This is a genomic window from Rhodocyclaceae bacterium (assembly GCA_020248265.1).
Lineage (GTDB): Bacteria > Pseudomonadota > Gammaproteobacteria > Burkholderiales > CAIKXV01 > CAIKXV01.
Window position 1 is genome coordinate 1 of sequence record JADCHX010000002.1, and the last position, 115,343, is coordinate 115,343.

Annotated in this window: 100 protein-coding genes, 7 tRNA genes and 2 rRNA genes (1 of these 109 running past the window's edge); 35 read left to right on the plus strand and 74 right to left on the minus strand. The window is 67.2% G+C overall.

Features of this window, described 5'->3' with window-relative positions; translation table 11 throughout:
- The 11 genes from ING98_00860 to ING98_00910 form a co-directional block, all read right to left on the minus strand.
- Positions 1–1,753: ribosomal RNA gene (locus ING98_00860) — 23S ribosomal RNA — on the minus strand; the annotation flags it as partial.
- A 296-nt stretch (positions 1,754–2,049) separates the two neighbouring features.
- A tRNA-Ile gene (locus ING98_00865) sits at positions 2,050–2,126 on the minus strand.
- Positions 2,127–2,280: 154 nt separating this feature from the next.
- Positions 2,281–2,356 (minus strand) — tRNA-Ala (locus ING98_00870).
- Positions 2,357–2,619: 263 nt separating this feature from the next.
- A 16S ribosomal RNA gene (locus tag ING98_00875) occupies positions 2,620–4,135 on the minus strand.
- A 511-nt stretch (positions 4,136–4,646) separates the two neighbouring features.
- The gene (locus ING98_00880; protein MCA3100404.1) at positions 4,647–5,513 is read right to left on the minus strand and encodes a polysaccharide deacetylase family protein; all 867 of its coding nucleotides are present in this window, start codon (positions 5,511–5,513) and stop codon (positions 4,647–4,649) included.
- A gap of 100 nt (positions 5,514–5,613) precedes the next feature.
- A complete protein-coding gene (locus ING98_00885; protein MCA3100405.1) occupies positions 5,614–6,489 on the minus strand; it encodes a tripartite tricarboxylate transporter substrate binding protein in 876 nt (291 codons plus the stop codon).
- Positions 6,490–6,767: 278 nt separating this feature from the next.
- Positions 6,768–6,844 (minus strand) — tRNA-Met (locus tag ING98_00890).
- A gap of 71 nt (positions 6,845–6,915) precedes the next feature.
- Positions 6,916–7,815: an SMC-Scp complex subunit ScpB gene (gene scpB, locus ING98_00895; protein ID MCA3100406.1), complete on the minus strand. Its 900-nt coding sequence runs from the start codon at positions 7,813–7,815 to the stop codon at positions 6,916–6,918.
- Positions 7,816–7,825: 10 nt separating this feature from the next.
- The gene (locus ING98_00900) at positions 7,826–8,758 is read right to left on the minus strand and encodes a segregation/condensation protein A (GenBank protein ID MCA3100407.1); all 933 of its coding nucleotides are present in this window, start codon (positions 8,756–8,758) and stop codon (positions 7,826–7,828) included.
- 57 nt (positions 8,759–8,815) lie between these two features.
- Complete coding sequence (locus ING98_00905) at positions 8,816–10,018, minus strand: tryptophan--tRNA ligase (protein ID MCA3100408.1); 1,203 nt, start codon at positions 10,016–10,018, stop codon at positions 8,816–8,818.
- Between the two features lie 93 nt (positions 10,019–10,111).
- Positions 10,112–10,738: a threonylcarbamoyl-AMP synthase gene (locus ING98_00910; GenBank protein MCA3100409.1), complete on the minus strand. Its 627-nt coding sequence runs from the start codon at positions 10,736–10,738 to the stop codon at positions 10,112–10,114.
- Positions 10,739–10,952: 214 nt separating this feature from the next.
- On the opposite strand from ING98_00910, the gene ING98_00915 reads away from it, so the two are divergent.
- Both ING98_00915 and hydA read left to right on the plus strand, forming a co-directional pair.
- A complete protein-coding gene (locus ING98_00915; protein ID MCA3100410.1) occupies positions 10,953–11,396 on the plus strand; it encodes a universal stress protein in 444 nt (147 codons plus the stop codon).
- Positions 11,393–12,838, plus strand: coding sequence for a dihydropyrimidinase (hydA, locus tag ING98_00920; GenBank protein MCA3100411.1), 1,446 nt, complete (start codon positions 11,393–11,395; stop codon positions 12,836–12,838). The genes ING98_00915 and hydA overlap by 4 nt, the downstream gene beginning before the upstream one ends.
- Positions 12,839–12,847: 9 nt before the next feature.
- Here hydA and mscL read toward each other — a convergent pair whose 3' ends face one another.
- Positions 12,848–13,270, minus strand: a complete 423-nt coding sequence (mscL, locus tag ING98_00925; protein MCA3100412.1) for a large conductance mechanosensitive channel protein MscL — start codon at positions 13,268–13,270, stop codon at positions 12,848–12,850.
- A 118-nt stretch (positions 13,271–13,388) separates the two neighbouring features.
- On the opposite strand from mscL, the gene ING98_00930 reads away from it, so the two are divergent.
- Positions 13,389–14,138, plus strand: a complete 750-nt coding sequence (locus ING98_00930; GenBank protein MCA3100413.1) for an Asp/Glu/hydantoin racemase — start codon at positions 13,389–13,391, stop codon at positions 14,136–14,138.
- Here ING98_00930 and ING98_00935 read toward each other — a convergent pair.
- The 5 genes from ING98_00935 to ING98_00955 all read right to left on the minus strand — a co-directional run bounded on the left by ING98_00935 (position 14,119) and on the right by ING98_00955 (position 19,000).
- Complete coding sequence (locus ING98_00935) at positions 14,119–14,883, minus strand: aspartate/glutamate racemase family protein (protein MCA3100414.1); 765 nt, start codon at positions 14,881–14,883, stop codon at positions 14,119–14,121. The two genes, ING98_00930 and ING98_00935, sit on opposite strands and share 20 nt — an antisense overlap.
- A 55-nt stretch (positions 14,884–14,938) precedes the next feature.
- On the minus strand, positions 14,939–15,907 hold the full coding sequence (locus ING98_00940) for a D-2-hydroxyacid dehydrogenase family protein (GenBank protein MCA3100415.1): 969 nt from the start codon (positions 15,905–15,907) through the stop codon (positions 14,939–14,941).
- A gap of 9 nt (positions 15,908–15,916) precedes the next feature.
- Positions 15,917–17,368: an NAD-dependent succinate-semialdehyde dehydrogenase gene (locus ING98_00945; GenBank protein MCA3100416.1), complete on the minus strand. Its 1,452-nt coding sequence runs from the start codon at positions 17,366–17,368 to the stop codon at positions 15,917–15,919.
- An 89-nt stretch (positions 17,369–17,457) separates the two neighbouring features.
- Complete coding sequence (locus tag ING98_00950) at positions 17,458–18,129, minus strand: glutathione peroxidase (GenBank protein ID MCA3100417.1); 672 nt, start codon at positions 18,127–18,129, stop codon at positions 17,458–17,460.
- A 463-nt stretch (positions 18,130–18,592) separates the two neighbouring features.
- On the minus strand, positions 18,593–19,000 hold the full coding sequence (locus ING98_00955; protein MCA3100418.1) for a hypothetical protein: 408 nt from the start codon (positions 18,998–19,000) through the stop codon (positions 18,593–18,595).
- Positions 19,001–19,382: 382 nt separating this feature from the next.
- On the opposite strand from ING98_00955, the gene ING98_00960 reads away from it, so the two are divergent.
- Entirely contained in the window at positions 19,383–19,979 is a 597-nt protein-coding gene (locus ING98_00960; GenBank protein ID MCA3100419.1) for a TetR/AcrR family transcriptional regulator, read from the plus strand.
- Here the strand turns inward: ING98_00960 and ING98_00965 are convergent.
- Positions 19,976–20,890 (minus strand): DMT family transporter, encoded by a 915-nt coding sequence (locus ING98_00965; protein ID MCA3100420.1) that lies wholly within the window; start codon positions 20,888–20,890, stop codon positions 19,976–19,978. The genes ING98_00960 and ING98_00965 overlap by 4 nt on opposite strands.
- Before the next feature lie 29 nt (positions 20,891–20,919).
- Positions 20,920–22,122 (minus strand): aminopeptidase P family protein, encoded by a 1,203-nt coding sequence (locus tag ING98_00970; GenBank protein MCA3100421.1) that lies wholly within the window; start codon positions 22,120–22,122, stop codon positions 20,920–20,922.
- Between the two features lie 81 nt (positions 22,123–22,203).
- Between ING98_00970 and ING98_00975 the strand changes: the two genes are divergently transcribed.
- From ING98_00975 to ING98_00985, 3 genes are read left to right on the plus strand one after another with little or no spacing between them, the layout of a single operon-like run.
- Complete coding sequence (locus tag ING98_00975; protein ID MCA3100422.1) at positions 22,204–23,250, plus strand: tripartite tricarboxylate transporter substrate binding protein; 1,047 nt, start codon at positions 22,204–22,206, stop codon at positions 23,248–23,250.
- 10 nt (positions 23,251–23,260) lie between these two features.
- Positions 23,261–25,234, plus strand: a complete 1,974-nt coding sequence (locus ING98_00980; GenBank protein MCA3100423.1) for an ATP-binding cassette domain-containing protein — start codon at positions 23,261–23,263, stop codon at positions 25,232–25,234.
- Between the two features lie 7 nt (positions 25,235–25,241).
- A complete protein-coding gene (locus ING98_00985; protein MCA3100424.1) occupies positions 25,242–25,676 on the plus strand; it encodes a DUF4149 domain-containing protein in 435 nt (144 codons plus the stop codon).
- A gap of 17 nt (positions 25,677–25,693) precedes the next feature.
- Here the strand turns inward: ING98_00985 and cynS are convergent, their stop codons facing one another.
- The 8 genes from cynS to ING98_01025 form a co-directional block, all read right to left on the minus strand.
- Positions 25,694–26,137, minus strand: a complete 444-nt coding sequence (gene cynS / locus ING98_00990) for a cyanase (GenBank protein MCA3100425.1) — start codon at positions 26,135–26,137, stop codon at positions 25,694–25,696.
- A gap of 98 nt (positions 26,138–26,235) precedes the next feature.
- A complete protein-coding gene (locus ING98_00995) occupies positions 26,236–27,132 on the minus strand; it encodes an ABC transporter ATP-binding protein (protein MCA3100426.1) in 897 nt (298 codons plus the stop codon).
- A gap of 4 nt (positions 27,133–27,136) precedes the next feature.
- Positions 27,137–27,985: a nitrate ABC transporter permease gene (gene ntrB, locus ING98_01000; protein MCA3100427.1), complete on the minus strand. Its 849-nt coding sequence runs from the start codon at positions 27,983–27,985 to the stop codon at positions 27,137–27,139.
- 23 nt (positions 27,986–28,008) lie between these two features.
- Entirely contained in the window at positions 28,009–29,484 is a 1,476-nt protein-coding gene (locus ING98_01005) for an ABC transporter substrate-binding protein (GenBank protein ID MCA3100428.1), read from the minus strand.
- Positions 29,485–29,618: 134 nt separating this feature from the next.
- A complete protein-coding gene (locus ING98_01010; GenBank protein ID MCA3100429.1) occupies positions 29,619–31,706 on the minus strand; it encodes a site-specific recombinase in 2,088 nt (695 codons plus the stop codon).
- Positions 31,706–33,313, minus strand: a complete 1,608-nt coding sequence (locus ING98_01015; protein ID MCA3100430.1) for a mechanosensitive ion channel family protein — start codon at positions 33,311–33,313, stop codon at positions 31,706–31,708. Before ING98_01015 ends, ING98_01010 begins: the two co-directional genes overlap by 1 nt.
- Positions 33,314–33,348: 35 nt before the next feature.
- Positions 33,349–33,424, minus strand: a tRNA-Glu gene (locus ING98_01020).
- Between the two features lie 118 nt (positions 33,425–33,542).
- A tRNA-Ala gene (locus ING98_01025) sits at positions 33,543–33,618 on the minus strand.
- Between the two features lie 107 nt (positions 33,619–33,725).
- Between ING98_01025 and ING98_01030 the strand changes: the two genes are divergently transcribed.
- Entirely contained in the window at positions 33,726–35,042 is a 1,317-nt protein-coding gene (locus tag ING98_01030) for a Zn-dependent hydrolase (protein MCA3100431.1), read from the plus strand.
- 47 nt (positions 35,043–35,089) lie between these two features.
- On the opposite strand, the gene gltX is transcribed toward ING98_01030, so the two are convergent.
- Both gltX and ING98_01040 read right to left on the minus strand, forming a co-directional pair.
- Complete coding sequence (gene gltX / locus ING98_01035) at positions 35,090–36,475, minus strand: glutamate--tRNA ligase (protein ID MCA3100432.1); 1,386 nt, start codon at positions 36,473–36,475, stop codon at positions 35,090–35,092.
- Between the two features lie 44 nt (positions 36,476–36,519).
- Positions 36,520–37,530 carry a tripartite tricarboxylate transporter substrate binding protein gene (locus ING98_01040; GenBank protein ID MCA3100433.1) on the minus strand — a complete coding sequence of 337 codons (1,011 nt, stop codon included), beginning with the start codon at positions 37,528–37,530 and terminating at the stop codon, positions 36,520–36,522.
- A 122-nt stretch (positions 37,531–37,652) separates the two neighbouring features.
- On the opposite strand from ING98_01040, the gene ING98_01045 reads away from it, so the two are divergent.
- Positions 37,653–37,727 (plus strand) — tRNA-Val (locus ING98_01045).
- A gap of 167 nt (positions 37,728–37,894) precedes the next feature.
- On the opposite strand, the gene ING98_01050 is transcribed toward ING98_01045, so the two are convergent.
- The 16 genes from ING98_01050 to uraD all read right to left on the minus strand — a co-directional run bounded on the left by ING98_01050 (position 37,895) and on the right by uraD (position 51,598).
- Complete coding sequence (locus ING98_01050; protein MCA3100434.1) at positions 37,895–40,111, minus strand: TonB-dependent siderophore receptor; 2,217 nt, start codon at positions 40,109–40,111, stop codon at positions 37,895–37,897.
- A gap of 130 nt (positions 40,112–40,241) precedes the next feature.
- On the minus strand, positions 40,242–40,940 hold the full coding sequence (locus tag ING98_01055; GenBank protein MCA3100435.1) for a DUF4198 domain-containing protein: 699 nt from the start codon (positions 40,938–40,940) through the stop codon (positions 40,242–40,244).
- A 168-nt stretch (positions 40,941–41,108) separates the two neighbouring features.
- The gene (locus ING98_01060) at positions 41,109–41,495 is read right to left on the minus strand and encodes a hypothetical protein (GenBank protein ID MCA3100436.1); all 387 of its coding nucleotides are present in this window, start codon (positions 41,493–41,495) and stop codon (positions 41,109–41,111) included.
- A 141-nt stretch (positions 41,496–41,636) separates the two neighbouring features.
- Positions 41,637–42,149 (minus strand): hypothetical protein, encoded by a 513-nt coding sequence (locus tag ING98_01065; GenBank protein MCA3100437.1) that lies wholly within the window; start codon positions 42,147–42,149, stop codon positions 41,637–41,639.
- Positions 42,146–43,651: a tripartite tricarboxylate transporter permease gene (locus ING98_01070; protein ID MCA3100438.1), complete on the minus strand. Its 1,506-nt coding sequence runs from the start codon at positions 43,649–43,651 to the stop codon at positions 42,146–42,148. Before ING98_01070 ends, ING98_01065 begins: the two co-directional genes overlap by 4 nt.
- Positions 43,652–44,104: a tripartite tricarboxylate transporter TctB family protein gene (locus ING98_01075; GenBank protein MCA3100439.1), complete on the minus strand. Its 453-nt coding sequence runs from the start codon at positions 44,102–44,104 to the stop codon at positions 43,652–43,654.
- A 3-nt stretch (positions 44,105–44,107) separates the two neighbouring features.
- Entirely contained in the window at positions 44,108–45,076 is a 969-nt protein-coding gene (locus ING98_01080; protein MCA3100440.1) for a tripartite tricarboxylate transporter substrate binding protein, read from the minus strand.
- Between the two features lie 228 nt (positions 45,077–45,304).
- The gene (locus ING98_01085; GenBank protein MCA3100441.1) at positions 45,305–46,057 is read right to left on the minus strand and encodes a hydantoin racemase; all 753 of its coding nucleotides are present in this window, start codon (positions 46,055–46,057) and stop codon (positions 45,305–45,307) included.
- Positions 46,054–46,944 carry a polysaccharide deacetylase family protein gene (locus tag ING98_01090; protein ID MCA3100442.1) on the minus strand — a complete coding sequence of 297 codons (891 nt, stop codon included), beginning with the start codon at positions 46,942–46,944 and terminating at the stop codon, positions 46,054–46,056. Before ING98_01090 ends, ING98_01085 begins: the two co-directional genes overlap by 4 nt.
- Before the next feature lie 37 nt (positions 46,945–46,981).
- Entirely contained in the window at positions 46,982–47,494 is a 513-nt protein-coding gene (locus ING98_01095) for a VOC family protein (protein MCA3100443.1), read from the minus strand.
- A gap of 52 nt (positions 47,495–47,546) precedes the next feature.
- Positions 47,547–48,962 carry an amidase gene (locus ING98_01100; protein ID MCA3100444.1) on the minus strand — a complete coding sequence of 472 codons (1,416 nt, stop codon included), beginning with the start codon at positions 48,960–48,962 and terminating at the stop codon, positions 47,547–47,549.
- Positions 48,962–49,180, minus strand: coding sequence for a hypothetical protein (locus ING98_01105; protein MCA3100445.1), 219 nt, complete (start codon positions 49,178–49,180; stop codon positions 48,962–48,964). Before ING98_01105 ends, ING98_01100 begins: the two co-directional genes overlap by 1 nt.
- 28 nt (positions 49,181–49,208) lie before the next feature.
- Positions 49,209–50,018, minus strand: a complete 810-nt coding sequence (locus tag ING98_01110; GenBank protein MCA3100446.1) for a nickel transporter — start codon at positions 50,016–50,018, stop codon at positions 49,209–49,211.
- A gap of 10 nt (positions 50,019–50,028) precedes the next feature.
- The gene (upp, locus tag ING98_01115) at positions 50,029–50,697 is read right to left on the minus strand and encodes a uracil phosphoribosyltransferase (GenBank protein MCA3100447.1); all 669 of its coding nucleotides are present in this window, start codon (positions 50,695–50,697) and stop codon (positions 50,029–50,031) included.
- A gap of 5 nt (positions 50,698–50,702) precedes the next feature.
- The gene (gene uraH / locus ING98_01120; GenBank protein MCA3100448.1) at positions 50,703–51,056 is read right to left on the minus strand and encodes a hydroxyisourate hydrolase; all 354 of its coding nucleotides are present in this window, start codon (positions 51,054–51,056) and stop codon (positions 50,703–50,705) included.
- Positions 51,056–51,598 carry a 2-oxo-4-hydroxy-4-carboxy-5-ureidoimidazoline decarboxylase gene (gene uraD / locus ING98_01125; protein ID MCA3100449.1) on the minus strand — a complete coding sequence of 181 codons (543 nt, stop codon included), beginning with the start codon at positions 51,596–51,598 and terminating at the stop codon, positions 51,056–51,058. The genes uraH and uraD overlap by 1 nt, the downstream gene beginning before the upstream one ends.
- An 81-nt stretch (positions 51,599–51,679) precedes the next feature.
- Here uraD and ING98_01130 point away from each other — a divergent pair, with 81 nt between their 5' ends.
- The 10 genes from ING98_01130 (at position 51,680) to ING98_01175 (ending at position 63,038) form a co-directional block, all read left to right on the plus strand.
- Positions 51,680–52,939 (plus strand): allantoate amidohydrolase, encoded by a 1,260-nt coding sequence (locus ING98_01130; protein ID MCA3100450.1) that lies wholly within the window; start codon positions 51,680–51,682, stop codon positions 52,937–52,939.
- Between the two features lie 47 nt (positions 52,940–52,986).
- Positions 52,987–53,907: an allantoinase PuuE gene (puuE, locus tag ING98_01135; protein MCA3100451.1), complete on the plus strand. Its 921-nt coding sequence runs from the start codon at positions 52,987–52,989 to the stop codon at positions 53,905–53,907.
- Between the two features lie 18 nt (positions 53,908–53,925).
- Positions 53,926–54,336 carry a hypothetical protein gene (locus tag ING98_01140; GenBank protein MCA3100452.1) on the plus strand — a complete coding sequence of 137 codons (411 nt, stop codon included), beginning with the start codon at positions 53,926–53,928 and terminating at the stop codon, positions 54,334–54,336.
- A gap of 3 nt (positions 54,337–54,339) precedes the next feature.
- Positions 54,340–55,089: a hypothetical protein gene (locus ING98_01145; GenBank protein ID MCA3100453.1), complete on the plus strand. Its 750-nt coding sequence runs from the start codon at positions 54,340–54,342 to the stop codon at positions 55,087–55,089.
- Between the two features lie 34 nt (positions 55,090–55,123).
- The gene (locus tag ING98_01150; GenBank protein ID MCA3100454.1) at positions 55,124–58,837 is read left to right on the plus strand and encodes a hydantoinase B/oxoprolinase family protein; all 3,714 of its coding nucleotides are present in this window, start codon (positions 55,124–55,126) and stop codon (positions 58,835–58,837) included.
- A gap of 132 nt (positions 58,838–58,969) precedes the next feature.
- Positions 58,970–59,983 carry a tripartite tricarboxylate transporter substrate binding protein gene (locus tag ING98_01155; protein MCA3100455.1) on the plus strand — a complete coding sequence of 338 codons (1,014 nt, stop codon included), beginning with the start codon at positions 58,970–58,972 and terminating at the stop codon, positions 59,981–59,983.
- Between the two features lie 17 nt (positions 59,984–60,000).
- On the plus strand, positions 60,001–60,543 hold the full coding sequence (locus ING98_01160) for a carboxymuconolactone decarboxylase family protein (protein ID MCA3100456.1): 543 nt from the start codon (positions 60,001–60,003) through the stop codon (positions 60,541–60,543).
- Between the two features lie 22 nt (positions 60,544–60,565).
- Positions 60,566–60,880: a YciI family protein gene (locus tag ING98_01165; GenBank protein MCA3100457.1), complete on the plus strand. Its 315-nt coding sequence runs from the start codon at positions 60,566–60,568 to the stop codon at positions 60,878–60,880.
- A gap of 2 nt (positions 60,881–60,882) precedes the next feature.
- Entirely contained in the window at positions 60,883–61,995 is a 1,113-nt protein-coding gene (locus ING98_01170; GenBank protein ID MCA3100458.1) for a hypothetical protein, read from the plus strand.
- 155 nt (positions 61,996–62,150) lie between these two features.
- Positions 62,151–63,038: a tripartite tricarboxylate transporter substrate binding protein gene (locus ING98_01175; protein ID MCA3100459.1), complete on the plus strand. Its 888-nt coding sequence runs from the start codon at positions 62,151–62,153 to the stop codon at positions 63,036–63,038.
- A gap of 13 nt (positions 63,039–63,051) precedes the next feature.
- On the opposite strand, the gene ING98_01180 is transcribed toward ING98_01175, so the two are convergent.
- The 5 genes from ING98_01180 to xsc all read right to left on the minus strand — a co-directional run bounded on the left by ING98_01180 (position 63,052) and on the right by xsc (position 69,077).
- Entirely contained in the window at positions 63,052–64,032 is a 981-nt protein-coding gene (locus tag ING98_01180) for a tripartite tricarboxylate transporter substrate binding protein (protein ID MCA3100460.1), read from the minus strand.
- A gap of 171 nt (positions 64,033–64,203) precedes the next feature.
- On the minus strand, positions 64,204–64,497 hold the full coding sequence (locus tag ING98_01185; protein MCA3100461.1) for a DUF1330 domain-containing protein: 294 nt from the start codon (positions 64,495–64,497) through the stop codon (positions 64,204–64,206).
- Positions 64,498–64,568: 71 nt separating this feature from the next.
- Positions 64,569–65,723: an aminotransferase class V-fold PLP-dependent enzyme gene (locus ING98_01190; GenBank protein MCA3100462.1), complete on the minus strand. Its 1,155-nt coding sequence runs from the start codon at positions 65,721–65,723 to the stop codon at positions 64,569–64,571.
- A 94-nt stretch (positions 65,724–65,817) separates the two neighbouring features.
- Positions 65,818–67,245 carry an aldehyde dehydrogenase family protein gene (locus ING98_01195; GenBank protein ID MCA3100463.1) on the minus strand — a complete coding sequence of 476 codons (1,428 nt, stop codon included), beginning with the start codon at positions 67,243–67,245 and terminating at the stop codon, positions 65,818–65,820.
- Positions 67,246–67,331: 86 nt separating this feature from the next.
- Positions 67,332–69,077: a sulfoacetaldehyde acetyltransferase gene (gene xsc, locus ING98_01200; protein ID MCA3100464.1), complete on the minus strand. Its 1,746-nt coding sequence runs from the start codon at positions 69,075–69,077 to the stop codon at positions 67,332–67,334.
- 183 nt (positions 69,078–69,260) lie between these two features.
- Here xsc and ING98_01205 point away from each other — a divergent pair, with 183 nt between their 5' ends.
- The 3 genes from ING98_01205 to ING98_01215 all read left to right on the plus strand — a co-directional run bounded on the left by ING98_01205 (position 69,261) and on the right by ING98_01215 (position 72,820).
- Entirely contained in the window at positions 69,261–70,079 is an 819-nt protein-coding gene (locus ING98_01205) for an IclR family transcriptional regulator (GenBank protein ID MCA3100465.1), read from the plus strand.
- Positions 70,080–70,265: 186 nt separating this feature from the next.
- A complete protein-coding gene (locus tag ING98_01210; GenBank protein ID MCA3100466.1) occupies positions 70,266–71,285 on the plus strand; it encodes a tripartite tricarboxylate transporter substrate binding protein in 1,020 nt (339 codons plus the stop codon).
- The gene (locus tag ING98_01215; GenBank protein ID MCA3100467.1) at positions 71,282–72,820 is read left to right on the plus strand and encodes an AMP-binding protein; all 1,539 of its coding nucleotides are present in this window, start codon (positions 71,282–71,284) and stop codon (positions 72,818–72,820) included. The genes ING98_01210 and ING98_01215 overlap by 4 nt, the downstream gene beginning before the upstream one ends.
- Before the next feature lie 26 nt (positions 72,821–72,846).
- Here ING98_01215 and ING98_01220 read toward each other — a convergent pair whose 3' ends face one another.
- The 4 genes from ING98_01220 to ING98_01235 all read right to left on the minus strand — a co-directional run bounded on the left by ING98_01220 (position 72,847) and on the right by ING98_01235 (position 77,834).
- Entirely contained in the window at positions 72,847–73,851 is a 1,005-nt protein-coding gene (locus ING98_01220; protein MCA3100468.1) for a tripartite tricarboxylate transporter substrate binding protein, read from the minus strand.
- Between the two features lie 84 nt (positions 73,852–73,935).
- Positions 73,936–75,030, minus strand: coding sequence for a mandelate racemase/muconate lactonizing enzyme family protein (locus ING98_01225; GenBank protein MCA3100469.1), 1,095 nt, complete (start codon positions 75,028–75,030; stop codon positions 73,936–73,938).
- Positions 75,027–76,754 carry a CocE/NonD family hydrolase gene (locus tag ING98_01230; GenBank protein ID MCA3100470.1) on the minus strand — a complete coding sequence of 576 codons (1,728 nt, stop codon included), beginning with the start codon at positions 76,752–76,754 and terminating at the stop codon, positions 75,027–75,029. Before ING98_01230 ends, ING98_01225 begins: the two co-directional genes overlap by 4 nt.
- 72 nt (positions 76,755–76,826) lie before the next feature.
- Positions 76,827–77,834, minus strand: a complete 1,008-nt coding sequence (locus ING98_01235; protein MCA3100471.1) for a tripartite tricarboxylate transporter substrate binding protein — start codon at positions 77,832–77,834, stop codon at positions 76,827–76,829.
- A 152-nt stretch (positions 77,835–77,986) separates the two neighbouring features.
- Between ING98_01235 and ING98_01240 the strand changes: the two genes are divergently transcribed.
- Positions 77,987–78,781 (plus strand): SDR family oxidoreductase, encoded by a 795-nt coding sequence (locus ING98_01240; protein MCA3100472.1) that lies wholly within the window; start codon positions 77,987–77,989, stop codon positions 78,779–78,781.
- A 70-nt stretch (positions 78,782–78,851) separates the two neighbouring features.
- Here ING98_01240 and ING98_01245 read toward each other — a convergent pair whose 3' ends face one another.
- The 3 genes from ING98_01245 to ING98_01255 all read right to left on the minus strand — a co-directional run bounded on the left by ING98_01245 (position 78,852) and on the right by ING98_01255 (position 81,366).
- Positions 78,852–79,235, minus strand: coding sequence for an FKBP-type peptidyl-prolyl cis-trans isomerase (locus ING98_01245; protein MCA3100473.1), 384 nt, complete (start codon positions 79,233–79,235; stop codon positions 78,852–78,854).
- 193 nt (positions 79,236–79,428) lie between these two features.
- Positions 79,429–80,475, minus strand: a complete 1,047-nt coding sequence (locus tag ING98_01250) for a zinc-binding dehydrogenase (protein ID MCA3100474.1) — start codon at positions 80,473–80,475, stop codon at positions 79,429–79,431.
- Between the two features lie 39 nt (positions 80,476–80,514).
- Positions 80,515–81,366: a cupin domain-containing protein gene (locus tag ING98_01255; protein ID MCA3100475.1), complete on the minus strand. Its 852-nt coding sequence runs from the start codon at positions 81,364–81,366 to the stop codon at positions 80,515–80,517.
- A gap of 241 nt (positions 81,367–81,607) precedes the next feature.
- On the opposite strand from ING98_01255, the gene ING98_01260 reads away from it, so the two are divergent.
- Positions 81,608–82,612, plus strand: coding sequence for a tripartite tricarboxylate transporter substrate binding protein (locus tag ING98_01260; GenBank protein MCA3100476.1), 1,005 nt, complete (start codon positions 81,608–81,610; stop codon positions 82,610–82,612).
- Positions 82,613–82,702: 90 nt separating this feature from the next.
- Here the strand turns inward: ING98_01260 and gabD are convergent, their stop codons facing one another.
- Together gabD and ING98_01270 are read right to left on the minus strand one after the other, a co-directional pair.
- Positions 82,703–84,157, minus strand: coding sequence for an NADP-dependent succinate-semialdehyde dehydrogenase (gene gabD / locus ING98_01265; protein MCA3100477.1), 1,455 nt, complete (start codon positions 84,155–84,157; stop codon positions 82,703–82,705).
- 38 nt (positions 84,158–84,195) lie between these two features.
- Positions 84,196–84,975 carry an SDR family oxidoreductase gene (locus ING98_01270; protein ID MCA3100478.1) on the minus strand — a complete coding sequence of 260 codons (780 nt, stop codon included), beginning with the start codon at positions 84,973–84,975 and terminating at the stop codon, positions 84,196–84,198.
- A gap of 188 nt (positions 84,976–85,163) precedes the next feature.
- Here ING98_01270 and ING98_01275 point away from each other — a divergent pair, with 188 nt between their 5' ends.
- Positions 85,164–86,105, plus strand: coding sequence for a VacJ family lipoprotein (locus tag ING98_01275; GenBank protein MCA3100479.1), 942 nt, complete (start codon positions 85,164–85,166; stop codon positions 86,103–86,105).
- Between the two features lie 84 nt (positions 86,106–86,189).
- Here ING98_01275 and htpX read toward each other — a convergent pair whose 3' ends face one another.
- The 7 genes from htpX to ING98_01310 all read right to left on the minus strand — a co-directional run bounded on the left by htpX (position 86,190) and on the right by ING98_01310 (position 94,496).
- Positions 86,190–87,059, minus strand: a complete 870-nt coding sequence (htpX, locus tag ING98_01280; GenBank protein MCA3100480.1) for a protease HtpX — start codon at positions 87,057–87,059, stop codon at positions 86,190–86,192.
- Positions 87,060–87,150: 91 nt separating this feature from the next.
- Positions 87,151–88,116: a paraslipin gene (locus tag ING98_01285; protein MCA3100481.1), complete on the minus strand. Its 966-nt coding sequence runs from the start codon at positions 88,114–88,116 to the stop codon at positions 87,151–87,153.
- A gap of 230 nt (positions 88,117–88,346) precedes the next feature.
- The gene (locus tag ING98_01290) at positions 88,347–88,778 is read right to left on the minus strand and encodes an NfeD family protein (GenBank protein MCA3100482.1); all 432 of its coding nucleotides are present in this window, start codon (positions 88,776–88,778) and stop codon (positions 88,347–88,349) included.
- 109 nt (positions 88,779–88,887) lie between these two features.
- Positions 88,888–89,754 carry a tetratricopeptide repeat protein gene (locus ING98_01295; protein ID MCA3100483.1) on the minus strand — a complete coding sequence of 289 codons (867 nt, stop codon included), beginning with the start codon at positions 89,752–89,754 and terminating at the stop codon, positions 88,888–88,890.
- A gap of 13 nt (positions 89,755–89,767) precedes the next feature.
- Positions 89,768–91,285 (minus strand): SpoVR family protein, encoded by a 1,518-nt coding sequence (locus ING98_01300; GenBank protein MCA3100484.1) that lies wholly within the window; start codon positions 91,283–91,285, stop codon positions 89,768–89,770.
- A 1-nt stretch (position 91,286) separates the two neighbouring features.
- On the minus strand, positions 91,287–92,561 hold the full coding sequence (locus tag ING98_01305) for a YeaH/YhbH family protein (protein MCA3100485.1): 1,275 nt from the start codon (positions 92,559–92,561) through the stop codon (positions 91,287–91,289).
- A 9-nt stretch (positions 92,562–92,570) separates the two neighbouring features.
- Complete coding sequence (locus ING98_01310) at positions 92,571–94,496, minus strand: PrkA family serine protein kinase (GenBank protein MCA3100486.1); 1,926 nt, start codon at positions 94,494–94,496, stop codon at positions 92,571–92,573.
- Positions 94,497–95,206: 710 nt separating this feature from the next.
- On the opposite strand from ING98_01310, the gene ING98_01315 reads away from it, so the two are divergent.
- From ING98_01315 to ING98_01355, 9 genes are all read left to right on the plus strand, one after another.
- Complete coding sequence (locus tag ING98_01315; GenBank protein MCA3100487.1) at positions 95,207–96,697, plus strand: TolC family protein; 1,491 nt, start codon at positions 95,207–95,209, stop codon at positions 96,695–96,697.
- A gap of 2 nt (positions 96,698–96,699) precedes the next feature.
- Positions 96,700–98,088, plus strand: coding sequence for an efflux RND transporter periplasmic adaptor subunit (locus ING98_01320; protein MCA3100488.1), 1,389 nt, complete (start codon positions 96,700–96,702; stop codon positions 98,086–98,088).
- A 71-nt stretch (positions 98,089–98,159) separates the two neighbouring features.
- A complete protein-coding gene (locus ING98_01325) occupies positions 98,160–101,321 on the plus strand; it encodes an efflux RND transporter permease subunit (GenBank protein ID MCA3100489.1) in 3,162 nt (1,053 codons plus the stop codon).
- Between the two features lie 132 nt (positions 101,322–101,453).
- Complete coding sequence (locus ING98_01330; GenBank protein ID MCA3100490.1) at positions 101,454–102,422, plus strand: HDOD domain-containing protein; 969 nt, start codon at positions 101,454–101,456, stop codon at positions 102,420–102,422.
- 110 nt (positions 102,423–102,532) lie between these two features.
- A complete protein-coding gene (locus ING98_01335) occupies positions 102,533–103,423 on the plus strand; it encodes an HDOD domain-containing protein (protein ID MCA3100491.1) in 891 nt (296 codons plus the stop codon).
- An 85-nt stretch (positions 103,424–103,508) separates the two neighbouring features.
- The gene (locus ING98_01340) at positions 103,509–104,759 is read left to right on the plus strand and encodes a ChaN family lipoprotein (protein ID MCA3100492.1); all 1,251 of its coding nucleotides are present in this window, start codon (positions 103,509–103,511) and stop codon (positions 104,757–104,759) included.
- A complete protein-coding gene (locus ING98_01345) occupies positions 104,756–106,876 on the plus strand; it encodes a M1 family peptidase (protein MCA3100493.1) in 2,121 nt (706 codons plus the stop codon). Before ING98_01340 ends, ING98_01345 begins: the two co-directional genes overlap by 4 nt.
- A 141-nt stretch (positions 106,877–107,017) precedes the next feature.
- Entirely contained in the window at positions 107,018–108,022 is a 1,005-nt protein-coding gene (locus ING98_01350; protein MCA3100494.1) for a tripartite tricarboxylate transporter substrate binding protein, read from the plus strand.
- Between the two features lie 97 nt (positions 108,023–108,119).
- A tRNA-Arg gene (locus ING98_01355) sits at positions 108,120–108,195 on the plus strand.
- 173 nt (positions 108,196–108,368) lie between these two features.
- Here the strand turns inward: ING98_01355 and ING98_01360 are convergent.
- The 3 genes from ING98_01360 to ING98_01370 all read right to left on the minus strand — a co-directional run bounded on the left by ING98_01360 (position 108,369) and on the right by ING98_01370 (position 111,021).
- Positions 108,369–109,061, minus strand: a complete 693-nt coding sequence (locus ING98_01360) for a c-type cytochrome (protein ID MCA3100495.1) — start codon at positions 109,059–109,061, stop codon at positions 108,369–108,371.
- On the minus strand, positions 109,058–110,125 hold the full coding sequence (locus ING98_01365) for a PQQ-dependent sugar dehydrogenase (protein MCA3100496.1): 1,068 nt from the start codon (positions 110,123–110,125) through the stop codon (positions 109,058–109,060). The genes ING98_01360 and ING98_01365 overlap by 4 nt, the downstream gene beginning before the upstream one ends.
- Positions 110,126–110,502: 377 nt before the next feature.
- Entirely contained in the window at positions 110,503–111,021 is a 519-nt protein-coding gene (locus ING98_01370) for a universal stress protein (protein ID MCA3100497.1), read from the minus strand.
- 173 nt (positions 111,022–111,194) lie between these two features.
- Between ING98_01370 and ING98_01375 the strand changes: the two genes are divergently transcribed.
- A complete protein-coding gene (locus tag ING98_01375; GenBank protein MCA3100498.1) occupies positions 111,195–111,950 on the plus strand; it encodes a class I SAM-dependent methyltransferase in 756 nt (251 codons plus the stop codon).
- A 40-nt stretch (positions 111,951–111,990) separates the two neighbouring features.
- Here ING98_01375 and ING98_01380 read toward each other — a convergent pair whose 3' ends face one another.
- The 5 genes in view from ING98_01380 to ING98_01400 are tightly spaced (at most 31 nt apart) and all read right to left on the minus strand, a layout consistent with a single transcriptional unit that may run on beyond the window.
- A complete protein-coding gene (locus ING98_01380; protein ID MCA3100499.1) occupies positions 111,991–112,209 on the minus strand; it encodes a hypothetical protein in 219 nt (72 codons plus the stop codon).
- 21 nt (positions 112,210–112,230) lie between these two features.
- Positions 112,231–112,518, minus strand: coding sequence for a hypothetical protein (locus ING98_01385; GenBank protein MCA3100500.1), 288 nt, complete (start codon positions 112,516–112,518; stop codon positions 112,231–112,233).
- Between the two features lie 28 nt (positions 112,519–112,546).
- The gene (locus ING98_01390; GenBank protein ID MCA3100501.1) at positions 112,547–113,581 is read right to left on the minus strand and encodes a hypothetical protein; all 1,035 of its coding nucleotides are present in this window, start codon (positions 113,579–113,581) and stop codon (positions 112,547–112,549) included.
- Between the two features lie 31 nt (positions 113,582–113,612).
- Entirely contained in the window at positions 113,613–114,641 is a 1,029-nt protein-coding gene (locus ING98_01395) for a hypothetical protein (protein MCA3100502.1), read from the minus strand.
- A protein-coding gene (locus ING98_01400) for a tripartite tricarboxylate transporter substrate binding protein (protein MCA3100503.1) crosses the window boundary here: on the minus strand, positions 114,638–115,343 show its 3' portion. Its footprint extends 311 nt past the window's final position; the window shows 706 of its 1,017 coding nt (coding positions 312–1,017); the start codon falls outside the window, past its right edge; the stop codon is at positions 114,638–114,640. The genes ING98_01395 and ING98_01400 overlap by 4 nt, the downstream gene beginning before the upstream one ends.

Here is a 115,343-nt window from a genome sequence, read left to right on the forward strand (position 1 = left end):
CTCAAGCGCCTTGGTATACTCTACCAGTCCACCTGTGTCGGTTTAGGGTACGGTCTGATGGAGGGCTGTTTCCAGGAACCTCTGAACGGCCCGCCCAATCCGATCAGGGCGAACAATCTTCGAGATCCGTCACGTCCTCCTGGCCCAGGACTATTAACCTGGTTCCCATCGACTACGCCTTTCGGCCTCGCCTTAGGGGCCGGCTTACCCTGCTCAGATTAGCTTTAAGCAGGAACCCTTGGACTTACGGCGAGGGGGTCTCTCACCCCCTTTGTCGCTACTCATGTCAACATTCTCGCTTCTGATCTCTCCACCGGATGCCTTGCGGCCCGGCTTCACAGAAAGCTTCGCGTGTCCGCCTTCCCCGAAGGAAACAGGACACATGAAGCTGTATCACAGAACGCTCCGCTACCACGTGCATTGCTGCACATCCTGAGCTTCGGCTCGTGGCTTGAGCCCCGTTACATCTTCGCCGCAGGACAGCTTATCTAGACCAGTGAGCTGTTACGCTATCTTTAAAGGATGGCTGCTTCTAAGCCAACCTCCTGGTTGTTTTGGCCGTCCCACATGCTTTCCCACTTAGCCACGAATTAGGGGCCTTAGCTGCAGGTCAGGGTTGTTTCCCTCTTCACGACGGACGTTAGCACCCGCCGTGTGTCTCCCGGATACTACTCCGCGGTATTCGGAGTTTGCTTAGGCTCAGTAAGGCTGTGGGCCCCCATCACCCATGCAGTGCTCTACCCCCGCGGGTATTCCTCCGAGGCGCTACCTAAATAGCTTTCGCGGAGAACCAGCTATCTCCAGGTTTGATTGGCCTTTCACCCCTAGGCACAAGTCATCCAGACCCTTTTCAACGGGTGTTGGTTCGGACCTCCAGCACGTGTTACCGTGCCTTCATCCTGCTCATGCCTAGATCACCTGGTTTCGGGTCTGATCCGTCCAACTCATGCGCCCTTTTAAGACTCGCTTTCGCTGCGCCTACACCTATCGGCTTAAGCTTGCTGGACAGACCAAGTCGTTGACCCATTATACAAAAGGTACGCCGTCAGGACTCCCATGAAATCGCTCTGCAATTCCAGAACTCCCGCGCCTTCTGCGCGCGCTTCCAGAATCGCCAGAGCGATTGCAAAGGGGTCCCTCCGACTGCTTGTAGGCGTCCGGTTTCAGGTACTGTTTCACTCCCCTCGTCGGGGTGCTTTTCACCTTTCCCTCACGGTACTGGTTCGCTATCGGTCAGTAAGGAGTACTTAGCCTTCGGGGGTGGTCCCCCGATCTTCAGACAGGATTTCACGTGTCCCGCCCGACTTGATATGTCTTCGCGACGCTTCCTGTACGGGGCTGTCACCCTGTGTCGCCGGCCTTTCCAGACCGTTCCAGTCACCTCGCAAAGATCGGCTGGTCCGCGTTCGCTCGCCGCTACTGACGGAGTCTCTCTTGATTTCCTTTCCTCCGGGTACTTAGATGTTTCAGTTCCCCGGGTTTGCCCTTAAACCCCTATGTATTCAGGGTAAAAGTACCTGGCTTCACACTTTGTTAAGCGCTGCGCGGGCGCAGGCCCGCCTCCCGCATTGAGCGGGCGCGGAGCGTGCGTTATCGCTTTGCGATAACAAAACATGATCAGGTGGGTTTCCCCATTCGGACATCCACGGATCACGGCCTATTCCCGGCTCCCCGTGGCTTAACGCAGGGTATCACGTCCTTCATCGCCTCTTACTGCCAAGGCATCCACCAAACGCCCTTTTCGCGCTTGATTTGATCCAGGAAAAGCAAGGCCCTTCCCGGTGATCAAAAAGCATACTTACCCAAGACTGCGCGCCGCAAGGCAACGCAGCCTGTTTTGGTCAGTGTACTAGACTTGGACAATACCGCTTTCAGGACCAGACCCCGAAGGGGCCGGATCCAAAGGCCTTCCCTACTTGGAAGACCCGGCGATACTGATGTTGTATCTCTCTGTACGATGTCAATTCCGTCCGATTGGACGACCAAACACGGGGGCAAGCCCGCGCTTGGTGGTCAAATCGTCTCTCCGATGCCCCTGTCCCGCGCATCTGGTGGGTCGAGGAGGACTTGAACCTCCGACCTCACGCTTATCAGGCGTGCGCTCTAACCACCTGAGCTACCGACCCACATGCCGTCCGCGCCCCGGCGCGGCAAAAGGCTCCGGTGGAGCCTTTTGAGGCATGTGCCGAGGGCGCAAGCCCGAGGAAGGCGCAACACCCGAGGGCGCACCACCCGATGCGCAAGCCCGCAAAGCGCGCAACACCCGTTGCAGCCTTCATTTGGTGGAGCCTATCGGGATCGAACCGATGACCCTCTGCTTGCAAAGCAGATGCTCTCCCAGCTGAGCTAAGGCCCCGATCTGGCGTCGTCCGGCGAAGATCATGCCGCACATCTGCCCGGCATTCCTGCCATCGCGCTGGCGCGATGGCCTTCTCCACTCAAAATGCGACCCCAATCCTTGGACTGGACCAGCGTTTTGACCCCGACTGTCGTCAGGGCCGTTGCGAAGGGATATGAGGACGGCCTGGCCGCGTTCTGAGCGAATGACTTCGCTCATGCTAAGTGTTCCCCATGCCGGGTGCGTGCGGGCACGCACCGTCCAAATGGAAACATCCTTAGAAAGGAGGTGATCCAGCCGCAGGTTCCCCTACGGCTACCTTGTTACGACTTCACCCCAGTCACTGAGCCTACCGTGGCTGGCTGCCCCCTCTTACAAGGTTGGCGCACCATCTTAGGGTAGACCCAATTCCCATGGTGTGACGGGCGGTGTGTACAAGGCCCGGGAACGTATTCACCGCGTCATGCTGTTACGCGATTACTAGCGATTCCGACTTCATGGGGTCGAGTTGCAGACCCCAATCCGAACTGAGATGGCTTTTTGGGATTGGCCCATTGTCACCACCATTGTAGCACGTGTGTAGCCCAACCCGTAAGGGCCATGAGGACTTGACGTCATCCACACCTTCCTCCGGCTTATCACCGGCAGTTCTCCCAGAGTGCCCAACCGAATGCTGGCAACTGAGAGTGTGGGTTGCGCTCGTTGCCGGACTTAACCGAACATCTCACGACACGAGCTGACGACAGCCATGCAGCACCTGTGTTACCGCTCTCTTTCGAGCACACCCACATCTCTGCAGGGTTCGGTACATGTCAAGGGTAGGTAAGGTTCTTCGCGTTGCATCGAATTAAACCACATCATCCACCGCTTGTGCGGGTCCCCGTCAATTCCTTTGAGTTTTAACCTTGCGGCCGTACTCCCCAGGCGGTCGACTTCACGCGTTAGCTGCGTTACTAAGGGCATATAGCCCCCAACAACTAGTCGACATCGTTTAGGGCGTGGACTACCAGGGTATCTAATCCTGTTTGCTCCCCACGCTTTCGTGCATGAGCGTCAGTATTGGCCCAGGAGGCTGCCTTCGCCATCGGTGTTCCTCCACATCTCTACGCATTTCACTGCTACACGTGGAATTCCACCTCCCTCTGCCATACTCAAGCCACACAGTCCCAAATGCAGTTCCCAGGTTAAGCCCGGGGATTTCACATCTGGCTTATGTAACCGCCTGCGCACGCTTTACGCCCAGTAATTCCGATTAACGCTCGCACCCTACGTATTACCGCGGCTGCTGGCACGTAGTTAGCCGGTGCTTCTTCTTCCGGTACCGTCATCCACACCCCCTGTTAAAGAATGCGATTTCGTTCCGGCCGAAAGAGCTTTACAACCCGAAGGCCTTCTTCACTCACGCGGCATGGCTGGATCAGGGTTTCCCCCATTGTCCAAAATTCCCCACTGCTGCCTCCCGTAGGAGTCTGGGCCGTGTCTCAGTCCCAGTGTGGCTGATCATCCTCTCAGACCAGCTACCGATCGTCGCCTTGGTGGGCCTTTACCCCACCAACTAGCTAATCGGACATCGGCCGCTCCCATAGCGCCAGGTCTTGCGATCCCCAGCTTTCTCCCTCAGGTCGTATGCGGTATTAGCCCACCTTTCGATGGGTTATCCCCCACTACGGGACACGTTCCGATGCTTTACTCACCCGTTCGCCACTCTACTCAGGGTTGCCCCCTTTCGCGTTCGACTTGCATGTGTAAGGCATGCCGCCAGCGTTCAATCTGAGCCAGGATCAAACTCTTCAGTTCAAATCCCATGCAAATAGTTTTCGCTCGCAGAAATTTCCGAAGCCAGCCATCCACCTCATCCAGGCTCTCACCCAGACTCAACAGACAACTCTCTTCTTCTTTCGTGCAAGTACTCGATCTCTTCAAGCTTCCAGATCCACTCGCGTCTCTCAACGCTCACGAACCCTTCCACCCGCCTCTATCAAGCACCCACACCTATCGGCTGTAGTTTGTTAAAGAGCAGTCGCGCCTTTCGGCGCATCCGGCAACACGGAGTTCAGTGCTACCAGCTTCGTTGAACAACCTCTCCATCATCAGGCCGATTAGCTCCAGGTTTGGTGCAAATCGGCGGAGGGGTGGTCAACGGGGAGGCGAATCTTAGCCCCGGGCGTCGTCGGATGCAACCCCCTTCAGTGCGTTATTTCATTCTTTTTTCGGGGGGTGCAATTTTAGGTCGAGCAATCAATGGCCTGCAGTTCGACCAGCCACGCTGGCAGCATGCCTCACGGCGCCGCACGGACTCGCCCGCTGCTCAGCCCGCCTGATTCTGGTACCAGTCCATGATGCGTTCCCCGGTCCAGAAGACCACGCCAGGCTGCTGGGCAAGGCGCGCGAACACGCGCTCGAAATAGCCGATGCGATGGGGCACCCCGGAGATGTACGGGTGCACCGCGATAGCCATCACCTTCGGCCGCTCGGCAGACTCCGCGTACACGCAGTCGAAGTAGTCCATGCAGCGCTGCTCGAACTCTGCGGCTGCGTGGCGCGACACCATCATCATCGAGATGTCGTTGAGTTCGACGGTATACGGCATCGTCACCAGCGGACCGTGGCGCGTCTGGATAGTGCAGGGTTCATCATCGATGACCCAGTCTGCGGTGTAGCGAATACCTGCTTCGGCGAGGAAATCCGGCGTCTGCAGCGTCTCGGTGAGACCCGGTGCGAGCCAGCCGACAGGGGCCTTGCCGGTGAACGCCTTGATCGATTCGCAGGTGCGCGCGATCGTCGCCCGCTCGTCCAGCTCCTGGTGTGTCGGCCGCTGGTCGTAGCCGTGACCCATGAACTCCCACCCGGACTCCAGCGCCGCCCTGGCAACCTGAGGGTACTCGGTGCACACCGCGCCGTTGATCGCGAGCGTGGCTGGCACCTTCAGCCGATCGAGCACCTGCTTGATGCGCCAGAACCCCACACGCATGCCGTACTCGTGCCAGCCCCAGTGCGGCACGTCGGGTACGGTGGTCACGTGGGTCGGTGGCGGCAGCACCTGGCGAGGCATTGCCCGCTCGATGCGCCACACCTCGACGTTGACGATGGGCCACACGATCAGCCGGGCGTTGTCTAGCTTGAGCGGCCTGCGGCCGACAATCGGATCGTAGGGAATGCGTTGCGACGGAATCATCGAATGAGGTCCTCCAGACTGTTCTTGAGGTGGCTTGTCCCGATCGGAACCAGGGTGCATCCGCGCCAGCTGATGCGGATGTGGGCGAACGTGGCGAAGGTTAATCGATCTTCGCGCCGGAAGCCTTCACCACCATCCCAAGCTTGGCGATCTCGGAACGGATGAACTTCGGGAACTGTTCCGGCGGCAGCGTCACCGCTTCCGCACCCTGCTGCGCGAGCACTTCGCGCATCTCGGGCAGCGCCGTGATCTTCACGAGTTCGGTGTAGAGCCGGGCTACGACGGGCTTCGGCATGCCCGCCGGACCCATGATGCCGCTGTAGAGCATCAGATCGAAATTCGGCACTCCGGACTCGCCCATGGTCGGCACGTCCGGCACCGATGCGTTGCGCTTCAGGGTGCTTACGGCCAGGCCACGCAGCTTGCCGGCCTTTACCTGCGACAGTGCTGCCGGCATCGTCGAGAAGACAAGCCCGACCTGGTCGGCCAGCAGCGCCGCGACCGCAGGACCGCTGCCGTTGTACGGGATGTGCGCCATCTCGAGCTTCGCCGCCATCCGGTAGCTCTCGCTCGCCAGGTGCAGGATCGTGCCGTTGCCCGAAGACCCGTAGTTGAACTTGCCCCCGCGCGTGCGAATCAACGCGGTGAGTTCTGCCACGGTCTTTACCGGCAGGCTCTGGTTGACCACCAGCAGCAGGGGTGTCTGCGCGACCAGCGTGATGCCGGTGAAATCTTTCACCGAGTCGTAGGGCAGTCGCGAGTACAGCGTTGCGTTGATCGCATGGGTCGTCATGTCCTGGATCATGATCGTGTAGCCATCCGGGTTGGCCTTGGTCACGATTCCGGAACCGATCAGCGTACCGGCACCCGGCCGGTTGTCGACGACGACCTGCTGCCCGAGGGAGGTGCTGAGTCGCTGCGCGATCAGGCGTCCGAGTACATCCGAAATGCCGCCCGGTGCGAACGGCACAATCATGCGGACGGACCGCGACGGATAACTGCCCTGAGCGAGAGCGGCAGATATGGGGGCAAGCACTGCCACAGCGGCAGCGACGGAAGCGAAGAACACGGCAGGCAGTCGCATCTTTGGGAACCCTGGTTCTGGTTGAGGAAAGGCAAACGGGGAACGCGCGGTCGGGCAGACCGCGGCGATCAGTGGAATCCACGACAGTAGCAGGGAGCATGCCACTCGCATACAGCGGACCCACAACGCAAAAGGCCAACCGTTAAGGTTGGCCAGTGCGCTCGATTCTTTGGTTGCGGGGGCAGGATTTGAACCTACGACCTTCGGGTTATGAGCCCGACGAGCTGCCAGACTGCTCCACCCCGCGCCAGAGAGGAGATAGTACCCCCGGGCGCTGCGTAAATCAACTTCATTCTGAGGTTGTTCCCGAAACCGTCCTCAGATTGCGCCAGCGACGCCCGGATCGTCGTCCCCGTCGCCTTTCGAACCCTGATCCTGATCATCACCGGCTTGCGGGCCCGCAGGGCCATCCGGGGCCTCCGGCACTTCCGTCTCTGGCGCATCGAGCAGTACCGGCTCTGCCACGTCGGCCGACGATGGCGGTTCGTCGAGCGCCAGCTGCGGTGCGCCCTCGACCAGCGTACCGAGATCTTCCAGCGGTGGAAGGTCGCCGAGCGATGTGAGGTTGAGGTCGTCCAGGAACTGGCTCGTCGTCGCGTAAAGCGCGGGCCGTCCCGGCACTTCCTTGTAGCCGACGGCCTCCACCCAGCCGCGCTGCTCCAGCGTCTTGACCAGCGCGCCGGAGACCGTCACGCCGCGTACCGCCTCGATGTCGCCGCGCGTCACCGGTTGCCGGTAGGCGATGATCGCGAGCGTCTCCATCACCGCGCGGGAGTAGCGCGGAGGCTTGTCCGGACGCAGCCGGTCAAGGTACTGCTGCAGGTCGGGGCGCGCCCGGAAGCGCCAGCCGCTTGCGACATGGGTCAGTTCGATACCACGGCCCTCCCAGTCTGCGCGCAGCGTCTCGAGTACCCGGCGCAGCGCATCCGCCCCGAGTTCGTCATTGAACAAGCGCCGAAGTTCAAGCACCGACAGCGGATCGTCGGCCACCAGCAGCGCCGTCTCGAGTACCCGCTTGACCAGTTCGAGGTCGAACCCCGAGTCCACGCTCTCGCGTATTGCCGGCGTGTCGGGCGCCGGCGTGTCGGCCGGTACCCCGGTATCGGTGTCGGCCACCGCGCGGGCCGCAGCCTCTGTATCGCTCGTCGCCACGGACGTCACATCGTGCGCAGCAGTCCCTGCCCCGCCCTCGGTCGGGCTCTGTTCGGTGTCGTTCATCTGTGTAGGTTCAGGTTTCCGGGGAGCCGATCGCGGCCACGGTTTCTTCGTCTTCCGGATCGGCTCCCGCGAGGCGGACATGGATCGGCGCAAAGGGGGCCTGCTGGGTGATCTGGATCATCGACTCCCGGCACAGCTCGAGCAGCGCCAGCAGGTTCACGACGATCACCGGCACCCCTGCGTTGGCATCGAAAAGACTGAAGAACTCGACGAACTTGTGGTCCTTCAGCCGGCGCAGGATCCGGGTCATGTGTTCGCGGACCGACAGTTCCTCCCGCGTCACCCGGTGATGCCGGTTCAGCTTGGCCCGGGCGAGCAGCCGCAGCCACACGGCCTTCAGATCCTCGGGGTCGACCCTCGGGGGCAGTTGCAGGTCCAGGCGCTCGAACAGCACATGTGCCACCTCGAAGTCGCGCCCCACCTGGGGCATCCCCGCCAGTTGCTGGGCCGCAAGCTTGATCTGTTCATACTCGAGCAGGCGGCGTGCCAGTTCCGCACGCGGATCTTCTTCGTCGGCCGATGCGGTCGGCGGCCGCGGCAGCAGCATTCGCGACTTGATTTCGATCAGCAGCGCCGCCATCAGCAGGTACTCGGCCGCAAGTTCGAGCCGGTTGTCGTGCATCACGTCGATGTACTCGAGGTACTGGCGCGTCAGTTGCGCCATCGGGATGTCGAGCACATTCAGGTTCTGCTTGCGGATCAGGTACAGCAGAAGGTCGAGCGGGCCTTCGAAGCTCTCCAGGATGATCTGCAGCGCATCCGGCGGGATGTACAGATCCTGCGGCACCGCGAGCATCGGCTCGCCGTGGACTCTTGCGATGCCGGCTACGACGGCGACGACCGGCGGCGCTTCCGCGCCAGCCACCGCCGGCTCGGCAGGTGCCCGCTCGGCTGGATCCGGTGCGTCGATCGTGGCTTCCTCGAGGTGTGGCGTGGTGGTCATGGAGCGACGCAGTTTACCGCAGCCTGACCCTCAGGGCCGCCCGCGCGCCGCCCCGGCCTAGCTGTAGTCGAGCCCCATAGCCTCGCGTACATCGCGCATCGTCTCGCCGGCGAGCGCGCGTGCCTTCTCGCATCCGTCCGCGACGATGCTGCGGAGCAGAGAAGGATCCTCCTGGTACGGCCGCGCGCGTTCGCGCATCGGCGCCTGCTCCTCGAGTACCCGGTCGATCACCGGTTGCTTGCACTCCAGGCAGCCGATACCCGCGCTGCGGCAGCCCTCCTCCGCCCACCGCTGCACCGACTCGGGGGAATACACCTGGTGGAACGCCCACACCGGGCAACGCGCAGGATCGCCCGGATCGGTGCGGCGCACCCGCGCCGGGTCGGTCGGCATCGTACGGATCTTCTTCACGACGCTGTCGCGGTCTTCGCGCAGGGAGATCGTGTTGTTGTAGGACTTGGACATCTTGTGCCCGTCGAGACCCGGCATCTTCGAGGCCTCGGTCAGCAGTGCCTCCGGCTCGGCGAGGATCACCTTGCCACCACCCTCGAGGTAGCCGAACAGGCGCTCGCGGTCGGAAAGGTTCAGGTTCTGGACTTCCTCCAGCAACGCCCGCGCCGATTCAAGCGCCTGATCGTCACCCTGCTCGAGATACTTCGATCGCAGGTCGCGATACAGCATCGCACGCTTGCCGCCGAGGCGCTTGATGGCCGCCTCGGCCTTGTCCTCGAAGCCGGGCTCCCGGCCGAAAATGTGGTTGAAGCGGCGCGCGATCTCGCGCGTGAACTCGATATGCGGCACCTGGTCTTCGCCCACCGGCACCTGGTTCGCACGGTAGATCAGGATGTCGGCGGCCTGCAGCAGCGGATAACCGAGGAATCCGTAGGTCGAAAGATCTTTTTCTGTCAGCTTTTCCTGCTGGTCCTTGTAGGTCGGCACTCGCTCCAGCCAGCCCAGTGGCGTGATCATCGACAGCAACAGGTGCAGTTCAGCGTGCTCCGGCACCCTGGATTGCAGGAAGATCGTCGCGTGCGCCGGGTCGACGCCGCCAGCCAGCCAGTCGATCACCATCTCCCAGGCATTCTGCTCGATCACCTGCGGGGTGTCGTAGTGCGTGGTCAGTGCATGCCAGTCGGCAACAAAGAACAGGCACTCATGCTCATGCTGCAGGCGCACCCAATTCTTGAGCACGCCATGGTAATGGCCCAGATGAAGTGCGCCAGTCGGCCGCATCCCCGACAGCACGCGATCGGCATACATCGTGTTCGACTCCGTTCGTGGCGACCGCCGGAAATGCGCTCGCAAGTCGGCGAGTATAAGCAACCCGGCGCATTGCGACCGTCCAGCCCGCGATCAGCGGGTGCCGAGCACCGCGGCGCTGCCGCGTCCCTGCCGGGTGATTTCAGGCGGGTCACGCGTGAGATCGATCACCGTGGTCATCTCGATGCCGCACGAGCCGGCATCCAGCACCAGTTCGAGTTCGCGCTCGAGCCGCTCGCGGATCTGCGCGCCGTCAGTCACCGGCAGGTCGTCGCCCGGCAACTGCAGCGTGGAACTGAGCAGCGGCTCGCCGAGCTCCTCTAGCAGCGCCGCCACGATGCGATGCTCCGGTACGCGCAACCCGATCGTCGATCGCTTCGGATGCATCATCCGGCGCGGCACCTCGCGCGAAGCCTCCAGGATGAAGGTGTAGCTGCCGGGCGTAGCAGCCTTGAGGAGCCGGAACTGGCGGTTGTCGACGCGCGCGTAGCGGCCGAGTTCGCCGAGATCCTTGCACACCAGCGTGAAGTGGTGCTGCGGCTCCAGCTGGCGTATCCGCCGGATACGCTCGGCAGCCTCCTTGTTTCCGAGCTGACAGCCGAGCGCGTAACAGGAGTCGGTCGGATAGGCGATCAGCCCCCCACCGCGTACGATGGCAGCCGCCTGCCGCAGCAGCCGCACCTGCGGGTTTTCCGGATGGATGACGAAGTATTGCGACATGGCGATGGAGGCCGATGGAAGGACAGACAAGGAACGGGCCCGCGCCGGCACCGGATGCCAGCGACCTTCGGCGGCGCATGGCGCGCTTGCGAAATTTCCCCGACCGTAGCACGCTCCGCCGTAATCGACAGCACCGGCAACACAAGCCGCCTGCCTGGCCCTCGAGGCCACAGGCCAGTGCAGCACAGCGCCAACCCATCGATAGAGGTGAAGCATGTACAAGCACATCCTGTTTCCGACCGATGGATCCGAACGGTGCGCCCATGCACTGGAACACGCGATCGGGCTGGCAAAGGCCGTCGGCGCGAAGATCACGGCCTTGCACGTGGTCCCCGAGTACTACCCGCCGGTCTACGAGGATTCCGGCCCGTTCGATCCCGAGATCGAAGCCCGCTTCGAGCGTGAAGCGATCAACCGGGCCAACCGCTTCCTGGCACAGGTCACCGATGCGGCCGAGGCGGCAGGTGTGCCCGCCGGTTCAGTACACGTCACCAGCTACCACACGGCCGACACCATCATCAAGGTGGCGGAGGAACAGGGCTGCGACCTCGTGTTGATGTCCTCGCGGGGGCGCAGCGGGCTGGCGAGCCTGTTGCTGGGCAGCGAGACCAAGAAGGTGCTCGCTCACGCGCGTACCCCGGTGCTGATCTGCAAGTGACGGCAAGGTTCGACCTGACGATCCGCAACGGTACGCTGTCGACCGCGAGCGAGACGTTCAGCGCGGACATCGGCATCAGCGACGGGCGTATCGCCGCGCTGGCGGAGCGGTTGCCGCCGGGCGAAGCCGACATCGACGCCGCCGGTCGCTGGGTGCTGCCAGGAGGCGTCGACAGCCACACCCATATCGAACAGCGCTCGAGCAACGGCGTGATGTGTGCCGACGACTTCGCCTCGGGTACCACCTCGGCGGCGTTCGGCGGCACCACCACGATCATGTCGTTCGCCGCACAGCATCGGGGCGACAGCCTGACCGACGTCGTTGCCGACTATCACGCCCGAGCGACAGGCAAGGCGGTCGTCGACTACGCGTTTCACCTGATCATCTCCGACCCGCGCCCCGAAGTGCTCGACGGTGAACTGCCGGCCCTGATCGCCGGCGGCATACGATCGTTCAAGGTCTACATGACCTACGACAGGCTGAAGCTGGACGACGGGCAACTGCTCGAGGTGATGGCCGTCGCGCAGCGCGAGCGCGCGATGGTGATGGTGCATGCCGAGAACCATGAAGTGATCCAGTGGATCGCCCGCCGCCTGCTCGACCGCGGCCACCGCGCGCCGCGCTTCCATGCCGTCGCCCACGCGCCGGTGGCCGAGGGCGAGGCCACGCACCGGGCAATCGCGCTCTCCACCCTCCTCGACCAGCCTCTGCTGGTCGTGCATGTGTCGGACCCGACAGCCATCGGCCACATCCGGGCCGCGCAGACCCTGGGCGTGCGGGTCCATGGCGAGACCTGCCCGCAGTATCTCTTCCTCACCGCGGACGATATCGACAAGCCTGGCATGGACGGTGCCATGTGGTGCTGCAGCCCGCCACCACGGGATGCAGCCGCCCAGGAAGCCGTGTGGCGGGGCCTGCAGAACGGAACGCTGCAGCTGTTCTCGTCCGACCACGCACCGTACCGCTTCGACGCGAGCGGCAAGCTGCCGCTCGGTGCCGACACCACCTTCAAGGAGATGGCCAACGGCGTGCCCGGCATCGAGCTGCGGCTGCCGCTGCTGTTCTCGGAAGGCGTGATGGCCGGCCGCATCACGGTGAACGAATTCGTCGCACTGACGGCGACCAACCATGCACGCATGTACGGCCTGCATCCGCGCAAGGGTACGCTCGCCGTTGGCGCGGACGCCGACATCGCGCTCTGGGACCCGAACCGTCGCACCACGGTCGACTGGTCGATGCTGCATGACAACGTCGGCTACACGCCGTACGCAGGCCGTGAACTGCGCGGCTGGCCGGTCACGGTGATCCGGCGGGGCGAGGTGATCGTCGACGGCGGCCGCTTGAAGGCTGCGCCCGGATCCGGGCGCTACCTTCGCTGCGACGTACCGCAGCCGCTGCGCATCGAGCGGCCTGCGCCGCCCGAGCGCCGCCTGTTCAGCTGAACCGGCCGCCTACTTCTGCAGCGAGTCGCGGATCTGCCGCAGCAGCACCACTTCTTCCGGATCGGCTGCCGGCGCGGGCGCCGGCGCATCGGCCTTGAGGCGGTTGATCCACTTGACCAGCATGAAGATGATGAAGGCCAGGATGACGAAGTTGATCAGGATCGTGATGAAGCTGCCGTAGGCGAAAACCGGGATGCCCGCCTTCTTCAGGTCGGCCAGGTTCATCGCCACCTCGGGTGGCACTGTCTTCAGCGCGATGAAGAAGCTCGAGAAATCGAGCCCGCCGACCACGCGTCCCACGACCGGCATGATGAGGTCACCCACCACTGAATCGACGATCTTTCCGAAGGCCGCACCGATGATCACGCCTACCGCGAGATCCATCACGTTGCCCTTGATCGCGAAGTCCTTGAACTCCTGCATCATCCCCATCGACACCCTCCGTCCGCATTTTGTGGAAACATCGGAGCCAGCATGAGCTGCACTCGCCGCCGGATGATAACAGCGCCATCCTGATGCAGCGACCTTGAGGAACTCCCCGGAAGGCCCGATGAAACTCCTGCTCGTCAATCCGAACATCACCGACCGCATCACCGCCATCATGCTGGAAGAGGCGCTGCGCTCGGCCGCGCCGGGCACGCAGTTGCAGGCCGTCTCGGCGCCGTTCGGCGCGCAATACGTCGAGAATCGCGCTGAAGCGGCGATCGCCTCCCATGCAGTGCTCGACGCGGTCGCCACCCACGGCGGTGGCTGCGACGCCGTGATCGTTGCCGCCTTCGGCGACCCCGGCGTCGAGGCTGCGCGTGAACTGTTCGACATGCCGGTCGTGGGCATCTCGGAGGCGGCCTTCCACATGGCCTGGCTGCTTGGCCGCCGTTACTCGGTGGTGTGCCTGACCCCGCGCCTGCGCACCTGGTACCTCGAATGCGCGCGCGACACCGGTCTCGACGGCAGGCTTGCCAGCGTCCGCGCACTGCCGCGCCTGGACGCCGACATCAGCGAAGCCCGGGATGCTGCGCGCGAAGCGCTGCTCGAACAGTGCCGCCGCGCGGTCGAGGACGACCAGGCGGAGGTGCTGATCGTGGGCGGGGGCCCGCTGGCCGGCGTCGCGCGCGAGATCGCCCACCTTCTTCCGGTGCCGGTGATCGACGGTGTCAGTTGCGCCGTCCGGCTCGCCGAAGCCCTCGTCGGACTGCGCCCAGCGACTCCCTCGTCGGGCAGCTTTGCACGCCCGCCACCCAAGCCCGCGCGCGGCCTGGGGACGGCGCTGCAGGCGCGGATTACCCGCGAAGCGGACTGACCGCAGCCAGGCCCGGCGCAAGCACCTCGGTGCCGTAGTCGGCGATCGGCTGCGGCGGGGCCCGGAACTTGCGCACCTTCGAATGGCTGATGCCCATGCCTACGAAGGCCTCTGCCATCTTCACGCCCGCCACCACGGGATCGATCACCGGCACGCCGGACAGTGCAGACAGCGCCTCGTCGTAGCCGCACAGGCCGGCGCACGCGAGGATGACCACTTCGGCCTGGTCGCGGCTGACCAGTTCCTTCACCTGAACGGACAGGTCGCGCAGCGCCCGCTCGCGGTCGGTCGCCGCCTCTTCGACGTTGATGTTGATCGCGCGCACGGACGCGCACTTGGACTCGAAACCGTAGAGCCGGACCAGGTCCTGCTGGTAGGGGATGAACTGCTCGAGCATCGTGAGGGTGCTGAAGCGGTGTCCGAGCAGGCAGGCCATCGCCATGCTGGCCTCGGAGATCGACACGACGGGGATGTCGAGCAGTTCCTTCAGTGCGTAGATGCCGACATTGCCGAAACCCGCAAGCACCACGGCATCCGGCCGATCCTCGGCCACGCAGCGGCGTACCGCCTCGATCATGTGCGGCGCGCTCATGTAGTCGCCGTATGCGCAATCGATGCTGCGCGTGCCGTTCGGCGAGGACAGCCCGCTGATCACGGTGTCGGGGAGCGCCCGTCGACGAGCCGAGGCCAGGATCACGTCAAGCACCACGGCGGATGTGTTCGGGTTTGCTACCAGCAGTTTCATCGTCGTTCCGGCGGTCGGTAAAGGGCTGTATTCAGGATTCGGCCACGGCCCGGCGTCAGCGGCCGAGCGCTTCGGGGTTCACCACGTTGACCGGCTCGCCGCGGGCGAACGCATCGACCTGCTCGAATGCGGAGTCGAACATGATCTCGAAGCGGTCGCGGGTGACGTAGCCGACGTGGGGAGAGCAGATGACGTTATCCATCGACACCAGTGGGTCGAGGGCGCCCACGACGGGCTCCTCGTCGTACACGTCGAGCGCCGCATGGCCGGGCCGTCCGGCACGCAGGGCTGCGAGCAGCGCACCCTTCTCCACCAGGGCCGCGCGGCTGGTGTTGACGAACAGGGCGTCGGGCTTCATGGCGGCCAGGTCGGCCGCCGTGACGATGCCGTCGGTCTCGGGCAGCATCCTCAGGTGCAGGGTGACGATGTCGGAGGTCTCGAAGAACGTGCGCTGGTCGGATGCCGTGTCGTAGCCCGCCTCGCGCGCGCGCTCCAGGCTGCCTTCGCGCCCCCACACCTGCACCTTCATCTCGAAGGCACGGCCATAGGATGCGACCAGCGCGCCGATCCAGCCATAGCCGAAGACGCCGAGCGTGAGGCCACGCAGCCCTCGCCCGAAGCGCGTCTGCCAGCGTCCTTCACGCAGCGCCACCGCTTCCTGCGGGATGTGGCGCATCGAGGCGAGGATCAGCCCCCATGTGAGTTCCGCCGTGGTGTACGACGGCCCGGTTCGCGTCGAGCACACCACCACCCCGCGCCGGGTACAGGCCGGCACGTCGATGTGCGGGATGACGCCAGTCTGGCTGATGATGCGCAGGTCCGGCAGGCGGTCGAGCAGCTTCGCCGTGATCTTCGTACGCTCGCGCGACAGCACCAGCGCATCGAACCCGGCGAGGCGCCGCCCGAGTTCATCGACATCGGTGAGCGGGTCCCGGAACACCGTCACCCGGTGCCCGTCGAGCTTCCGATAGACGGCGAGCGACGGCACCACGCCCAGGAAATCGTCGAGGATGGCGATGTTCACGGCAGGCCTTCAGTTCAGCTGGGTGACGAACTTGGTGACCAGGTAACCGTCGAACGTCTCGGCGCCACCCTCGCTGCCGTAACCGCTGTCCTTCACGCCACCGAAGGGCGTCTCGGACAGCGCGATGCCGAAGTGATTGATGTTCACCATGCCTGCCTCGATCGAGTTGGAGATCGCGGTCGCGTTGCGCGACGAGCGGGTGAACGCATATGAAGCCAGGCCGTAGGGCAGACTGTTCGCCCGGCGCACGACCTCGTCGAAGTCGCTGAAGCGGACGATCGGTGCGATCGGACCGAACGGCTCCTGCGTCATGAGCTTCGAGTCGTCCGGCACGTCGGTGATCACCGTCGGCGAGAAGAAGTTGCCAGCGCCATCGATCTTCGAGCCGCCGACCAGCACCTTGCCGCCGCGCCGGTCGGCATCGTCGACGAAGCTTTCCATCGTCGGCACCCGACGCTGGTGGGCGAGCGGCCCCATCCGGGTGTCCTTTTCGAGGCCGCTGCCGACCTTGATCGACGATGCCACCGCCGCGAATTTCTCGACGAAACGGTCGTAGGCCTGCTCGTGCACGAACATGCGGGAGGGCGACACGCACACCTGGCCGGCGTTGCGGTACTTCATGTTGGCGAGCAGTTCCGCGGCGCGGTCGACATCCGCATCCTCGAACACGATGGCCGGGGAATGTCCGCCCAGCTCCATCGTGCAGCGCTTCATCAGCGAACCAGCCAGGGCGGCGAGCTGCTTGCCGACGGGCACCGACCCGGTGAACGAGATCTTGCGCACGATCGGCGAGCGAATCAGGTAATCGGAAACTTCGGCCGGGACACCCCACACGATGTTCAGGCAGCCTGCGGGAAGCCCGGCATCGGCGAACACCTGCGCGATGATCACCACCGCGCTGGGCGCATCCTCGGGCCCCTTGAGCACCAGCGTGCAGCCGGCGCCGATCGCCGCGACCACCTTGCGGATCGCCTGGTTGAACGGGAAGTTCCACGGCGTGAAGGCAGCGCAGACACCGATCGGCTCGCGCAGCACCAGTTGTCGCACACCATCGACGCGTGGCGGGATCACACGGCCGTAGATGCGGCGGCATTCCTCGGCGTGCCATTCGCAGTGTTCAGCGCCACCCATCACCTCCGCCATCGCCTCGGCATACGGCTTGCCCATGTCGAGCGTGATGCCGTGCGCCATTTCGGCCGCACGCTCGCGGAACAGCTCCGCCGCGCGCCGGAGGATCTTCGAGCGTTCGACCGGCGAGCTCTTCTTCCATGACTGGAACGCGCGGTCGGCCGCCCCGAGTGCAGCGTCGAGGTCCTCGCGCGACGCATGCGGCAGCCGGCCGATCACCGCGCCGGTCGCCGGGTTGGTCACATCCTGCTCGACCCGACCCTCGCCACCGATGAACCGGCCATCGATGTACAGACAGAGCGCAGGGTAGGCAGGCGGGGGCACGGTATCCATCGAAGCTCCTTGGTGAGAATGGCTGGCACGGGAGCGCCAAGGGTAGCCTCGGCGGGTGCCCGGTTCAACCGGCACGCATCAGGCACGCATCACGCACCCGGACGGTATGGCTCCGCGAGCAGCCGTTCGAGTTCGCGCACCAGCCTGGGGTCATCCGGACGTATCGTCGTCGCGAAGCTCTGGACCCGGTTGCCGCCGCGATCGACCACGTACTTGTGGAAGTTCCAGCCCGGCGCGGTGCCGCTGCGCCGGGCGAGTTGGGCGTAGAAAGGATTCGCACGCGGTCCGACGACCTCGGTACGTTCGAACATCGGGAACGAAACCCCGTAGTTCAGCTTGCAGAAATCGGCGATGGCCTTGTTGCTGCCGCGCTCCTGCTGGCCGAAATCGTTCGACGGGAACCCGACGATCACCAGCCCCCGAGGCGCCAGGCGCCGGTGCAGCGCCTCGAGCTGTTCGTACTGCGGGGTGAAGCCGCATTCGCTCGCGGTATTGACCACCATGAGCACCTTGCCGCGGTACTGGCAGAGGGACACCGGCTTGCCGCTGACCAGTTCGGGAAAAGTGACGTCCAGCAGCGCCGGACAGGGCGCAGGCGCAGCCCCGGCAGGCGCAGGCGCGGCCGGCACCGCAGCCGCGCCTGCGGCCCACGCGGGACACACGCCCCCTGCGAACAGGCAGGCAGCCAGCCACAAGCCGCGCAAGGCCAGCCCTTCTCTCCGGCCTGGCGCTACCCCTGCCTTGCCTGTCGATTGCGTCATCGTGCCTTGCTCCGAGCGTAGTTCTTGCCGAAGTCTACCTTCGGGCACGAGGCCCGCTCGGCGACACGATGGCCATTGATGAACTCGACGCCGCCGGGCTGCCCAAGCGCGCCCGGGAACTGCGCAAGGCCCGGATGGCGCCGAAACGATCCACCGCTGCGCTCGCAGCCCGCGCGGGGCCGCCGCCCGCCGTCACGCAGTCTGGGCGATGAGTTGAAGTTACCGAGCAAAGGGTCGCCGACGCCTGTCTCGCTCCGTGTGCCGCCTCCGTTGACGCAGGCCAAGGCCTTTCGGCCGCTGCAGATCGACTGGATCGAACGCCCCGTGTCGATACCCGACCGCGCGAGACCGGCGCCGAAGACGCCCGGACATCGGCCTCGCGGATACGCGCCAGAAGTCGCCGATGAGCGTGTCGCGCAGCGCTGCCGGTCCAGGACGAGGCGACCGGTTCGCGTGATGCCCGTCAGTGGTAGCGGGACCGCTCGATCGTCGACGCCACCGGCGTCTCGTCCATGCTGAGCGCACGCCAGCGTTTGATTCCGCCCGAGAGTTCGATGGCCTTCAGGCCGCGCAGCGTCAACAGACGCACAGCACGCGCCGAAAGCGTGCTCCACTCGTCCCAGCAGTAGACGACGATCGTCGCGTCCTGCGGCAACTGGCGCCAGCGTACTTCGAGTTCTTCGACCGACAGGACCTGTGCGTCGGGCAGTGTGCTGCGGAGCAATTCCTTCGGACTGTTCCGCACGTCAACCACCACCACCTTGTCGCCCTGCCGCTTGCGCAGCGCGACCAGTTCGGCCGGCGCGATCGCACGGACTTCCTCGACGGACCCGCGGTTCGCGCGTACGCGACGTGGTTCGACGCCGCTCAACATCACTTCCAGACCTTTCCAGGTGTCCAGCATCTTGAGCCTCGGAGTTGGAACGACAGGGGAAAATTCGCTGCGCTGCGCCGCAGCGATGCATGAACCGATCAGGGCTGAATCGGCTACTCGTGCCACCCGTTCTTGAGCATGGCTCCCGCCCGAGCAAACACCAGATTGACGGTGTTCGGGTGAACGGGTCCCATGATGGTGGCGCTTTCTTTTCGTACGATTAAGCACATTCTTAACCACATTCGACCACTCGTCTGATGGTAGTTTGTCCAAGGCAAAGACGCAACAGTCGGAATGTGACTTCTTAGTCATTTTTTGTACAATTAAGTTCCCGCGATCGCTCAAAAGCGTCGCCGCGTTCCAGACGAAAGCACCACGGATGAGACTTTCTTTTCAGAAACAGCAGTTTGCAGCGCGCGAGGACGCGATCCTCGATGCCGTCAATGTGTTGCTGGCGAAGAAAGGCTTCGATCTGATGACGATGGACGACGTCGCGGCCGAAGTCGGCATCGCCAAAGGCAGCCTGTACAAGCACTTCGCGTCTAAGGAAAGCCTGGCCGCCGCCGCGCTCTGCCGCATGACCCGGGACACGATCGACGTGCTGGCCGCGATGCCGCCGGAACTGGCTCCGATCGACAAGCTGAAGGCAACCCTGCGCTGGGCGCTCGAACGGCGCCTGAAGGGGGCCGTCCCGCACCTACCATCGACCAGCGTCGCGCTGCAGCGAAGCCTGATGCTGAACCTGAGCTATGTGCGCCTCATCATGAAGCTCAACGCCGAACTCAAGCTGCTGGTGATCGCCGCGCAGAACGAAGGCGCGCTCGACCGAACGCTGCCGAACGAGGTGATCGTCTACACGATCTACGCCCGCTCCTGCGACCCGACGCTCGAGTACCTGCGCAAGAGCGGCCGCTACGACGACGTCCAGACCGTCGATTTCCTGGTGCGCACCTGCTTCGAGGGGTTGAACGGCTAGGTCGCCGGGCGCGACGCGTGGCGCGTCAGCAGGATCCCCGCGAAGATCAGCGCGATGCCGACGAGGTGAAACGCCCGCATGCCTTCGCCCAGGAACAGCCAGCCCATCACGGGGGTATAGACCGGCATCAGATACATGAACGGGCCGGCCCGGCTGGCTCCCAGCACTTCGACGCCGCGGTTCCAGCAGATGTAGGCGAGGACGGTTGCCCCGAGCCCGATGTAGAGCAGACTTCCGGCCACCGGCCATGACCAGATGAAACGGCTGCCAGCCGCGAACTCGATCGCTGCAACCGGCAGCGATACCAGCGCCCCCAGCACGGCGATCGCGCACATGAAGGGCAACGGCGGCAGGCCCGGCGGACGCCAGCGCAGCAGGATCGTATAGACAGCCCAACTCACCGTGCCGAGCAGGATCCACAGGTCGCCCGCCTCCAGCGCCCAGTGCAAGAGCGAACCGGGGTGGCCGCGGGTCACGATCCACAGTGCACCGGCCATGGCTAGCGTCACCCCCGCCAGCACCGCTGCCGACAGGCGCTCACCCAGAACCAGCCATCCCAGCAGCAGGATGAACACCGGCGTGGTGGCGTTGAGCAGCGAGGCGGTGGTCGCCGTCGTGGTGCGCAGCCCGATGTAGACCGGCAGGTGCTGCAGGACGCTCGCGGCCACCGCGAGCAGCAGCAGGATTGGCCACGACCGCCGCAGCAGCGGCCAGTATTCGCGTACCGACGACGCGTTGAACGCGAGCAGCACGCAGGCGGCGATCGTCCAGCGCAGGAAGGTGATCCCGCCGGGCGGCGCCTCCAGGCGGATCATGCGGCCGATCACCCAGTTACCCGCCCACAACGCGACGGCCAGCGCGAGCAGCGCGGCGGCAGTCCACGACTCCCGCCCCGCCGGACGTTCACTCAATGCAGTACTGCCGCCGCCCCAACGGCCGATCAGCCGGCGCGCAGGAATCCGCGTGGCGCGCGATGCAGGCTCTCGAAACCGGTGGCGGTAATCCGCACCAGCTCCCCGACCTGCACGCCTGCGGTGCGCGCACGGTCGATCACGTTCGGCTGCACCACCATCGTCATGTTCTCGGCGAGCACGATATCGGGCAGCGGACCCGCCGGACGGCTGCGGCTGCCGAGGATCGGCTGGAAGTAACCGCCGCCGAAACCGTGCACCAGATCGTCGCAGATCGTGAAGCCGCGTGCTTCGATCACCGAGGCGGCGTCCACGATCTCGTCCATCGTGCAGCCGGGACGCATCACGCCGGTGACTGCGTCGTACGTCGCCTCGGCCGTATCGTGCAGGTCGCGATAGAGCGCCGGCGGTTCGGCACCGACCGCGAAGGTACGCAGCACCTGGCCGCCGTAATCCCAGAAGGAGCCCGTGATCTCGGTGAACACGCAATCGCCGTCGCGCACGATGCGGTTCATGGGATGCTGGCGGGGGATGTAGCAGTCGGGCGCAGCCATCGACGTCACGCCGAAATAGTGCAGCATCGTGACCCCGCCGAACGGTGCATAGGCGCGCTCTGCGATATCGCCCAGGTCGCGCTCGTTCAACCCGTCGCAGAGGCCCTCGGCGAGCGCCGCGATCGACGCGTCGGAGAACGCCGCGCCGATGCGCAGCCAGTCGATCTCCTCCTCGGACTTGGTAAGGCGCATGCGGCTGTATGCAGGGTTCAGGTCGACTACATCCGGAAACGCAGCGGCCAGCTTGCGGTACTTGCCGAAGTTGAACACGCCCATGATGCCCACGCGCCGTGCGCCACGCCGCTTCAGCTCTGCGACCACCTTCTCGACGCTGCGGTGCTCGCTCCATTCGACCTCGCATTGCCAGGCGATCTGCTTCGCGAGCGGCGCATGGTTGACCCATTCGACGAACATCTTCGGCTGCTCGCGACCATCGAACACGATGATCTGCTCGCTGGTGGTGACCCAGCCAGTGAGCCAGGAGATGCCGGTGCCGGCGCGCTGCTCGCCGCAGACCAGCACCTGATCGACGTCGTGCTTGCGCATGACGTCCGCGAGCGCGTGGCGCCTTCGCTGCATCTCCGCGTCCGAGAAACGGGGAAACGGCTGGTCGAGGATCGCGCGCAGGTGTGGCGCTAGGCCGAGACGGGCGGGATCGGCAGGCTTGAGGCGAGGCATGGGGACTCCAGATACCGGCAAGAAGGGATCACGAGGCAAACCCCGATAGAATCGGGTACCCGCCAATCTTACCCAGCTTCGATGACCCCCGTGCCCCGTACCGTATCCAGCACCGCCCGCACCGCCTCTGTCGAGAGCAGCGGCCCCGCAATCCAGCGCCGCGCGCTGCTCGCCTGCACGATCGGCTGCGTCATTGCCGGTACCGTTGCCGCAGGCACCGCATCGGCCCAGGCATGGCCGACCAGGCCTGTGCGCCTGATCCACGGCTTCGCCCCCGGCAGCGCGATCGACGTATCGATCCGTCCGCTCGCCGCGCAGCTCGCCACCGAGTTCGGGCAGGGCTTCACGGTCGAGCCGAGGCCGGGCGCCACTGGCCAGCTGGCCAATGAGTTCGTATCGAAGTCGGCACCGGACGCCTACACGCTGCTGGCCGCGCCGGGCTCGTCGCTGACCTCCGCGCCACACCTGCAGAAGGCCCCGTACGATTCGCTGAAGGACCTTGCGCCGATCGCGATGATCACGGCCTTCTCGTTCGTGCTGGTCGCGCATCCGTCGGTCCCCGCGAAGACGGCGCGCGATCTGGTCGCCATCGCCCGGGCGAAGCCGGGCGTGCTCACGTATGGCTCCACCGGCATCGGCAGCGCCTTCCATCTCGCCGGCGAGCTGCTCGCCTCGCTCGGCGGCGTGAACATGGTTCATGTGCCCTACCGAGGCGGCGGCAGCGCGACCATGCCCGACCTGGTCAGCGGCCGCATCGACATGATGTGGGACAGCTACGCGGCGGTACGCACCCAGGTCGAGGCCGGCAAGCTGCGCGCGATCGGTGTGACCGGAACCACGCGCATCGCCGCACTGCCGAACGTGCCGCCGATCAACGACAGCGTGCCGGGCTACGATCTGGTTGGGTGGCACGGCGTATTCGGTCCGGCAGGGGTATCGCGCGAGGTCGTCGACCGCATGAACGTGTCGATCAACCGAGCGCTCGACCGCAAGGAGCTGCGCACGCTGTGGGCGCAGCAGGGCTTCGATACACCGCAACTGTCCGCCGACCAGTTCGCGCAGCGGGTGCGTCGCGACCACGCCTTCTACGGCAAGCTGATCCGGTCCATCGGGCTGCAGGTGCAATGAACGATATCCGATGCTCCTGGCACTGAATCGGGTCTCACTCGGCTTCGGCGCCGGCCTGCTGCTCGACCAGGCAGACTTCGTCCTCCAGGAAGGCGAGCGGGTCGGCCTGATCGGTCGCAACGGCACCGGCAAGTCGACACTGATGAAGCTGGTCGACGGCCGTATCGCCGCCGATAGCGGCGAGATCGTCCGCACGCCCGGGCTGCGCTGCGTTCTGCTCGACCAGGAGCCCACGTTCGAACCGGGGCTGACCATCGGCGAGGTCATCGCCGGCGGGTTCGGCGATATCGCGGAGGTCTTCGCGGAGCATCAGGCCCTGGCGCACGCGGAAGACACACCGGCGAACGCCGAACGCATGCAGTGGCTCCACGACCGGCTGGACCATGAGCGGGGCTGGGACCTTCCCTCGCGCGTGTCGGCGCTCCTGCTCACGCACGGGTTCGACGGCGCGACGCCGTTCGACACGCTGTCGGGCGGCGGGCGCAAGCGCGTCGCACTGGTGCGCGCGCTCGCCGGCGAACCGGACGTGCTGCTGCTCGACGAACCGACCAACCATCTCGACATGGATGCGATCGAGTGGCTGGAGAACACGCTGCTCGGCTTTCGCGGCGCGGTGATGGTGGTCAGCCATGACCGGCGATTCCTCGACCGGGTGATCACCCGGATCATCGAACTCGACCGTGGACAACTGACCAGCTATCCCGGTTCGTTCCGCGACTACAAGGCGCGCAAGGCGCAGCAGCTGGCCGATGAGGCCGTTGCTGCGGCACGCTTCGACAAGCGCCTGGCGGAAGAAGAAGTCTGGATCCGCAAGGGCATCGAGGCGCGCCGCACGCGCAACGAGGGCCGGGTACGACGGCTCGAACAGCTTCGCCGTGACCGGGCCGCCCGCCGCGAGCGCATCGGGCAGGTGGGCTTCAAGCTGGCTGCCGGCGATGCGTCCGGAGAACTGGTCGCCGAGCTCGAACATGCAACGGTCGCGCTGGGCGGGCGCACGCTGATCCGCGATTTCTCGACACGTATCATCCGCGGCGACCGGATCGGCCTGGTGGGGCCCAACGGCGCTGGCAAGACCACGCTGCTGCGCGTGCTGCTCGGCCAGCTCGAGGTCGACTCCGGCAAGGCGCGGCTCGGCACCCGGCTCGAGATCGCTTACTTCGACCAGTTTCGCGCGCAGCTCGATCCCGATGCCCGGCTCACCGACGTGGTCAGCCCCGGCTCCGATTTCGTCGAGATCGGCGGCACGCGCCAGCATGTGATCGGCTATCTGTCCGAGTTCCTGTTTCCCCCGCAGCGGGCGCGCTCGCCGGTATCGGCGCTGTCCGGCGGCGAGCGCAACCGGCTGCTGCTCGCTCGACTGTTCGCCCGCCCCGCCAACCTCCTGGTGCTGGACGAGCCGACCAACGACCTCGACATAGAGACCCTCGACCTGCTCGAGTCGCTGCTCGCCGAGTACCGCGGCACCGTGCTGGTAGTCAGCCACGACCGGGAGTTCCTCGACAACGTGACGACACAGGTGATCGCGTTTGCCGGCGACGGCCGCCTGGTCGAGATCGCCGGTGGCTACAGCGACTGGCAGCGCTACCGTACAGGCACGACGGAGCCGGAGGCAGGCGGCAGGACGGGCTCGAAGCCGGCCGCAGCCGCAGCCGCTGCCGCCCTGCCCGCCCTGCCCGCCCTCGCCACCCGCGAACCGGCGACTGCGGGCGCGAACGCTGCCCGGGCATCAACCGTGAAGCCGAAGCCGCGTCTGAGCTTCAAGGAAACCCGCGAACTGGAATCGATGCCCGCCACGATCGAGAAGCTCGAAGCGGACATCGCGACGGTCGGCACCGCGCTGGCCGATCCCGCCCTCTACACCCGGGATCCCGCCGGCCTGAAGGAACTCCAGGCGAAGCTGTCCGGCCTGGAGGACGGCCTCTCGCGCGCGATGCAGCGCTGGGAAGACCTCGAGCGCCAGGCCCGCGACGGCAGCACTGGCTGATACGTCGATGCCACTGTCACTGCCCGATGCAGCCGGATGGGGGGCGCTGGCGATCGGCATCACGCTGGGCGCGATGCTGTTCTTCTCGGCCTGCGTCGCGCCGATGGTCTTCATGCGACTGCCGCCCGACATCGCAGGGCGCTTCATCCGCGCGCTGTTTCCCTGGTACTACGGATTCGGGCTCATCGGCAGCAGCGTGTCCGCCCTGCTCTGCGCCGGCACGGCGCCCAGCGCCGCCGGGCTCGCATTCGCGACCGCGCTCGGCTTCCTGATCGCCCGGCAGGCGCTGATGCCGGCGATCAATGCCGCACGGGACGCGTCGATGTCCGACCCGGCGGCCGCACGCCGCTTCGATCGCCTGCACCGCGCCAGCGTCGTCGTGAACCTCTTGCAGGTCGCACTGCTGCTGGGCGCGTTCGCGGCCGCGATAGCCCACACCTGAACGGATGGGCCGCGCGATCAGTACGTCTTGTACGGCAGGAACTTTCCGCTCAGCACCACCTTCACCCGGTCACCCTTCGGGTCGGGCTCGCGCGTGATGTCCATCGAGAAGTCGATCGCGCTCATGATGCCGTCGCCGAATTCCTCGTGGATCAGTTCCTTGATCGTGGTGCCGTACACGCTGACGATCTCGTACCAGCGGTAGATCAGCGGATCGGTCGGCACCGCCGTGGGCAGCGAGCCCTTGTACGGCACCACCTGCAGCAGCGTGATCTCTTCCTTCGTCAGTCCGAGCAGCTTGCCCAGGGTGTCGGCCTGCTTCTTCGTGAGCGTCATCTGGCCCAGGCAGGCCGCCGTCACCCACTCCTTGCTCTCGCCGACCTTCGTCGCGATATCGGCCCACTTCAGGGCCTTGTGAATCTTGATCGACACGATGCGCGCGGTCACGTCGTCGCGGGTCATCGGACGGGCCGGCATTGCCAGCGCACCGCTCGGTTCTCGTTTCATGGTTTCTCTCCTCTTTCGATGGGTATCAACGACTACGGTCCGGGCACCGGAGGTCAGGCAGCGACGCCGGCAATCGCCTCGGCGCCGGGCGCCTGCGCCGGATCGAGGCCCGGCGTCAGGTGCGGCAGGTTGCGCGGATCGAACCCGGACGGGGGTTCGTCCCGGAAGGTCTTCGACCGGTTCACCAGGAAATCGACCAGGTGGTTGCGGATCCGGTAGAACTGCGGATCCTTGTGCAGCGTCTGACGATTGCGGCTGCGCGGCATCGTGTTGACGACCACCTCGGCGATGCGCGCATCCGGGCCGTTGGTCATCAACAGGATCTTGTCGGCCAGCAGGATCGCCTCGTCGACATCGTGGGTGATCATGAAGACCGTCTGCCGGGTCTGCGCGCAGATCTTCAGCAGTTCTTCCTGGATCACGCCGCGCGTGAGCGCATCGAGCGCACCGAAGGGTTCGTCGAGCAGCAGCATCTTCGGCTCGATGGCGAACGCCCGAGCGATGCCGACCCGCTGCTTCATGCCGCCGGAAAGTTCCGACGGCCGCTTGTGTTCGGAACCGGACAACCCGACCATGCCCAGATACTGGTCGCACACCGCCTTGACCTTGCGTGCGTCGTACTGCGGCCAGCGCGACTGCACCGCGAACGCCACGTTGCGCTCCGCACTCAGCCAGGGCATCAGCGCATGGCCCTGGAACACCACGCCGCGGTCGAGGCTAGGACCGCGTACCTCGCGTCCATCCATGATCACGTAGCCGGAGCTGGCCTCGTCGAGGCCGGCAAGCACGTTGAGGATGGTCGACTTGCCGCAGCCCGAGTGGCCTATGATGCAGGCGAACTCGCCCTGTTCGATGGTGAAGTTCACCTCGTCGAACACGGTCAGCGGCGCGCCGCCTCGCTGCGACGGGAAGACCTTGCGAAGGTTGTCGACTTGCAGGAAGGCACTCACCGGTTCACTCCTGGTAGCTGACCAGCCGGGTCAGCAGTCCGAACACCAGGTCGAGCAGCATCCCGACCACGCCGATCATCAGGATCGCGAAGATCACGTTGGTCAGCGACAGGTTGTTCCATTCGTTCCACACGAAATAGCCGATACCGGTGCCCCCGACCAGCATCTCGGCTGCCACGATCACCAGCCAGGCAATGCCCATCGAGATGCGCATGCCGGTCAGGATGGTCGGCGCAGCCGCCGGCAGCACCACCCGCAATGCGGTGCGCACGCGACCGACCTCGAGCGTGCGCGCAACGTTGAGCCAGTCGCGTCGCACCGACGCCACGCCGTGCGCCGTGTTGATCAGCATCGGCCAGATCGAGCAGATGAAGATCACGAAGATCGAGGAAATCGTCGAATCCTTGATCGTGTAGAGAGCGAGCGGCATCCAGGCGAGCGGCGAAATCGGCTTCAGCACCTGGATGAACGGATTGAGCGCCCTGAACAACAGCGGCGACATGCCGATCACGAAACCGAGCGGGATCGCGACGGCCGCGGCCAGCAGGAATCCGAGCAGCACGCGCCCGATCGAATAGCCGACCTGGAGGCCGACGCCCTTGTCGTTCGGACCGTTGTCGTAGAAAGGGTTGGACAGATGTTTCCAGATGGCCGTGCCCATCTGCGGCAGCGAAGGCAGCCCGGAACTGGTCTGCCCCTTGCCGCCCATCAGCCTTGCATACTCGGGATCGGCATACTGCGGCGCGGCCACCGGCGCGGTGGCGAGATGCCACAGCACCAGAACCAGTGCAAGGATGCAGGCAGAGAGGATGCCCGCACGAAACCCCTGCGACCTCGAGACACTATTGAACATGTGGACTCCGGATCGTGCGGTGGTCAGGTGCGACGGATCGCGAAGCTGTTGATGTACTGGTCGACGTTCTTCGCCGGGTCGAACTCCTTGCCCATCACGCGGATGCGCGGATATGCATCCTTCGGCACGGTCATCTTCAGCTCACCCATGGCCTTGCGCGCGTCGGTGATCATGAACACCTCCTCCGCGATCTTGCGGTAGTTCACATCGCCCTTCACGTAGCCCCAGCGCTTCATCTGGGACAGGATCCAGACGGCCATCGTGCCCCACGGGAACGGATCGAAATCGACGCGGTTGGGATCCTTGCGCACGTTGCCCAGGCCGTCGGCGTAGGTGCCGACCAGCACCTGTTCGATCACTTCGTAGGGCTGGTTCAGGTACTGCGAGGGCGCGATCGCATTGGCGATCAGTGCCCGGTGCTTCGGATCGCGCGCCATCGCATGCGCGTTCAGGATCGCCCGGTAGAGAGCAGCGAAGGTGTTCGGGTTCTGCTTGATCCAGGCATCCGACACGCCGAAGGCGCAGCACGGATGTCCGTCCCAGAGTTCCTTGGTGAGCAGGTGGATGAAGCCGATGCCGTCGTAGACAGCACGCTGATTGAAAGGCTCGGGTCCGAGGAATCCGTCGATATTGCCGGCGCGCAGGTTCGCTACCATTTCCGGCGGCGGCGTCACGCGGATCTGGATGTCCTTGTCGGGATCGAGCCCAGCCTCGGCCACGTAGTAGCGCAGCAGGAAGTTGTGGATCGAGTACTCGAAGGGCACCGCGAAGCGCATCCCCTTCCACATCTTCGGATCGCGCCGGTCCTTGAATTTCTGGTGCAGCGTGATGGCCTGGCCATTGACGTTCTGGATGGTCGCCACGTTGATGCCGGTGGCCACGGAGCCCAGCCCCATCGAGATCGACAGCGGCATCGGCGAGAGCATGTGCGAGGCGTCGTACTCGCGGTTGATCATCTTGTCCCGCACCAGCGCCCAGCCGGCGGTACGCTGCAGTTCGACGTTCAGGCCTTCGCGCTCGTAGAAGCGCAGCGGGTGCGCCATGATCAGCGGCGTGGCGCAGGTAATCGCGACGAAGCCCACCTGAAGGTTCTTCTTCTCGATCGCCAGCTTGCTGTCCTGGGCAATCGCCTGCATCGCGCCAATCGGCAGCACCGAGGCGATCGCACCCATCGCGGTGCGCACCCCCACTGCCTTCAGGAAGCGGCGACGCATGTCGTCGTTGGGGAACAGCGCGCGCACCACCGCCTGTTCGATGATACGGTTACTCGCCGCTTCGGTGGCCTGATTGCCATCGAACCAGGTACCCGGCGATACCGGACCCTCTGCGGCCGTGGCGGACGGATGCGTCACGACTGCATGCGCATCGTGATCGGCCTGGGACGCATGCCGCCCGCATTCGCAGGGATTCAACGCTACCGAGGGGTCGAAGGGATTGTCGAACGCGGCCTCTCGAATCTCCAGTGTGGTGGGGTCGGACTCCCTTAAAGCAGCAGTCATGCCAGTACGCACGTTCCCGGTGCGAAGGTCGCGGATACCGATCATCAGTCCCCGCGACGGTGCACGAAAGACCGCGCATGCACTGGCATGTGGCGGCCTCCGGAAGCGCCGGCTGGACCCGGCGTCTCAGGAGATCACGGCGCCCGGTTCGAGGCCGAGGTGGCAGGCAGGTCGGCCGGCAACCCGCGCGCGGTGAAGAACGTGGACGGTGCCGAGCGCAGGCGGCGGCCGAGGTGCCGCCCGAGCCCGCGCAGCTCGACCCGTGGCGCGATCGCGCGGGCGCGCATCGCCATCCACAGCGCGAGCGAGAAGCTCACCAGCAGGTTCACGGCGCCGATCATCACCACGCCCAGTAGCCCCCACGCGAACGCCTGCCAGGGCAGCGCGAAGCCCGAACCGGCCAGCGCGTAACCGAGGTTCGCCGACGAGAACGCAATGTGCCGGATGTCGATCGGCAGCCCCAGGATCATGCCTATCGTCCCGGCGGTGCCGAGCATGCAACCGAACAGGAAATTCCCGAGCAGGCCGCCGAGGTTGGCTTCCAGGTAGGCGCCGACCTTCGACGCACGCGCCGGGCCGGCCAGGCGTCGCAGCCACGGCAGGCGCTCGACGCGCTGCCCCAGCCGCGCGTAACCCGCAGTGTTGTCGAAGTAGCCGGTCAGCACGCCGGACAGGAACAGGAACACGCCCGCGAGTGCCGCATGGGGCAGCGCCCAGCCGGTGATGTCGAGGTCGTGCAGCAGGTGGTCGGCCTTGGCAGCGTCGATCGGCGGGGCCCCGGAAAGCGCGACGAACAGCAACGACAGGAGCAGCGCGACCGGGAAGGCCACGGACACGTTGCCCAGGATGGCAGCGACCTGGGTACGGCCGACCGCCGCGAACAGGTCGACCACGCGCTCCAGGCCGGCGGCACGGCGAGCACCGTCGGCGTGCAGTTCACCGACATAGCTGGCGAGCGTCTGCGCGGTCATGGCCGGCTGCTTGGTGGCCACCGTCAGGTGCAGCATGTAGATGATGACGAAGCCGAGGCCGTAGATCAGGCTGTAGCCGAGCGCGTAGCCGATCGGCGCGAGGTCGAGCTTGCCGGCGAAGATCTTCAGCAGCGCCATCACGCCGATCAGTGCACCCGCCCCCATCGCCGCGCGCCACATCGCACGGTAAGCGGCGCGCGTCTCCGCGATGTAGTGCTCGCCTGTCTTTGCCGCATTCTCGGTGACCCGCAGCGCCAGCATGGAAAGTCCGACGCCGACATGACTGCGGAGGCTGCAGCGACGGCTCTCGGCGGCCAGCGCCGAGCGAACCAGCGCGCTCCAGCGTTCGATCACTTCCGGCCGCTGCAGGTCGCCTTTCTCGTTCACCACGCCGGCATCGAGCAGGTACCCGAGGTCGCTGATCCGGCGCAGGCTCTGCGAACTGCGCCGGATCATGTACGAGAGACGGACACTCGTGCCCCGCGCCGTTGCCAGGCGGCGCGCGCGGTCGATCACCGCGCAGCACTGGTCGACCAGCACCTGTACCTCGGCGCTGTCGAGCGGCGTCATGCCAGGGTCTGCGAGATGCGCGCGCAGCATGTCGACGTAGCGCTGGCTGGCGCCGGTCAGCCCGCGGAAGCACGCAGCATGGTCCTTGAACTCCGGCCCCAGCCGGCCGAACTCCGCGTCCACGTCGATACCGCCCATCCGGTACGCGAGGATCAGCAATGCCTCCAGCACCTGGCCGACGATGCCCCGGGCGATCGCCTCGTCGTTGGCCGTCTCGCGCGCGATCAGATGCCAGAAGCGGCTCGACAATTCGGTGGGTAGCGCAGAGAACCATACCCAGTCGCTGCGGCGATGAAACACCTGGCGCAACGCGCTGCGCAGGTCGTCCGGATCGGGAACATCAGGAAGCAGGCGGTCGCCAACGATACGTCCGAGCTCGGTGAAGAAGCCGGTGCCGGGCAGGATGCCGCTGTCGGCGAAGAATTCGACCATCCGGCGCGTCGACAGCAGCCGCAGCACATGGCGGCGCACATCGGATGCACGCGCCGGATCGATCTCGAGCAGCTCGATGACTGCTGTATATCGGGCCACGCTGCCCTCGATCTCGCGCGCATCGCGCGGCCGCACGAAATCGATCAACGCGGCCAGCGCGCCCACGGGGTCCCCGCCAGCATCCGCGAACCGCGCCAGCGCGGCAGCGGCAGCCGATCGGTCGTCGGCCAGCGCGCCGGCAGCGCCCATCAGGAAGCCGCCTGCCCCGTCTCCGTCACCGGCCTGGGTACGAGCTTGGGTTCCTGCGGGTCACTGAAGTAGTGCGGGGACATGATCTGTACACCACGCTCGTTGAACACGTCCAGCAGGTGCTGGTGCAGCGCTGCGAGTACCTCGGCACGCGGACGCGGCTGGGAAGGCACCGCCTGGCAGACCAGCCGGTACTCGACGTAGAAGTCCGACAGCGATGTCTGGAACACCCTTGGCGCCGGCGCTGCCAGCACGCCGGGCGTACGCTTCGCCGCTTCGAGCATCATCGACTCGACTTCGCGCCACGGCGTGTCGTAGCCGATCGTGAGGGTCGTATCGATGATGTAGCCCTTGCCCTGCACCGAGCGCGAATAGTTCTTCGTGACGGTGGTCAGCAGCAGCGCGTTGGGCATCGTGATCTCCTCGCCCATTCCGGTCCGTATGCGCGTGGTGAACGTACCCAGCTCGGTGACCGTGCCTTCATGGTCGGCCACGCGAACGTACTCCCCTACCCGAAGCGTGCGCGAATACATGAGGATCAGGCCGCTCGCGCCCTGACTGACCAGGCTCGCGCCGCCGACGGTCAGCATCAGCCCGACCAGCACCGACATGCCCTTGAACGCCTCGCTGTCCGCACCAGGCAGGTAGGGATAGGCCATCACCACCGCGAACAGCCAGACGCCAACGGTGAACAACATGCGCGTCGGCCGCACCGTATCGGCATCGAGCCAGCCGAGCGCTCCGCCATGCTCGCTGGCGCGGTCGAACAGGGGCAGAGCAAGGCCGATCGCTCCTCGCGCAAGCATGAAGATCAGCACCGCCACCAGCAGGTCTGGAAGCGCCCCGAGTACCCCGGTGCCGATGCTGTATGCCACGCCCAGCAGGTAGGCCTGCAATTGCTCGCCCCACGGCCGCGTATACGGAAAGCGTTCAAGCACGAAGCTCAGCCACTGATAGCTGAACAGCAGCAGCAGCAGCCATACAGTGAGCGTGATGGACGCACTGGCGAGTTCGATCAGCTTCCCGGGTTGCAGCAACTGTGCATCGCCGATGCGCAGCTTGTCCGCGCGATTCATGATCAGCGCACGGGCGCGGGCGCCCAGCATTCGCCGGACCCGCAGCACGCCGGCTGCGAGCAGCGCCAGCGCAACGGTGGCGGCCAGTGCCATCGCGAGCCCGCGCAGCAGCAGCGAACGGTTGTGTCCTTCACGTGTCTCGGCGGAGACTTGCCGCAGCGCTTCGACTGCGCGCGTACTCGCGCCCTCCAGCGTTTGCCCGCGCAGGCGGTCGGCATCCTCGGGCAACAGGATCATCGCGAACTCGCCATCGATCCGTATCACCGTTCCCTGCGGTTCGGGATGGGTCGTGATCTCGCCCGGTCCGCCGCGCGCGAGCAACTCGGAAATGACCTGCCGGGCGCGGCGGGCGCGGTCATCCGGCGGCGTGCCGAGGAAGGGCGCGCGATAGACCGCGACGGTGCGGTTGAACACGACCACCGGCGCTTCGCGAACGACAGCCATGGGCGCTGACGGCTCGGCAGCAAGCGACCACGGCACCGCGCAGAGCAGGGTGATCAGAACCAGAAACGCGTGAGTCAGTGCGGCCATGTCGGTATCCGGAACGCAAACGACGCCAGGATGCTTGGCGTCCCCAGGGGGATTCGAACCCCCGTTACCGCCGTGAAAGGGCGATGTCCTAGGCCTCTAGACGATGGGGACGAGGCGTGGTGCGGACTTTACGGATTGAAATGACTTCTGCGACGGCAACTTACGATACGACGAATTCCGATACGACAACTTCCGCTGCGGGTGAATCTATCGAAGATCTTCAGGTGATTGGTGGAGGTAAGCGGGATCGAACCGCTGACCTCTTGCATGCCATGCAAGCGCTCTCCCAGCTGAGCTATACCCCCACACGAGAGGCGCGAATTATACGCAGGCCTTCGCCCGCATGTAAACACGCAAACGGTTGAATGTTAGATTGTGCGGCTTCCTCGCCATTCCCCACGGACGCACTCCCATGCCGACAGCCCCCGCCAGCGCCCTGCCCCCGGTTGCAGCCCGCTTCGCCGATGCGACCCGCACCGCGATGCCGGTCGCGCACGGGCTGTTCGAAACCATCGGTGCCGCGACTGGCGACGGCGTCGGCATGGCGCGCGAGCCCTACAGCGCGAATGAGCAGACGGCCTCGGACCTGCTCGAGGCGAAGGCCCGCGAGCTTTGCCTCGAGATATCGAAGGATCCGTTCGGCAACCTCTACATGACCCTGCCCGGCGCCGACCGCAGTACACCGGGCTGGATCACCGGCTCGCACATCGACTCTGTGCCCAGCGGCGGCAACTTCGACGGCCTCGCCGGCGTGGTCGCCGGTCTCACGGCGGTGGCGGCGCTGCGCGCGGCCGGTATCGTACCGGCCACCGACATCACGGTGATGGGCGTGCGCGCCGAGGAAGCAAGCGCGTGGTACGCGGGCGCCCACGGCGGCCATATCGGCAGCCGCTCGGCACTGGGTATCCTGCCCCCTGCCGAACTCGATTCGGCCATCAATACCCGCAGCGGCCGCACGCTGCGCGAGCACATGGCCGATGCCGGCTTCTCACCTGATCGCGTGGAACTCGGCCGCGGCACACTCGACCTCGCGCGCTACCGCGGCTGGCTGGAGCTGCACATCGAGCAGGGGCCGGTGCTCGAGCGGCTCGGCCTGCCGGTGGGCGTGGTGACGGCGATCCGCGGCTCCGCCCGGGCGCGCAGCTGCCGCTGCACCGGTGCCTACACCCACTCGGGTGCGGTGCCCCATGAATACCGCAGCGATGCGGTACTGGCCACCGTCGAACTCGTGCACCTGATCGAGCAGGAGGCGACGCGCGTGCGCGCCTCGGGCGGCGACCTCACCTGTACGGTGGGCAAGCTGTTCACCGACGCCGACCTGCATTCGATCACCAAGGTGCCGGGACAGGTCGATTTCTGCCTCGAGTACCGCAGCCAGGAGCGTTCAGTGCTCGACCACATGGCCGACTTCGCGCGCAGCCAGGCCACCCGCATCGCGGCCGAGCGGCGGGTCGCCTTCGAGCTGGGCAGCTTCTCGCCGCAGGACCCGGCCACGATGGACCGGGACTTCTGCACCGCGCTCAACCAGGGCGCAACCGCGCTGGGCATCCCGGTGATGGACATCCCGAGCGGGGCCGGCCACGACGCACAGGACTTCGTGCACGCTGGCCTGCCGGCGGCGATGATCTTCGTGCGCAACGCAAACGGCAGCCACAACGCGAAAGAGGCGATGGACTACGCCGACTTCGAACTGGGCACCCGCCTGCTCGCCTGGATGATGGCGCAGTAGCGCCACCCGTCGCGGGCCTGGGGCGCCCGCGACCGCAGCGGCTCCGCTCAGGCCAGGTAGTGCTCCAGCCGCCCCAGCACCCGCTCCCGGGGCGACAGCGCGATCACCGCATCGAGGGACGGCGTCTGCCCGGTGCCGGCGATGATCGCGCGCAGCGGCATCATCAGCTGCGGCAGCTTGAGGGAATGCTTCGCCGCGCTGCGCTTGACCAGCGCGCCGATCTCCTCGCGCGTCCAGGCGAGCGTCGCCAGCTCGTTCGCCAGTTCGCGCAGCGGCCCGCGCACCGCATCGGTGACATGCTGGGCCAGCAGCTCCGGCGTGGGCTCGACCGGCGCGTAGAGCAGCCGCGCACCGTCGGCCAGTTCGACCAGCGTGCGCGCGCGGTCCTTGAACAGCTTCACCGCTTCCAGCGGCAGCGGGCCGTCGACCAGCGACACCCCGGCAGCCTCAAGGCGCTGAGCGACCTCACGGCCCAGGCGCGCATCGTCGGCCATCTTGATGTACTCATGGTTCAACCAGCCGAGCTTCTCGGGGTTGAACTGCGCCGGCGAGCGGCTGATGTGGCGCAGGTCGAACCATTCGACCAGCTGGGCGGTGCTGAACACCTCGTCGTCGCCATGCGACCAGCCCAGGCGTGCGAGGTAGTTGACCAGCGCCTCCGGCAGGTAGCCCTCTTCGTGGTACTGCATCACGCTGACCGCGCCATGCCGCTTCGACAACCGCTCGCCGTCGGCGCCGAGGATCATCGGCACATGCGCGAAAAGCGGCAGGCTCGCGCCCAGCGCACGGTAGACGTTGATCTGGCGTGGCGTGTTGTTCACGTGGTCGTCGCCGCGGATCACGTGCGTGATGTTCATGTCGAGGTCGTCGACCACCACCCCGAAGTTGTAGGTCGGCACGCCGTCGGCGCGCAGGATCACGAAGTCGTCCAGCTCGTCGTTGGAGAACGAGATCGGCCCCTTCACCAGGTCGTTGAAGGCCACCTCCCCGCCGATCGGGTTCTTCAGGCGCACCACCGGCGGCACGCCTGGCGGCGGCGTACGTGTCGAATCGCGCCAGCGGCCGTCGTAGCGCGGCTTCTCGCCGCGCGAGCGCTGCGCCTCGCGCATCTCGTCGAGCTCCTGCTTCGTCGCGTAGCAGTGGTAAGCATGACCTTCGCGGATCATCCGCTCGGCGATCTCCTGGTAGCGCGCGAGGCGCTGCATCTGGAACGCCGGGCCCTCGTCCCAGTCGATGCCGAGCCACGACAGCCCGTCGAGGATGGCCTGCACCGAGGCCTGAGTGGACCGCTCGAGGTCGGTGTCCTCGATGCGCAGCACGAACTTGCCACCGTGCTTGCGTGCATAGGCCCAGGAGAACAGCGCGGTGCGCGCACCGCCGATATGCAGGTAGCCGGTCGGGCTGGGGGCGAAACGGGTACGGATGGTGGTCATGGTGTGCAGCCTGTGGCGGGTGCCGGTGCCGGGACGGCCCGGCTTCAGTCGACGCGGATCTTCGCGCCGTCGATGACCTTCTTCCAGCGTGCGGTCTCGCTGCGGATGCGCTCCAGGAACTGGGCCTGGGTCGAGCCGACCACCTGCGCGCCCTGGCTCAGGAAGAACTCGCGCACCCGCGGTTGCTTCAGCACCGCGACCGTATCGGCGTGGAGCCGACTCTGGATGTCCTGCGGCACCGCGGCCGGCACCCACATGCCCAGCCATACGACCGCCTCGAAGGCACCCAGGCCCAGTTCGGCCGCGGTCGGGACATCCGGCATCACGGGCGAGCGCGCCGGAGCTGCGATCGCCAGCGCCCGCAGCTTGCCCGCCTTCACCATCGGCAGCGCCGTCACGACCACGTCGAACATCATCGAGATGTGGCCGCCCAGCAGGTCGTTGGTGGCGAAGGCCGAGCCCTTGTAGGGCACGTGCTGCATCCGGATGCCGGTCACCGCCTGCAGCATCTCGCCGGCCAGGTGGTTGTTCGTGCCGTTGCCGTTGGAACCGAAGGTGAGTTCACCCGGCCGCTTCTTCGCCAGCGCGACCAGCTCCTTCAGCGTCTTCACCGGCAGCGCGGCGTTGATCACCAGCACGTTGGGCGTGTTCGCCAGTTCGGTGATCGCAGCGAAGTCCTTCAGCGGGTCGTAACCGGGCTTCGCATAGAGGCTGGGCGCGATGGCATGGGTGCTGACCGAACCGATGGTGAGCGTGTAGCCGTCCGGCGGAGCCTTCGCGCCGACCTCGCTGCCGATGGTGCCGCCCGCACCGGGTCGGTTGTCCACCACCACCGGCTGCCCCCAGGTCTCGGACAGGCGCTGCGCGACCTGGCGCGCAGCGAGATCGGTCACGCCGGCGGTCGGGAAAGGCACGACGATGCGTACGGTCTTCGACGGGTAGCGATCCTGTGCCCATGCGGCGCTGGTCAGCGCCAGCGCCGACAGCAACCCGAGCGCGGCGGTTGCAGCGGCCGTGGCCGTGCGCAGGTGTGAGGTGGGCTTGCGTTGTGACATCGGCGGCGCTCCGGATGATGCGATGCTTTGGGAGTCCGATTCTAGACGATGCGCAGGCACCGGCCGAATGCCGATTGACCCGCGCCCGAGTGGCGTGATTAAATCCGCGTCCCGATTGATTCGGGCGGTTAGCTCAGCGGTAGAGCACTGCCTTCACACGGCAGGGGTCACTGGTTCGATCCCAGTACCGCCCACCAGATCCCCCCGGCTCGCGGTATGGGTCGGATGTTCAGCGCGTTGTCACAGCGCCGCTCGTCCTCAAGGCCACTCGCCAAAAGCAGCGGTACCCAGCGGCCGGTACGGCATGCTCCGCGAACGTCGCCCGACCGCAGCAGCGCACGGGTACGTTCCCGGAACATCGTGCTCAGAACTTCGCCTGCATGCCCAGCGTGAACGTGCGCGGCATTCCGGGTGACACCCAGGTGCTCTGGAACGAGTTCGTGTAGTAGGTGCGGTCGAAAACGTTGTCGACATCGAGCGACAGACGCAGCGTCGGGGTCACGCGCCAGTAGGCGACGATCTTGGCCAGCGCATAGGACGGCAGGTCGAACTCCGGCCTGCCCGCCGTGGCATCGGCCGCCGTACGCGACTGTCCGAGCCGCACACCCGAATAGGTGACGCCGCCGCCGACGCCATAACGCCCGCTGCCGCCGACCAGCCCCTCGCGGACCAGCAGGATGCTGCCATTTATCTTCGGGATGTTGAGGAGCCTGGAGCCCACCTCGAGCGTGTTGTCGCTCGCCACTTCAGCATCTATGAACGAGAAGCTCGCGTTGACGCGCCAGGCGCGGCTGAGCATGCCGGTCATGTCGAAGTCCATGCCGCGGCTGCGAACTTCGCCGGCAGCGACGGAGAAGCCGGCATTCGCCGGGTCACCGGTCAGCACGTTCTTCTTGCGGATGTCGTAGACCGCGAGCGTCGCCCCGAGGGATCGGCTGGCGTTCTCCCACTTGGTGCCGGCCTCGAAGGCGGTGCCCGACTCCGGATCGAACGCGGCCCCTGCAGCACTGGCGCCGGTATTCGGACGGAATGACTTGCCGGCATTGGCGAAGAGCGTCCACTGGCTGTTCGGCAGGTAGCTCAGGCCGATGCGCGGCGAGGTGGCGCCCGGGCTCTGGTCGGTACGCAGGTTGGTGCGTCGGTTCTGCAGCGACTGCTCGTAGCTGTCCACGCGAAGCCCTGCCAGCAACCGCCAGTGCTGGCCGATGGAGATCGTGTCCTGCACGTAGAACGCGAGGCTGGTCTGCTCCTCGCGCGTGTTGGTGTTGGGCAGCAACGCGGGTTGCGCCTGCCCGTACACCGGGTTGAACACGTTAATCGCGTACGGCGATGCACCGGTCGGGTTCACTCGCAGCATCAACTGGTCCATGTCGAACCGGTAGGTCGCGACACCAGCCAGCAGTTCATGCTGCACGCCACCAGCCAGAAAGCGTCCGATCAGCTCGCCCTGCAGCGAGACATCCTCCGATGAATAGTCGCGGAAGCGGCGCTGCCTGCGCAGGGTCTCCAGGTCGGGCTGCAGTGCTGGCTGTGCCTCGGTCGAGAAGCCGCGCAGAGTCCCTTTCTTGTAGGCCAGTGCGAAGCGAGTCGACCACTCGGCATTGAGGTCATGTTCGAGCACGACCTGGTGGCTGTCGTTCTCGATCCGTACATCGCCATCGACCGGCTCGCCGAGGAAGCGATGGCGCGGTACCGCGCCGAGGCGATTGTTCACCGCCACAACACCCCGATCGAGCGGCGCACGGTGGCGCAGGATCTCGCCGTTGTAGTCGACGCGGGTGTTTGCCGAGACCTTCCACGTGAAGGCTGGCGCGACCAGCCAGCGCCGTGTCTGCACATAGTCGCGGAAGCTGTCCCTGTCCTCCAGCGCGACGTTCAGGCGATAGGCGACGCTCTCTCCCAGTGGCCCGGTGGAATCGAGCGCCGTGCGGTAGAAATCGTAGCTGCCGACATAGCCTTCGATCGAATGTGCGGGCTTCCAGAGGGGACGCTTGGTCACGATGTTCAGGGTGCCGCCGGGTTCGCTGGTGCCGTACAGCGAAGCCGCCGGTCCTTTCAGGAACTCGATGCGCTCCACATTGGCCGTATCGCGCGGCGCATTGAAGCCGCGGTTGCTCGAGAACCCGTTGAGCAGGAGCGGCATGCCGTTGTTCACGTCGCCAGCCAGCCCGCGGATGGCGATGTTGTCCCAGAGCCCCCCGAAACTGTTCTGGCGCGATACGCCGCCGACGAAATCGAGGGTGTCGTCGATGCGCGTGGCTCCCAGGTCATCGAGCGTCTGGCGCGACATCACGCGCACCGCCTGCGGCAGTTCGCGCAGCGGCAGGTCGGTGCGTGCACCGCTGGCTTCCTCGGAATGGTAAGCCCCCGACTGCCGGCGGCCCACGACTTCGATAGCGGGCAATTCCCTGCTGGCGGCAGGGGCGACCGTCGGTGCGGCCGTCGCGGCAGCCACCGCTGGCGGCGCAGATGCGGTGGCAGGCTGCGCTGGCGACTGTGCGAAGGCAGGCGTGGCCCACACGCTGGTCAGCGCCAGCGCGAGCACGGTGGGGCGAAGCGATGAGCGAGTCGAATGTGTCACAGGTACGGTCTCCCGGGAATGACGGCAAGCAAAGCCCCAGTCCCCTGCCGCGACAGGGGATGAGTCAGACAGGTGTGGTGCCAGGGGGGCGCCCCTGCCCGCCCCGGTATGCAGTCGTCGAGCCGGACAGCTACTCCGGACCGTGCTCCAGCGCGAAGGAAAGCGTGGCGTGCAGACCGTTCTTCGTGGCCTTTGCAGGGTCTTCGGGCGGCGCGTCGTAGCTCGCAGCGATGACGTTCAGGCCCTGGTTGCGCACGCGGAAGGTGAACAGCCCGTCCTTGCCGGTGATCGCAGGCTTCGCCTCTGGGTCGTTCACGTAGTCACGAATCACGCTCGCGCCAGCCACCGGCCTGCCATTGAACAGCACGCGTACGGTCATCTGCTCGTTGAGGTGCTGCGGCAATGTCGGCTTGACGGGCACCACCTGCAGCACCTGTCCGGGGATGGGCCCGAGCGGCGACTTCATGGGCCCGGTCAGGCGCACTGCATACTTGATGTAGCGACCGCTTTCCTTCGCATCGGGCACCTCGTCCCGGCCCTTGTTCACCCATTTGCCGTCTGCCTGCCGGCTCCAGAAGCCGTTGTCGAGCACCAGCGCAAGCACGGACGGCTTCGCAGCAAGGTCGAACAGCACGAGGTGGTCGGTCTTGCGCAGGCCTGACTTGACCGCCGCTCCCGAGGCGTCGAACGCGGACACCTCGCGGATGCGCTCGAAGCGCCGGATCATGTCCAGGTCTTCGGCGCCGTGGCCGTACACCACCGCCATCTCGCCAGAGCGCTGCGCCATCCATACGCCGTGGGCACAGGCCTGCCCGATCGAAACAGCCATCAGCAGCGCAGTGATTGCGCCAATCGCTCTACTTCCCATCGCCCCCCCGCAAGTGCCAGGCATGCGCGAAGGATTCGCGCATCCTGCAACTGAGTGGCGATTATAGGAAAGCCGATCTACAAAGGCAAACCGATTGCATAAGGGTTATGCATGAGGGTCGAAAAGCGGTCAGGGCTGTAGCGGCCTGCGGTCGTTCAGCGCAAGCCACCCGCGCACGATGCGGTAGGTCGCCCAGATGCCCAGTGCGAACAGGCCTATCGCCCAGGTCGCGAAGCCGATCAGCACGATCGTGAGCGGCAGCGACACCATCACGACCAGCAGCGCCCACAGTGCCGCGTACCAGAAGGTACGGATCTGCCAGCGGAAATGCGATTCGAGCCAGGTCCCGGCGACGTCGCCCCGCTTCACGTAATTGATGACCACGGCGATGATCGATGGCCAGCCGAACAGGAACGCGCCGATGAGGGTGGCAGCGCCGAAGGCGCCGATCACCAGCGACATCGCGTGCAACCCGTACACGACATGCGTCAGCGTGACCAGTGACGGATCGGGCATCGTCGGCTCGAACGGTGTGGGGTTCAGGGTCTGCGGCAGCATGGGTGGGCAACCTTCCTTCGGGCGCTCTGCGGGTCGTGCCGGATGGCACGGTGTACCGGCGCGAGGCCGCACACGCGCCTCGCCGTATCCGAAGTGTACTCAGCTGCCGCTGCCGAGCAGTATCTTCAGGTCACTCTCGAGTTCCGCCGCCGCTGCCTTGTCCGAGATGTGGAGCGCGATGCCGGTGCCTGCCGTGGCACCGACAACGAAGAAGACCGCGACGATGCGCCCCTGCACCGCCACCGCCACCAGCTGGCGCTGGTTGGCGAGCAGCACCGCCTGGATCGCTTCCAGATGCGCAGGCGCGACATCGAGCCGCAGCAGTTCCACCATCGTCTCGGCATCGCGCAGCAGGCTCGCCGAGCGCAGAGGCACCGGCGGCAGCAGGGGGATCCGCGAGACACAGTCCGGATCGGGATTGCCGCGGGCAATCCCGCTGTTCCAGTAGTCGAACCGGGTGCGCTCGGCCTCGGGCACGCCCGAGAAGCAGTGCAGGTGCAAGCTCACCTGCAGCCCTTGCCAGGACGCCGCTGGTTGCGGCTGCTGGGCATGCGCGACGAACGAGGTCGCAGCCAGCAGACCGAGGATCGCGCCGGCGACGGCGGCCCTCATGCTTCCTTCAGGGCCGCGCGGCTGCGGCTGAACGAAGGCAGCACGACCAGCAGCAGGAGCAGCGCGGCGCATGTCAGGAAGGCCACGCTGATCGGACGCTGCAGGAACACCCAGCCGTCCCCGCCCGACACCAGCATCGCCCGGCGCAGGTTCTCCTCCATCCGGCTGCCGAGCACGAAGCCGAGCACCAGGGGTGCGGGCTCGCATCCGAACTTGAGGAACATCCAGCCCATCACGCCGAATCCGAGCATGAAAAGGATCGACTGTGGCGAATTGGTGAGCGAATACACGCCGATACAGCACAGCAGCAGCACCGTAGGGTAGAGAAGCCTGTAGGGTACCTCCAGGATGCGGATCCAGATACCGATCAGCGGCAGGTTGATGATCAGCAGCAGCACGTTGCCGATCCACATGCTGGCGATCAGCCCCCAGAACAGTTCCGGCTGGTCGGTGACCACCTTCGAACTGGGCACGATGCCGTGGATCATCATCGCGCCGGCCATCATCGCCATGGTCGCGTTCGACGGCAGGCCCATGGTGAGCAGCGGGATGAAGGCCGTCTGCGAACCGGCGTTGTTGGCGCTCTCCGGCCCGGCCACGCCTTCGATCGCGCCCTTGCCGAAGCGCGACGGATCCTTCGCCACCTTCTTCTCCAGCGTGTAGGACGCGAATGCGCTCAGCATGCCGCCGCTGCCCGGCAACACGCCGAGCGCCGATCCGATCAGGGTGCCGCGCCAGATGGCCGGTGCCGACTGCTTCCATTCGGCCCGCGTCAACCCGGCGCGGCCGATGTTCTTGATCGCGGTGGGCTGGCCGGAACGGATGCGCCGCTCGAGGTTGGCCAGCACCTCGGCCACCCCGAACATGCCGGTGGCGAGGATCACGAAGTCGATGCCGTCGGCCAGCATCGGCACGCCGAACACGTAACGCGGCGCCCCCGTGCTCAGGTCGGTGCCGACCATGCCGAGGAACAACCCGAGCAGCACCATGCCGATCGCGTTCAGCACAGAGCCGCTGGCCAGCACCACCGCCGCGACCAGACCGAACACCATCAGCGAGAAGTATTCGACCGAGGTGAAGGTCTTGACGAAGTCGGCAATGTAGACCGCCGCGCCGGCGACGATCAGGGTCGCGACCGTGCCGCCGATGAACGACCCGATCGCCGCCACCGCCAGCGCCGCGCCTGCGCGACCGTTCTTCGCCATCTGGTGGCCGTCGAGGCAGGTCACCACCGAGGACGCCTCCCCCGGCATGTTTAGAAGGATCGACGTGGTCGAGCCGCCGTACTGCGAGCCGTAGAAGATGCCCGCCAGCATGATCAGCGCGGTCACCGGCTCCAGGTAGTAGGTGATCGGCAGCAGCATGGCGATCGTGGTCACCGGGCCCAGGCCCGGCAGCACGCCGATCAGGGTGCCCACGAGCACCCCGATCAGGCAGAACAGCAGGTTCGTCCAGCTGACCGCGACGGTGAACCCGAGCCAGAGATTGTCGATCAGGTCCATTCAGATCGGCCAGATACGAACCGGGATGCGCAGGACGAACACGAACAGCGCCAGCGCGGCGGCCGACAGACCGACCGACAGCAGCACGACCTCCTTCCAGCGCAGCCTGGGCTCGATCAGGCAGGCCACGGCCACCGTGAGCATCGAGGACAGGACGAGGCCCAGGCTGCCGATCGTCGCCGCGAACATGCCCAGGGCGGCGACAATGCCCAGCACCGCTCGCGGCGACACGGCTTCGATCGCGTCGCTGCCGCGCAGCACAGAACGCACGAGCACGATGACACCGATCAGCACCATGCCCCAGCACACCAGTGCCGGCGCATAGCCCGGCCCCATCTCCTGCGCGCTGCCGGTGGCGAGACCCCGGCCGAACCACAGGCCGAGGGCGCCCAGGCAGATGAACATCAGTCCCGCGCCGAGGCCTTGCCCGACGCGGGTATGCGGAGCCTGCACCGGTTACTGCCGCTTGATCGCGTGTTCCTTCATTACCTTGCCCCAGACACCGACTTCCTTGCGGATGAAGTCGGTGTAGTTCTTGAGGTTGAGCCCGGGGATCGGCTGCACGCCCAGCGCGGCGATGCCGGCGGCGGCCTTCGGGTCCTTGCCAGCCTCGGTGAACGCAGCGTTGACCCGCTGCACGATGTCCTGCGGCAGGTTCGCCGGGCCGGCCATCAGGAACCAGTTGGTGACCACCACGTCCGGGAAGCCGAGCTCGCGCAGGGTCGGGATCTCCGGGAACTGCGGCGAACGGTCGTGCGAGGTCACCGCGATGCCCCGGATCTCGCCACCCTTCAGGCCGCCGACATGCGCGCCCAGCGTGTTCCAGAGCGAGACGACTTCACCCGAAACGATGCTCGCCTGTGCCTCGGGCGCGCCCTTGAACGGCACATGCGTGAGCCTCACGCCGGCCTCGCCCGCGAACAGTGCGCCGGTGAGATGTCCGACACTGCCGGTACCGCTGTTGGCGAAGGTCTGCGGCGACTTCTTCGCGGCAGCCACGAAGTCCTGGATGGTCTTGATAGGCGACTTGGCACTGACTGCGACCAGGATCGGCGCACCGCCGAACATGTACAGGTAGGTGAAATCCTTGACCACGTCGTACGGCGGCTTCTCGAACAGCACCTGCGCGATGGCCGCAGGGCCGGTGGTGGTCACCAGCAGCGTGTAGCCGTCGGCCGGTGCCTGGGCAACCACGGCGCTGCCGATCGATCCGCCCGCACCCGGCCGGCTTTCGATGATCAGTTGCGTGCCGAGACCCTTCTCGACGCGCTCGGTGGTGAGACGCATCAGCAGGTCGGAGGTACCGCCCGGCGTGAACGGGTTGATCACCCGGATCGGACGCTCGGGCCACTTGCCCTGCGCCAATACCGGTGCGGCGAGCGCGCACGACAGCGCGACCAACAACGACTTGCTGGCAAAACGCATGGGCTGTATCTCCTGGGAACGATTCGGGTGACGGACGGCGATCGGATCGCCGGGATGGGCGCACCCTTCAGCAAGGAGCGTTCCCGATCGATGAATCAGCGCCGATACAGGCGTGCATGCGGCCGCGCGTGGCTGCCCGCACGACGTGCGTTCGATGCCCGACCGTGAAACCGCACCATCCCGGGGCGCACGCGCCGAGATGGTGCGCCCGCGCCCGCGCACTGACAGTCAGCGCCCGGCCGTGCCACCGAACAGTGCAGCCAGCGCCGGGTCCACGCCGCCCACCGCCCGCACGCCTGGCGACGCATAGCTGCCGACCGTCGGCTTGGGCATCTTCATCCGCACCAGCGATTCGGCCATCAGGGTTGCGCAGCGGACCCCCTCCACGACCGGCACCGGCAGCAGGGCCTGCAGGTCGCGCTGCCATCCGGCCGCGACCGCGCCCGCCATCAGGATGACCTCGGCGCCGCGCACCTCGATCGCCTGCGTGGCCAGACCGGCGAGCGCCTGCACGGCGCCGCGCGGGTCGGCCAGGGCGGCGCTCGGGCCGGCATCGATGGCTTCCACACCGACGCAGCGGGAACCGAGGCCATAGCTGTCGATCAGTTCACCGTAGGTCGCGACATTGCGGCGGCCGAAGGTGACCACCGCGAACTTCGCGCCGACCGTGCAGGCCATCAGCGCGCCCGCCTCGGTCATGCCGACCACCGGGATAGGCAGCAGTTCGCGCAGCGCCGGCAGCCCGGTGTCCATCGACACGGCGATCACCACCGCGTCGCAGCCGGGTGCATGCTTCGCAGCCAGCTCGAGCATGCCATGCTGGGCCAGCGCGTTCTCGCTGCGGCTGCCGATCACCTGCGGACCGAAGGTGCCGGTGGCGCTGACCACTTCCGTGCCGGGCGAGGCGACTTCGCGCGCAGCGTTCGCGCAGACGTCGGTGATCGCCTGCGTCATGTTGCCGTTGATGACGAGCAGTTTCATTCGGGAGGTACCGCCTTGAGCCAGTGACGTGCGATATCCCGGCGCTGGACGCACCAGACGCCGGGGGCCTTCTTCACATGGTCGAGCAGCGCACGCAGCCCGGCCATGCGGCCGGCACGGCCGATGATCCGGATGTGCAGCCCGATCGACAGCATCTTCGGCACATGCACCGACTCCGCATCGAGCCAGTCGAACGCGTCGATGGTGTAGTCGGCGAAATCGCTGCCGCGCACGAACGCATAGCTGTCGTGGAAGCGCATGTCGTTGGTGTCGAAGCAGTATGGCACCACCAGGTGCGGGCGGCCGTCCACCGGGACGTAGTACGGCAGGTCATCGTTGTAGGCGTCGTTGTCGTACAGGAAGCCTTCCTGCGCGATCAGCCGGCGGGTGTTCACCGACGCTGACGACCGGGTGTGCCAGCCCAGCGGCCGCTCCCCGGTCAGTCGGCGGATACCCTCGGCGCCCTTGCGGATGGCCGCCAGTTCCTCGTCGGGCGCCATCGCGTAGTGGGACTCCCAGCGGTAGCTGTGGCACATGAACTCCACGCCGCGCCGCACGCCGTCCTCGGCGATCCACGGCGAGCGTTGGAGCGCGCGGGTGCAGACGTTGAAGGTGACCGGGAGCCCTGCCCGCTCGAACTCCTGCATGATGCGCCAGTAGGCAACGCGGGTCGAATACTCGTAGTGCGAGGCGGTGCACAGGTCGGGGGCGCCGACGACCTCCTGGCGCACTTCGTGCCGCGCCTCGTTGCGCTCGTCGCCGTCGCCGATGTTCAGCTCGGCGCCCTCCTCGATGTTGAGCACGAACGATACCGCGAAGCGGCCGCCGTTCGGCCAGCGCATGTCCGGGGGCGTCGTGCCGTAACCCTTGAAATCGCGTTCGATCATGTTGCAAGGCTCCGGAGTGTATGGGTCGAGCGGCAGGTCACGGCGATGCGGACGCGAGGCGCTGGGCGAGCCCCGCGTAGCGCGCCGGCTCGAAGAAGGATTCGCCCGCGCGATAGCGCATCGCATCGGGCACCTCGGGTGTCGAGATGCCTTCGCCCTGCGCATCGAAGGTGAGTTCGAGCTGCACGCCACTGGGATCGTAGACGAACAGCTGCCAGTAGGTCGTACCCGGGATCAGGAATTCGCGCCACGGCAAACCGGCCCGTGCGAAGCGTTCGCGGAACGATTCCCAGCCAACAGCGGTCAGCGACACATGGTCGATCGCGCCGGTCTCGGGGCGCACCCGGCCTTCGCTGCCCAGTGCCGGCCCGCCGGCATAGATGTGCATCACCGCCTCGCCGACCGGGGTCGGTACCGCCAGCCACGCGCCGGCAAAGCCGAAATCCGGGCGTGGCGCCAGGCGCAGCCCGATCACCCTGGTGTAGAAGGCGACCGTGGCGTCGAGGTCCTCGGTCTTGATCGCTACATGCAGCAGGCCGGTGATCGGCATCGGTGGCTCCTTGGCGCCATGGTGTGCGGGATGCGGCAGGCGCCGTGCCGGTTCATGGCCGGCGCAGGTGCCAGTCGGTTTCGCGCTGGAACGCGTCGCCGGCGGTACACAGCAGGGCTTCGCTCCACGGCGCCCCGACCAGCTGCAACCCGATCGGCATGCCGCGGCTGTCGAAGCCGGCCGGCAGCGAGGCGGTCGGCAGGCCGAGGTAGTTGAACGGGCGGGTCAGCCGGGTCAGTGCGCCCAGTACCGCCGCTGCCTCCGGGCGATCGACCAGGTCGGTCTCCCCACGGGTGGGCACCGGTTGCGCGTGCGTGGGCGCGAGCAGCAGGTCGCAGCGGTCGAACACCCGGCTGCAGAAGTCGTCGAGCGCGGGCCCGCGCTGCTTCAGTGCCTGCTGGTACTGCAGCGCCCCCAGGGCCGCACCGTGTTCGAGCCGGGAGCGGACCTGCGCCCCGTAGTCCTGCGGCCGCTCGGCAAGCCATGCCTGGTGCGCGCTGGCCGCCTCCGCCCACATGAGCACCGTGCCGGCGGCATTCACCGGCTCCAGCGCAGGCATCGGCACGCGCACCACGCGCGCACCCAGCCCTTCGAACACGGCAGCGGCCGCTTCCAGCGCAGCAGCGATCGGGGCCGCCAGATCGCGGTCGAAATAGCCATCGGGCAGGCCGATGCGCAGGCCGGCGATCGGCAGGCCGAGCGCACCGACGAGGTCGGGGACCAGCCGCACGGACGCGGTCGGGTCGGCCGGATCGGCACCGGCGATCGCCTGCAACAGCCATGCACAGTCGGCGATCGAGCGGGCCAGCGGCCCGACATGGTCGAGCGACTGCGACAGCGGCATCGCCCCGGCGCGGCTCACCCGGCCCCAGGTCGGCTTGATGCCACTGACACCGCACAGTGCCGCCGGCACCCGGATCGAGCCGCCGGTATCCGATCCGAGCGCACCGTAGAACAGGCCGGCGGCGACGCCGGCCGCGCTGCCGCTGGAGGATCCGCCGGTGATGTACGCCGGGTTCCAGGGGTTGCAGCAATCGCCGAAGTGCACGTTGTGGCCGGTCGGGCTGAACGCGAACTCGGCGAGGTTGAGCGTGCCGAGGTTGATCGACCCCGCCGCGTCGAGCCGCGCCAGCGCGGTCGAGGTGACCGGTGCCACCCAGTCGCGCCGGATGCGCGAGCCACAGGTCGCCACCTTGCCGGCGCGGTAGTACATGTCCTTGTGCGCAAGCGGCACGCCGTGCAGCGGCCCCAGGGCGGGCACGCTGCGGCCGGCACGTGCGCGCGCCTCGTCGCTCGCCCGCGCCGCGGCCAGTGCCGCATCGGCCTCGAGCGAGATGAACACGTTCAGGCGCGGCTGCGCCGCCTGGGCGCGTTCGATGCAGGCGGCGGTCAGTTCAACCGAGCTGAACGCACCGGCACCGAGCGCGGCAAGCGCATCGACCAGCGTGACCGGGATCTCGGCAGCCATCAGCGCGTCCCGTCCGCTTGCCAGGCGTGGCGATCGAGCATCGCAACGAACGCGGACGGCTCGCTCTCGAAGGAAACGGCGATCGGCGATTGCATCAGCGCCGCGCCGACCGCGGCCACGCCATCGGTGACCATCGGCAGCCGCGACGGGTCGATCGCCACCCCGCACGCCGCGGCGTTGGCCGCGAGCGCGGATGCATCCTGGGGCACTGCCTTCATCGGGGCTCCTCCATCGGGGCGGGTAGAGTCATTCGAGCGGTGCGGCGGCCGAGCGGCCCGTGCCGCGCATCGCGAGCAGGTAGCAGCAGGCAACGCCGGCGAGCACCGCCAGGCCCAACAGCAGTTCGGTGCCGTCGAACCAGGCATCCACGCCCGGCGACAGCATGCGCGCGGCGGCCCACGCCGCCATCGCGAAACTGAGCGTGGCGATCGCCAGTGCGAGCCGACGCATCGCCCGCACGGAGTGGCGCTGCGTGTTGCGCGCAAGGCGATAGAGCCAGAGCCCGTTCACCGCGTCGGTAAGCATCATGCCGGCGGTGAACACGGCTCCCATGGCCAGCGGCAGCCAGACACTGCCCGACACGCCCGCGGTTCCTGCCCCGAGCGCGAACACCGACGCCTGGGTCAGCGTCTCGAACGACAGCGCGAACAAGGCGCCGATACCGAAGATCGCCAGCGGATGGCGCACGCCGAGCAGGCCCCGCAGCCAGCGCCCACGCAGGCCGCTCGGGCCGTGCAGGTCCGCCTGGCCAGTGTAGAGGCTCCAGACATTGATCGAGCCGATGATCACGAGCAGTGCCACGGTCACCCAGCCGCTGGCGGTATCGACCCACTCGGGCAGTTGCACCCCGGACGCCAGCGTCGCCACCAGCAGCGTGGCCAGCGTGACCAGCGTGCCGTGTCCGAGCGAGAACCAGAGCCCGCACCAGCGGGCGCGCGCCGCGTCCATCCGTGCGTTGAAGCGCGTCAGGCCGTCGATCGCCGCCAGATGGTCGGGATCGAGGCCATGCTGCATGCCGAGCAGCAGCGCGAGGGCGAATGCATGCGTCAGCTCCATCGGGCCGCCCTCAGTGCCGGGTGCCGAACATGCGGTCGCCGGCGTCGCCCAGTCCCGGAACGATGTACGCGTTGTCGTCGAGCCGCTGGTCGATCGCGGCGACGTGCACGCGCAGCCCCGGGAAGCGCTGTCCGAGCAGGTCGAGGCCCTCGGGCGCGGCGAGGATGGCCACCATCCGGATGTCGCCGATCGGAAAACCGTGCGCGACCAGCACGTCGATCGCATGCGCGGCCGAATGGCCGGTGGCCAGCATCGGATCGACCACGAAGCAGCGGGTGGCGGCCGACGGCGACGGCGCCGGCAGCTTCACCAGGTACTCCACCGGCCGTGCCTGTGCATCGCGGTAGACCCCGACATGGCCGACCGCGGCCGACGGCATCAGTTCGCAGAAGGCGTCCGCGAGCGGCAGCCCCGCGCGCAGCACCGGCACCACCATCACCCGCGACTCGTCGACCCAGGGCGCCTGCATCGGCGCCAGCGGCGTCTGGATCGCACGCGAGGCCAGCGGCAGGTCCGTGGTAGCGGCGAACGCGAGCAGGCGTCCGAGTTCACGTACGGTCGACCGGAACAGCGCGATCGGCGTGTCCCGGTCGCGCAGGCAGGTCAGCTTGTGCCCGGCCAGTGGATGGTCGACCACCTGCAGGTCGAGGGCGGCACGCGGCGCGCTGTTCGTCGGCATCGCCGTCAACTCCCGCGGTAGGTGGAATAGCTCCAGGGCGACACCAGCAGCGGGACGTGGTAGCCGGCCTGAGGGTCCGACACCGCAAAGCGCAACGGCACCGTATCAAGGAAGGCGGGCGACGCAAGCGCGACCCCGGCGACCCGGAAGTAATCGCCGACATGGAAGGTCAGTTCATAGCGGCCGACATCCAGTTCGTGCATGTCGAGCAGCGGCTGGTCGGTGCGTCCATCGGCGTTGGTGAACACCGTCTTCAGTTCGACCCGCTGGCTGCCGTCGATGCGCGCGAGGTCGATGCGCACGCCGGGCGCGGGACAGCCGCGCGCGGTGTCGAGCACATGGGTGGACAGTTTTCCGATCATGGACGCTCCTCCTGCACCGGGATCATGCGCTCGATGCGCAACCCGGTGATCAACTCGACCTGCTGCAGCGCCGCTTCGAACGCTGCGCCTGCATCGAGGCACAGGCGCCGCTCGAACTCGGACAGGATCTGTTCGCGGGTGTTCTTCAATGCGGCGATGATGAACGGAAAGCCGAACTTCTGCTGGTGCTCTGCATTCATCCGTTCGATGCGGACGGCCTGCTCCGGCGTCAGCGAATACAGGCCGGCGCCGGCCTGCTCGGCGACGGAGTCTGGGGTCATCCGCCGCTCGCGCGCCTCCCTCCCCCACAGTTCCGGGTGGGCGCGCAGGAGCAGCAGTTGGCGCTCGCGGGGGCTCGCGCGCACTGCCTCGACCATTGCCCGGTGCACCGCCTGCACGCTCGCGAACGGACGGCGTTCCCAGGCTGCCTCCGCCACCCAGGGCGAGTGTTCGAACACCGGGCCGAACCCTTCGATGAAAGCGGCGCGATCGAGGGGTACCGGGAACCCGGACAGGTGGACGACGGACTCGACAGGCATCGTGGCGGATGGCGGCATGGACGGCGATCGACCGATGCTACCGCGTGGCGCGGCTTCCGGCTTCATGGTACAAAAACCCGGATGAATCCAGCCCCCGCCCCCCACCGGCAGACCTCGCCGTCCCCTGGCGCCGCGCGCATCCTGGAGCGGATCGAAGCACTCGCCCGTATCAGCGAGCAGGCCGACGGGTTGACGCGCATCTACCTGAGCCCGCAGCATGCGGAGGCGAACCGGCTGGTCGGCGCCTGGATGCACGAGGCCGGGCTCGCCGTGCATGTCGACGCCGTCGGCAACCTGATCGGCCGGCGCGAGGGCGATCGGTCCGGGCTGCCCTGCCTGATGCTCGGTTCCCACCTCGACAGCGTGCGCAACGCCGGCCGCTACGACGGCATGCTGGGCGTGCTCACCGCGATCGAATGCGTCGAGGCACTCGGCAGCCGGCCGCTCCCGTTCGCGATCGAGGTCGTCGGCTTCGGTGACGAAGAGGGCGTGCGCTTCCAGGCCACGATGCTGGGCAGCCGTGCGATCGCCGGCACCTTCGACCCAACGCTGCTCGATCTGCAGGATGCCGCTGGCGTGCCGCTGCACGCCGCCCTGAGCGCCTTCGGGCTCGACCCGGCGGCGATCGGCTCGGCAGCCCGCCGCCGCGAAGACGTGCTGGCGTATGTCGAATACCACATCGAACAGGGACCGGTCCTCGAGGCCGAAGGCCTGCCGGTGGGCGTGGTGACCGCGATCAACGGGCAGCAGCGCTTCCGCGTCCAGATCGACGGCATGGCCGGACACTCGGGCACGGTGCCGATGCGCCTGCGCCAGGATGCGCTGGCGGCAGCGGCCGAGTGCGTGCTGGCCGCCGAGCGCATCGCCACCGGTGTCCCGGATGCGGTGGCGACCGTGGGGCAGCTGGCACCCTCGCCCGGGGCCACCAACGTGATCGCGGGCCGCGCCGTGTTCTCGCTCGACGTGCGCTCGCCGCGCGATGCTGACCGCACCGCCGTCGCCGCCGCGATCCTCGCCGAATGCCGGGCCATCGCCGCCCGCCGCCGGGTGACCATCGACATCGTGCAGACCCATGAACTCGCAAGCTGCGGCTGCGCCGGGTGGCTGCAGGCGCAACTGTCGGCGGCGATCGCCGCCGACGGCCATCGGGTGCTGGCCCTGCCGAGCGGCGCTGGCCATGACGCGATGGCGATGGTCGCGCTCACCGACGTGGCGATGCTGTTCCTGCGTTGCCGCGACGGCATCAGCCATCACCCGGCGGAATCGATCACCGCCGAGGACGCCGCCACCGGGGCGCGCGTGCTGCAGACCTTCATCGAACGCTTCGTGCCGCGCCGCTGAGCGAAGCACTGTCCTCCCCTTCACTGCCCCCTGCCACCGCACACCCGATGCCGCCCCACGAACCCGAGTCCTATCCGCGCGACCTCGTCGGCTACGGCCGCATGCCCCCGCACGCCGACTGGCCGGGCGGCGCGCGCATCGCCGTGCAGTTCGTCCTCAACTACGAAGAAGGCGCCGAGAATTGCGTGCTGCACGGCGACCGTGCGTCCGAGACCTTCCTGTCCGAGATCATCAACGCGCAGGCGTTCGAGATGCGGCACATGAGCATGGAGTCGATGTACGAGTACGGCTCGCGGGTCGGCGCCTGGCGGCTGCTGCGCGAGTTCGAGCGGCGCAGGATGCCGCTGACCGTGTTCGGTGTTTCGATGGCGCTCGAGCGCCACCCTGAACTGGTCGCCGCGATGGTCGAAGCCGGGCACGAGATCGCCTGCCACGGCTGGCGCTGGATCAGTTACCAGAACGTCGACGAGGCCACCGAACGCGCGCACATGAAGCATGCCGTCGAGGTGATCCGGCGGATGACCGGCAGTGCACCGGTTGGCTGGTACACCGGCCGCGACAGCCCGAATACCCGGCGGCTGGTCGTCGAGCACGGCGGCTTTCTCTATGACGCGGACTCGTATGCCGACGAGCTTCCCTACTGGGTGCCGGTGGCCGACGGCCAGCATCTGGTTGTCCCCTACACCCTCGATGCGAACGACATGCGGTTCGCATCGGCACAGGGCTTCAATGCCGGCGACCAGTTCTTCAATTACCTGCGCGACTCGTTCGACGTGCTCTATGCCGAAGGCGAGGATCGTCCGCGCATGCTGTCGATCGGCCTGCACTGCCGGCTGGTCGGCCGTCCCGGACGGTTCCGCGCCCTGCAACGCTTCCTGGACCACATCGATGCCCATGACCGTGTCTGGGTCTGCCGCCGGGCCGACATCGCCCGCCACTGGCACGACCGCCATCGGGCGCCGGGCTGACCGTCCGGCGCCCGCAACGTGAAACTGATGACACTCGCCTTCGGGCTTGGCTTCCTCGCCTTCCCGCTGGCCGCGGTCTGGTATCCGCGCCCGCGCTGGATGAACTTCTGCTGGGCGATGTTCTTCGCCTGCAGCTTCGGCCTGGTCGTCATGGCCGTGATCGGCGGCGATGACGATTTCAGCCGCACCGTGTCCGACCGCCAGGGCGAGGTACAACGCGTCGAGTTCCTCGAGGCCAAGGCCTTCACCGCCGCATTCCAGCACGTGCTGGTCGATGGCCAGATGTATGCGGTGACCGCCGACACCGAGTTCACGCAGGGCGAGCGGGTCTCGCTGCGCACCATGCAGCACTGGCTGTTCGGTGACACCCGCCTCTACCTGTGCAGTGAACGCGGCTGCGCCGGGGCGCAGCCGATGGCCGAGGACTGACCGATGATCGCCCCCTGGTACCAGCTCGGCTACATCATTCCCCACCGCCAGACCGACCTCGACGGCTACCAGTTCTACCGGGTGGCGCCCGAGGGCATGATGCTGGTCACCACCGGCATGGACCTCGCCGAATACTCGCTGGCCGCGGTCGAGTCGCAGTTGCCTGCGTTCCATGGCTGCGTCGATCTCCTCGCGAAGAAGCCGGTCGACCGGATCGCGCTGAGCGGTGTGCCGGTCGCCTCGGTGCTCGGGCGCACCCGGATGCGCGCCCTGCTTGCCGAAGCCAGCGATCGCAGCGGCATCGCCTGCGACACCGACCTCGAAGCGCACATCGCGACGCTGCAGCGGCTGGGCGCCGAGCGCATCGCGCTGGCCAGCCGCTGGCCCGACGCGGTAAACGATGCGCTCACCGCCTACCTCGCCGAAGCTGGCATCGAGGTGCTGGTGTGCCGCTCGCGCAGCCGAAACCTCGCGCAGAACAAGGCCGCGAACCCGATGGCCGACCATGAACTCGCAATCGCGCTCGGCAGCGAGGCGCTCGAGGCCGCGCCGCGCGCCCAGGCCCTGCTGATGCCGGGCGGGCTGTGGTTCGCGATCCATGCCGTACCGCTGCTGGAGGCGAAGTACGGCCGGCCAGTGCTGCTCAACATCCTGTCGACGACCGGCTGCGCGCTGCGCGCCGCCGGCGATCGGGTGCAGGTCGCGCCGGACGCACGCTGGGGCTGCGTGCTGGCCAGCGCCTGCATCCGCTGATGCGCACCGGTCACATACCCTGAAGGTCGCCGGCATGGACACAGGGTGGCAGTTCTGGATCGACCGCGGCGGCACGTTCACCGACATCGTGGCGCGTCGCCCCGACGGCCGGCTGGTCACGCACAAGCTGCTCTCCGAGGATCCCGAGCGCTACCCGGATGCGGCGATCGCCGGCATCCGCGCGCTGCTCGGCACGGCATCCGGCGAGCCGCTGCCGGCCGGGACGATCGAGGCGGTAAAGATGGGTACCACCGTGGCCACCAATGCGCTGCTCGAGCGCAAAGGCGAGCCCACCTGCCTGTTCATCACGCGCGGCTTCCGGGATGCGCTGCGTATCGGCTACCAGAACCGGCCGCGCCTGTTCGACCGCCATATCGTGCTGCCGGAGCTGCTGTACACCGCCGTGCGCGAGATCGACGAGCGGCTGGACGCGCGCGGCAACGTCGTGCTGCCGCTCGATGTCGAGTCGGCACGCATGGTGCTGCGCGACGCCTTCGAACAGGGTTACCGCGCCTGTGCGATCGTGCTGATGCACGCCTGGCGAGAACCGGTGCACGAGCGCGAGGTCGCGCGGCTCGCGCGCGCCGCCGGCTTCACGCAGGTGTCGGTGTCGCACGAGGTCAGCCCGCTGATGAAGCTCGTCGGCCGCGGCGACACCACCGTGGTCGACGCATACCTGTCGCCGATCCTGCGCCGGTATGTCGATCGTGTGGCGTCCGAACTGGGCAGTGACACCACCGGCGCCCCGACGGCAGGACGGACGCCGCGCCTGATGTTCATGCAGTCGAGCGGCGGGCTCACCGACGCCTCGCTGTTCCAGGGCAAGGACAGCATCCTGTCCGGGCCGGCGGGCGGCATCGTCGGCGCGGTGCGCACCGCAGCCGCCGCAGGCTGCGACCGCATCATCGGCTTCGACATGGGCGGCACCTCGACCGACGTGTCGCATTACGCGGGCGAGTTCGAGCGCGCATTCGACACGCTGGTGGCCGGCGTGCGCATGCGAGCGCCGATGATGAGCATCCATACGGTGGCCGCCGGCGGCGGCTCCATCCTGCACTTCGATGGCGCGCGGCTGCGCGTCGGGCCCGACTCGGCCGGCGCCAACCCCGGTCCTGCCTGCTACCGTCGCGGCGGGCCGGCGACCATCACCGACTGCAACGTGCTGCTCGGCAAGGTGCAGCCGGCCTTCTTCCCCGCCGTGTTCGGTGCCAAGGGCGACAGCCCGCTGGATGCCGAAGCCGTGCGCAGCCGCTTCGCCGAGCTCGCCGCCGAGGTGTCCCGCGCCAGCGGCGCCGAGCGTTCGCCCGAGGCGGTGGCGGAGGGCTACGTGCGGATCGCGGTCGAGAACATGGCCAACGCGATCAAGAAGATCTCGGTGCAGCGCGGCCACGACGTCACCGGATACACGCTGGCGAGCTTCGGCGGCGCCGGTGGCCAGCATGCCTGCCTGGTGGCCGATGCCCTGGGCATGCGGCGCATCCTGATCCATCCGTACGCAGGCGTGCTGTCGGCCTACGGCATGGGTCTCGCCGACATCACCGCGATGCGCGAGGCGACGGTGGAAGCCGTGCTGGCCGAGGCGCTGATGCCGGAACTGGAGCGCCGCTTCACCCTTCTGGCCGCGCAGGCACGGGCCGAGGTCGCCGGCCAGGGCATCGCCGAGGCCGCCATCAATACGCGCCGCAGCGTGCACCTGCGCTATGCCGGCACCGACACCTCGCTACCGGTGCCGGCCGGCAGCGAGGTCGAACTGCGCCAGCGCTTCGATGAAGCCTACCGCAGCCGCTACAGCTTCCTGATGCCCGGACGCGAACTGGTCGTGGAGTCGATCACCGTCGAGGCGATCGGCGCGACTGGTACGACTGGCACGCAGGCGACCGACCCTGGCGCCGTGGCAGGCGCGCCGCCGCTGGCAGACGCCGGTACGCCCGCGCCGGTCGCGGTGGTGCCGATGTACAGCGATGGCTGCTGGCACGACACGCCAGTGGTCGTGCGCGACGCACTGGCGGAAGGCGCACGCATCGACGGCCCGGCCATCATCGCCGAGGCCAACGGCACCACGGTGGTCGAGCCCGGCTGGACGGCGCGTACCCGTGCCGGCGGCGACCTGCTGCTCGAGCGCGTCATCGAGCGGCCCGCCCGCACCGCGATCGGTACCAGCGCCGACCCGATCATGCTGGAGATCTTCAACAACCTGTTCATGGCGATCGCCGAGCAGATGGGGCTGACGCTGGCCAATACCGCCTGCTCGGTGAACATCAAGGAGCGCCTCGATTTCTCCTGCGCGCTGTTCGACCAGCATGGCCAGCTGATCGCCAACGCGCCGCACATGCCGGTGCACCTGGGCTCGATGGGCGAAAGCGTGAAGGCCGTGATCGAACGCAACGCCGGCCGCATGCGCCCGGGCGACGTGTTCATGCTGAACGATCCGTACCACGGTGGCACCCACCTGCCGGACATCACGGTGATCACGCCGGTGTTCGACACCACGCCCGCCTCCGGCGAAGCAGCCTCGCCTCGCATCCTGTTCTACGTCGGCTCGCGCGGACACCATGCGGACATCGGCGGCATCACGCCTGGGTCGATGCCGCCCGACAGCACGCGCGTCGAGGAGGAAGGCGTGCTGATCGACAACTTCCTGCTGGTCGCGCAGGGTCAGCTGCGCGAGGCCGAGACGCGCGCGCTGCTCGCCTCCGGCGAGTATCCCTCGCGCAACATCGACCAGAACCTCGGCGACCTGCGCGCGATGATCGCCGCCAACCAGAAGGGCGTGCTGGAACTCGACCGGATGGTGAAGCAGTTCGGCCTGGACGTGGTGCACGCCTACATGGGGCATGTGCAGGACAACGCCGAGGAAGCGGTGCGGCGCGTGATCGACCGTCTGTCCGATGGCAGCTTCTGCTGCGAGATGGACCATGGTGCGCAGATCCGCGTCGCCCTGACGATCGATCGCGCCGCGCGCCGCGCGAAGATCGACTTCAGCGGCACGTCCGCGCAACTGGCCAACAACTTCAACGCGCCATCGGCGGTCTGCGTCGCCGCGGTCCTGTACGTGTTCCGCACGCTGGTCGACGACGACATCCCGCTGAACGCCGGCTGCCTGAAGCCGATCGACCTGGTGGTGCCGGAGGGCTCGATGCTGCGTCCGCGCTATCCGGCCGCAGTGGTCGCGGGCAACGTCGAGACCTCGCAGTGCCTGACCGATACGCTCTACGGCGCGCTCGGCGTGATCGGTGCCGCGCAGGGCACGATGAACAACTTCACCTTCGGCAATGCCGACTACCAGTACTACGAGACGGTGGCCGGTGGCTCCGGCGCGGGCTCCGCCGGCCTCGGCACCGACGGCATCGAGCAGGGTTTCGACGGCACGGACGTTGTGCAGACGCACATGACCAACTCGCGGCTGACCGATCCCGAGGTGCTGGAATGGCGCTTCCCGGTGCGCCTCGACAGCTTCGAGATCCGCCACGGCAGCGGTGGACGTGGCCGCTGGCACGGCGGCGACGGTGCCGTGCGCAGGATGCGCTTCCTGCAGCCGATGACCGCAGCGATCCTGTCCGGCCGGCGCCGCGTGCCACCCTACGGCATGGCGGGCGGTGAACCGGGTCAGGTCGGCCGCAACAGCGTCCAGCGCGCCGACGGGCGAATCGAGGAACTCGATGGCTGCGACTCGACGCCGATGCAGCCCGGCGACGTGTTCGTCATCGAGACGCCCGGCGGTGGCGGTTACGGCAAGCCGCGGGCCTGACGCAGCGGCGTCCTGCCCCGGCGCCGGAGCGCGCGGCCGCAGCCGCTATACTGGCGGCCCCGCGTGGATGCCGCCGGGACATCCAGAAGACGATCCCCGAGATCGTACGCATTCTCGTCCGGAGGAAAGCCGATGAAGCACGCCGTGGTGTCGCCACCCGCAGCCCTGCCGCTCGCAATGCTGTGCGCCGTCGGGGCCTGCCTGCATGCCACGAACGCGTCCGCCCAGCCGCGCGGCCCGCTGCCCGGTGGCTACCCAGCCAAACCGATCCGGATGATCGTGCCCTACGTGCCGGGCGGTCCGACCGACATCCTCGGGCGATCGGTCGCTCAGGCGATCGGCGAGGCCCTCGGCCAGACCGTGGTGATCGACAACCGTCCCGGTGCCGCCGGCAACGTCGGTACGGTCGCAGCCGCCCGCTCGGCACCGGACGGCTACACCCTGAACATGGTCGCGATTTCGTTCGCGGTCGCGCCCAGTCTGGACCCGAAGGTCGGCTTCGATCCCCTGCGCGACTTCGCGCCGATCTCGCTGGTCGCCACCGTGAACAACATGCTGGTGGTCCACCCGTCGCTGCCGGTGAAGACCGTGAAGGAACTCATCGGCCTGGCGCGCGCCCGTCCCGGGCAGATGACCTACGCCTCGGGTGGCAACGGCGGCGCGCAACACCTCGCCGGCGAACTGTTCGCGAGCCTCGCCGGGGTCAAGATGCTGCACATCCCGTACAAGGGCAGTGCGCCCGGGGTCAGCGCCCTGCTCGGCGGCGAGGTGATGCTCGGGTTCACCGACACGCTGATCACGCTGCCTCTGGTGAAGGCCGGCAAGCTGCGCGCGCTGGCGGTCACCGGCCCGGCCCGCTCGCCGCTGGTGCCCGACGTGCCGACCATGGCAGAGGCCGGCATCGCCAACTATGCGGTGAACGTGTGGTTCGGCCTGCTCGCGCCCGCAGGCACGCCGGCGGAGATCGTGTCGCGCCTGGGTGCCGAAGTCGGTCGTCATGTGCGCAGCGCCGAGATGCGCGAACGCCTGACCGCGCTCGGCGCGGAACCGGTGGGAAACACGCCGGAGCAGTTCGCGGCCTTCCTGAAGGCCGAGATCGCCCGCTGGGCAGAGGTCGTGCGCACCGCACGTATCCGTGCCGACTGAAGCCTGAGAGGAAACGCATGGCCCGCGTACCACTGATCCGCGAAGACGATGCCACGCTGGCACCGCTCATCGACCACCTCAAGGCCGAGCGCGGCGGTCGGCTGATCAACCTGTACAAGGTGCTGCTGAACAGCCCGCCACTTGCCGGCGCATGGCTCGACTTCAACAGCGCGGTGCGCTATCGCACGTCGGTCCCCGCCCTGTTCAACGAACTGGCGATCCTGCGCGTATCGGTGCTCAATGGCGCCGACTACCAGTTCAAGGTGCACGGGCCGACACATGCGCTCAAGGCCGGGCTGACCGAAGCGCAGGTGGCGGCGATCGCCGACTGGACCGGCTGCGACCTCTTTTCCGATGCCCAGCGCGCGGTGCTCGCCTGGGCCGACGGCATCACGCGCGACATCGAGCCGGACGACGCGGCCTGCGAGGCGATGCGGCGCCACTTCGACGATCGCCAGCTTGTCGAACTGACCGTGCTGATCAGCGCATACAACATGCACACCCGCGTCGCGCGCGCATTGCGCATCGACATCGAAGGCGCTCCGGCCGCCGCGCGCTGAGCCCCCCTCCAGGACACCAACCATGCTCTACATCATCTACCAGGAAGATGGCCCCGACAGCCTGGCGATCCGCGCCCGCGTGAAGGAACAGCACTTCGCCTACCTCGAGCAGCACAAGGACAAACTGGTGCTCGGCGGCGCGACGCTGGGCGAGGACGGCACAACCCGGCTGGGCAGCGTGCTGATCCTGAACGTGCCCTCGCTCGCCGACGCCGAGGCGTTCTCGATGAACGAACCGTTCCGCAAGGCCGGACTGTTCAGGTCGGTGAAGATCACGCGGATGCGACGCGGGCAGTGGCATCCGGAGAACGCGCCGGCCAGCGCCGAAGGAAACTGACGATGGGCAACGATTCGCGCGAGGTATCCCCCACTGCCGGCCACATCGTCGTGGTCGAGGACGATCCGTTCCCCCGGTTGCTGCAGGTCATCCTCGACCCCGGCTGCGATCCTGAACGCGTGCAGGCATTCCGCCACTTCCTGTCGCTCGATCTCGCCGACTTCGACGGCTGGCTCGCGCAGGCGCGAGCCGCCGCCGGCCCGCTCTACCCGTCACGGGTACTGCTCGCCGGATCGGACGAGGCACTGCGTGCCGCGCTGCCGACCGCCACGGTGCTGGTGGTCGAGTCGTTCCCGATCGGGGCCCGCGAACTCGCGCTCGCGCCGAACCTGCGGGCAGTGCAGAAATACGGCAGGGTCCTGCGCAACATTGACACTGCGGCCTGTGCCGAGCGCGGCATCCCGGTGCTGGGGCTGCGCCGGCGCGCGAACATCGCCTGCGCCGAACACACGATGATGCTGATGCTCGCGCTGGCGAAGCGGCTGCCCGAGGTGATGGGCCGCATCAGCCTGCGCCAGCTGCGCGAGGCCGGGTTCGAACCGCGCACCTACGACCGGCGCCACACCGCCAACTCGAACTGGGCAGGCGTCGGCGGGCTGCGCATCCTGCACGGGGACACGCTCGGCATCCTGGGCATGGGCGAGATCGGGCGCGAGCTCGCGCCGCGCGCGGCGGCCTTCGGCATGCGCGTGCTCTACCACCAGCGCACCGCGCTTCCCGATGCGGAGGCTTCCGGGTTGCCGATCGAGTACGCCGGGCTCGACCGTCTGCTCGCCGACAGCGACTGGGTGAGCATCCAGTTGCCGCTCGGCGACAGTACCCGTGGCTTCATGGACGCCGCACGCATCGGCGCCATGAAGAAGGGCGCGGTGCTGATCAACACGTCGCGCTCGGAACTCGTCGATCGCGACGCCCTGCTCGCGGCGCTGCGCTCGGGCCACCTCGGCGGCCTCGGGCTGGACACACCCTACGAGGAACCGGCGCGAGACGACGAGGAACTGCTCGGGTTCCGCAACGTGCTGGTGACCCCGCATACCGCGGCGCAGCCACGCTTCAACGCCCTGGGCGACTTCATGGACCTGCTCGGCGGCCTGGGAAAGACTCTTTCGAAATGAATGCACTCCACGACACCTCTCGCTTGCCCACTCGGGCCGCGGTTAATCCCGAGCGATGCGGCGCAACGCGTGTCCGCGCCCCCCTGGCGCTCGCAGCGATCGCCGCACTCGCGCTGCCCGCCGTTGCCTCCGCCCAGCCCGCCCCAGTCTGGCCGGTGAAGCCGCTGCGGGTGGTAGTGCCGTTCCCGCCCGGCAGCGCGGCCGATGCGGCAACGCGCGTGATCACCGTCCGGTTGTCCGAGTTCTTCGGCCAGCAGATGATCATCGACAACCGCTCCGGTGCCAGCGGCAACATCGGCGCGGACATCGTCGCGCGCGCGGCCCCGGACGGGTACACGACGCTGGTCGGTACCACCAGCACGCATGCGGTGGCGGTGAGCCTCAATGAGAAACTGAGCTACGACCCGATCAAGGACTTCGCTCCGGTGACGCTGCTCGGCAGCTCTCCCTACATCGTGCTGGTGCATCCTTCGGTGCCCGTCACCTCGATGAAGGAGCTGGTCGCCCATGCGAAGGCCCGGCCGGGTCAGGTCAGCTACGCGTCTGCCGGCAATGCGAGCCTCGCCCACCTGGGTACCGAGCTGTTCTCCTCGATGGCAGGCGTGAAGATGAACCATGTGCCATACAAGAGTTCGGCGCTGTCGGTGCTCGACCTGGTTGCCGGCCGCATCGACCTGCTGTTCGGCACGCCGGCGCCGGTGCTGCCGCACCTGCGCGCAGGCAAGCTGCGTGCGCTGGCCTCGACGTCGGCGAAGCGGGCGTCCTTCGTGCCCGACCTGCCGACCGTCGCCGAGTCCGGCTTCCCCGGCTATGAACTCAACCTCTGGTTCGGACTGTTCGCGCCCGCGGCGACCCCGACGGCGGTGCTCGACCGACTCAACGCCGGCACGCTGAAAGTGCTTGCAATGCCCGACACGCGCGAGGCGCTGGCCCTGCAGGGCCTGGAGCCTGCCCCGACCACGCCCGCCGAATTCGCGGCCATGCTGCGCCGGGAGATCGAGCGCTGGCGCAAGGCTTCAGCGCTGATGTACCGAGGACACTGAACGGCCGCGGCGGTCAGTCGCCTTCCAGCTTCGTCTCACGCACCACCTTCGTCCACTTCGCGATCTCCTGCCTGACCATCGCTGCAAATTCCGCGGGCGTGGCCGGCGCGATGTCGATGCCCTGGTCCTCCAGCCGCTTGCGCAGGGCCTGGCCGGTGCCGAGCATCCGGTTCACGTCGGTGTTGATGCGCGTGATGATCTCGGAAGGTACTTTAGCCTGCGTGCACAGCCCGTACCAACCGGTCACGTCGAAACCCTCGATGCCCTGTTCGCGAAAGGTTGGTATGTCGGGCATCTGCGCGCTGCGCACGCCGGAGGTGATACCCAGCGCGCGCAGACGGCCGCTGCGGATCGCGTTCAGCGGCGCACCCGCGAAGTTGCCCACGGAGGCTTCGAGATTCCCGGAGAGCACGTCGGCCAGCGCCGCCGAGGCACCCTTGTACGGCACGTGCACGATGTCGATGCCGGTGATCGACTTCATGAGCTCGATCGACATGTGCGGCGAGGCACCCACCCCGGAGGAGCCGAAGCTGAGCTTGCCCGGATGCTTCTTCGCATAGGCGACGAAATCGCGCAGGTTCTTCATCGGCACCGACGGATGCACCATCAGCACGTTGGGCACGCCACCGAACCGCGCCGGGAACGAGAAGTCGGCGATCGGATCATAGGTCAGCTTCGACCCGAAGCGCGCCGGGGTCACGCCATGCGAACCGATGTTGCACAACACCAGCGTGTAGCCGTCGGGGGCTGCGCGGGCAGTGAGCTCGGTCGCGATGTTGCCGGCGGCGCCGGGGCGATTCTCGACCATCACCTGGCTGCCCCACGCCTCGGTCATCGATTGCGCGGCGATGCGCGCCGTGGTGTCGACCCCGCCGCCGGGCGTATAGCCGACCATGATGCGCACCGGCTTCGCCGGATAGCCTTGCGCGAAGGCAACCGGTACGACCATTGCGGGCACCAGCGCACAGCCGATGCAGACCAGACGTCGATCCATGTCCTGCTCCTCCGGGTTCAGGACACGCACCGCCCAGTCTGGCGCCGGAATCGCGTGGTCGCATCCTGCTTGCGACAGTGTAAACCGAAGCAGGAACAGCGTCCGCCGTCGCGTCCGCCGTCGCGTCCGCCACCGCCACCGCTGCCGCAGCCGCAGCAGCGGCGCAGCGGATCAGGCGAGCGCTTCGATGATCCGGATCTCGCGCTCGACGCCGCCCTTGAGTTCCTTCAGCGCGGCCTGGTATCCCGGGCCGTCGTGGGCGGCGATCGCCTGTGCGACGCTGTCGAACTCGATCATCACCACGCGCTGGTCCATGCCCATCTCGAACACCGCGGCCGGGTTGCCACGCACCACGAAACGGCCACCCGCGGCCGTGATCGCCGGCGGCGCGAGCTTCGCATAGGCAGCGAACGCTTCGGGGTTGGTGATCTGTCGATAGAAAGCGATCCAGTATGCCTTGGCCATGCGGTTTCTCCGTGGTCGATGGGTCGCCGGCACCGGGGCACCGGCTGGGATGGAACGATGTAAACGACTGGTCAGCGCGCGGTGGCGCGCAGTTCGGCGAGGGCGTCCATCAGCACGTCGAGGTCAGCCTCCTCGTTGTAGAAGGACACCGATGCACGCAGCTTGTCGTCCTTGACGTTGACCACGATGTTGCGCCCGCGCAGCTGCTTCTGCAGGGCGAGCGCATCGGGCACGACGAGGTTGACGATGTGGCAGCGGCTGTTCCAGTCGCGCGAGGTCTGAGTGCGGATGCCGGCGCGTTCGATGCGGTCGAGCAGCGAATCGGTGAGGTCGCGCACCCGGCCCTCGATCGCCGGCAGCCCGATCGACAGCAGCCACTCGGCCGAACGTCGAAGCACCCACAGCCCGAGGAAGTTCGGGTTCCCGGCCTCGAAGCGGTGCTGCTCGACGACATAGTCGAACTGGCCGATGTCGGCACCCTTCACGATCTGCGGCGAACGCACGAACTCGGTGCGGATCTCGTTCACCAGCTCGTCGCGGCACCAGACCACGCCGGTGCCGGTGAGACCCTGCAGGCTCTTGTGCGCGCCAATGGCGACGAAGTCCGCACCGAGCGAATCGATGCGCCGGGCGAGCATGCCCGCGCCCTGCACCCCGTCGAGCACCAGCCGGATATCGCGCTTGCGGCATTCCTCGGCGAGTGCATCGACATCGATGCGCCAGCCATTCGCATAGGTGACATAGGCGGTCGAGATCAGCCGCGTGCGCGCGTCGATCTTCTCGAGGTAGGCCTCGATCGGCAGGCGCCCGTCCCGGCTCTCGACCTTGCGAATCTCTACGCCCTTGGCCTCGTAGTGCTTCCAAACCCACAGGTTGACGACATGTTCCATGTCGGTCAGCAGGATGTTGTCGCCCGGGCGCAGCTCGAACGCATGGGCGGCAATGGCCAGGCCCTCGGCCGTGTTCTTGGTGAAGGCAAGGGATGTCGGTGTGCAGCCGAGCAGTTGCGCAAGCAGCGAGCGCGTGCGCCCGACGTTCGCGCTGTTCCAGGCCTCTGCGCCCGCATCCTCGTAGATGTCGCGGGTGAATTCCTGCATCGCGCGCTCCGCGCAACGGGCGAGCGGCGTCTTGCGCGCTGCGTCGAGGTAGGTCCAGCGCTCGAGGGTCGGGAACTCGCTGCGCAGTGCGGTCCAGTCAGGTACGAGGGATGGGGCAGGTGCGTTCACGAGGCGGCTTCCCGGCAGGTTCAGGGGTGATCGGGGCCGAAGTCCCTTATCGGGGCACGACCCGTCGCGTTCGATGATGCCACGGATGGCCGATTCAGCCGCGCCCGTGGCGCGCCCAGTGGCCGCCGAAGATCTCCTCCAGCCCGGGCTCGCGCGGCGCGATGGTACGCACCACCCGCGTGGTGTTCATGAAGTGTCGGTAGTTGAGGTTCTCGGAAAAGCTGTTGCGCCCCCAGGTGCCGCAGCCCATGGTCAGCGAGAACGGCAGGCCGTTGTCGAAGCTGCCGCCGTTGGCGATGGCATGGGCCTGGTTGACGATGACCCGGCAGACCGTCATCTCGCGGCCGAGGCGGTCGATGTGTGCATCGTCCTTCGAGTGGATGCCGCACGAATGACCGTTACCCATGTATGCATAGATGTCGCGCAGTATCGAGAACGCATGTTCGAAGTCCGACGCCCGATAGACCGCGAGCACCGGCGACAGCTTCTCGCCCGAGTAGGGATGGGCCGGGCCGGTGCCGGTCTCCTCGACCATCAGGCAGCGCGCCTTCGACAGCGCCGGGCGCGACAGCCCCGCCACCGCGCACACCTTCGGTACCGCCTGCGCGGTGACCGCCGACGACAGGTGCTGCCCGTCCGGGAACATCGTGCATCCGAGTGTCGCCTTTTCGTCTGGCGACAGCATCACCGCGCCCTCGGCGACCAGCGCCGCCACCATCGCGTCGTAGACCGCGTCGACGATGATCACGCTGTTCTCCGAGGAGCAGCTCGTCGCGTTGTCGAAGGTCTTCGAACGCATGATCTTCGCCGCCGCGTCGGCGAGGTCGGCCGAGGCGTCGACGATCACAGCCACGTTGCCCGCGCCCACGCCCAGCGCCGGCGTGCCGCTCGAGTAGCCCGCGCGCACGTTGGCCTGCGACCCGGTCACCACCACCAGGTCGCACTGGCGCATCAGTTCGCGCGACAGTTCCTTCGTCACCGGTTGCGGCAGCATCTGCACCAGGTCGCGCGGCGCACCGACGGTGTCGAGCGCCGCATGCATGTACTCGAGCAGCAGGCGCGCGGTCGACATGCCCTTGGGCGAGGGCGACAGGATGATCGCGTTGCCGCACTTGAGGGCATTGATGATGTTGTTGGCCGGCGTCGCGCCCGGGTTGGTCGACGGCACCACCGCGCACACCACGCCCACGGGCCGCGCGATCTCGGTCAGCCCCAGTTCCGGGATCTCGGCCAGCACCCCGGTGGACACCGCGCCCTTCAGGTCGCGCAACAGTCCGAGCGTCTTGCGGTGGTTCTTCGTGACCTTGTCCTCGACGTTGCCCAGGCCGGTGTCGCGTACCGACAGCTCGGCCAGCGTGCGGTTGCGCGTGGGCTCCATGATTGCCCAGCCGCAGGCGACCACCATGGCATCGAGCTGCGCCTGGTCGTAGCCCGCCGCCACGGCCTGTGCCGCGCGCGCGCGCTGCACGAGCGCGGCCACTGTCTGGGCGGCAGCGGCTTCCCGCGCCGACCGGTCTTCCATCGTCGAACCCATCGCAGGGCCTCCTCGAAAGTGGAAACGCTCCGCGGACTCGCATCCGCGGAGCGCCTGCTGCAGGGAAAGCCGGCTCAGCGCTTTGCGGCGGTCGACTTGTACTTCGCCAGGTGGCGCACCGGATGCTGCAGCGCGTCGCGGCGGAACGGGTCGCCGAGTTCACGCGTGACCATCATCTCGAGGATGGTCGTCTTGCCCTCGCGCTGCGCCTTGCAGGCCGCCTCGAGGGCAGCGCCGACCTGGTCGAGCTTCTCGATGCGATGGCCTTCGGCACCCATCGACTTCGCGATCGCCGCGAAACTCGGGTTGGTCAGGTTCGACCCGACGAAGCGGAAGTCGTAGTAGTCGACCTGGTTCTTCTTCTCCGCGCCCCACTGCTCGTTGTTGAACACGACTGCGGTGACCGGGATCTGCTCGCGCACCGCGGTGAGGATCTCGCCGAAGCTCATCGCCCATGCGCCATCACCGACATAGGCGACGCCCGGACGGTCGGGTGCCGCGACCTTGCAGCCGATCATCGTCGGGAACGCATAGCCGCAGTTGCCGAAGCTCATCGCGGCGAACATGCTGCGCGGCCGCTCGAAGCGCAGGTAGGAGTTGGACACCGAGCAGATGTTGCCGATGTCGGTGGAGACCATCGCGTCCTTCGGCATCGCGCGCTCGAGTTCACGCAGCATCTGGCGCGGGTGCATGCGGTCGGAACCCTTCATCACCTCGAGGCTCCACTCGTCCTTCTCGTGGTGCCAGTCGGTGAGCTCCTTCTCCCACTCGGCCTTCTCGGCGGCCACGACCTTCGCGCGGTCGGCCTTGTTGCCGTCGCAGGCGAGCGTGCGCGAGGCGATGCGCTCGAGCAGCGCGACCGCAGCTTCGCCCGCGTCGCCGCAGATCCCCACGCCGATGCGCTTGACCAGGCCGATCATCTTCGCGTCGGCATCGATCTGGATGATCTTCGCGTCCTTCGGCCAGTAGTCCATGCCGTGCTGGGGCAGCGTGCCGAACGGCCCGAGCCGCGTGCCCAGCGCCAGCACCACGTCGGCCTTGCTGATCAGCTTCATCGCGGCCTTCGCACCCTGGTAGCCGAGCGGGCCGACCCACAGCGGATGGCTCGCAGGGAAGCTGTCGTTGTGCAGGTAGCTGCAGGCGACCGGCGCTCCGAGGCGCTCTGCCAGCGCCTTGCAGGCATCGACCCCGTTGCCCATGATCACGCCGCCACCGGACAGGATGACCGGGAACTTCGCGCTCGCCAGCAGGTCGGCTGCCTCGTCCAGGCTCTTGCGGCCGCCGGGACCGCGCTCGACGACGATCGGCGGATTGATCTCGCACTCGATGTCGCCGTAGAAGTAGTCGCGCGGGATGTTCAGCTGGGTCGGGCCCATCTCGAGCATCGCGCGGTCGAAAGCGCGCGCCGTGTGTTCGGCCATGCGCTTCGGGTTGTTCACGTGCGACTGGAACTTGGTGATCTTCGAGAAGATCGGCAACTGGTCGGTTTCCTGGAAGCCGCCGAGCCCCTGCCCCATCGAGCCGGTCTCCGGCGTCACGACCACCACGGGCGAATGCGCCCAGTAGGCCGCGGCCACCGCGGTCACGAAGTTGGTGATGCCGGGGCCGTTCTGCGCGATGCACACGCCATGCTGGCCGGACACGCGCGCATAGCCGTCGGCCATGTGCGCCGCGCCCTGCTCGTGCACGGTCGGGATGAAGCGGATGCCGGCGCTCGGGAACAGGTCGAGGGCGTCCATGAACGCCGATCCGACGATGCCGAACACGTTCTTCACGCCGTTGACGGCCATCGTCTCGACGAAGGCTTCGCTCGGGGTCATCTTCTGCTTGATGCCGGTGGTGACGTGCTGGGCGGATGCAGCGACGGCCGACGGCTCTGCGGGCTTGTTCATGGCTCCTCCTTGAGTGCGACGATTCGAGCCCGAACGATAGTGCGCGGGCCTCGTCACGTCAATCGAAAACCAAGACTTGACGTCTCGTTTTTCGAGACCTATGCTGGCGCCATGAATGTGAGCCAACTGGCGGTCGATGCGAGGGCAGACGCTGCCGCGGTGACGGCGGTCGACCCCGATTCGCCGACGCTGCGGGCCTTCGGCGTGGTCGAGGCCATCGGCCGCTCGAGCCGGCCGATGCTGCTGATGGACGTCGTGGCGGAGGTTGGCCTGCCCAAGCCGACGGTACACCGCATCCTCACCCAACTGGTCGAGGCCGGCCTGCTGCGGCGGCTTCCCGGTGCGGGCTATGGTGTCGGCGCACGCCTGTCCCGGCTCGGCCGCGACCTGATCACGAACGATGCGGCGCGCCCGGCCCGGCGCGCGATCCTGCAGCGGCTGGTCGACACGCTGGGCGAGACGTGCAACTTCACGATGCTCGATGGTGCCGGCATCATCTACCTCGACCGGGTCGAGACCGCGTCCCCGCTGCGCCTGAACCTTCAGCCCGGGTCGCGCGTGCCCGCGCATTGCTCTGCCAGCGGCAAGCTCCTGCTCGCGCACCTGCCACCCGCGCAGTGCGCCCGCCTCATCGCCCACCTGCCGCTGACCCGCTTCACGGCGCGCACGATCACCGACCGCACGGCGCTGGAAGCCGAGCTCGCGCGAATCCGCGCCTGCGGCTACAGCGTCGATGACGAGGAGTACCTGGAAGGCCTCGTCTGCGTCGCCGTACCGGTCACCGACGAACAGCAGCGGGTATGGGCAACGGTAGCGGTGCACGGCCCGGCCGCGCGCATGCCGATCGAGGCTGCACTGGCGCGGCTTCCAGAACTCGAGGCTGCGGCGGCAGCGCTCGGCGAGACCTACCGGAGCGGTGCCGCGCCCTGACCCACGAAAGGAGTGTCGACCCATAGCGCAGCAGCCCGGGCCACATGAAGGCAGTGCAGTTCAGGCAAGTCGGAAGCATCAGAAGCATCAGAAGCATCTTCGAGCGGACCACAGAGTCGGCCGAAGGCTGAACGGCCAGCCGGGTCCAACCCGGGGTGGCCATGCAATCCAACCGAGGAGGATGCAATGCACTACCAGCTCCGTCAGCCGGCCAGCGCCGGTCGTGGTCTCACACTGTCGACGCTCGCCCTGGCGGCAGCCGCGGTCATCGCCAGCGTCGCTCCGGTGCTCTCGTCGTCGGCGCAGGCCCAGGCGTATCCGGTCAAGCCGATCCGTCTGATCGTGAACTTCCCGCCCGGTGGTGGCACCGATGTCACCGCGCGCCTGATCCAGCCCTGGCTCTCCAAGGAGCTTGGCCAGCCGATCGTGATCGACAACCGGGGCGGTGCCGCCGGCGCGGTCGGGGCCGAGATCGCCGCGCGTGCCGCACCCGACGGCTACAATCTGCTGTGGACGCTGTCGTCCCACACGATCAATCCCTCGCTTTACGGGAAGCTCTCGTTCGACACCGAGCGCGACTTCGTCGCGATCACCCTCGGGGCCAACGCGCCGCAGATCGTCGTGTCCAGCCTGACGCTGCCGGTAAAGGACATCAAGGAACTGATCGCCTATGCGAAGGCCAACCCGGGCAAGCTGTCGTATGCATCGCCCGGTGTGGGTTCGCCGGGCCACCTCGCCGGCGAGCTGTTCAAGCAACGTGCCGGCATCAACATGCTGCACGTGCCCTACAAGGGTGCAGGGCCGGCAATCCCCGACGTGATCTCCGGCAACGTGCAGCTGATGTTCGCAACGATGTCCTCCTCGATGTCGCATGTACGCGCCGGCAAGATGCGCGCGCTCGGCGTCACCAGCCTGAAGCGCTCGGCTGGCGGTCCGGACATTCCGGCCATCGCGGAAGGCCTGGCCGGGTTCGAGATGCCGTCATGGTTCGGGCTGCTGGCACCGGCCGGCACGCCACGACCGATCATCGACCGGCTGCACCAGGCCATGGTCCGGGTTCTCGCGATACCTGAGCTGCGCGAACAGCTGGTCGCGCAGGGCGCCGATCCGGTGGCCAACACCCCCGACCAGTTCGGCGAACAGATCCGCGAGGAGTTGAAGCTTTGGGCACAGTTCATCAAGCAGACGGGTATCAAGCCGGAATGACCGACGGTGCGCGCACCATCCGGCGTCTCGTCGACCGCTGGGCCGACGAGACGCCGCAGGCCCCCTGGCTGATCGCACCCGAGACCGGTGCGGTGATGACCTACGCGAAGCTGCAGGAGCATTGCCGCGAGCTTGCGCGCGTGCTGCTGATGAACGGGCTGTCCCCAGGCGACACCGTGTCGCTGATGATGCACAACGGCTACCAGACCGCGCGCCTGCTGATCGGCATCATGTATGCCGGCCTGCGGGTGCAGCCGGTCAACCTGCTGTCGCAGCCCTCGCAGCTGAAATACGTGCTCGAGCACTCGGACACGCGGCTGGTGTTCTGCGCCCACGAGTTCGTCGATCGGCTGCGTGCGCCACTGGAGGCGATCACCGCCTCGGGCGAGCGAGACATCGCACTGTTCCCGCTCAATCCCGACCAGATCGACATCTTCGACGATCCGTACATCGCGCATGTGCCGCTGCCGCCGGTGGCCGAGGCCGACGAGGCGCTGCTCATGTACACCTCGGGCACAACCGGGGTGCCCAAGGGCGTGGTCCAGACGCACCGTGCCGTCGTGTCGGGCGGCCTGTTCACCTCGCAGGCCCATGCGCTCGGACCGGCCGATCGCGTACTGTGCGCCCTGCCGCTCTACCACATCAATGGCCAGATCGTGACCACCGTCGCGCCGCTGTCGCACGGCGGTTCCGTCGTCATGCCGCACCGGTTCTCGGCGTCGAACTTCTGGCAATTGGCGGCCGAACACCACTGCACCTGGATCAACGTGGTGCCGACAATCATCGCCTACCTGCTCAATGGCCCCGAGCCGGCCGCGCTCGGGCTCGATGTGTCGCGCGTGCGTTTCTGCCGCTCCGCCTCGGCTCCGCTCGCGCCGGAGCAGCACCGCGCCTTCGAAGCGAAGTTCGGCATCGGCGTGATCGAGACCATGGGCCTGACCGAGACCAACGCACCGGCGTTTACCAATCCGCTCGATCCGGCCCTGCGCAGGATCGGCAGTCCGGGCCAGGCCTTCGGCAACGAAGCGAAGGTCGTCGATGCCGCCGGCCACGCGCTCCGTCCGGGCGAGCCGGGCGAGATCATGATCCGCGGCGACAACGTGATGAAGGGCTACTACAAGTCGCCGCAGCAGACCGCCGAGGCCTTCGATGCCGACGGCTGGCTGCACACCGGCGACATCGGCTACCTCGATGCGGACGGCTTCGTGTTCGTCACCGGCCGCATCAAGGAGCTGATCATAAAGGGCGGCGAAAACATCGCCCCGCGCGAGATCGACGAGGCATTGCTCAAGCACCCCTGCGTGCTGGAGGCCGCCGCCGTCGGCATCCCCGATACGAACTACGGCCAGGAGATCTTCGCGTGTGTCGTGGCCAAGCCGGGCCTGTCGGTGACCGAGGCAGCGCTGCTCGACTTCTGCCGCGCTGAACTCGGGCCGTACAAGATGCCGAAACGGGTACTGCTGGTCGATGACCTGCCGAAGGGGCCCTCGGGCAAGGTACAGCGCCTGAAGCTGGCCGAACTGCACCAGGGCTGACACCGCGCAGGCCCGAGGCCGGGCAATCACTCCAGCCGGATATTCGCCCGCTGCACGACGGTCTGCCAGCGCCGCAGTTCATCGGCGATGTAGGTCGCAAAATCACGTGGACCGCGATAGTCGACTTCCATCCCGTTGTTGGTGAAATGCGACTTCACTTCATCGGCGGCGAGGATCGCGCGCACCTCGCCGGTCAGCCGCTGGACGATCGGCGCTGGCAGGCCGGCCGGCCCGACGAGCCCGCGCCAGCCCGTGGTGAGATAGCCGGGAAGCCCCGCCTCATCGACCGTCGGCACCTCCGGCATCAACGGACTGCGCGCGGCACCGCCCACGCCCAGGCCCCTCAGACGACCCGCCTTAGCATGCGGGATCACAGCCTGTATCGTGATGCTCGACATGTGGATCTGCCCGCCGAGCAGGTCCGATGTCGCCGCCCCGCCCCCCTTGTAGTGCGCGACGACGATGTCGATCTTCGACATCACCTTGAACAGCTCGACCCCCATGTGCCCGCTGCTGCCCAGCCCGGCGGTGCCGGCGACCAGCGTGCCGGGCTTCTGGCGCGCGAGTGCGATGAAGTCCTGCAACGTGTTCGCCGGCAGGCTCGCCGGCACGGTGAGCACCGTGTCGCCCTTCACCAGAGAGGCTATCAGCGAGAAGGACTTCACCGGGTCGTAGTCGAGCTTCTGCAGCACCGGCTGGATCGTGTGGGCGGTATCGACTACCAGCAACGTGTAGCCATCGGGTATCGCCCGTGCCACCAGCGTGGTTCCGATCACCGCGCCGGCACCGCCCCGGTTCTCGACCAGCACCGGACGACCCAGGCGCTCGGCGAGCCTGGGTGCCATCACCCGGCCGACCATGTCGGTGCCGCCACCGGCGGCAAAGGGCACGATGAGGCGGATCGGCTTCGACGGGTAGCTCTCCGCCGCCTGCGCGAAGGCGGCCGCCGGTGCCAGCGCTGCGGCGGCCAGCAGGGTGATGTCGCGCAGCACGGCAGCGAGCGACGGGCGTGCAGATGAAGACTGGGTCATGGTGCTGCTCCTCCGGTGCGACGCAGCCCGGCGTCTGCGGCCGGTGCTGCGCTGATGCAATGCCGCCACGCGGCGGCGACGGTCCTAGCCGGCGCAGCGCGCCAGCACATCGTCGTCGAACTCCAGCCCGAGCCCGACCTTCTGCGGTACGGCAAGCATGCCGTCCTTCATCGTCGGCACTTCGCGGAACAGCGGGCACGACCACGGCATGTACTCGACGGTCAATCCATTCGGGATCGCCGACACCAGATGCACGTGCACCTCGGGCAGCAGGTGGCTCACCACCGGCAGGTTGAACGCCTGTGCCATGCCGGCGATCTTCAGCCAGGTGGTGATGCCACCGGCACGCAGCACGTCGATCATCACGATGTCGACCGAGCGCGCCTCGAGCATGTGCCGGAACGGCACCGAACCGTACACGTACTCCCCGGCCGCGAGCGGTGTGTTCAGCGTGCGCGCGACCTCGGCCATGCCGGGATAGTCGTCATGGGCCACGACGTCTTCCAGCCAGTAAAGCCCGTACTGCTCGACGCGCTGGCCGATGGAGATCGCCTGGCGCACGTCCCAGCGCTGGTTGATGTCGCACATCAGGTCGACATCCGCACCGATCGCTTCGCGGATCAGCCGGATACGCGCCTCCTCCAGCGACGGCGTGGTGGTTCCGGGCAGCGCGAGTTGCGTCTTCATCTGGCGCCAGCCCTGCTCAACCAGCGAGCGCGATGCGGTGACGCATTGCTCCAGCGTGAAATGACGCATCAGCGCGCCGCTCGCATACGTGGGCACCGAGGTCCGGTGGCCGCCGGCCAGGGTCGACACCGGCAGGCCGAGCGCCTTGCCCTTGATGTCCCAGAGCGCGATGTCGATCGCAGCCAGCGCAAGCGTGAACAGGCCTCCGGGCCCGGCCGATGCCCCGGCCGCGGTACGCAGCCGGTCGCCGATCGCCTCGATGCGTATCGGGTCCTCGCCGACGATCATGCCGGCCAGGATATCGACCGTCTGCTTCAGGGCTGGCGTCAACGGCCCGCCGAAATGGGTGAGCCCGATGCCGTTGAGGCCGGGCTGGTCGGTGTGCAGGGTCAGGGTGACGAAGTTGCGCGTGCCGGCGACCGTAGGGCCCCCGGCCAGCGGCTCGTCGGCCGGGAGCTTCACGATCGTCGACTGATGGCCGGTGATCTTCATCGTGCGGTTGCCTCTGGGTTGGCCGGTATCACCGGCAGCAGGAGATAGGGGGATCGACCGGGCCCGCCATGCAGGGTCACCCGGCCGCCGAACACTTCGGGCGGACGATCGGTCGGGTCATCGTGCACGAACGGCCCGCAGCCGCGCATCGGATGCTTCATGTTGGACAGCGTCGCGGCCTCGCCTTCGTATTCGTAGTCGCGGCCGCGGATCGACAGGGCGATCCGGTAGCCTGCAGGCACGACGATCGAGGTCGGGATGATCTCGATGTCGAGTTCCACCACCTCGCCCGGCACCAGCGGCTGGCGCTCGTCGTGCGCATGGTACGGCCGCCACGGCATGGACAGCACCGGATCGAGCTTGCGGTGGGACGCCCGCAGCCAGCCCTGGCCGACCGGCGTATGCGGGTCGAGCGCGCCCTGGAACACCACCTCCGCCCCGCCCGGTGCGAACACGCGCAGTACCGCGAAGATATCCGCATCGGTGGTCGACGACGACACGAAGAGCTTCAGCGCGACCGGACCGGTGATCTCGGTCGGCGCCTCGAGCGGCGGCGTGATGAAGGTCAGCCCATCGCCCATCGCCGCATACTCGACCGACTCGGTGGTCGCGGCCGGCTCGGTGTCGAGGCGCCGCGCCGACAGTGCGAGGTGCAGCGGCGTCCACTGCGTGCGCGCAAGCGGCCATTCGTTCTCGTACCGGCGGACGAAGCGTTCGCCGGGGTGGCGCACGTTCAGCTGGACTGTCGGCTGCCGCTGCCAGCCGTTGTCCTCACCCTTCAGGAAGTGGTCGAAGAAGCGCTTCTGAAGTCCGACCCCGTAGTCGGTGTAGAACGGTGCCCAGTGCGAGCCGCCGTGTACTTCCAGCCACTTGTCGGCCGAGGCAGCGCGCATGAAGCCCTCGAAGTTGCCGCGCGGATGCAGCCCCTGCCCGCCCCAGTTCGCGCACGACAGCAGGGGAACCCGCACCTTCGACAGGTCGGCGGAGCGCTCCTTGTACCAGTCATCGCACAGTGGCCGCCTGAGATACTCGCCCCACATGTCCTCGCGGTTGCGCACGAGTTCTTCTTCCGACAGCGTGACCGGGCCGCAAACCAGTTCCCCGGTCACGCGCGAGCGCGCACCGCGTTCGCCCACGCCGTGCTGGACCGTCTTCACCTGCATGTCCTGCCAGTTCTTGCGGAACGTGCAGGCGATGCCGCCGTGGCGCGCGCCGTCACGGTAATTGTCGGCCCAGCCTTCCCACACGCAGATCGCGGCCAGGTGTGGCGGCTGCATCGCCGCCGCGCGCCACTGGTTCGCCCCGTAGTACGAGATGCCGTTCAGCCCGACCTTGCCGCTGCACCACGGCTGGCTCGCGATCCATTCGATGCAGTCGTGGAAATCCTTCTGCTCGCGCGCGTTGTTGTGCGCAAGGTAGCCCGGCGACCGTCCGGCGCCGCGCGAATCGAATCGTACGACTGCATAACCATCGACCACCCACTTCTCGGGATCGACCACTTCCCAGTTCTGGTAGCGATTGCTGGTCCCCGAAACGGCATCGGGATGCTCGCGCGCCATGATCTCCCAGGCGGTCTTGTAGCCGTCCTGGAACGCAAGGCCCTTGCCGTACGGACCGTAGCTCGCCAGCGCCGGCCATCGACCCTCCGGCACCGGCCGGAAGATGTCCGCGCGCAGCACCACGCCATCGTCCATCGTGACAGGGACATCCCAGTCCACGCGCATGCCGTCGCGGATCTCGCCGCGATGCTCAGTGACCATCGATTGCCTCCGGATAACCTGTACGGGGACGGCGCATCAATCGATGCGCGCCCCGGACTGCCTGACCACTGTCGCGTACTTCGAAAACTCGTCGCGCAGATAACGCCCGAACGCCTCGGGCGTACCGCCTGCGGGGTCGTGTCCTTGCGCCTCGAACTGGCCGCGCAGCTCGGCCGACTGTACGACAGCCACCAGTACCTCGTTCAACCGGTCGACGATCGCCCGCGGCGTCTTCGTCGGCGCCAGCAGGCCGAACCAGGTCGTCGATGCGTAGCCGGGCACGCCGGACTCGGCGATCGTCGGCACCTCGGGCAACTGCGGAGAACGCGCGGCACTGGAGATGCCGAGCACTCGCAGGCGGCCGGCCTTGATGAACGGCGCGACCGGGGCGATCGAGTTGAACATCATCGGCACCTGCCCCGCGAGGAGATCGGCAACCGCCTGCGGCGCGCCCTTGTACGGCACGTGCGAGAGGTCCACGCGCGCCATCGACTTGAACAGTTCCATCGCCAGGTGGTTCGCCGCGCCGTTTCCGGCAGAGGCATAGTCGAGCCGACCCGGCTGGGCACGCGCCAGCGCGAGCAGTTCACCGATGCCCCGGGCCTGCAGCGAGGGATGCGCGATCAGCAGGAAGGGGCCGCTGGAGATCAGTCCGATCGGGGTGAAGTCGTTGATCGGGTCATAGGACGCCTTCTTCTGCAGGTGGGGCAGTATCGCCAGCGGGCCGGGGCTGCTCAGGAACAGCGTGTAGCCGTCGGGCAGCGCCTTGGCCGCGACCTCTGCGCCGATCAGGCCACCGGCCCCGCCCCGGTTGTCGACGATCATCGGCTGTCCGAGCCGGGTCGCCATCGGCGTGACCACCAGCCGCGCCACGATATCCGGCGTGCCGCCCGGCGGCACCGGAACGATCACCCGGATCGGGCGGTCGGGCCAGGCGGATTGCGCCGGCGCCAGCGGGCACGCCAGCACGACAGCGGCCAGCGCTGCAGCGGCCCTGCGCACAGACCTGCCTGCTGCGGCGGCCGTGCCAAGGGGTTCGACCATCGTTCTCCTCCGATCTCTGCGGGGCGGCCGTTGCATGGAGCCGGACGCTGGCATGATGCTACCCGATCGCAGCCACGGTACGCTGCCTGCACCGGTACCCTGCCCCGCCGATCCCACACCACAGATTCCCCGATTGCCATGGAGCCGTCCCGATGAGCCAGCCCGCCGCCGAACCCGCCACCGTCCCCGCCAGTGAAACCCCCGGAACCGAACTGGCAGGCAAGGTCGCGTTGGTCACCGGCGGCGCCCGCAACATCGGTGCATGTGTCTCCCTCGCGCTGGCGGCCGGCGGCGCAACGGTGGCGATCAATACCCGCGCATCGCGCGCCGAGGCCGATGCGCTCGCCGGCCGCATCGAGGCGGGCGGCGGGCGAGCCGCTGCATGGCTGGCCGACATCGGCGAGCGCGATGCGGTACGCGCGATGGTCGATGACGTCCTCGCGCGTTTCGGGCGCATCGATATCCTGGTGCTGAACGCTTCGGTGCGCAACGAATGCGCATTCCTCGACCTGCCCTACGACGACTGGCGCCGGGTCATGACGACCACGCTCGACGGCGCGTTCCACTGCAGCCAGGCCTGCCTGCCGTCGATGATCGCCGGCGGCTCGGGCAGCATGGTCACGCTTGGTGGCCTGAATGCACTGTCGGGCGCCAGGCGCCGGATCCACGGGTCGGTCGCGAAGGGCGGCCTGGTCGCGTTCACGCGCGGCATCGCGCGCGAGTTCGCGGAACAGGGCGTACGCGCGAACTGCGTGGTACCCGGGCAGGTGCTGACCGAGCGTGCATCCCATCGCTCACCGCGGGCCGATCCGAAGGGACTGATCCCCCTGGGCCGCGGCGGGCAGCCGGAGGAGATTGCAGCCACCGTGCGCTTCCTGTGCGGACCGGGCGCGAGTTTCATCACAGGCCAGACCATCCATGTGAATGGCGGGCAACTGATGACCTGAAACGCACCCCCGGGCCGCCCGGCCACGGCCGGAACAGGCCCGGTCGTGGCAGGCGGCGGCGTACGCCGTGCTATTTGACGCCGAGCAGTTCCACGTCGAATATCAGCGTCGCATTCGGCGGGATCACGCCACCGGCACCACGCGCGCCGTAGCCCATCTCGGGCGAGATCACCAGCGTGCGCTGGCCGCCGACCTTCATCCCGGCCACGCCCTGGTCCCAGCCGCGGATGACCTGCCCGGCGCCGAGGCCGAACGCGAACGGCGACTTGCGATCGACCGAGCTGTCGAACTTGCGGCCCTTGTTGTCGATGGCTGCCGGATCGAACAGCCAGCCGGTGTAGTGGACCGTCACCTGCTTGCCGGGCACTGCCTCGGCGCCGGTGCCCACCTTGCGGTCGGTGATCTTCAGGCCGGAGGCCGGGTTGGTCTGTGCTTCGCTCATCGGAATCATCATCCAGGGTGTGGTCAGGGCGACAACCGCCGCCAGGAGGGCTGCGCGGGGAATCCGCAGGATCGATCGTTTCAAGGGGTCTGCTCCGTCGACTGGGTAAGGTGTACCGCGAAGCCGATGCTAACCGAAGCCCCGGCGTGCTGCGTTGCCGCGCCGCGCGTCCGGAGGTGCCGCACGCACCTGCCCGCCCGTTCGTTCAGTCAACCACCAGCGCCACGCGGCCGACCAGCCGGTTGTCGCGGATCAGCTGGTGCACCGCCTCGGCCTGCTCCAGGGGGAAGGTACGCTCGACGATCGCACGCACCTTCTTCTGACGCAGCAGTTCAAGCGTCTGGGCGATCTCGGTCGCGGTCACGTAGCGCGAGCCGCGCACCTCGATGCCCTTGCGCACCACCACCGTCGCATCGAGCGTGAACTTGCTCGAATCGCCGAACACGGCTGGCGGCCTCACGCCGACAATCACCAGGCGGCCCCCTGGTGCCAGCGCGGTGACCGACGCCTCCAGCGTCTCTTTCGCGCCCACCACGTCGATCACCGAATCGACCCCGCGCCCTCCGGTCAGTGCCGCAACCTGTTTCGCGATGTCGCCGCGCGAACCGTCGATCAGGTCGTCGGCACCGGCGGCCTGCGCGCCGGCCAGCTTCGTCTCGCCGATCTCGACGGCGATCACCCGGGCACCCGATGCCTTCGCCACCTGCACCACGTGGATGCCGACACCGCCACCGGCACCGAACACCAGCACGCTGTCGCCGGGCTGCACCTGCGCCTCCTTCGTGCAGGCATGGAAGGGGGTGGCGATCGCATCGGCCGCCACCGCCGCATCGACGTCGCTGACGCCATCGGGGATCGGCACGAAGTTGCGTGCCGGCAGCACCATGTACTCGGCATAGCCGCCATCGCAGGCCATGCCGACATAGCCCTTGAACGCGGTGCACAGGGTCTCGCGGCCGGCACGGCAGTACCGGCACTGGCCGCAGGTCAGGTAGAAATGATTGGTCACCCGCTGGCCGATCGTGAAACCGGTTACCTCGGAGCCGAGCGCGACGATCTCGCCGGCGACTTCATGCCCGGGAATGCGCGGGTAGGCCGTGACCTGGCCGGGGTTTGCGATCATGTGGACCACCGTCAGGCCGACCCCGATCGCCTTCACCCGGATCTTCACGTCATTGGGCCCGACCACGGGCTCCGGGACATCCTCGAGCACGAGCGGTCGCCCGATCGCGTGCAGCACCATCGCTTTCATTCATTCACTCCATCGGCATTGCGGCCCGGGCAACGGGCCTCAGACATCGACCTGGCTTTCGTGGTCGGCGGAACTGTGGGAACGGATCTCGCGCACCGGCGACTGGCCGCCGATGTCGCGGCCGGTGGCGATCCAGGTGCAGACGCTCGCGCCCGGTGCCCATACGGTCTTGTAGGCGCCAGGCGCGAAGAACTCGACGAACACCATGTCCTCGTCGCCGTCGCTGATGAAGAAGTGGCGCTCGTGGTCGGCGAACCACACCACGTCGCCGGCCCGTACCGGAAACGGCTCTTCGTTCGCATGCGCGACGCCGTGCCCCTTCAGCATGTACATGAAGTGCTCGGCGCCCTCGTGGTGGTGGTTGGCCGCGCTGGTACCGGGCGGGTAGATGATCATCTCGCCCTTGATCGCGGTGGTGCCGAACAGCTTGGGCGTGACGAGGTAGATACGCTTGCGCGCATCGTGCTCGGAATCGAGCACCGGCTCGCGCTTCCAGTCGATCACGCGCAGCGGCGGTGGCGCGCTCGACAGCTTCGGATCGAGATCGGCCGCGCTCGGTACCTCGGCGAACAGCACCTGCGCGCCGGCGCTGCTGGCCAGCGTGCCGCGGAAGCCCGGCGGCAGGAAGGCCACGTGCGAGTCGCCGAGGGCCGTGCTCGCCGTGCCGCCGCCGACGGCATCGGTCAGCGTTGCAGTGCCGCCGAGCATCTGGAACCAGCCCAGGCTGCGCGGTCCGATCTCGACCGAAGCGACCGAGTTTGCGCCCAGCACCAGACGATCGAGCAGTATGCGCGTGCCTTCGACGCGCGCGCCGGTGAGCAGGCGCTGCCGCTGCACGCCGGCGCCAAAGGGCTCGCCGGCGACGCTGGATTCATTGAACGTGATGGCCATCGTCTTCCTCCTCCTGGCGCGCCATTGCGCCGCTGCGTGCACTCTATTCGCGGTCCGGCACGGATGCAAATCGCCGCGCGGCCGCGCCCGGCGAAAGGTCCGCGCAAGGTAGCGGCAATCCCACTAAACTTCACACCTGTGCCCGGACAATGGCAATCCGCCCCCGGGCAGACATTTCCCGGCACTGCCGCCACTGCGCCATTCCGGCCGCGCGGCGGAAGCCAGGCTCACGGAGGATCGATTGAACTACCCCATGCAGAAATCGCTTCGCGCAGCGCTCGGCTGCGCCGTGCTCGCCGGTGCAGTGTTCCCGGTCGCCGCCCTTGCCCAGCCAGCCGAGGGCGGTGCATACCCGACGCGACCAGTCCGCCTGGTCGTCCCCTTTCCGCCCGGCAGCGCCAGCGATTTCCTGGGGCGCCAGCTGGGTGCGCTCCTCGGCGAAGGCTACAAGCAGCAGGTCGTGATCGACAACCGCCCGGGTGCCGGCGGGCTGATCGGCAGCCAGCTGATCGTCGCCGGTGCGCCGGACGGACACACGCTCGGCCTGGTCGGTGCACCGCACTTCGTCGGCGTACTGATGCAGCCGAAGCCGTCCTATCGCCCGATCGAAGACGTGGCGATGATCTCGCAGGTCGCGACCATCCCGAACCTGCTCAGCGTCGCGCCGAACCTGCCGGTCAAATCCGTGCAGGAACTGATCACCTATGCGCGCGCCCGGCCAGGCGAGCTGAACTATGCATCGCTCGGCGTCGGCTCGTTCGCCCACACCGCAGGCGAGATCTTCCGCAGCGCGGCCGGCATCAAGGTCGTGCACGTACCATTCAAGTCGATCGCCGACGTCAACGCCGAACTGCAGGCCGGGCGCATCCACTTCCTGATCTTCACTGCGCCATCGAGTCAGGCGCTGATCGGCGAAGGCCGCGGCCGCCCGCTGGCGGTGACCACCGCCAAGCGCAACCCGGCCTTCCCCGACCTGCCGACCCTGGCCGAGGCCGGCCTGCCGGCGGCGACCAACGACGCATGGTTCGGCGTGATCGCTCCGGCCGCGCTGCCGCGCCCGCTCGCCGCACGCATCTATGCCGACATCAACCGCGTGCTGCGCTCGCCCGAGGCGAAGGAACGCTTCGCGCGCCAGGGCGCCGATCCGACGTTCGAATCGACGCAGCAGAGCTTCCTCGCGATGATGAAATCCGAATATGCGCGCTATGCGAAGCTGGTGAAGGAGTTCGGGGTGCAGCCGCAGTAGCGTTAGCCGCAGCCTCGGCACCGACGAAAAAGGCCCGGCAATGCCGGGCCTTTCTTCATCCGCGCAGGCGCCAGCGCCTGCAGCGGCGGGTCAGATGCCGCCGAACAGCATGTACTTCACTTCCATGAACTCGTCGAGGCCGTACTTCGAACCTTCGCGGCCCAGGCCGGACTGCTTGACGCCACCGAACGGCGCGATCTCGTTCGAGATGATGCCGGCGTTGATGCCGACCATGCCCGACTCGATCGCCTCGCCGACGCGGAAGCAACGGCCGACATCACGGCTGTAGAAATAGGCAGCCAGCCCGAACTCGGTCGCATTGGCGAGGCGGACGGCTTCTTCCTCGGTCTTGAACTTGAACAGCGGCGCGACCGGCCCGAAGGTCTCCTCGATGGTGACCTTCATGTCGGTGGTCACGTCGGTGAGGATGGTCGGCTCGTAGAAGGTGCCACCGAGCGCATGGCGCTTGCCGCCGGTGAGGACCTTCGCGCCCTTTGCGACCGCATCGGCGACATGCTCCTCGACCTTCTCGAGGCCAGCCTTGTCGATCAGCGGCCCCTGGGTGATGTCGCCGCCCAGGCCGTTGCCGACCTTCAGGGTGTCGACCTTCGCCTTCAGCTTCTGCGCGAACGCCTCGTACACGCCTTCCTGCACGAGGATGCGGTTGGCGCAGACGCAGGTCTGGCCGGTGTTGCGGTACTTCGACGCCAGCGCGCCCTCGGCCGCAGCGTCGAGGTCGGCATCGTCGAACACCAGGAACGGCGCGTTGCCACCGAGTTCGAGCGAGAGCTTCTTGATCGTCGGCGCACACTGCTCCATCAGCACCCGGCCGATCTCGGTCGACCCGGTGAAGGTCACCTTGCGCACGATCGGGTTGGCGCACATTTCGCCGCCGATGGCGGCAGCCGAGCCGGTGATCACGCTGAAGATGCCCTTCGGGACACCGGCGCGCTCGGCCAGCACGGCCAGCGCAAGCGCCGAGAACGGGGTCTGGCTGGCGGGCTTGAGCACCATCGGGCAGCCGGCAGCGAACGCCGGGCCCGCCTTGCGGGTGATCATGGCATTGGGGAAGTTCCACGGGGTGATCGCCGCGCAGACACCGATGGGCTGCTTGGTGACGACGATGCGCTTGTCGGCCTGGTGCTGAGGGATCACGTCGCCGTACGCACGCTTGGCTTCCTCGGCGAACCATTCGATGAAGGAGGCCCCGTACATCACTTCGGTGCGCGACTCGGTGATCGGCTTGCCCTGCTCCGACGTCATCAGCACCGCGAGGTCTTCCTGGTTGGCGACGATCAGGTCGAACCACTTGCGCAGGATCGCGGAGCGCTCCTTGGCGAGCTTCGAACGCCAGGCCGGCCAGGCGGCATCGGCCGCCTCGATAGCCATGCGCGTCTCTTCGGCTCCCATCTTCGGCACCGTGCCGAGCACCGAGCCGTCGGCCGGATTGCGCACGGTGATCGTTTCGCCGGACCGTGCATCGACCCATTCGCCATTGAGGAAGCACTGCTGGCGGAACAGGCCGGGATCTTTCAACTCGAGCATGTCGCTCTCCTTCGTGTTGCGTAGTTGGGGGACGCGGCTCAGTAGGTGCCCGGGTAGGCCCCACCGTCCATGAGGAAATTCTGCCCGGTCACGTAGCCCATCTGGGCGGAGCACAGGAACGCGCAGGCATCGCCGAATTCGGCTGGATCGCCCAGCCTTCCCGACGGGTTTTCCTTGCGCCGCAGTTCCCGAGCCTGGTCGGTGGTGATGCCCTTGACGTTGGCGATATGGAACAGGTTGTTGCGCATGCGCTCGGTCTCGAACGGGCCGGGCAACAGGTTGTTGATGGTGACGTTGAACTGGACCGTCTTGCGCGACAGGCCGGCGATGAAACCGTGCAGGCCGGAGCGCGCGCCGTTCGACAGGCCGAGCACCTCGATCGGCGCCTTCACCGAACTGGAGGTGATGTTGATCACGCGGCCGAAACCCCGTTTCATCATCGGGTCGACGGTTGCCTTGATCATCTCGATCGGCGTCAGCATGTTCGCGTCGACGGCCTTGATCCAGTGCTCGCGTGTCCATTCGCGGAAGTCGCCGGGCGGCGGGCCACCGGCGTTGTTGACCAGGATGTCCGGTTCCGGGCATGCGGCGAGCACTGCGGCACGGCCGGCTTCGGTGGTGATGTCGGAGGCCACGGTGATCACGCGCACACCCGTGGCCGAGCGTATCTCGTCGGCAGTCTCCTCGAGCGGCCCGGGGGTGCGTGCCGTGATCACCACGTCGACGCCCTCGCGCGCGAGCGACATCGCACATGCGCGGCCAAGCCCCTTGCTGGCCGCACAGACAATGGCCTTGCGGCCGGCGATTCCGAGATCCATGGATGTTTCCTTTAGTCGACAGGGTCGAAAGCCAGCCGAAGATGATACCCGAGGCCAGCGTGCCCACGGATGCCCATCCTGCCGGTGACGGCTGGCCGGCCACGCTCGGCACTTCAGCATTGCCCCAAACCCAACTACTTCAAATGCCGATAGCTATAATCGGCTCGTCAATCCAGTCAGAGGCCGTCATGAGATCGAATCCCGTCCCCTCCCGCCGTCGCGCACCTGCAGGCCTGGCGGTACTCGTAGCGCTGGCACTCAGCGGCTGTGCAACGCCCGGGACCGGCGATCCGCGCGATCCGCTCGAACCGCTGAACCGCGGCATCTACGAGGTCAACGAGGCCCTCGACCGTGCGGTGATCCAGCCGGTGGCCAAGGCATACACGGCGGTGCTGCCCGATACGGCGCGCACCGGCGTCTCGAACTTCTTCGGCAACCTCTACGATTACTGGAATGCAATCAACAACTTGCTCCAGGGCAAGGTGGGGGCGGCAGTGTCCGACGTCGGCCGCATCGCGCTGAACACGACCGTCGGCCTGCTCGGCTTCGTCGACGTCGCATCGCGCGTCGGGCTCGAGAAGAGCGACGAAGACCTCGGCCAGACGCTCGGCTGGTGGGGCATCGGCCACGGTCCCTACCTGGTGATTCCACTGCTCGGACCGAGCAGCCTGCGCGATGGCGCCGGGACGGTCGCACAGGTAGTGCTGGATCCACAGACCCGCCTGATCGACGACGAAGCGACCATGTGGGCCCTGTGGGGCCTGCGCCTCGTCAATCTCCGGGCGAACCTGCTCGGGGCTGGCCGGGTGCTCGACCAGGCGGCCAGCGATCGCTACGCCTTCCTCCGCGACGCCTACTTCCAGCGCAGGCGCAGCCAGCTCTGGGATGGCAACCCGCCACGGGAGAAAGAGTGGGCCGCAGCGCGCCCAAGCGTGGTCGAACTGGCGCCGCTCTGGCAGCGCCCGACGTCTGCTGCGGACGAAGCCGTCGCTCCCTCGCCGGCAGCGTCGCTGCCGGTCGATGAAGCGGCCAAGCCGCTCGAGGCCGACTGGCCGGTCACCAGCAAGGTCTCTGCGACAGGTGGCGCTCCGATGGGTGCCATCCTGGTGGGCCATATCCAGCAGGACTGAGAACCCGGGCGCCAGTGCGGGGGCTGCGTCTGAATGACAGAAGGCCAGGCGTATTGCCTGGCCTTCTTCGTTGCTGCAACTCGGTCAGAGGCCGGCGCGCAGCACTTCGATCCGCTCCTCGAGCGGCGGATGCGTCATGAACAGCCGCTTGAGGCCGGCTCCCACGCCGCCGTTGATGCCCATCGCCGCGACCTGGCTCGGCAGGGCGGCCGGCTCGTGAGCACGCCGCAGCGCCTCGAGCGCCGCGATCATCTTGCCGCGCGAGGCGAGGCTGGCTGCGCCGGCATCCGCGCGGAACTCGCGCTGCCGGCTGAACCACATCACGACGATGCTGGCCAGGACGCCGAGAACCATCTCGGCAACGAACACCGTCACGTAGTAGCCGACGCCCTGCCCGGATTCACTCTTGAACACGACCCGATCGATCAGCTGTCCGATGACCCGGGCCAGGAAGAACACGAAGGTGTTCACCACGCCCTGGATCAAGGTCAGCGTGACCATGTCACCGTTTGCAATGTGGCTGACTTCATGCGCGAGCACCGCCTCGATCTCGTCGTCGCGCATCCCGTTCAGCAGCCCGGTGCTGACCGCCACCAGCGCGCTGTTGCGCGTCATGCCGGTGGCGAACGCGTTGACGTCCGGCGAGTCGTAGATGGCGACTTCGGGCATGCCGATGCCGGCCTTCTCGGCCTGCTTGCGCACCGTCTCGACCAGCCAGAACTCGCGCGAGCTGCTGGGCGAATCGATCACCACGGCACCGGTCATCCGCTTCGCGGACCATTTGGAGATCGCAAGCGAGATGAATGCGCCGCCGAAACCCATGAACGCACAGAACAGGAGCAGGCCACCCATGCCGCCGCCGAGCATCCGGTCGAGCCCGAGCAGCCGCGCGGTGATGCTCAGGACCAGCAGCACACCGACATTGGTGATCAGGAACAGCACGATACGTTTCATCGATTCACTCCGTAGAAGGTACGCCGACGCAGGCGTGGAAGGTTGAAGACGCCTCGATACAGGTGCTTAGATGCGGATCGCAGGCGCAAGTTCAAGTCTGCGGGGTGGCTTTCGCCATCTGGATGCCCTTGACGTTGTCCAGCACCGTCGTCGCCGAGCCGATCAGCGTCGCGATGTCGGCGAGGTTGGCCGGCACGATCAACGTATTGCCGGTCTTGGCCAGGTTGCCGAACGCACCGACGTAGAGTTCCGCAACCTTCAGGTTGGCCGCGTTCAGGCCGTTCGGCATGCCGATCGCCTCGGCCACGGCGCGCGTCGCCTGGGCGGTGGCATCGGCGACCGCAATCAGCGCCTGCGCCTCGCCCTCTGCGTTGTTGATCGCCGCCGCCTTCTCGCCCTCGGAGCGCAGGATCGCCGCCTGCTTCGCGCCCTCGGCCAGGTTGATCTCTTCCTGCTTCTGGCCTTCGGACTTCGCGATCAGCGCGCGCTTCTCGCGTTCGGCCGTGATCTGTGCCTGCATCGCGCGCAGGATGGTGTCCGGCGGGGTCAGGTTCTTGATCTCGTAGCGCAGCACCTTGACGCCCCAGGTCCGCCCCGCCTCGTCGAGCACCGCCACGATCTGCCGGTTGATCTCGTCGCGCGACTCGAAGGTGCGATCGAGCTCCATCTTGCCGATCTCGGAACGCAGGGTTGTCTGCGCGAGCTGGGTGATCGCCGTGATGTAGTCGGACGACCCGTACGAAGCAAGCCGCGGATCGGTCACCTGATAATAGATGATGCCGTCCACCGACAGCTGGGTATTGTCGCGCGTGATGCAGGTCTGCTCGGGCACGTCGAGCGGCACTTCCTTGAGCGAGTGCTTGTACTGGATACGGTCGACGAACGGCACGATGATGCGCAGCCCCGGCTCCAGCACGTCGTGGAACTTGCCCAGCCGCTCGACCACCCAGGCCTGCTGCTGCGGAATCACGCGCACCGATTCGATCACCACGACAATGGCGAACGCGACGAAGAAGAACCAGGGCGCGAACGGCGCGAGTTCGCGGATGGTCGACATCACAGCCGCGATCACGGTGACGACTATCAGTTTGGGCAACATGGTGGGGCCTCCTCGGCTCGCGAGCGGGTCATGGATGGGTTTGGCCGGCGCTTCCGGCTGCCCCGGCCGAAGCAGCCCGGAACGGCCGAGCAGGAGCTTCGCCAGGTCTATCTTCGTGAGGTCGATATTCGCCAGGTCGATCTTCCTGAGGTCGAAATCCTTCGGGTCGAAGCGCCGCGGATCGCGCCTCATCGTCCCGCAGATACCTCGAGCAGGCTGCCGGCAAGATTCCGGATGTAGAGCGTGGCGCCCGGCTCGGGCACCTGCTGGCCGGGCTCGTGCGCAACCCGGGCCTCCCACAGGGCATCGCGGTAGCGCACCTTTGCCAGGCCTGCACCGCGGTCGACCCAGCTCTCGAGCGTGACCATTCCGCCGACGTCGAGGACGTTGCCGGAAACCGCCGGGGTATCACCGGCGCGCATCTTCCAGACCACAACCACTCCGGCCAGCGCGACGACACCCGCAATACCGGCCTGCGCGCCGAAGGTCGCGCCGGACCAGGCAGCCAGGGCGGCTGCGAATGCCGCCAGACCGAGTACCAGCAGATAGAACGTACCGCTCGTCATCTCGACGATGAGCAGCAGGAAACCGGCCAGGATCCAGTAAAGATAGGGGCTCATCGGTATGACGGCAGCACAGGAGGAACGACGAGGGGACCCGGCATGAAGCGCAACAGGGCTCAGCCGGCCAGCACCGGCACATCCAAGATCATACCGCGTGCCGGCCCGCTCAGTTGACCCGGGCCGCGAGGACTTCCAGTTCGATGATCCGCCCGCGTACCTCGTCGGCATCGGCGGCCAATGGTGCGAGTTCGAGATAGCGGCGATAGTCCGCCAGCGCCGCGCGGAAACAGTCGAGGCGGTGGTACAGCCAGCCCCGATCGCGCACCTCCGGGGCCGCGGTCGGCGTCAGCATCAGAAGGCGGTCGGACGCAACCAGGGCGTCGCCGTACTGCTCCGCTCCGAGATAGACCGCCTTGAGGTTGCGCAGCACCCGGGCCAGGATCTCGCGACGCGACGCCCCGACCAGCAGGGCGGACACTTCGGCCCTGGATGGCCGGTGCCCCGACCGCAGCGCACCCAGCCGGCGCTGCAGCGCTTCGATCGACAGCGACACGCCCCCCAGGAACGGATCGAGCACGGCCGCGCCGTCAGGCAACGCGCACTTGACGAGGAAATGCTGCGGGAAAGACAGCCCGTCCAGCGCAAGGCCGATCCGGCGCCCGACTTCGATGTACACGATGGACAGCGTGATCGGGATGCCCACGCGCCGTTCGAGCACCTCGTTCAGGAAGCTGTTGCGCGGATCGGCGAAATCGTCCTGGTTCGGCCCGAAACCCTGCTCTTCGAACAGGAACCGGTTGAGGACGAGGATACGCTCGACGTCGTCTGCGTCATCGGGCACCTGGGCCTTGAGCATCGCGCCGAGCGTATCGAGCCGCGCGAGATAGTGGTCGATGTCGAGGTCCGGGTAGTGCTCCCTCGCGATCAGCAGCGCGCCCTCGGCCAGGCTGCCGGCCCCGGCGTTTCGCTCGACCAGGCGGCGCAGCCGTTGCGCCGCTTCCGCATCGCGCACAGCCGTCGACGGCGGGATCATCGGGACCGCCGATTCATGCCGTGCACTCGCGGTAATGGTCGAGCCGGCCGTCGGCATCGATCGCTTCGAGGCGCACGGTAAAGCCCCAAAGCCGTACCAGGTGCTTCAGCACCGCCGTGGCATCGGTCGAAACCAGTGGCCGATTCCGGTGGATCCGGTGCCGCAGCACCAGCGACCGATCGGTATCCCGCTCATAGCGCACGACCTGCACGTCTGGCATCGACACGTCGCGGTTGTAGTGCTGCGAGAGCAGCCGGCGCACCCGCCGGTAGCCTTCCTCGTTGTGGATGCTGTCGATCTCCAGGTACGACTTCGATTCATGGTCGGCGACGGTGAACAGGCGGAAATCGCGGATCAGCTTCGGCGACAGGTATTGCGCGATGAACGACTCGTCCTTGAAGTTGCGCATGGCGAAGTCGAGCACCTTGAGCCAGTCGCCACCGGCGATCTCGGGAAACCAGTGCCGGTCCTCGTCGGTCGGCGTCTCGCAGATGCGGCGTATGTCGCGCATCATCGCGAAGCCCAGTGCATACGGATTGATCCCGCCGTAGCCGCGCTCGTCGAAGCCGCGCTGGGTGACCACGTTCGTGTGCACCTGGAGGAACTCGATCATGAACCCGTCCTCGAGTTGCCCCTTGTCGTACATGCGGTTGAGCAGCGTGTAGTGCCAGAAGGTAGCCCAGCCCTCGTTCATCACCCTGGTGAGGCCCTGCGGATAGAAATACTGCGAGACCTTGCGCACGATGCGCACGATCTCGCGCTGCCACGGCGCGAGCTTCGGCGAGTGCTTCTCGATGAAGTAGAGGATGTTCTCCTCCGGCTCTGCCGGGAACACGCTGCGCCTGGCATCCCCGGACTTTCCGGAGCCTGGCGCAGGCACCGTCCGCCAGAGGTCGTTGAACTGGCGCTGGATGTAGTCGTTGCGCTCGGACATGCGCGCCTCTTCTTCGCGCGCCGACAGCGGTTGCGGCCGCCGGTAGCGATCGACGCCGTAGCTCATCAGGGCATGGCAGGAGTCGAGGATTTCCTCGACCGCGCCGATACCGTATCGCTCCTCGCACTCCATCACGTAGCGGCGGGCGAACACGAGGTAGTCGAGGATCGCATCGGCCGCAGTCCACTGCCGGAACAGGTAGTTGCCCTTGAAGAAAGAGTTGTGTCCATAGCTCGCATGCGCGACCACCAGCGCCTGCATCATCATGGAATTCTCTTCCATGAGGTAGGCGATGCACGGATTCGAGTTGATCACGATCTCGTAGGCGAGCCCCTGAGCGCCGGTGCGATAGGCCTGCTCGTTCCGGATGAACTCCTTGCCGAACGACCAGTGCGGATAGCCGATCGGCAGGCCGACGCTCGCATAGGCGTCGAGCATCTGCTCGGAGGTGATCACCTCGATCTGGTTCGGGTAGGTATCGAGCCCGAATTCGGCCGCGGTCCTGCGGATCTCGCGTTCGTACTCGTCGATCAGTTCGAACGTCCAGTCGGGTCCCTGCGACAGCCGCCTCTCGCGCACCTGTACCCCGCCGTTCATCTCAGGCCGTCTCTTTCTTGAACAGCTCGTGGAAAACCGGATAGATCTCGTCGCGCCCGCAGACCCTGCGCATCGCGAAGTTGGGCGCGGTTGCGGTCAGCATGTCGTACTCGACCCAGAGGCTGCTCTGGCGGGCGTCCTGGCCGTCGGGTATCTCGACGTAGGCGAAGTGGCGGCACACCGGGACGATCTTCTCGCCCAGGAAGCGCGCGCTCTTGGCGGCATCGCTGCCGAATGCATCACCGTCGGATGCCTGCGCCGCGTAGACGTTCCACTGCCCGGCCGGGAAACGTTCGACCTGGATGTCGTGCATCAGCTCCAGGGCCGACAGCACCACGGTACCGCCGGACTTCGGATCGTGGAAGAACGCGTTCTCGTCGACTTCCTCGGCATTGTCGGTATGCCGGACGAACACGATCTCGACCTTCTCGTACTTGCGCGACAGGAACAGGTAGAGCAGCGTGAAGAACCGTTTCGCGACATCCTTCTTGCGCTCGTCCATGGATGCCGAGACGTCCATCAGGCAGAACATCACCGCTCGCGCCACCGGTTGCGGCATGAATACCCTGTGCCGATAGCGCAGGTCCAGGTCGTCCAGGAACGGCACTCGCTTGAGCCGTGCCTCGATCTCCGCGACCTGCGCTTCCAGGCGCTCGATCTCGGCCGCGTCGGCCGGCCGCGCGCGGGCCTGGCCAAGCGCTGCCGTGGCTGCCTCGAGTTCGCGCCGGATGGGCGCAGACAGCGCGACCCGCCGCCCGAGGGAACTCTTCATCGTGCGCGGGACGGAAAGATTGGTCGGCGAACCCTCGACGACATAGCCGGCGCGCACCATCTTCTTCTGCTGCACGGCCCCGAGGTAGTTGCGCACCAGGTGCGGCAGTTCCAGGTCATCGAAGAAGATGTTCAGGAACTCTTCGCGCGACAGCGTGAAGACGAAAGCGTCGGTCGACTCGCCCTCGCCTGCCTCGCCGCCGGCCCCGCCGCCGCCGCCCTGCGGCCGCCGGATCGTGTCCCCTGGCGAGAATTCGCGATTGCCCGGGTGCACCGTCTCTCGGTTGCCGCCAGGACCGTGCCGGAAGCTCGGCTCGGAGATGTCCCGGCCGGGCAGGTTCACTTCGCCGCCACCGTCGATGTCGGTGATCGACCGCTTGTCGACCATGTCACCGACGGCGCGCTTCAACTGCTCCTTGTAGCGGCGGATGAACCGCTGGCGATTCGTGGCGCTCTTGTTGCCGCCATTCAGGCGACGATCGATCAGATGGGCACTGCCGGCCATTGGACCCGCCTACTGTGACTTGCGAACCCGGAGGTACCACTCGCAGAGCAGCCGCACCTGCTTCTCGGTGTAGCCCTTGGCGACCATGCGCTCGAGGAAGCTCTGGTGCTTCTGCTTCTCGTCGGCCGATGCCTTCGCATTGAACGAAATCACCGGCAGCAGGTCTTCGGTATTCGAGAACATCTTCTTCTCGATCACCTCGCGCATCTTCTCGAAACTGTTCCAGGCCGGATTGCGGCCGGCGTTTCCGGCACGTGCGCGCAGCACGAAATTCACGATCTCGTTCCGGAAGTCTTTCGGGTTGGCGATACCGGCCGGCTTCTCGATCTTCTCGAGCTCGCCGTTGAGGGATGCGCGGTCGAAGATCTCGCCGGTCTCCGGGTCACGGAACTCCTCGTCCTGGATCCAGCAATCGGCATAGGTGACGTACCGATCGAAGATGTTCTGCCCGTACTCGGAGTACGACTCGAGGTAGGCGGTCTGGATCTCCTTGCCGATGAACTCGGCGTAGCGCGGCGACAGGTAGCCCTTGATGAAGTCGAGGTAGCGGCGCTTGGTGTCCTCGGGCAGATCCTCTCGCGACAGCTTCTGCTCGAGCACATACATGAGGTGCACCGGGTTGGCGGCGACCTCGACCTGGTCGTAGTTGAACACCGAGGACAGGATCTTGTAGGAGAAACGCGTCGACACCCCGTTCATGCCCTCGTCCAGGCCGGCGTAGTCGCGGTACTCCTGGTAGGACTTCGCCTTGGGGTCGATGTCCTTCAGGCTTTCGCCGTCGTACACGCGCATCTTGGAGAAGATGCTCGAGTTCTCCGGCTCCTTGAGCCGAGACAGCACCGCGAACTGCGCCATCATGTCGAGCGTGCCCGGCGCACAGGGCGCGGCCGACAGCGAACTGTGGGTGAGCAGCTTCTGGTAGATCTTCACCTCCTCCGACACACGCAGGCAGTAAGGCACCTTGACGATGTACACCCGGTCGAGGAAAGCCTCGTTGTGCCGGTTGTTGCGGAAAGTCTGCCATTCGGCCTCGTTCGAATGCGCGAGGATCACGCCATTGAACGGGATGGCCGAGAACCCCTCCGTACCCTTGTAATTGCCTTCCTGGGTCGCGGTCAGCAACGGGTGGAGCATCTTGATCGGGGCCTTGAACATCTCGACGAACTCGAGCAAACCCTGGTTGGCGAGGCAGAGCCCACCGGAGTAGCTGTAGGCATCGGGGTCGTTCTGCGAGAAGCGGTCGAGCATGCGGATGTCGACCTTGCCTACCAGGGTCGAGATGTCCTGGTTGTTCTCGTCGCCCGGCTCGGTCTTGGAGATCGCGATCTGCCTGAGCACGGAAGGCTGCAGGCGCACCACCCTGAAGCGCGTGATGTCGCCCTCGAACTCCTGCAACCGCTTCACTGCCCATGGACTCATGATGCCGGACAGGTAGCGCGCGGAGATCCCGTATTCCTTCTCGAGGATCGGTCCGTCGCGATCGACGTTGAACAGGCCCAGCGGCGACTCGTTCACCGGCGAGTCCTGCAGCGCGTAGATCGGCCGGGCTTCCATGAGCAGTTTCAGGCGCTCGGCGATCGAGGACTTGCCACCACCCACCGGACCCAGCAGGTAGAGAACCTGCTTTCGCTCTTCCAGACCCTGCGCCGCATGGCGGAAGAAGGCAACGATCTGCTCGATCACCTCCTCCATGCCGTAGAACTCATCGAACGCCGGGTAGCGCCGGATGACCCGGTTCGAGAACAGGCGCGACAGGCGCAGGTCGTTGCGCGTGTCGACGACATCGGGCTCCCCGATCGCCGCGAGCATTCGCTCGGCCGGACTGGCATACGTCAGGGGATCTGCGCGACAGAGATCGAGGTATTCGGGCAGGGACATTTCGTCTGCCTGCGCTGCCTCGTAACGCTCACGATACTGGCTGAACAAGTCCGTCATGCTGCACCTCCGTCGAATCGGGATTCACGAGTAACAGGCCTGCCGACTTCCTGACCACGACGATACGTTGCAGTGGGCCCACCGATCGGTCGATCGACGCTGTCCACCGATCGCGCCCGTGCAGCGGGCGCTCCGGTCCGACCCGCACGACCCCGATGCCCTGTCCTGGCGCATTCCATCCACGGCAGGCGGGCCGCCGGGGTTACCCATGCAACACCGCCATGGCCGGAAAGGGGCCATGCCAGCGCATCGGTGCCGGCCGCTGCCGACGCTGCCGCCCCCAGGACACTGGCTCGCAGGGGTCGTGCGTGCAGTCTTGGAGCAGGCGGTCGTGGAACGTTCACTGGTCGGGATGCCTCGGGTGCAGTCCTGCCGTGGGAACCAGCATACACACGGGGGCCGACGCCATCAACAACGGGACGGACGATTCCCCATGCGACATGTCTTGCCGCGCGCCGGCCCCAGTGCGGATCGGGCGGCCGCCAGGAATTTGTCCGGCACGCGGCGGATCATTCGGCTATAGTTTTGGGTGAAGCGGCCTTGATCCTGAGGCCGACCGGGAAGCCTCGAGCCAGCCCGTTTGTTGCTTCATCGAGGATCGGCGACAACACACAGCACAGGCGAGTCGGCAGTCGATGCACTCCAAGAACATGCAGCAGCGGGCGCTCCGGCGCCAGGGCCCCACAGTGCACTCGGCATCCGGCACCTCGATGTTTGTCACCGTCTGCCTCGGGTTGTCATCGGCGACAGCCCTGTCCGGCAGCGCCCTTGCCGCAGAGGGCTGGTGGCGCGACCCGCGCAACCTCGAGAGTCTGATCACCCAGCATCCGAACACGCCCTGGGTCGGCGACCGGCTGCCAGCCAGTGCGAAACCGGCCATCGAGATCCCGAACGCAGAGCGTCCGCTGACGCTGGCCGAACTGAGCGACCTCGCCCTGCGCAACAATCCCCAGACCCGCTCGGCCTGGGCGGCGGCGCGCGCAGCGGCCTCGCAGGTCGGCATCGAACTCGCCGACTATTCCGTGCAGGCCTCCGGTGCGCTCAGCTACCTGCGCGCACGGCAGATCAGCCAGACCGGCGTGCGCCAGCCGATCATCGAGCGCTATACGCCGAGCGTAACGCTGTCATATGCGCTGTTCGATTTCGGTAGCCGGGCGAGCCAGGTAGAAGCGGCCCGCTTCAACCTGCTCGCCGCCAACCTGTCTCAGAACAGGACGCTGCAGGCAGTGATCTTCGCCGTCGAGCAGGCCTACTACGCCCTGCTCGGTTCCGAACAGCTGGTACGTTCAGGCCAGATCTCGCTGCGCAACGCGCAGACCACGTTCGAGGCCACCGAGCGCCGCCGCCAGAGTGGCCTGGCGACCATCGGCGACGTGTTCCGCGCCGAGACCGCTGTCGCGCAGGCCCGCCTCGCGCTCCAGCAGGCCGAAGGTCTGGTCGCGCAGGCGCGCGGACGGCTTGCCTTCAGCGCCGGGCTTCCGGTCACCACCCGCTACACGCTGGCGCCGGTGCCTGCGAAGCTAGAGGCCACGAAGCTCGCAGAGTCGGTTACCGAACTCGTAGAGCGGGCGAAGACCGGGCGACCCGACCTGGTCGCGGCCGAAGCCACGGCCCGGTCCCTGTCGGCTACCGCGCGCGCGGCCGCCGCCGCCGGGCTGCCGAGCATCACCACCACGGCCACCTTCGCCGATAACTACTTCGTCAGCCGTCCCGACGGCACGAACTGGACGGTCGGGGTCGCGGTCAACATCCCGCTGTTCACCGGCTACCGCGACACCTACACGCGCCGGCTGGCGGAGGCCAACACCGAACGCCAGATCGCGGTTCGCGACCAGCTCTCCAACCAGGTCGAACTGGACGTCTGGCAGGGCTACTTCAACGTGCAGACGGCCAACACCGCCCTGACCACCGCGCAGTCGCTGGTACGCACCGCGGCGCAGTCGCTGGAGGTCGCCGAGGCCCGCTACAAGGGTGGCGTCGGCAGCCTGCTGGAAGTGATCACCGCGCAGGCCGACGACGTCAATGCCCGGGTGCAGCAGATCACCGCCCAGGTCAACTGGTACACCGCCTTCTCCCAGCTCAACTTCGCCCTCGGCTCACTGCCCCTCGTGCCCGGTGCCGCTACCGTGCCGCAGGGCAATGCGCCGGTCACTTCGGCACCGGGCGCGCCCTACTCCCCGTCACTTCCGGTGCAGAAATAGACATGAAGCGATTCGTCATCTTTCTCGTGGGTCTGCTGATCATCGGCGTGGCGCTCGGCCTCGGGGCCTGGCAGACCGGACGCTGGACCCCCTTCGGCGATACGGCCTCTGCCGGCAAGGACGGCAAGAAGGTCGCGTCAAAAGACGGCAAGGACGGCAAGGCCGGCAAGGGCAGCCGTCCTGCCGCAGTGGTACGAACCACCCGGGTCGAGGTCACGCCGATGCCGGTGGTGCTCGACGTGGTCGGCACGATCGAATCCGAACACGTGGTCGCGGTGCGGCCGCAGGTGTCGGGGCTGCTCACCCAGGTGATGGTCAAGGAGGGCGACCGGGTACGTGCCGGACAGGTGCTGTTCCGCATCGACTCCCGCTCGTTCGATGCCTCCGTCAACCAGGCCAAGGCAGCCGTCGCGCGCGACCAGGCGAACCTGGAGCTCGCCCGCGCGAACGAGCGTCGCCTCAAGCCGCTTCTCGAGCGCGATTTCATCACCCGTGCCGAGTACGAGACGGTGGTGGCCAACGTCGCGGCCCTCGAGGCCCAGGTCGCCGCGAACAAGGCGCAGCTCGAGCAGGTGCAGGTGCAGCTCGACTACACGTTCATCCGCGCGACCATCGACGGCCGGCTGGGTGCCCTGTCGGTCCGGGCCGGCAACCTGGTCTCGGCGTCGACCGGGTCGACCAGCGTGCCACTGGTGACCATCAACCGCACCAACCCGGTGCTGGTCAGCTTCAACGTCGCCCAGGAGTTCCTGCCCACGGTGCGCCGCTTCCAGTCCAGCGGCGAACTGAACGTGCAGGTACTGCGCGAACAGGGCCAGGACGTCCTCGCCGAGGGCAAGCTGGTGTTCGTCGACAACACGGTGAACGCCCAGACCGGCACCATCATCATGAAGGCCCGGCTCTCGAACGACAAGGAGACGCTCTGGCCCGGCCAGTTCGTCGCCGTACGCATGGTGCTGACCACCGAACCCGAAGCGGTGGTGATCCCCGAGGCAGCGGTTCAGCCCGGCCAGAAGGGGCCGTTCGTGTACGTGTTCCAGCCGGGCGAGAACGACGCGGCCGGGCGGGCTCGGGTACAGCCGATCAAGATAGACCGCCAGCTCGGCGACCGGGTGGTGATCGCCTCCGGGCTCAAGGGTGGCGAACTGGTGATCACCGAGGTGCCGCCCGGGCTGTCGCCAGGCGCGCCGGTGCGCCTGCCTTCCAAGGGCGACGGCAAGGGCGCCGGCAAGAAGGGTGGCGAGGCCAAAGGTGGCGAAGCCAAGGGTGGCGAAGCCAGTGGTGAAGCGGCGAAAGGCGCCGCAGCGGGCGACGCACCGGCACCGGTCGGCGGCGCCGGCAAGGCAGCCGACAGCGCCACCGCGCCCCGCAAGGGCGAGCCGCAGAAGTAGGATCCCGCCCAGGACGCGGCGGCGATCGCGCCGCGACGCACCCGGCGCAGGCGAACACACAGAGGTCGGCCATGAGCAACAGTTCAATTTCCAGCCTGTTCATCCAGCGTCCGGTGGCGACCGCCACCCTGATGGTCGCGCTGGTTTTCTTCGGCTTCATCGGTTTCCAGAAGTTGCCGGTGAACGAACTGCCGAACGTCGACTTCCCGAACATCCTGGTCACCGCCGACCTGCCCGGCGCCAACCCCGAGATCATGGCGACCACCGTGGCCACCGTGCTGGAGCGGCAGTTCAGCACCATCGCCGGCGTCGACTCGATGAACTCCGTGTCGCGCGACGGAAATACCCGGATCACCCTGCAGTTCAGCATCGACCGCGACATCGATGCCGCCGCCCAGGATGTGCAGTCGGCGATCGCCGCGGTGCAGCGGCGGCTGCCCGACGGCATGGAACCGCCGGTGATGCGAAAGCTGAATCCGGCAGATTCACCGATCCTGTTCCTCGGCTTCACCGGCGAGAACCTGACCCTGTCCAAGCTGAACGAGTTCGCGGACACCCGCATCGCGCAGCGCCTTTCGATGATCGAGGGCGTCGCCCAGGTGCAGATCTTCGGCGCACAGAAGTACGCGCTGCGCCTGTACGTCGATCCGTCCAAGCTCGCCAAGCGCAACCTGGGCATGGAGCAGGTAATCTCGGCGGTGCAGCAGGGCAACAGCAACCTGCCCTCCGGCTCGATCGACGGCGGCGCCCGCAACTATTCGGTCAAGGTGGATGGCTCCATCGACACCGCACGCGAGTTCCGCAACGTGGTCGTCGCCTACCGCGACGGCGCGCCAGTGCGCTTCGGCGACATCGGCCGGGTGGTCGAGAGCGTCCAGAACGAACGTTCATGGACGTGGTTCAACAAGGACCGCGCGATCGTGCTCGCGATCCAGCGCCAGCCGGGGTCGAACACGGTCGAGGTGGTGCGCCGGATCAACGAGATCCTGCCCGAATTGACCACGGCCCTGCCCGCCGGCGCGAAGATGGACGTGATCTTCGACCGCTCGGTGTTCATCAAGGCGTCGATCAACGAGGTCTACAAGAAGCTGTTCATCGCCACCACCTTCGTGGTGCTGGTGATCCTGTTCTTCCTGCGCAACCTGCGCGCGACGGTGATCACCGCGACGGTGCTGCCGACCGCGATGATGGGTACCTTCGGCATCATGTACCTGCTCGGGTTCTCGATCAACAACCTGTCGCTGATCGCGATCATCCTGGCGGTCGGCTTCGTGGTCGATGATGCGATCGTGGTGCTCGAGAACATCGCCCGGCACATGGAGATGGGCAAGACGCGCATGCAGGCGGCCTTCGACGGCGCCAAGGAGATCGGCTTCACCGTCCTGTCGATGACGGTGTCGCTGTGCGCAGTGTTCCTTCCGATCCTGTTCATGGGCGGCCTGCTCGGCCGGCTTTTCACCGAGTTCGCGGTGACCGTCGGCATCGCAGTCGCGCTGTCGGGCATCATCTCGCTGTCGCTGACGCCGATGCTGTGCAGCCGCTACCTGACCACCTCGCACAGCCACCTGTTCATCTTCGAATGGTTCGAGGCCGCCTTCGAACTGAGCAAGCGCGGCTACGAGCGTTCGCTGCGCTGGGCGATGCGCCACCGAGGCCTGATGCTGCTGGTGTCCGCGCTGGTGATGTACGGCACCTACATGCTGCTGGTGGCCATCCCGAAGGGCTTCATCCCGCGCCAGGATACCGGCGTGATCAACGTCACCACGCGCGGCCCTGAAGGCCTGACCTTCGAAGAGATGGCGCGCCGGCAGGCGCTGGTCACCGAGACCGTGCTGAAGAACCCGAACGTGGCCGGTATCCGCTCGAGCGCGGGACAGGGCTTCGGCGGCGTGCAGCAGCCGAACGTCGGTTCGATGACGGTGCGGCTGATCCCGATGAACGAGCGCGAACTGCGGGTCGACGGCGTGATCGAGCAGCTGCGTGAAGCCTTCCGTGGCCCGGCGAGCCAGGGCCTGCGGCTCTTCTTCTCCAATCCGCCGGCGATCAACCTGGGCGGCGGGGTTACCAATGCCGACTACCAGCTGGTGCTCGCCGGCTCCGACCTGCAGGCGTTGTATGGCCCGGCCGAGGCGCTCGAGGCGAAACTGCGCGAGCTGAACTCCCTGCGCGACGTGAATACCTCGATGGAGCTGCGCAACCCCCAGCTGCAGGTGCAGATCCAGCGTGACCGGGCGGCCGCGCTCGGCATCACTCCGCAGCAGATCGAGGCGGCGATGTACAACGCCTTCGGCGGGCGCCAGATCAGCACGCTTTATGGCGACACCGACCAGTACGACGTGATGCTGCAGGTAGACAAGGCGTTCCAGCAGAACATCAATGCACTGTCGATGATCTACGTGCAGAGCCCGGGTGGCGTCACCGTGCCGCTGTCGAGCGTGGCGACGATCAAGCGCGGCGTCGGGCCGATGACGGTGCAGCACTTCGGCCAGCTCGCCTCGGTCACCCTGTCGTTCAACGCAAACGCCGGCGTGTCGGTGGGCCAGGCGGTCGACGATGCGCTGCGCGTGGCCTACGAGACGGTACCGGCCGACGTCTCGGTCAACCTCGCCGGCAGCGCCAAGTTCTTCCAGGATTCGACCAAGGCCCTGCCGATCCTGCTGCTGATCACCATCCTGGTGATCTACGGCGTGCTCGCCATTCTCTACGAGCATTTCGGCCATCCGATCACCATCCTGACCGCGCTGCCGCTCGCGGGCTTCGGCGCGCTGCTCACGCTGATACTGTTCGGCTACGAGCTCAACGTGTTCAGCTTCGTCGGCATCATCCTGCTGGTGGGCCTGGTCAAGAAGAACGGCATCATGATGGTCGATTTCGCGCTGCAGCTGCAGCGCGAGCGCGGCCTCACGCCGGTGGATGCGATCGTCGAGGCCTGCGTGGTGCGCTTCCGGCCGATCATGATGACCAGCTTCGCGGCGGTGTTCGCCACGCTGCCGATCGCCATGGCGAGCGGCGAAGGTGCCGAGTCGCGTGCGCCGATCGGCCTGGCGGTGGTCGGCGGCCTGCTCTTCTCGCAGTTGCTGACGCTGTACGTGACACCGACCTTCTTCGTCAGCCTGGACCGCGCCACCCGGTACCTGCGCGGCGACCGGCGCAGGCCGGAAGAGGCGCACTACGTCGAGCCCGAGTCGAGAAAGAGTGCGCCATCGGTGGCGACCGAGGGCGCGGCGAGCTGATCGTCGGCATCGGCCGGCGGCCGGCCGTCGTCGGCCGATCGCAGCTGTAAGGGGGCACGCGCCGGCCTAAAGGTCCGCAGCGCACGGCCGTTATACGGGAGTCACCGTTCGGTTCCTGGAGCCGCCCCGCCAATGGCCGCCGCCGTCATATCCGCCCCCACCGCAGTACCGCAGGACCGCCTGGGCGACACCACGATCGAAGGTCAGCTGCTGGAAACCCTTCAGCACCAGGCCGAGTCGTTCGATCCGGCGCGATTGCCGCGTCTGTCGCCGCTCGCTGCCCGACTGTCCGGGATGGACGTGAACGACATCGGTTCGGCACGCGAGTTCTGCCGGCTGATCGAGCATGAGCCAGCGCTGGTCGCACGGCTCATCGGCCTCGCCAACTCGGTGGCCTTCGGCGTGCCCGGGCGGAGCTTCAACACGCTGGAGCAGGCCCTGACGCGGATCGGCCTGCACCAGTCGGCGCAGATCTGCTTCGCGCTGCTGTGCAACCAGGCGATGGGGACCGCTCTGGCGCCACGCTGGCGCAGCGTGCTTTGGGTGCATGCGCTGTGCACCGCCGCCACCGCGAACAAGCTGGCGCGCGAAATCGAGATCTGCGACGCGAACGACGCCTACCTGGGCGGCCTGATCTACGACATCGGGTTGATGGCGCTGGAAACGGTGCGACCGGGAACGCTGGACGCGATCGCCGCGACGGCCGAGGCCGAGGAACGCCCGATGCGCGACGTCGAGGACGAGCGCGTCGGGGCGGCGCGCGACCATCTTTCCCGCACGCTGCTGTCGAACTGGTCGATGCCGGCACGGATCATCGACGCGGTCAGCTGCCGCACGCTGTCCGTGATGGCCCAGGACTCGATGCCGGCCATACTCTGGTGCGCAGACCAGATGGCGCGCTCGCGCAATCTGGTCGAAGGGATATACCTCGACGAGGCGCCACCGCTGCCGCTGCACATCTGCACGCAGGCGGCACTGCCGGATGCCTTCTACGTTGTCTGCTCGCTCGCGCCGGCCGAAGCCATCAAGATCGAGGCACGCGTGGCCAGCCAGGTACAGGCGCTGCGGGCCATGGCCTCCTTGATTGCCCAGATTCGCTGAACCCACCGAAGGACCACTGCAGTCCCATGGAAGATTCGCTCGATTTCACCGTTAAGCCGCAGGCGGCGCCACCGCCTCCACCACCGCCGCCGGCTGCAGCCGGCGGCACGATGAGCAAGTTGTCCGAGCGCCTGGACTCCCTCGACCTGACTGCCCTGCCCCGGATCTCACCGGTGGCGAGCAAGCTCGCCGCGCTCAAACCGTCCGAACTGGAATCCACCAAGGTCTTCTGCGCGATCATCGAACAGGAGCCGATCTGCGTCGCCCGCCTGATCGGCCTCGCGAATTCCGTCGCGTTCGGCATCCCTGGAAAGAAGTTCAACGCCCTCGACCAGGCCGTGAACCGGATCGGGCTGGAGCGGGCTGCGCAGACGGCATTCGGCATGCTGTGCGGGCAGGCCCTGAACAAGGGGCTGTCGCCGCAGTGGCGCGATTTCCTGTGGATGCACGCGATGGCCGTGGCCTATGGTGCGAGCATGCTCGCGACCAAGGTCGCACCGGCCGAGCGCGCCAACGCCTACCTGGCCGGGATGATCTACGACATCGGCACGCTGGTGATCGAATGCCTGCGCCCCGGTACGCTCGACCTGCTGCTCGAGACGGCGGTCGCACGCGAAATGAAGCTCGGGCAGGTCGAACAGGTAATGCTCGGCAAGGCCCGGCGCGCCGTGTCCACGGCACTGCTGCGCAAGTGGAGCCTGCCCGACGAGATCACTGGCGCGGTGGCCGAGCGCGAGGTCGATGTGATCGAGCCGGACTCCCTGTCGGCGATCCTCGCCGTCGCCGATGAACTCGCGCGGTCCGAGGTCGTGATGAGTGCGGTCTACGCCGACACTGCCGCGCCATTCCCGCTCGAAGCCGTCATGCTCGACTGCGTATCCGAGCGGACGGCATCGCTGCTGTCGATCGACGCCGACGTGATCGAGACGATCGGCGAGCGGTTGTCCAACCAGGTGGTCGCGCTGCGCGCAACGGCGGAATCGTTCTCCAGCGCCGGGTAAGGCCCGGCTGGCGGCGGTCCTCGCCGCACGAATGAACACGGCCGATGGGCGGACTGCAGCGGGACGGGTGCGCTACGCTATCCGGATGCTGTCGCGCCCTGTCCTGCTCGCGTTCCTGCTGCCGGTGTCGGCCGCCATGGCGCTGGCGCTGTCGATCGCCACCGGTATTTCCGGTGCACAACCGCTGCAGCCCGCCGAGACCGATCGCTGCCCCCAGCCGGGCAGCTGGCTGGCCACCACGACTTCCCCGGGCAGCAGCCGGGATGCGGCCCTGCAACCGAGGCCAGGACCCGAACTGATTGCCGAAGCGGCACGGCGGCAGGTCGTGCTCCTCGGCGAACACCACGACAACGCCGACCACCACCGCTGGCAGTTGCAGGTACTGGCCGCCCTGCATGCGCGCCGCCCCGACATGGCGATCGGCTTCGAGATGTTCCCGCGGCGGGTGCAGCCGGCCCTCGACCGCTGGGTAGCCGGCGAACTGTCCGAAGCGGAGTTCCTGCGCCTGTCGGACTGGAACCGGGTGTGGGGCTTCGACCCGCGGCTCTACCTGCCGCTGTTCCACTTCGCCCGCCTTAACCGCATACCCATGATTGCGCTGAACGTGGAACGCACGCTGGTGCGCCAGGTCGGGGCGAGCGGCTGGGACAGCGTACCCGAGGCACAGCGCGAGGGGGTCACCCGCGCCACGCCCGCGCCAGAGGCCTACGCCGCGCAGCTGCGCAAGACCTTCGAGATGCACCTGCCGCCGCGCGCGCCGGGTGCCGCCGCGCCAGCCGACAGCGACATCCGGTTCACCCGCTTCCTAGAAGCCCAGCTCACCTGGGACCGCGCGATGGCGGAAGCCCTTGCCCACCGGGCTCGTGCATCCCCGGCACCGCTCGTGGTTGGCGTGATGGGCAGCGGCCACCTGCAGTTCGGCCACGGCGTCCCGCACCAGTTGCGAGCCCTGGGCATCGCGGATCCTTACACGATGCTGCCGTTCGACGCAGCGCCAGGCCCGGAATGCGCAAGGCCGCCGCAGGCGTTGGCCAACGCGGTGTTCATCGTGCCCCCCGGCGCTGCGCCTGTGCCCGGTCAGCGCCTGGGCATCGCACTCTCGGGCGGCGAAGGATCACCCCGGATAGAGAAGGTCGCGCCAGACAGCCTTGCGGCGCGCAGCGGCCTGCGCGCCGGCGATCGCATCGAGCGCGTCGCCGGTGCCACTGTGCGCGCCGCGGATGACGTCACCGCTGCGGTCCGCGACCAGCCGCCCGGCACGATCCTGCCGGTCGTGGTCCAGCGCGACGGCCGCGAGATCGAGGTGATGGTGCGCTTCCCGCCACGGGCGCCATGAGCAGACAGCGGCACGGCGTACAGCAGGGTACGTCCGCCGCAGCCGCGCGGTCGATCGGCGTCGTCGTGCTGGCTGCGCTGGTGATGGCGGGCACGATGCCGACAGTGTGGGCTGCAGCGGCTGCGGCGGTACCGCTGGCGCGGCCTGCGCATACAGCGGCCTTGCCGCAGGTAACGATGTCGATCCGGTTCGATCCCGAGAGCCGGCTGCTGCACGGAGAAGCCACCTGGACAATCCCGGCGGGCGTCGCACTCGAGCTGTCGCTCGACCGACGCTTCACCCTGGAAGCCGTGTCGGTCGAGGGCCGGCCACAGCCACTGCCTGCGGGCACCTCGGGGGCCGGCAGGCAGACACGCCAGGTCCTCGCGGTCGCAGCAGTGGCCAGCGGCACACGCCAGTGGCAGTTCCGCTGGCAGGGAGAACTCGCCCCCCTCGACCCAAAGATCGACCACCGCGGCGTGATCGCCGCACTGCCGCCGATGGCCTCCCCCCGCGGCAGCTACCTGCCGGCCGGGTCCGGCTGGTACCCCGAGACAACCTCCCCGATCCACTACCGCGTGCGCATCGACCTGCCGGCGAACCAGCGTGCCGTCGTGCCCGGGAGGCTCGTCTCGGAATCGACCGACGCCACCGGCTCGCGCACCGTGTTCGAATCGCAGCTGCCCACCGAAGGCATCACGCTGATGGCCGGCCCGTATCGGGTGGACGAGCGGATGCTGGCCTTGCCGGGCGGACGCAGCGTGCGGCTTCGCACCTACTTCGTCGAGAGCGTGCACGCGCTGGCTCAGGACTACCTCGCCGCCGCCGCCGCGCCGATCGAGCGCCATGACCGCGAGATCGGCCCCTATCCGTTCGACGGCTTCAGCATCGTGTCCTCGCCGCTGCCGACCGGGTTCGGCCTGCCCGGTGCCACCTACATCGGCGAGGCCGTGCTCGGCCTGCCCTTCATGCGTGGCCAATCGCTCGCCCATGAAGTGCTGCACAACTGGTGGGGCAATGGCGTGCGTGCCGACTGGCGCAGCGGCAACTGGAGCGAGGGACTGACCACGCTGATGGCCGACCATGCCCTGCGCGCGGCACAGTCGCCGGAGGCGGCCCGCCTGATGCGCTGGAGCTGGCTGCGCGATTTCGCCGCGGTCGCACCGGGCAGCGATACGCCGCTGGACCGTTTCACCGCGCGCACGCACGGCGCCGCCTCGGCCGTCGGCTACGGCAAGTCGGCGATGCTGTTCCACATGGTCCGCGCCGAGATCGGCGAGGCCGCGTTCGACCAGGCGCTGCGCGACCTCTGGCGCAGCCATGCCGGACGTACCGCCTCGTGGCAGGACCTGCAGCTGGCCTTCGAACGCCGCGCCGGGCGCTCGCTGGGCGGACTGTTCACACCGATGGTCACCGGCACCGGCGCACCGTCGCTGGTTGCACAGTCGATCCGCGCGCATGCAGCGGGCGGCGCGCTGCAGGTCACGTTCGCCGAGCCGATGCCGTATTCGTTTTCACTGCCCGTGGTCGCCTGGACCGGCACGCGCACCGAACCCGGCACGCTGGAACTGCGGCGCGGCGAGCGCACCGCCATCTACACGGTGCCGGGCGGACGCATGCCCGAGGCGCTGCAGCTCGACCCGGGTTTCGCAGCGTGGCGCCGGCTCGGACCCGACGAATCGCCGCCGCTGCTGCGCGATGCCATGCTGGCGGCCGACATCCGCGTGATCGTCGCCAGCGACGGTGACGACGGCTGGAAGGCGGCCGCCAGCGAGCTCGCGTCCAGGATGCGCGAGGCAGCGCGCCCCCCCGCCGCCCGGCCATCAGACCTGGACGCACCCGGCCCGCTGCTGGTGATCGGGCGCCACGAAGACATCGAGCGCCTGGTGCGCCGCGACCCGCGCCTGGCACGTCCGGCCGCACTCGCACGCATGCCCGACGCCGCGCTGTGGGCTGCCCGCGCCGCGAACGGCGCCCCCCGCCTGCTGGTCTCGGTCGAAGACACCGCCTCACTGATCGACCTGCACCGGCGGGCACCGCATTACGGCGCCCAGGGACATGTCGGCTTCCGCAACGGACGGGCGATCGTGTCGGGCGTGGGGAGCATCGAGACACCGAGGATTCCGGTTTCGCCCTGAGGCCGCCCGAGTCGCCCTGGCGCCGACGCAGCCTTCCCGGCAGCCATAGTTGTTCGCCGCATATCCATCGAAACAGATATACGTTCTTGTTCTGTCTGCCCCGCGTTACCCTTGCGGCCCTTGTACGACGGATGACGCTCGATGCACGACAGACAGCCCCACACGCGACGTGTTCCCAACTCGCTCGCCACCCTGCTGATCGGCATCTGTTTCGCGCTTCTTCCCTGGGGTGCCTCGGCCACCGATGTGCGCTTCCCGAACCGGCCGGTACGCTTCATCGTCGGCAACACCGCTGGCAGCGGCGCAGACCTGGCAGCCCGCATCGTCGCGCGCGGCCTCACGGACGCATGGAAGGAGACGGTGATCGTCGACAACCGTGGCGGCGTCGGCGGGCTGCTCGCGGCCGAGATCGTCGCCAAGGCGGAGCCCGACGGCCAGACGCTGATGCTGGCCCAGGAGGGTGCCATCGTCATCGCCCCGGCCATCCAGCGCAACCTGAGCTTCGATCCGCAGAAGGCGCTGGCACCGGTGGTCAATCTCGCCGATACCGATTACGTGCTGATCGCGTCGGCGAAGTCCGGCATCAAGACCCTCGACGACCTTCGTACACTGGCCCTGAAGCAGCCCGGGCAGCGCACCTTTGCCTCGGCCGGCGTAGGCACCGTTCACCACCTCGGCTTCGAGCAGCTGAACCAGTTGCTGGGCATCTCGATGGTGCACGTGCCGTTCAAGGGCGGACCGCCCGGCGCAGCCGAGGTCGCGGCCGGCAACGTCGACGTGATGTTCGTCTCGCCCGCCGCCGCCATGGGCTTCGCCACCAGCGGCCGCGTGTTCCCGGTGGCAACCGGCGGCGTCAAGCGCAATCCTCAGTTCCCGGCGGCGCCCGCGGTCGGCGAAACCTACAAGGGCTTCCGCGTGGTGAGCTGGTTCGCGCTGTATGCGCCGGCGAGCGCGCCACCACGCCTGCTCGAAAAGATCGCGCGCGATGCCACGGATGTCGTGCGCTCGCCCGACATCCGCAGCCAGCTCACCGCGCAGGGCATCAACCCGGTGGGCGGCACGCCCAAGCAGATGGCCGACCTGGTGCGCTCGGACGCGCGTACGTACGGGGAGACGATCAAGCGGCTGAAGATCACGGCGGACTGACCCGCGCCTTGCCCGCTGCCGCAGCCAGTCGCGCATGCCGGCTGCGGGTGCCGCGGTCGCGGTAGAATCGCCACGTGGGTACCGCTCGCCGGTGCACGCCCCGGTAGCTCAGTGGATAGAGCAGCCCCCTCCTAAGGGGCAGGTCGGACGTTCGATTCGTCTTCGGGGCGCCAGTACGATCCCCTCCCAAGTGCACGAGAAACGCACCGGAGTGCGGCAATCCTCCGACGTCGATGATGCTTTCAAACGCCCCTGCCAGCCCCACGCACTGCCGCCTTCCGGCCGCAAGCCTCGCGCCGATGCGCTGCACCGGCACGCATCGCCCCCGCATCACCCGCAGGTGCTTCTACCTAGCGCCCGCGCCCGGGCTCGCTTTCGTCGCTTTCGTCGAAGGCGAATCGGCAGACCCCGCGCTACGCTGCGCGAGGTAATGCGCGATCGCGGCAATATCCGAGTCGACGGCCTTGTACATCACCGCATTCATGCTGGTATCCGTGCCGCTGCGCCGGTCGTCCCGGTAGGCGCGCAGCGCGGCTGCCAGGTAGTCTTCACGCTGGTTGACCAGACGCGGCACCTGGCGCTGCCCGCTGTAGTCGCCCATGTGGCAGCTGTTGCAACCCATCGCCCCGGACAGCGCTTCGCCGCGGGCGTACAACGCCGGATCGCGCGCAGGCGGGCTGCTGAACGGCCGGGCTGCTCCGTAGTAGGTGGCGATATCCACCAGATCGCGGTCGTTGAGCCCCTTCAGTGTCCCGGTCATCGCCGGCACGTCGCGCAACCCTTCGCGCATCAGCACCAGTTGCAGCATCAGGAACTCCGGCTGCTGGCTGGCCAGCGCCGGGGTGCCTGGAATCGGCGCCGCACCGTGTTCGCCGTGACAGCCGGCGCAGGCAGCGGCGAGCGCTGCCCCCCTGGCAGGATCGCCGGCACGCCAGACCTGCTGGGCGGACGCCACGCTGGCTGCGAGCGTCGCGGCCAGCGCAACCGACGCGAACACGCGCCGCAACGGCTGCGGCGCGCGATCGACGTTGCCTGTCACCGCGAGTAGCTCACGCGGTAGATCGCGCCATTCTGCTCGTCGGCGACCAGCATCGATCCGTCGGGCAACTGCAGCACATCGACCGGCCGGCCGTAGTAGGCGTTCTTCGCGGTATCCAGGAAGCCGGTCATGAACGGGGTGACCCGCGCATTGCGGCCATCCGGCGTCGTCGTCACGCGCACCACGTCATAGCCTGCGCGTTCGGTGCGGTTCCACGAACCGCGACGCGCGATCATGATCGAGTTCTGGTAGTCGGCCGGGAACATCTTGCCGGTGTAGAAGCGCATGCCCAGTGCGGCCGTGTGCGCCCCAAGCAACGTCACCGGAAGAATGGTGTTGGCGCAGGGATTGGGCACGCGGACATCCGGGTCGGGCTGTCCGTTGGCGTGGCAGTACGGGAAGCCGAAGTTCGCGCCGATCATGTTGGCAGGCAGGCGGTTGAGTTCGTCCTCGAAGCCGTTCTCGCCAGCCCAGTCACGTCCGTTGTCGGTGAACCAGAGCTCGCCGGTCTTCGGATGGAAGTCGAAGCCCACGGTGTTGCGTACACCGCGCGCGACGATCTCCATGCCCGAGCCATCGAGGTTGTAGCGACGGATCTGACCATGCACGCCGGGGTTGATCTCGCAGGCATTGCAGGGCGCGCCGACCTGGAAATAGATCTTCCCGTCGGGGCCGAAGGCAAGGAACTTCCAGTTGTGGTGCACCTCGGGCGGCAACTTGAACGCCTCGGTCATGTCAACCGGCGTCGGGATGTTCTCGAGGTTGGCCTCGATGTTGTCGTAGCGGAACACGCGGTTGATCGCAGCGATGTACAGCGAGCCGTTCTGCACCAGCACGCCGTTGGGCTGCACGAGCTTCTCTGCAACCACCTTGTTGACGCGCTGGCCGTTCTGCTCGTAGACCGCGTAGACGCGGCCGATCGTGCGGGTGCCGACGAACACCGTGCCCCCCGGGGCACGTGCCATCATGCGTCCACCGGGAATGCCGTGCGCCCAGACTTCCACCTTGAAGCCCTCGGGCACGCGGATGCGGTCGAGCGGGATCTGGTCGAGCGGTGTCGCGATGAGGTGCGGCGGGTTGGCCGTGAGGTTGGGATTGGTCATCCGCTCGGGGAAATACCCGCCCATGGCGCGGCGCGCCTCGATCTCCTGGGGCGTCGGCGGTTTGGTCGGCGTCTGTGCACCAGCCGCTCCGGCAAGGATCCCGAACGCGCCGGCCAGCGCGGCAGGCAGTACGCTGCGCGCGAGCGCAGCCATCCATTTTCTGCTCATCGATTGACTCCCCCTGGTCTGGGCGCGCGTGCAGCCGGAGCATGTCCCCGGCGATACCGCGCGTCCCGCCACCACATTGTGGCCGGAAAAGCATACCGTAGATGGCAGATGCCTGTGAAGCCAGCCTGTGCAACCCTGGCGCGGTGCGGCGCAGGCCGTGGCCGGTTCCGCTACGCGCGCTTGCGGCCGGCACTGCGCTTCGCGCCGCCGGCCCGCTTCGCTGGCGCCGCCTTCGGCCCCCCGCCCTCAGGGCTGCGCACGAGCAGCACCGGGATCGGTGAGAGGCGCACGACGCTCTCGGCGTCGCTGCCCATCAGCAGGTGGCTGAACCCGCGTCGGCCGTGGGTGCCGAGCACGATCACCTCGGCCTTCCAGGCTCCCGCATACTCGACGATCAGCTCCGCGATCGGAAAGCCACGGTTGTCGATCAGCGCCGTGCGCGCCTTCACCCCACGCCGGGCAGCCTTGGCGGCCGCCTTCTGCAGCACCTGCTTGCCCGACTCGCGCAACAATTGGAACAGGTCATCCGCATAGGCTGCGGCTTCCGGGTACATCGCGAGCGCAGTCGGTTCGATCGCATGCAGGATGCACAACTGGGCCGACTCGCCCCTGGCCAGCTTGATGGCCTCGTCGAGGCCGCGTGCGGATGTGTCGCTGTCGTCGATCGCTACCAGTATCTTGCGGTACATGTGGGGTCTCCTGTGCGGGCCGGGCGAGGGCCCGGTAGCGCCAGTGTAGGCCTGCTTGCCATCGCTTCCTTGATGAAAATCAAGGGACGGCATCGATGCGCCGCTGCCGATGCCGGCGCAGGCAGACGGGAATTGCTACGATGACGGACGATTTCGACCCGAAGGAGTCCCGCATGGCCCAGCTACCGAATCGCACCCGTCGGGGCTTCACCGTCAGCCTCGCCCTGCTCGGCACCTCCGTCGCGCTGACGTCGATGCTGCCCGGCTGCGCAGCCACGCCGGCCATCGACCATGACGCGGTGCTGGCCAGCCCGCTGCGGCCGGACGATGACCGCAAGGCCGATGCGCGGCGGCTGCCGGCCGACCTGCTGCGCCTGTCGATGGTGCGCCCGGGCATGAGCGTGCTCGACATCTCCGCCGGCGGTGGTTACACCACGCAGGTGTTCTCGGTCGCGGTGGGGGCGACCGGCAAGGTCTGGGCGCAGGCACCTAAACCGGGGCCTGCCCTCCTCGCGCGCGCGAAGGCCACGCCGTCCGCCATCGAAGTTCTGACGCGCCCGTTCGACGATCCGTTCCCGGCCGACGCGCCGCGCGTCGATCTGGTCACGCTGGTCCTGTCCTACCACGACATCGTGAACACGCCGACCGACCGCATGAAGATGAACCGGGCGATGTTCGATGCACTCAAACCCGGCGGCCGGCTGGTGATCATGGACCACTCCGGGCGGCCCGGCACCGGCCTCACCGAAACGCAGACCCTGCACCGCATCGAAGAGGCGGCGCTGCGCCGCGAGATCGAGGCGGCAGGCTTCGTGTTCGAGGCTGACGGCGCGGCGTGGCGCAACCCTGCCGACGCGCGCGCGTCCCACTACAGAGAAGCGAAACCGTCGAGCGACAAGTTCGCGCTGCGCTTCGCGCGACCGCGCTAGCGGCCTGCGGCAGGCGAACCGCCGGCCAGCGGGCAGCGAATCAGGCCACCAGCTGCTTCACCAGCGCATCCACTTCCCGGAGCGTAGCTGCGCGCATCTCGTCCTCGGTCATGTTGCTGATCGGATGCGGCAGCTCGATGTACGGATGGCCGGCCATGCCCTTTGACCGGAACTGGAAGATGCAGGCATTGCGGAACGCCTGCGTGATGATCACGGTCGCGGGGATGCCTCGTTTCTCGAACTCCACGGTGTCGTGCACACTGCACAACGTGCAGGACCCTCACCCACCCACGGCAGCGACGGCCAGGTGGGCCTCCTGCGCGAGTTCGTCGATCAGCTGGTCGGTGGCCGGCTTCGAGTAATGCTCCTTGCGCCGGATGATCACCTTCGCCACGCCGTGGCGCTCACGCAGCACCTGCGCGACGGTCTCGAGGATCAGGCTGCCCTGCTCCTTGGTGTTGTCGATCATCGCGACCACCTTGCCGGCGAGGTCCATCGGCCGCGGTGCGAGGGCGACCGGCGGCCGGTTGCCACCGGCGGTCGGATCGATGAAGGGCAGTTCGTTCATGTCGTGTGTGCTCCCAGGTGTGTTCGTTTCATTGGCCGTGGACGCCGTGAACGTCGTATGCGCCGTGCACCGCCCGGCTGCCGCCGCTCCAGCCATGGCAGATCGCGGTGCACGGTCCCCAGCCACCGGCGACGATCAATTGCAGGTCGACCGGATCCTTCAGCGTAGGGATGAAGCAGGCATCGTCGTCGGGGTCGACCTTGATCGGGAACTGCAGCGCCCGCTCGCGGCGCCAGTTGCCGCCGCGCTTCAGGTCACCGACCGTGCGCCCGGCGCGCTCGACCAGCCAACGGTGCACGTCTTCGCGGCTCATGCCGGCCTGCGCGCAGATCGTCGCATGCTGCGGGCCCATCGCTACCACCATGTCCGAGCGCGCATGCATGTTCCACGAACCGAGCGCGGTCATGCCGTCGGCGATGCCGGTCAGCAGGCGCTCGGGCTCCTGACTCACGTCGTCGAAGTGCAGGCGCGGGCTCTCGACCATCGCGCAGGTGATGACGTCCTGCGTGGCACCATAGCCCTTGGACACGGCCAGGCTGTCCCACGGGCTCCGTGCGGTGTTCTCGGTGATGCAGGCGGTGTAGCGCATCGGCGTGGCGAAGATGGTTGCCGAGGCGATGCCGGCCATGCCGCCGCCGAGGTTGAGCAGCATCAGGCGGATCGCACGCCCGATGGTCGCGTTGGCGCGAAAGCCCGGTCCGAAGCAGCCGTTGCTGCCGTTCAGGCCAATGGCCGCCGCATGCGGGCCGTTGACGATCATCAGGGGTGCCACGCCGTGCATCGTGCCCTGCACGCCGTTCAGGTTGAACGCGTCGCGCAGGATCAGCGGCAGTGCGCCAAGCACGACTGGTACGTATTCGGGACGGCAGCCAGCCATCAGCGCGTGGATGGCCGCGATGCGCACCGTCACCGGCTCCATCGCCGGCGGCACGCGCCCGATCAGCTCGTCCGGTTCGCGCCCGGCCGCGGCCAGGAACGGTGCCAGGCGTGCCTCGGTCGGCGTCACCACCGGCAGGCCGTCCGACCACGGCTTTTCGAGGAAGAATTCGAATTCGTCGATCACTGCATCCTTTCCCTGCACATGTCCTTCGTCATCAGTCGGTGCGGTAGGTGCCATGCACCGCACGGCTGCCGCCGCCCCAGCCATGCGCAACCGCGCTGACCGGCCCCCAGCCGCCGGCGACCATCAGGTGCAGGTCGCGCGGGTCCTTGATCACCGGCACGAAGGCGGCATCGTCGGACGGGTCCACGCCGATCTTCCGAGCCCGTTCGTCACGCCAGTTGCCCCCCCGGCGCATCTGCGCCACCTGCATGCCGGCATTGGCCACCAGCCACTCGTGCACGCGCGCCCGCGGCCAGCCAGAACGCTCGCAGAGCGTCGCCTGCTCGGGGCCGATCACCACGACCATGTCCGAGCGCACATGCATGTTCCAGCTGCTCATCGCGGCCATGGTGTCGGCGATGCCGGTGAGCAGCCGTACCGGCTCCTGGCTCACGTCGTCGTAGCACAGGCGCGGACTCTCGACCATCGCGCAGGTGATCACGTCTTCGTCCGGCCGGTAGCCGCGCGAGACCGCCAGCGTCTCCCAAGGGCTGCGCTCGCTGTTTTCGGTCCAGCAGGCGGTGTAGCGCTGCGGCGTCGACAGCACGGTGGCCGAAGCCAGCCCGGGGATGCCGCCGCCCAGGTTGAGCAGGATCAGCCGGATTGCCCGGCCGATGGTGGCGTTGGCACGGAAACCCGGCCCGAGGCAGCCGTTGCCGCCGTGCAGGCCGATCTTCGCCGCATACGGGCCGTTGACGATCATCAGCGGTGCGACGCCGTGCATCGTGCCCTGCACGCCGTTCATGTTGAACGGCTCCTGCAGGATCAGCGACAGACCGCCCAGCACCACCGGCAGGTACTCGGGACGGCAGCCGGCCATCACCGCATGCAGCGCGACATCGCGCACGGTCGCGACATTCATCGCCGGCGGCACTGGCCCGACCACCTCGGCTGCATCGCGCCGCGTGCCGGCGAGCATCCAGTCGAGCCGTGCCTGCGTCGGCGTCACCACCGGCAGGCCGTCGCTCCACGGCTTGTCGAAGAAGAACTCGAAAGGATCGAGATCCGTCGCTGCGCTCATTGGGCGGTAAGTTTCGCCGCCTTCACCACCTTCGTGTAGCGGGCGATCTCGCCTTCGATGAAGCGGCGGAAGTCTGCCGGGCTGTTCGACATCGGGTCGGCCCCGAGCTTGACCAGCGCGGCGGCGTTCTTCGGGTCGGCTACCGCGCGCGCGGTCTCTTTCGCCAGCCGGTCGATGATCTCGCGCGGTGTTCCGGCGGGCGCAAGCAGTCCGTACCACTGGGTGACCTGGAAATCGTTGATCTGCTCGGCGATCGCCGGCACGTCCTTGATCGTGCGCTTGAGGCCGGTGGTCGCGATGATGCGCATCTTTCCCTGCTGGGCGAACGGCACCACGGCCGGCCCGGTGCCGTAGAGCATCGTCGCCTCGCCCGAGAGCACGGCGACCACGGCCGGACCGTTGCCCTTGTACGGCACGTGAAGCATGTTCACGCCCCCGAGCAGGTTCAGCAGCTCACCGGCGAGGTGCGGACCACCCAGTGCACCGCTGGAGGCGAAGCTGAGTTCGCCCGGGCGCTTCTTCGCGAGCGCGAGCAGGTCGCCGAGGTTCCTCACCGGCAGCGACGGATGCACGGTCAGGATGTAGTCGGAGGTCGCGATCAGGCTGATCGGCGCCAGGTCGCGCAGCGGGTCGTAGGGCAGCTTCGGGTTGGACGCCGGCAGGATCGCCATCGGTGCGACGTTGCCGAGCACGAGCGTGTAG

Excerpts from the sequence above, each read along its gene's own strand:
- xsc (MCA3100464.1), bottom strand. The coding sequence starts at position 69,077 with ATGACCCCGAGCGAAGCCTTCGTCGAGACGATGGCCGTCAACGGCGTG.
- ING98_00985 (MCA3100424.1), top strand. The coding sequence starts at position 25,242 with ATGCCACTGTCACTGCCCGATGCAGCCGGATGGGGGGCGCTGGCGATC.
- ING98_01100 (MCA3100444.1), bottom strand. The coding sequence starts at position 48,962 with ATGGCTGCCGAGATCCCGGTCACGCTGGTCGATGCGCTTGCCGCGCTC.
- gabD (MCA3100477.1), bottom strand. The coding sequence starts at position 84,157 with ATGCTCGAGTTGAAAGATCCCGGCCTGTTCCGCCAGCAGTGCTTCCTC.
- ING98_01375 (MCA3100498.1), top strand. The coding sequence starts at position 111,195 with ATGGCCCAGCTACCGAATCGCACCCGTCGGGGCTTCACCGTCAGCCTC.
- ING98_00900 (MCA3100407.1), bottom strand. The coding sequence starts at position 8,758 with ATGACCACCACGCCACACCTCGAGGAAGCCACGATCGACGCACCGGAT.
- ING98_01065 (MCA3100437.1), bottom strand. The coding sequence starts at position 42,149 with ATGAGGGCCGCCGTCGCCGGCGCGATCCTCGGTCTGCTGGCTGCGACC.
- ING98_00930 (MCA3100413.1), top strand. The coding sequence starts at position 13,389 with ATGAAACTCCTGCTCGTCAATCCGAACATCACCGACCGCATCACCGCC.
- ING98_01255 (MCA3100475.1), bottom strand. The coding sequence starts at position 81,366 with ATGGCCATCACGTTCAATGAATCCAGCGTCGCCGGCGAGCCCTTTGGC.
- ING98_01150 (MCA3100454.1), top strand. The coding sequence starts at position 55,124 with ATGGACACAGGGTGGCAGTTCTGGATCGACCGCGGCGGCACGTTCACC.
- ING98_01130 (MCA3100450.1), top strand. The coding sequence starts at position 51,680 with ATGAATCCAGCCCCCGCCCCCCACCGGCAGACCTCGCCGTCCCCTGGC.
- ING98_00885 (MCA3100405.1), bottom strand. The coding sequence starts at position 6,489 with ATGATTGTGCCGTTCGCACCGGGCGGCATTTCGGATGTACTCGGACGC.
- ING98_00970 (MCA3100421.1), bottom strand. The coding sequence starts at position 22,122 with ATGCCTCGCCTCAAGCCTGCCGATCCCGCCCGTCTCGGCCTAGCGCCA.
- ING98_01315 (MCA3100487.1), top strand. The coding sequence starts at position 95,207 with ATGTTTGTCACCGTCTGCCTCGGGTTGTCATCGGCGACAGCCCTGTCC.
- ING98_01370 (MCA3100497.1), bottom strand. The coding sequence starts at position 111,021 with ATGTACCGCAAGATACTGGTAGCGATCGACGACAGCGACACATCCGCA.
- ING98_01080 (MCA3100440.1), bottom strand. The coding sequence starts at position 45,076 with ATGCGTTTTGCCAGCAAGTCGTTGTTGGTCGCGCTGTCGTGCGCGCTC.
- ING98_01180 (MCA3100460.1), bottom strand. The coding sequence starts at position 64,032 with ATGGATCGACGTCTGGTCTGCATCGGCTGTGCGCTGGTGCCCGCAATG.
- htpX (MCA3100480.1), bottom strand. The coding sequence starts at position 87,059 with ATGAAACGTATCGTGCTGTTCCTGATCACCAATGTCGGTGTGCTGCTG.
- ING98_01300 (MCA3100484.1), bottom strand. The coding sequence starts at position 91,285 with ATGAACGGCGGGGTACAGGTGCGCGAGAGGCGGCTGTCGCAGGGACCC.
- uraD (MCA3100449.1), bottom strand. The coding sequence starts at position 51,598 with ATGCCTGTCGAGTCCGTCGTCCACCTGTCCGGGTTCCCGGTACCCCTC.
- ING98_01085 (MCA3100441.1), bottom strand. The coding sequence starts at position 46,057 with ATGAAACTGCTCGTCATCAACGGCAACATGACGCAGGCGATCACCGAC.
- ING98_01185 (MCA3100461.1), bottom strand. The coding sequence starts at position 64,497 with ATGGCCAAGGCATACTGGATCGCTTTCTATCGACAGATCACCAACCCC.
- ING98_01155 (MCA3100455.1), top strand. The coding sequence starts at position 58,970 with ATGAAGCACGCCGTGGTGTCGCCACCCGCAGCCCTGCCGCTCGCAATG.
- ING98_01160 (MCA3100456.1), top strand. The coding sequence starts at position 60,001 with ATGGCCCGCGTACCACTGATCCGCGAAGACGATGCCACGCTGGCACCG.
- ING98_01245 (MCA3100473.1), bottom strand. The coding sequence starts at position 79,235 with ATGATGATTCCGATGAGCGAAGCACAGACCAACCCGGCCTCCGGCCTG.
- ING98_01105 (MCA3100445.1), bottom strand. The coding sequence starts at position 49,180 with ATGAAGGCAGTGCCCCAGGATGCATCCGCGCTCGCGGCCAACGCCGCG.
- ING98_01225 (MCA3100469.1), bottom strand. The coding sequence starts at position 75,030 with ATGAAGATCACCGGCCATCAGTCGACGATCGTGAAGCTCCCGGCCGAC.
- ING98_01305 (MCA3100485.1), bottom strand. The coding sequence starts at position 92,561 with ATGGCCGGCAGTGCCCATCTGATCGATCGTCGCCTGAATGGCGGCAAC.
- ING98_01090 (MCA3100442.1), bottom strand. The coding sequence starts at position 46,944 with ATGATCGAACGCGATTTCAAGGGTTACGGCACGACGCCCCCGGACATG.
- mscL (MCA3100412.1), bottom strand. The coding sequence starts at position 13,270 with ATGGGGATGATGCAGGAGTTCAAGGACTTCGCGATCAAGGGCAACGTG.
- ING98_01015 (MCA3100430.1), bottom strand. The coding sequence starts at position 33,313 with ATGGCCGCACTGACTCACGCGTTTCTGGTTCTGATCACCCTGCTCTGC.
- ING98_00980 (MCA3100423.1), top strand. The coding sequence starts at position 23,261 with ATGCTCCTGGCACTGAATCGGGTCTCACTCGGCTTCGGCGCCGGCCTG.
- ING98_01350 (MCA3100494.1), top strand. The coding sequence starts at position 107,018 with ATGCACGACAGACAGCCCCACACGCGACGTGTTCCCAACTCGCTCGCC.
- ING98_01395 (MCA3100502.1), bottom strand. The coding sequence starts at position 114,641 with ATGAGCGCAGCGACGGATCTCGATCCTTTCGAGTTCTTCTTCGACAAG.
- ING98_01145 (MCA3100453.1), top strand. The coding sequence starts at position 54,340 with ATGATCGCCCCCTGGTACCAGCTCGGCTACATCATTCCCCACCGCCAG.
- ING98_01345 (MCA3100493.1), top strand. The coding sequence starts at position 104,756 with ATGAGCAGACAGCGGCACGGCGTACAGCAGGGTACGTCCGCCGCAGCC.
- ING98_01030 (MCA3100431.1), top strand. The coding sequence starts at position 33,726 with ATGCCGACAGCCCCCGCCAGCGCCCTGCCCCCGGTTGCAGCCCGCTTC.
- ING98_01060 (MCA3100436.1), bottom strand. The coding sequence starts at position 41,495 with ATGCCCGATCCGTCACTGGTCACGCTGACGCATGTCGTGTACGGGTTG.
- ING98_01340 (MCA3100492.1), top strand. The coding sequence starts at position 103,509 with ATGCTGTCGCGCCCTGTCCTGCTCGCGTTCCTGCTGCCGGTGTCGGCC.
- ING98_01010 (MCA3100429.1), bottom strand. The coding sequence starts at position 31,706 with ATGGGCGCTGCCGGCGCGCTGGCCGACGACCGATCGGCTGCCGCTGCC.
- ING98_01220 (MCA3100468.1), bottom strand. The coding sequence starts at position 73,851 with ATGACCCAGTCTTCATCTGCACGCCCGTCGCTCGCTGCCGTGCTGCGC.
- cynS (MCA3100425.1), bottom strand. The coding sequence starts at position 26,137 with ATGACCCGCGACGACGTGACCGCGCGCATCGTGTCGATCAAGATTCAC.
- ING98_00975 (MCA3100422.1), top strand. The coding sequence starts at position 22,204 with ATGACCCCCGTGCCCCGTACCGTATCCAGCACCGCCCGCACCGCCTCT.
- ING98_01285 (MCA3100481.1), bottom strand. The coding sequence starts at position 88,116 with ATGTCGACCATCCGCGAACTCGCGCCGTTCGCGCCCTGGTTCTTCTTC.
- ING98_01215 (MCA3100467.1), top strand. The coding sequence starts at position 71,282 with ATGACCGACGGTGCGCGCACCATCCGGCGTCTCGTCGACCGCTGGGCC.
- ING98_01110 (MCA3100446.1), bottom strand. The coding sequence starts at position 50,018 with ATGGAGCTGACGCATGCATTCGCCCTCGCGCTGCTGCTCGGCATGCAG.
- ING98_01230 (MCA3100470.1), bottom strand. The coding sequence starts at position 76,754 with ATGCGCGTGGACTGGGATGTCCCTGTCACGATGGACGATGGCGTGGTG.
- ING98_01005 (MCA3100428.1), bottom strand. The coding sequence starts at position 29,484 with ATGACTGCTGCTTTAAGGGAGTCCGACCCCACCACACTGGAGATTCGA.
- ING98_01310 (MCA3100486.1), bottom strand. The coding sequence starts at position 94,496 with ATGACGGACTTGTTCAGCCAGTATCGTGAGCGTTACGAGGCAGCGCAG.
- ING98_01055 (MCA3100435.1), bottom strand. The coding sequence starts at position 40,940 with ATGGCTGTTTCGATCGGGCAGGCCTGTGCCCACGGCGTATGGATGGCG.
- ING98_01210 (MCA3100466.1), top strand. The coding sequence starts at position 70,266 with ATGCACTACCAGCTCCGTCAGCCGGCCAGCGCCGGTCGTGGTCTCACA.
- ING98_01070 (MCA3100438.1), bottom strand. The coding sequence starts at position 43,651 with ATGGACCTGATCGACAATCTCTGGCTCGGGTTCACCGTCGCGGTCAGC.
- ING98_00910 (MCA3100409.1), bottom strand. The coding sequence starts at position 10,738 with ATGTCGCAATACTTCGTCATCCATCCGGAAAACCCGCAGGTGCGGCTG.
- ING98_00950 (MCA3100417.1), bottom strand. The coding sequence starts at position 18,129 with ATGACGCAATCGACAGGCAAGGCAGGGGTAGCGCCAGGCCGGAGAGAA.
- ING98_01195 (MCA3100463.1), bottom strand. The coding sequence starts at position 67,245 with ATGGAAGACCGGTCGGCGCGGGAAGCCGCTGCCGCCCAGACAGTGGCC.
- scpB (MCA3100406.1), bottom strand. The coding sequence starts at position 7,815 with ATGAACGACACCGAACAGAGCCCGACCGAGGGCGGGGCAGGGACTGCT.
- gltX (MCA3100432.1), bottom strand. The coding sequence starts at position 36,475 with ATGACCACCATCCGTACCCGTTTCGCCCCCAGCCCGACCGGCTACCTG.
- ING98_01335 (MCA3100491.1), top strand. The coding sequence starts at position 102,533 with ATGAGCAAGTTGTCCGAGCGCCTGGACTCCCTCGACCTGACTGCCCTG.
- ING98_00915 (MCA3100410.1), top strand. The coding sequence starts at position 10,953 with ATGTACAAGCACATCCTGTTTCCGACCGATGGATCCGAACGGTGCGCC.
- ING98_01205 (MCA3100465.1), top strand. The coding sequence starts at position 69,261 with ATGAATGTGAGCCAACTGGCGGTCGATGCGAGGGCAGACGCTGCCGCG.
- ING98_00935 (MCA3100414.1), bottom strand. The coding sequence starts at position 14,883 with ATGAAACTGCTGGTAGCAAACCCGAACACATCCGCCGTGGTGCTTGAC.
- ING98_01325 (MCA3100489.1), top strand. The coding sequence starts at position 98,160 with ATGAGCAACAGTTCAATTTCCAGCCTGTTCATCCAGCGTCCGGTGGCG.
- ING98_00945 (MCA3100416.1), bottom strand. The coding sequence starts at position 17,368 with ATGGATACCGTGCCCCCGCCTGCCTACCCTGCGCTCTGTCTGTACATC.
- ING98_01330 (MCA3100490.1), top strand. The coding sequence starts at position 101,454 with ATGGCCGCCGCCGTCATATCCGCCCCCACCGCAGTACCGCAGGACCGC.
- ING98_01250 (MCA3100474.1), bottom strand. The coding sequence starts at position 80,475 with ATGAAAGCGATGGTGCTGCACGCGATCGGGCGACCGCTCGTGCTCGAG.
- ING98_01295 (MCA3100483.1), bottom strand. The coding sequence starts at position 89,754 with ATGATCCCGCCGTCGACGGCTGTGCGCGATGCGGAAGCGGCGCAACGG.
- ING98_00905 (MCA3100408.1), bottom strand. The coding sequence starts at position 10,018 with ATGTATGCCGATCGCGTGCTGTCGGGGATGCGGCCGACTGGCGCACTT.
- ING98_01095 (MCA3100443.1), bottom strand. The coding sequence starts at position 47,494 with ATGCCGATCACCGGCCTGCTGCATGTAGCGATCAAGACCGAGGACCTC.
- ING98_00880 (MCA3100404.1), bottom strand. The coding sequence starts at position 5,513 with ATGATTCCGTCGCAACGCATTCCCTACGATCCGATTGTCGGCCGCAGG.
- ING98_01235 (MCA3100471.1), bottom strand. The coding sequence starts at position 77,834 with ATGGTCGAACCCCTTGGCACGGCCGCCGCAGCAGGCAGGTCTGTGCGC.
- puuE (MCA3100451.1), top strand. The coding sequence starts at position 52,987 with ATGCCGCCCCACGAACCCGAGTCCTATCCGCGCGACCTCGTCGGCTAC.
- ING98_01320 (MCA3100488.1), top strand. The coding sequence starts at position 96,700 with ATGAAGCGATTCGTCATCTTTCTCGTGGGTCTGCTGATCATCGGCGTG.
- ING98_00960 (MCA3100419.1), top strand. The coding sequence starts at position 19,383 with ATGAGACTTTCTTTTCAGAAACAGCAGTTTGCAGCGCGCGAGGACGCG.
- ING98_01275 (MCA3100479.1), top strand. The coding sequence starts at position 85,164 with ATGAGATCGAATCCCGTCCCCTCCCGCCGTCGCGCACCTGCAGGCCTG.
- ING98_01165 (MCA3100457.1), top strand. The coding sequence starts at position 60,566 with ATGCTCTACATCATCTACCAGGAAGATGGCCCCGACAGCCTGGCGATC.
- ING98_01385 (MCA3100500.1), bottom strand. The coding sequence starts at position 112,518 with ATGAACGAACTGCCCTTCATCGATCCGACCGCCGGTGGCAACCGGCCG.
- upp (MCA3100447.1), bottom strand. The coding sequence starts at position 50,697 with ATGCCGACGAACAGCGCGCCGCGTGCCGCCCTCGACCTGCAGGTGGTC.
- ING98_01270 (MCA3100478.1), bottom strand. The coding sequence starts at position 84,975 with ATGGATCTCGGAATCGCCGGCCGCAAGGCCATTGTCTGTGCGGCCAGC.
- ING98_01240 (MCA3100472.1), top strand. The coding sequence starts at position 77,987 with ATGAGCCAGCCCGCCGCCGAACCCGCCACCGTCCCCGCCAGTGAAACC.
- ING98_01040 (MCA3100433.1), bottom strand. The coding sequence starts at position 37,530 with ATGTCACAACGCAAGCCCACCTCACACCTGCGCACGGCCACGGCCGCT.
- ING98_01170 (MCA3100458.1), top strand. The coding sequence starts at position 60,883 with ATGGGCAACGATTCGCGCGAGGTATCCCCCACTGCCGGCCACATCGTC.
- ntrB (MCA3100427.1), bottom strand. The coding sequence starts at position 27,985 with ATGTTCAATAGTGTCTCGAGGTCGCAGGGGTTTCGTGCGGGCATCCTC.
- ING98_01290 (MCA3100482.1), bottom strand. The coding sequence starts at position 88,778 with ATGAGCCCCTATCTTTACTGGATCCTGGCCGGTTTCCTGCTGCTCATC.